Genomic DNA, 115,343 nt, shown 5'->3' on the forward strand with positions numbered 1-115,343 from the left:
TTCGGGTTGTAAAGTACTTTCAGCGGGGAGGAAGGGTTCAGCTTGAACAGAGCTGGATTTTGACGTTACCCGCAGAAGAAGCACCGGCTAACTCCGTGCCAGCAGCCGCGGTAATACGGAGGGTGCAAGCGTTAATCGGAATGACTGGGCGTAAAGCGCACGCAGGCGGTCAATTAAGTTAGATGTGAAATCCCCGGGCTCAACCTGGGAATGGCATCTAAGACTGGTTGGCTGGAGTCTCGTAGAGGGGGGTAGAATTCCATGTGTAGCGGTGAAATGCGTAGAGATGTGGAGGAATACCGGTGGCGAAGGCGGCCCCCTGGACGAAGACTGACGCTCAGGTGCGAAAGCGTGGGGAGCAAACAGGATTAGATACCCTGGTAGTCCACGCTGTAAACGATGTCGATTTGGAGGTTGTGGCCTTGAGCTGTGGCTTCCGAAGCTAACGCGTTAAATCGACCGCCTGGGGAGTACGGCCGCAAGGTTAAAACTCAAATGAATTGACGGGGCCCGCACAAGCGGTGGAGCATGTGGTTTAATTCGATGCAACGCGAAGAACCTTACCTACTCTTGACATCCAGAGAAAGACCTCAGAGATGAGGTTGTGCCTTCGGGAGCTCTGAGACAGGTGCTGCATGGCTGTCGTCAGCTCGTGTTGTGAAATGTTGGGTTAAGTCCCGCAACGAGCGCAACCCTTATCCTTTGTTGCCAGCGCGTAATGGCGGGAACTCAAAGGAGACTGCCGGTGATAAACCGGAGGAAGGTGGGGATGACGTCAAGTCATCATGGCCCTGACGGAGTAGGGCTACACACGTGCTACAATGGCGGATACAAAGTGAAGCGACCTCGCGAGAGCAAGCGGAACACACAAAGTCTGTCGTAGTCCGGATTGGAGTCTGCAACTCGACTCCATGAAGTCGGAATCGCTAGTAATCGTAGATCAGCATGCTACGGTGAATACGTTTCCCGGGGCCTTGTACACACCGCCCGTCACACCATGGGAGTGGGTTGCAAAAAGAAGTCGGTAGCTTAACCGCAAGGAGGGCGCTGACCACTTTGTGGCTCATGACTGGGGTGAAGTCGTAACAAGGTAACCGTAGGGGAACCTGCGGTTGGATCACCTCCTTACCTGAGATAGGTTGAGTGCAGTGCTCACACAGATTGTCTGATGAAAGTAAAGTGCAAGCGCGTCTGCGAAGCTGACCATCGGGTCCCCTTCGTCTAGAGGCCTAGGACACCGCCCTTTCACGGCGGTAACAGGGGTTCGAATCCCCTAGGGGACGCCAGCTTGCGAAGATGACGGGTGAAAGGCGTTGTCGTTAAGGTATCTTTAAGCGGATTTTCGGAATCGGTTTAGCGATATAAGCTCTTTAACAATCTGGAACAAGCTGAAAAATTGAAACAGTCAATGATACCGGTTGCGGTGTGATTGACGAGTCTCTCAAGCTGAACAATCCGAGACAGTTTCGGGTTGTGAGGTTAAGCAATTAAGCGTACACGGTGGATGCCTAGGCAGTCAGAGGCGATGAAGGACGCGCTAATCTGCGAAAAGCGTCGGTAAGCTGATATGAAGCGTTATAAGCCGGCGATGTCCGAATGGGGAAACCCAGTGCAATGCGTTGCACTATCATTAACTGAATCCATAGGTTAATGAGGCGAACCGGGGGAACTGAAACATCTCAGTACCCCGAGGAAAAGAAATCAACCGAGATTCCCCCAGTAGCGGCGAGCGAACGGGGAGGAGCCCAGAACCTGCATCAGCCACAGCATCAGAGGAACGGTCTGGAAAGGCCGGCGAGAGAGGGTGACAGCCCCGTACTCGAAGATGGCGTGGTTGTGAGTTCGATGAGTAAGGCGGGACACGAGAAATCCTGTCTGAAGAAGGGGGGACCATCCTCCAAGGCTAAATACTCCTGACTGACCGATAGTGAACCAGTACCGTGAGGGAAAGGCGAAAAGAACCCCGGCGAGGGGAGTGAAAGAGAACCTGAAACCGTGTACGTACAAGCAGTGGGAGCCTTGATGAATCAGGGTGACTGCGTACCTTTTGTATAATGGGTCAGCGACTTATATTCTGTAGCAAGGTTAACCGAATAGGGGAGCCGCAGGGAAACCGAGTCTTAACTGGGCGAAATGAGTTGCAGGGTATAGACCCGAAACCCGGTGAGCTAGCCATGGGCAGGTTGAAGGTTGGGTAACACTAACTGGAGGACCGAACCGACTAATGTTGAAAAATTAGCGGATGACTTGTGGCTGGGGGTGAAAGGCCAATCAAACCGGGAGATAGCTGGTTCTCCCCGAAAGCTATTTAGGTAGCGCCTCGTGAGTTCATCTTCGGGGGTAGAGCACTGTTTCGGCTAGGGGGCCATCCCGGCTTACCAACCCGATGCAAACTGCGAATACCGAAGAATGTCATCACGGGAGACACACGGCGGGTGCTAACGTCCGTCGTGAAGAGGGAAACAACCCAGACCGCCAGCTAAGGTCCCGAAGTCATGGTTAAGTGGGAAACGATGTGGGAAGGCCCAGACAGCCAGGATGTTGGCTTAGAAGCAGCCATCATTGAAAGAAAGCGTAATAGCTCACTGGTCGAGTCGGCCTGCGCGGAAGATGTAACGGGGCTAAACCATGCGCCGAAGCTGCGGCATTCAGAGGACAGATTTCAGAAGACAGAGGACGGAATGATGTCATATGGATTCGAGCAATTGGACGTGTTTAAGAAAGCTTATCGAATTTCGTTAGAAATTCATCAGGTGAGTTTGACATTTCCTCAGTACGAACAATATGGATTAGCGGACCAGGTCGGGCGGGCAAGTAAGGGCATTTGCGCCAACCTTGCCGAGGGCTTTGGTAAGCAGCATTATTCCAAACCCGAGTTCAGGCGTTTCATTAGTATAGCCTTAGGCAGTGCCGATGAGATGCGTGTATGGTTAAGATATTGTCTGGATTTGGGCTATATCAATCGGGTTCAGTGGCAGGAATGGCGCGATGGCTATGAAGAGATAGCGAAAATGCTGACTGGACTGGGGCGGCGTCTGTAAGCTGTATTCTGACGTCTGTTCTCTGAATGGGTAGGGGAGCGTTCTGTAAGCCGTTGAAGGCGGCGCCGTGAGGCCTGCTGGAGGTATCAGAAGTGCGAATGCTGACATAAGTAACGATAAAGCGGGTGAAAAACCCGCTCGCCGGAAGACCAAGGGTTCCTGTCCAACGTTAATCGGGGCAGGGTGAGTCGACCCCTAAGGCGAGGCCGAACGGCGTAGCTGATGGGAAACAGGTTAATATTCCTGTACTGAATGTGACTGCGAAGGGGGGACGGAGAAGGCTAGGCCATCCGGGCGACGGTCGTCCCGGTTTAAGCGTGTAGGTGGGAGGAGCAGGCAAATCCGCTCTTCTTTTAACACTGAGGCGTGATGACGAGCCGCTACGGCGGTGAAGTGGTTGATGCCCGGCTTCCAGGAAAAGCCTCTAAGCATCAGGTGACATTGAATCGTACCCCAAACCGACACAGGTGGTCAGGTAGAGAATACTCAGGCGCTTGAGAGAACTCGGGTGAAGGAACTAGGCAAAATGGTGCCGTAACTTCGGGAGAAGGCACGCTGGCGTTAGGTGAAGGGGTTTGCCCCCGGAGCCGAAGCCAGTCGCAGAGACCAGCTGGCTGCAACTGTTTATTAAAAACACAGCACTGTGCCAACACGTAAGTGGACGTATACGGTGTGACGCCTGCCCGGTGCTGGAAGGTTAATTGATGGGGTTAGCCGCAAGGCGACGCTCTTGATCGAAGCCCCAGTAAACGGCGGCCGTAACTATAACGGTCCTAAGGTAGCGAAATTCCTTGTCGGGTAAGTTCCGACCTGCACGAATGGCGTAATGATGGCCAGGCTGTCTCCACCCGAGACTCAGTGAAATTGAACTCGCTGTGAAGATGCAGTGTACCCGCGGCAAGACGGAAAGACCCCGTGAACCTTTACTATAGCTTGACACTGAACATGGAGCCTTGATGTGTAGGATAGGTGGGAGGCTTGGAAGTGCGGACGCCAGTCTGCATGGAGCCATCCTTGAAATACCACCCTTGAATGCTCGATGTTCTCACTCAGGCCCGTCATCCGGGCCGAGGACAGTGTCTGGCGGGTAGTTTGACTGGGGCGGTCTCCTCCCAAAGCGTAACGGAGGAGCACGAAGGTTGGCTAATCACGGTCGGACATCGTGAGGTTAGTGCAAAGGCATAAGCCAGCTTAACTGCGAGAGTGACGGCTCGAGCAGGTACGAAAGTAGGTCTTAGTGATCCGGTGGTTCTGAATGGAAGGGCCATCGCTCAACGGATAAAAGGTACTCCGGGGATAACAGGCTGATACCGCCCAAGAGTTCATATCGACGGCGGTGTTTGGCACCTCGATGTCGGCTCATCACATCCTGGGGCTGAAGTAGGTCCCAAGGGTATGGCTGTTCGCCATTTAAAGTGGTACGCGAGCTGGGTTTAGAACGTCGTGAGACAGTTCGGTCCCTATCTGCCGTGGGCGCAGGAAGATTGAAAGGGGCTGCTCCTAGTACGAGAGGACCGGAGTGGACGCACCGCTGGTGTACGGGTTGTCATGCCAATGGCATAGCCCGGTAGCTAAGTGCGGGAGAGATAACCGCTGAAAGCATCTAAGCGGGAAACTTGCCTTGAGATGAGTCTTCCCTTGACTTGAGGTCACGGAAGGAACGTTTAAGACGAAGACGTGGATAGGCTGGGTGTGTAAGTGCAGCGATGCATTGAGCTGACCAGTACTAATGAACCGAGAGGCTTAACCTTACAACGCCGAAGGTGTTTTGGTGTCAGAAGACAGCGGACAGCGGTCAGAAGACGGAAGAGAGATGAATTTCAGCTTGTTCAGAGATTGAACCGGGCGGTTGTGGAGAAGCAACGGCCGGGATAAAACGGAATATGCCTGGCGGCGATAGCGCGGCGGTCCCACCTGACCCCATGCCGAACTCAGCAGTGAAACGCCGTAGCGCCGATGGTAGTGTGGGGTCTCCCCATGTGAGAGTAGGGAACTGCCAGGCTTTAAATACAGTAGGAACCCTCAGCGAGAGCTGGGGGTTTTTGCGTATTAGACTATGTATCATTTTATTTGCATATATTATTATCTAATTACTACTCTATACGTGTTATCAGGGCTACTATATACACAATATATGGCCGACTTGAATGTAAGTACTAAAATAACAAGCTTACGCTTTCTCTTATGCCCATAAATACATTATTTATGGTTGGTATCATGGCTAAGACACTTGTATATTGAATCCAAATTATTTACCTGGAGCTTTGATATCTTTCTCGTCAGAAAGCTCGCTATATTTCATCAGGTTTTTATTACCATCGATCACCATTAGCTCTTTCTGTGGTTTGAAACAATTGCTTAATGGTGAACGGCAGTACTTTGGAGATTTATGATAAATACCTAGCCAATCACTAATAAGGTAATAATTATCTGAAGTTGAGAAAAGGGTATTTATTATACCAGTATGACGATATCTTGGATTGACATTATCGTTATACCAGATAAATAAGGGAATATTGTAAGCTTCTTTTCGAGGATGACTAACTCCGTGGTGATAACGGATGTCACCATTTTTATCTAAACGTTGTAATCCATGATCTGAAAAATAGAGAATAGATGCTTTATAATCTTTTATTTTATTAATAATTTTCTCTATTAGCTGATCTGTATAAATTATTGAGCTGTCATAGCAATTATCATCTTCGTTCGATGAGAAAGATATTAGTTTATTCTCGGGAAATCTGTTACAGGATGGCTCGTGACTGCCATAGATATGCATAATAATAAATTTCTTACCTTTCTGTTTTAGCGCATCATCTAAATAGGGTAGTAACTCTTCATCATATCCAATATATTCATTCCATTTTTGGCTTTCAGTCATATTAGCAATAACTGTGATCAGGCTATTGCTTTTACCTGATCTTCCTTGGTTACTTATCCAGGTTGTCTTAAATCCTGCATCTTTAGCTAAAGATATAATATTGTCGGCATAATGAACCTTATTTTTGAGCTGATATAGAGTAATATTAGAAAGTGAAATAGGTAAGGATAATATAGTAACTGGAGCTGGAGAAATAGCTTGATTGAATATCAACATATTTCTCTGCATCGCGTCCAATGTTGGTGTTGTGGCTTTATTATAACCGTACAGAGACATATGATCTCTCCTTGTTGATTCTCCTATCATCAATATGTAAATATCAATATCTTTATCCTCTTTTATATAATTAAAATTCACTTTAACAGAAGAAATATTTTTAATTTGTTGATTTTCATATATTGCCTTTACCATTGCTGATGAGTTATAGAATGGTGTTCCCATTAAAAAGTGTTCTGATAGAATAATATCACCTGAATATTTCTTTCCTGAGATATAGTAGTCAATAGGCACTAACAGACAGACAAAAATAAAAGCCCATAAACTAGATTTGAGTAATCTTTTGTCTATATTTTTTGATAGCCATCTAATAGACAAAAAATATATTAACAGCATGAAAATAAAGAAAAACACATAGTATTTGTTGTAAGACAACATACCTACAGCTTCATTGCTATTTGTATTAATAAAAGTATTGGCAATAGTTGAAGAAAAGCTTATCTGATGTTCATTAAAGAAGAAAAAAGATGTAGATATATTAAGCGACCACAATAGAGAAATAAGTAAAACCAAAGGCTTAAGATATTTATAACAATAAAAAAATGCATTAACACTTACTAGCAAGAAACTTAGTAATATTATTTTTAACTTATACTCACCAGATAAATCACTAATGAATATTATCGGTAGTAAAGAGAGAGTCAAAATAATAATAATTGTCCATTTGTTTCGCATACAGATTAATAATTTAATTAATAAATTTAAATAAAAGAGTTAATCATTAACCTGGGATTAAAACAAGAGGTTAACTTGTGAAATAGCTCTGAATTTAGGTGACTTCCAATGAAAATACCTCTCCCGAAGGAGAGGTTGGACATAAAAATGTAATTAGTGTACTTTTCCTTGTGCGATACCAAGTCCTGTTTGTGATCGAATAAACTGGATTCTAAATTGTTCTCTTTCCTGTATACCTTGTTGTGAATTATCGGTGATAGAAAATATCCATGAGCCAATAAAAGCGATAATCATTGAAAATAATGCTGGATATTCATAAGGATAGATTGGTTTATTGTGACCAAGAATGCTGACCCAGATTGTTGGGCCGAGAATCATCAAAACTACCGCTGTAATTAATCCTAGCCAACCTCCGGCTAAGGCACCACGGGTAGTGAGTTTACGCCAGTACATGGATAAAAGAATAATTGGGAAGTTACAGCTTGCAGCAATAGAAAATGCTAATCCAACCATGAAGGCTATGTTCTGGTTTTCAAATAAAATACCTAATCCGATGGCAATAAACCCAAGTATCACAACTGTTATTTTTGATACTTTCAGTTCATCTCGCTCATTGGCTTTACCGCGTTTAATGGCGTTTGCGTATAGGTCATGTGATACCGCTGATGCGCCAGCCAGTGTTAGCCCCGCAACAACAGCTAGAATTGTGGCAAAAGCGACAGCAGAGATGAAACCCAGGAACAAGTTGCCGCCAACTGCATTAGCGAGGTGAACGGCTGCCATGTTAGTACCACCAATGAGTGCGCCGGTAGCATCTTTAAAGGAAGGGTTTGGACTAACCAGTAAAATAGCACCGAAACCGATGATAAAGGTCAGAATGTAAAAATAGCCAATAAAGCCAGTCGCATAGAAAACGCTTTTTCGTGCTTCTTTCGCATCACTTACAGTAAAGAAACGCATAATAATATGAGGTAAGCCAGCAGTACCAAACATCAATGCGAGACCGAGGGAAAGCGCGGATATTGGGTCAGATACCAATCCTCCTGGGCTCATGATGGCTTCACCTCTTGAATGAACAGCAACGGCTTCTTTGAATAGCGTATTGAAATTGAAGTTTACTGCTTTCATGACCATAAGGGCCATAAAGGTGGCGCCAGCTAGCAATAGGATAGCTTTGATAATTTGTACCCAGGTCGTTGCTAGCATACCGCCAAACAGAACATAAAGTACCATCAGGATACCAACCAATACGACCGCTACATGGTAATTAAGTCCAAAAAGCAATTCGATAAGTTTACCTGCTCCAACCATCTGAGCGATAAGATAAAGGGCGACAACAAACAGCGAACCAATTGCGGATAATGTACGGATTGGGCGTTGCTGTAACCGATAAGAAGCGACATCAGCGAAAGTATAACGTCCAAGGTTTCTTAATCTTTCGGCAATCAGAAATAGGATAATAGGCCAGCCAATCAAGAAGCCGATAGAATAAATTAGTCCATCATAACCAGACGTATAAACTAAAGCGGAAATGCCGAGGAATGATGCTGCGGACATAAAATCTCCCGCAATTGCCATTCCATTTTGAAAACCAGTAATACGTCCACCCGCCGTATAGTAATCAGCGCGGGAGCGTGTTTTTTTTGAGGCCCAGTAAGTGATGTAGAGAGTAAAACCAACAAACAGGACGAACATGATAATAGCCTGAATATTAATAGGTTGCTTTTCTACGGTTCCAGAGATTGCGTTAGCCCAGGTGAGATGAGGAAATAGCGCTATTGCTAATGATAGGAACTTTTTCATTTATTTACCTCACTGAGAATTTGTGAGGTAAGATGATCAAACTCGTTATTGGCTCTGATGACATATAGACCGGTTAAAATGAATGAAATAATAATTAAACCAACACCAACGGGTATTCCACGAGTGATATTGGAACCATTATAAAGGGGAGTCCCTAGCCATTCGGGTACAAATGCAATGAGAAAAATAAAACCGACATACAGAACTAATGTGATTATTGATAGCAACCATGCAAAACGCCCTCGCTTTTCAACCAGTTCTTTGAAACGAGGGTTATTCTCGATCCCTAGGTAAATATCGTCATTCATTGGAGTATATCCTCTTATATTTATTATATTTTGATTACAGCCGCCTTATGGCGGCATGATCTGTCACGAAATACTCATTGTTTGTTTTTCTTCCAACAATTTTTCTACTACTCCTGGATCTGCTAGTGTTGAAATATCTCCTAGATTGCTGGTATCGCCGGAGGCTATTTTGCGCAGGATACGACGCATAATTTTTCCTGACCGGGTTTTTGGTAATGAGTCTGTCCAGTGTAGGATGTCTGGTGTAGCAATCGGGCCGATTTCTTTACGTACCCAATTACGGACTTCTGTATAGAGTTCTGGAGAGGGCTCTTCACCGTGATTCAAGGTGACATAGGCATAAATTGCCTGCCCTTTAATGTTATGTGGGGTACCTACGACAGCCGCTTCTGCAATTTTAGGATGGGAGACCAAAGCAGATTCAATTTCAGCAGTACCTAGACGGTGGCCGGAAATATTCAGCACATCATCAACACGGCCAGTTATCCAATAGTAGCCATCTTCATCACAGCGTGCGCCATCACCACTAAAATACATTCCCTTAAAGGTAGAAAAATAGGTTTGTTCGAAACGGTCATGATCGCCAAATAGTGAGCGTGCTTGTCCCGGCCAAGAGTCGGTAATAACCAGATTTCCTTCACAAACACCTTCTAGTAGTTCACCAAGATTATCAACCAACGCGGGCTGAACACCGAAGAAAGGTAGCGTTGCGGAACCTGCTTTCAGTTCGGTTGCGCCTGGCAGTGGTGTAATCATGAAGCCACCAGTTTCTGTTTGCCACCAGGTATCGACAATTGGGCATTTGCTGTTACCAATTTTCTGATAATACCATTCCCAAGCTTCCGGGTTAATCGGCTCGCCAACTGATCCCATAATGCGCAGAGAAGTACGTTTTGTTCCTTCAATAGCTTTGTCGCCTTCAGCCATCAGGGCTCGGATCGCTGTTGGTGCTGTATACAGGATATTTACCTGATGTTTATCAATAACCTGACTTAGACGGTTAACCGCAGGATAGTTTGGCACGCCTTCAAACATTAGAGTAATAGCGCCGCAGGAAAGGGGGCCGTAGAGCAGATAACTATGTCCGGTAACCCAACCTACATCTGCTGTACACCAATAGACTTCCCCCGGCTGATAATCGAATACATATTTAAATGTTAGAGATGCATATACAAGGTAACCTCCGGTGGTGTGCAGTACACCTTTAGGTTTACCGGTAGATCCGGAAGTATAGAGAATAAACAGCGGGTCTTCTGCATTCATCTCTTCAACTGGGCAGTCAGCACTAGCGTCTGCGACCAATTCATGCCACCAAAGGTCACGGCCAGATTGCCAGTGACCAATATTTCCAGTACGTTTAAAAACGATTACATTAGATACACTGACAACGGCTGCATTACTTAATGCGTCATCGACATTCTTTTTCAGGGGGATAGTGCGTCCGGCTCTCAATCCTTCATCGGCAGTAATGACAAGTTTAGTATTCGAATCGATGATGCGCCCGGATACGGCGTCAGGAGAAAAACCTGCGAAAATAACAGAGTGGATAGCACCAATGCGGGCACATGCTAACATGGCAACCGCTGCTTCCGGCACCATCGGCATGTAAATAGCAACAACATCGCCTTTTTTAATACCTAGATTTTTTAATACATTGGCAAACTGGCATACATCATGGTGTAGTTCACGATAGGTTATTGCTTTAGATTCTGTTGGATCATCACCTTCCCAGATAATAGCGGTTTGATCACCACGTTCTTTTAGATGGCGATCGAGACAATTTGCGCTTAAGTTTAGTGTTCCATCTTCAAACCAGCGGATACTGATGTGTCCAGGATCAAAAGAGGTATTCTTTACCTTGGTGTAAGGTTGAATCCAATCAACAATTTTGCCTTTCTCACCCCAGAATCTTTCCGGATCTTGCAACGATAATTGGTAGTTTTGTTGATATTGTTGTTTATTCATCAGGGCATGTTCTGCAATGGTGGCAGGAATAGGGTGCTTCATTATTTTGGTCATATAATATTCTCCTTGCGAATGTTAATATTATGTCAAATCAAAGTTAACTAAAGTGTAAAGAGAATTTTTGTTTTTTTTTTGCGCGGAAGATCACGCAATAAAAAGAATATTTTTCACGTAATTGTCATTTAGTGTGGCGGGTTTCTTTAGGTTTAATTGCTAATCAAAAATAGTAATCCAAAATCCTAATCTAATAATAATGTTAAATATAGATAAATTGACTGATAAGTCACTGAAACACAGTTGTATGATAAAACCATAATGAGAATATGGTATTGATAAACATTTCCAATAATATTTAATTAACTATAATGATCACGTTGTTCACAAGGTGTGGACTTTGAACCATTCTTATATGACTGGAGTACATGATATGAGCTATTCATTACCTTCTCTTCCTTATTCTTATGAAGCTCTGGAACCTCATTTTGATAAGCAGACGATGGAAATCCACCATACCAAGCATCATCAGACTTACGTCAATAATACCAATAGCGCCTTGGAAGCTTTCCCAGAGCTGTCGGGACTGGATATTGATGATCTGATTCAGCAATTAGATAAGATACCTGCTGATAAACGTACTTTTGTACGTAACAATGCTGGTGGACACGCTAACCATAGCTTGTTTTGGAAAGGTCTGAAATTAGGCACAACTCTGCAAGGTTCATTAAAAGAAGCTATTGAACGTGATTTCGGTAGCGTAGATTCTTTTAAAGAGAAATTTGAGCAGGCGGCGGCTACCCGTTTTGGCTCTGGCTGGGCGTGGCTAGTACTGAAAGATGATGGCAAACTGGCGGTTGTATCGACTGCTAACCAGGATAACCCATTGATGGGTGAAGCTATTTCTGGTGCATCTGGTTATCCGATTATTGGTCTGGATGTTTGGGAACATGCTTATTATTTACAGTACCAAAACCGTCGTCCTGACTATATTAAAGCGTTCTGGAGCGTTGTTAACTGGGATGAAGCAGCAATACGTTACCAGGAAAAAGTGAAATAACTTGCTGAATAATTTCTCTTTTCTGCTATGCCGGCTGATATGACTGCCGGCATTTTTATTGGTTGAATGTTGGTTTATGATGGTGATGTCAGACTGATTTCAATAAGGAAAGTGAATTATGTATTGTCCGCAGGTATATACAGGTAAAATTGAAATATCAGGAAAACTTTCTGCCAGCGCAATTAACAAACGGATGGTTGATGGTAGCCTGCGTCTGACTTCTTTAGGATTAGAAGGTGATGAGCAGGCCGAAACCCGTTTCCACGGCGGCCCTGATCGTGCGCTTTGTCATTATCCTCGTGAACACTATGATTTCTGGAAACATCAATTTCCTGATCAAGAAGATTTTTTTATTGCACCAGCATTTGGTGAAAATATTTCCACAACTGGGTTGACCGAAGAAAATGTTTGTATTGGTGACATTTTCAGTTGGGGAGGAGCAATAATTCAAGTAACTCAACCTCGTTCGCCTTGTTACAAACTTAATTCTCATTCTGGTATCAGCAATTTTTCTGCCATTATGCAGGGGAGTGGCCGTTGTGGCTGGCTTTATAGAATTATTGCCGCGGGAAATGTCAGCCCAGATGAACCTCTTGTTCTTGTTTCCCGTAATAGTGATGTTTCCGTTAAGGAAGCGATAGCGATTGCTTTTAATATGCCATTTGATGAAGAGCAATATCGCCGGCTGATGAGCGCTGCTGGGTTATCTGCTAGTTGGAGCTTGACTATGCAAAAGCGGGTGATGTTTGGAAAGATTGAGGATTTTAACCGTAGGTTGTTCGGAAAATGATAAACTGTGCACGTTCACCACGTGCACATTTTAGATTGCTGACTTTTAGCGTCTTGACTATTTATCACTGCCAAGTTTTCGTCAATGATAAAACGAAAAGGTTTTTACTAGCAGTTTGCATGGACATTAAGCGTCTTTTCATCGCATTTTGTTACTATTAGATGGATTTTAATTTAGAATTACCTCCATTCCCCAAACGGTCCCTAAGTCATGTGAGTAAATTTCGGCGATTCCGCCAATAATACCCGGTTATCCAGAACAATCCTTGTTAAGATAGAAACCACAATGTCCGATATCAATAACCTGCTGCGGGATCCGCAGTTTTTTTCCATGCTGCATAAACAGATGTTGCAGTTTGCCAGCTTGCAGTTGAATGATTTTCATCAAGCGGAAGATGTTGTCCAAGAGGCGCTGGAAGGGGCGATGAAGAATGCCGCTTCTTTTGCCGGACGAGCCGCTTGGAAGAGCTGGGTGTTTACGATCCTGCGCAACAAAATCTCGGATGCCTTGCGTATGCGTTATCGGCATAGTAGCGTGCAATTGACTGATGATGCTGATGAGCAAAATTTTGAAGCGTTGTTTGATGAATCTGGTCATTGGCCGCGAAACGAGCATCCTCAGCGCTGGCATTTACCGGATGAGGCGGCCGAGCAGGAGCAATTCTGGACGGTTTTCGAGCTTTGTCTGACACAGTTGCCAACGCAAAACGCGCGGGCATTTATGATGCGTGAATTTGTTGGCCTTGAGACTCAGGAGATCTGTCAGGAGATGGCGCTCTCTGTCAGCAACCTGAATGTGATGCTCTGGCGTGCGCGTATGCGTTTACGTGAATGTTTGTCACAACGCTGGTTTTCCCAGGAGGGTAAATATGCTTAGTTGTTACCAAGCTACGCGCCTGATGTCTCAGGCGCTGGATGAAAAAATCGTGCTTTCTCAACATGTTCAGCTAATGCTGCATTTGCGAATGTGCAACGGGTGCCGGAATTTCAGACAACAGCTTGCCGACCTGCGCACTATCACTTCCGCATTCGCTCGTGGCGAAAACGAGAATCAAAATAAAGTAACGTAGGGAAGGGGAATCAGGTACGATGGCGGTAAATCAGGCGATCAAATGAAAACCTCCCACCGCCATACGTTACCAGATATAGCTGAGCCGTCAGCCAAGTAGCGTGGACAGGCCAGGCATCCGGATAAACAAATATCTGAATTACCAGCGTCATCATCATTAATGCTAGTGCGGAGAAACGTGTCGCAAATCCGACAATCAGCAACAGCGGAAACAAGTGTTCTGCGGTCGCGGCCATGACGGCAGCAACATCGGGTGACAGCAAAGGAAGCTTGTACTCGCTGGTAAAGAGCGACACGGAGCTGTCGGTAACGCGCGGAATCCCTAGTTGCCAGGGTGTGCTTGTCTCCAGAATATCTATGTTTAATCCCACTACTTTGCTTTGGCCCGACAGCCAGAATGTTGCGGCGAGACTAATGCGCGCCAGAAGGGGGATAACACTTTCCTGCGCAATGCGTTGCCCCTTTAACGCTAATATTTTGAGTAATGCCATCTTAACGCTCCGTGTTGCTATATAGAGAAAGAATCAGCTCGTAGTGCTGCATGCGTTGTAAAACCGGTTGAGGCTCAAAAGTCGCATCCTCCCTAGCGGCGATATCTAGGGCTTCGGTAAGACACCGACCGGACTGGAGCATGGCGACAAATTGCATTTCCGCACGGCTGAGTAACATTATTCGCACGTCGTCGTCAACGCGGCACAGCAGCATATGTTCGGGCTGGAATGGGTCCAGCGCTATCTCATTTTCACTTTGTTGGTGTGAGGCCCACAGGCTGAAGACGGCATAATCTGAACTAAAGAGCCGTACTGAGGGATGGAGCGCCATCAGCAACTGTGCGGGATCGTCACCGAGGGCCGCTTCTGCCGTTTGTTCGATAGGGTCTGCCGCGTGCAGCGATTCAATAAACAACATTTCCAGCCGGGTGAGATCGCTCAGCCAGGGCCAGTCTGCCAACGGTTGAAACGTCGCAATCCAGTTCGGCAATTGTGCGCCATAGCCCGCCAAAACAGGAGAAGAAGGCGGCTGTTGACGTATAAACTCCGCCGCCATCGCACGGAAAAAGCGCTCTCCGAGCTGGGCGAGAAGGACGGGGCAGTTTTCGGCCAGTGCGTCGATCAGCGATGTTATGACATTATTACGATAAATCGCAAAACGTACCGCCGGATCGCTGCCGTTCCAGGCTGTCAGCCCCTCAGGTACTGTGAGGTCGGGGTCAAGAAGTGCTTGATACAGTTGTTGTTGCATTTTTCGTGCTCTCTGTAATGTAACGCTGGGCATGGCTGGCTTCGTTCAGCAACACGTCTAATGGTGGAATATTGCTGTCCCATTCTAGCAGGGTAGCGATCGGCCCCGTTTCACTCAGGGTTTTGTTGTAGAGATCCCAGACAGGTTCGGTCACATGACTGTCGTGTGAATCAATCAGCAGCAGGTCGTTTGCCCCATCGCGGCTTTCCGTATAGCCCGCCAGATGAATTTCACCGACGCGGTGAAGTGGCAGCTCGAATAGCATTTGCCACGGGCAGCGATTATGGTTGACGCTACTGATATAGAGATTGTTGACGTCTAGCAGTAGTCCGCATCCGGTGCGGCGTATCACCTCGGAGATAAAGTTAGTTTCGCTCATGGTTGAGGCACTGAACTCGATGTAGGTGGATGGGTTTTCCAGTAGAATGGGGCGACGCAGCGCATTCTGTACCTGATCGATGTGTTCGCAGACCCGTGTCAGTGTGACGTCGGTATAAGGCAGCGGCAGCAGATCATTGAGAAATAGATCGTTGTGCGTTGACCAGGCAAGGTGTTCAGAAAAAACAGCCGGCTGATAACGTTCAACCAGCTCAGCAACACGTTGTAAGTGGGACTGATTCAGAGGATTTTCTCCTCCGATGGACAGGCCCACTCCATGAATAGAGAGCGGATAATCCTGGCGAATGGCAGTCAGTGCCTGATGAAACGGACCACCCGCAACCAGATAATTTTCCGCATGAATTTCAAAAAAACCAATGCCGGGTTTATCGCGCAGAATAGCGCGAAAATGCTCTGGCTTTAATCCGATCCCTGCTCTGGCCGGAAGCCTATTTAGCATGAGGTGGTCAGGAGCATCACGAGAGACGCTGTGTGAGGGTAAAGAAATTGTCATCATATGAGCTCCTGCCTGATGCCGAAATTACACTTCTTTGAATGCGTCCAGTTGACCAAAACCGGTTGGGGAGGTCGGAGACTTCATTTTTACGCAGGAACCCGCCGGTACCATTTTCCAGGCATTACCCTGATAATCCTTTTTTGAGGTACCAGCACAGGTGGTGCCTGCACCTGCTTTACAGTCATTTTTCCCTTTCAGAGAAACGCCATAGCATTTCTCCGTTTTGCTGCCGGCATCCGCCATTGCTGAAGTACTCCCTGCAATAAATACGCTGCCTAAAGCTAGGGCCAATAATGCTTTTGTTGTTTGCTTCGTCATAGAACGTTCCTTTTATATTTGTGTAGAAGGTAAATTACTGCTTTGCTGAAACAAGCATTTGCTTCACTCAATTAGTCGCACCACGCATCAATTTCTTACAGTGAATATGAGAAAAAAATGATTTTTTTTATAGTGAACTGATTTTTAATGACTTATTTTTGTGACTCAGATATTGGTCTGTACAAGAAACAGGTTTGTTTTAAGATGTTTTCCGTTTTCTAAGCGTATACCTTCATGTTCATCGTAGGAGGGGATTGATGCTCAGTGGAGCGAAAACTCATGGTAAGCGGCAAAAAATGTCTGAAAAATCGTTTGAATCCCAGATTTTTCCGTCAGGGGCGACAGGAAACCGTTATAGTGAGGCTTCCGTCTACTTATGCTATCCGACATGGTTTATCGGGCAGATTTCAGCCTTGTGAGCCGTGTTGTTCTAGGCATTTGGGGAGTGATGTGGCACAGTATTAGGATGCTGAAAAACTTCTGATTAAACCTAATAAAAAGCAGGTGTTAAAAGTGGTAAAAACAACGGTCAAAACCTTATACCGATTAAAACTAGAAGGTAAAACAATGGCCTTTAATAATGGCTTAAAATCTGCCCTTCATAAAACTATCAATGGAAAATGAGAAGCAAAAATTGGTTTTGTTAATGGTTATATTCCCCGAAAAAAAGTAAATAAGAATATACCCGTCATCTTTCAAGTTGCCTCTTTGTTGGCTGCACTCGCTCACCCCGGTCACATAGTTATCTATGCTCCCGGGGATTCGCTCCCTTGCCGTCGCGATGCATCTTGAAATCCATAGGGTATATGAATAGGTTAATCAGGTAATATATTTTCCAAAATGAACCGCTTTAATAATATTTTCAACCGCAGAATAAACTTTTTAATCAACCAGTTAAATAATCGAATATGAAAAATCGGAATACCTTAAATAGGTCAGTTTAAGCTTGCTTTACACTGTTTTAATCTGTCCAATCGTATTGCTTTTCTGTCTGGTTAAACTATCAGACTTTTTACCATCAATGATGTAAAAATACGTCTCGTTTTTAAATGAGTTTTTTGTAGCCTGAAATGTGCACGTGATGAACGTGCACATTTTATCGATTTAAGGATGGGCAATAAAGCCAACAGCTTCATACACTTTATCTAGCGTAATCTGAGCGCGGGCTTTTGCTTTCGCTGCACCTTCCGCCATGATTTTATTCAGCAAGACTTCATCGTTACGGAAATGATGGAAACGTTCTTGTAACTCAGTCAGCATACCGGAAACTGCATCAGCAACAGCACTTTTTAGATGGCCATACATTTGGCCTTCAAATTCTGCTTCCAGTTCAGGAACGGTTTTGCCAGTAACACCCGCGAGGATATCTAATAAGTTGGAAACCCCCGGTTTTTGTTCCAGATCGTAGCGAACACGGGGCGGTTCTTCTGAATCCGTGACTGCGCGTTTTATCTTTTTAGCGGCTGATTTCGGATCTTCCAACAAAGCGATAACGTTGTTGCGGTTATCATCTGACTTGGACATTTTCTTTTCTGGGTCTTGAAGGGCCATAACTCGAGCGCCACCCGTTGGGATAAACGGTTCTGGTACGGCGAAGATATTGCCATAGATAGAATTAAATCGTTGAGCAATATCACGGCTCAGTTCAAGATGTTGTTTCTGATCGATGCCCACAGGAACTTGGTTTGTTTGGTATACCAAAATATCCGCAGCCATCAGTACCGGATAGTCAAACAAGCCTGCATTGATGTTTTCGGCATGACGAGCTGATTTATCTTTAAACTGAGTCATGCGGCTGAGTTCACCGAAATAGGTATAGCAGTTTAGAATCCAGCTTAACTGAGCGTGTTGTGGGACATGAGATTGGACAAAAATAGTACTTTTTTCTGGGTCGATGCCGCAAGCTAGGTAGAGCGCTAGTGTATCCAAAGTACGTTTTCGTAGTTCTTTTGGGTCCTGGCGGACTGTGATTGCATGTTGGTCAACAATGCAATAGATGCAGTCGTAATCATCCTGCATTTTAACCCACTGACGTAACGCCCCCATGTAGTTACCGATGGTTAATTCACCGGAAGGTTGTGCGCCGCTGAATACAATAGGTTTTTGGGAGTTTAGTGTTTCAGATACAGGGGGTTCATTCATTTTATTATGCTTCCTGAAGTTTTAAAAATGGGAGTCCAATTGTGGATAGCAGATCCGAAAAATTCGTTAATATGCAATCTGGATTACTTAATGCAATAGATTCACCGTAGTTATATCCATAAGTTAAACCAACACAAGGGCAACCAGCCGCTTGTGCCGCTAAAATATCATTACGGGAATCACCGACAAAGAGCAGCTCTTCTTTACGCAGTCCGAATGTGCCCATTGTTAAATAAATAGGTGCCGGATGTGGCTTTTTCTCTTTAACATCATCACCACCTAACACTAATGAGAAATATTCACTGATGCCTAAAGAAGCCAGCAGAGGAGCAATGAAAGGTGTTGGCTTATTGGTGATGATACCCATTGGCAAGTTGTGTTTTGCCAGTTCAGCCAATGTAACTTTGACTCCTGGGAACAGTTGACTGCCTGTTGTTACGGTTGTTTCATAGAAACGATCGAACAGCTCGCGGGTTTCTTTATGCAGTTGGGTAGTCAATTTAACGTTGGCCCATGTCAACGCACGTTCGACCATAATATCTGCGCCATTACCTACCCAAGCAGCAACCCGCTCTTTTCCCGCAGCAGGGAGACCTTTGGCTAACAACGCTTGATCCAGTGCATCTGCCAAACCACCGGCACTGTCTACTAGTGTGCCATCCAGATCAAAAGCGATAGCACGAATACCTTTTAATACCTTACTTGCCATGAGATACCTTTGACAATTCACTACGCATATTATCAATAACAGTTTTGTAATCTGGTTGGCTGAAAATGGCTGAGCCAGCAACAAACATATCTGCCCCCGCGGTTGCAGTCGCGGCAATATTGCTAGCTTTAATACCACCGTCTACCTCAAGACGGATATCATAACCGCTTTCATCAATGATTTTACGAACCTGACGCAGTTTCTCTAGTGTTCCAGGGATGAAAGATTGACCACCGAAACCGGGATTTACCGACATCAATAGAATGATATCCAGTTTATCCAGAACATAATCAAGATAACTCAATGGAGTTGCAGGATTGAATACCAAGCCAGCTTTACAACCATGCTCTTTGATGAGTTGTAAACTGCGGTCAATATGTTCGCTGGTTTCTGGGTGAAAGGTAATGTAAGTCGCTCCTGCTTTGGCAAAATCAGGGATGATGCGGTCAACCGGTTTTACCATCAAATGGACATCGATTGGCGCAGTGATGCCATAATCCCGCAGAGCCTGGCAGACCATCGGACCGATAGTCAGGTTAGGGACGTAATGGTTGTCCATAACATCAAAGTGAACAACATCAGCCCCTGCTGCCAGCACCTTAGCGGTATCTTCACCCAGCCGCGCAAAATTTGCAGATAAAATGGATGGGGCAATCAGAAAGTCTTTCATTATCTTCTCCAAATCGTTTCTATCATCCCTTAATTGCCAGGCAAAAAGGGAGTGGATAAATCAGCGATATAATGCCAAAAGTTCGTCTACCTTACTGCGGGCAAGGATATTCCTGCTGATGGTACGACGTGCTTTGACAATATGAAGTGAAGCCTGATAGTACCATTTTCGTGTCATTGGCGTATCGTGGTTGGATATCAAAACAGGAATTGCACGTTCTGATGATAACTTAAATGCAATATTTGCCAGATTTTCCTGATCTGCAATGTTAAAGCTATTGGTGTGATACGCCGTAAAGTTCGCTGTTGCTGACAAAGGAGCATAGGGGGGATCGCAATAGATAACCGAGCCTTGATGTGCTTTGTTCAACGTGTGTTGATAGTGCTCACAGATAAAAGTCGCATTTTTGGCTTTTTCAGCAAACCAGTGTAATTCTTCTTCAGGAAAGTAGGGCTTTTTATAACGGCCAAAAGGTACGTTAAATTTACCATGAGAATTATAACGACAGAGGCCGTTGTAACAGTGGCGATTGAGATAAAGGAATAACACGCTGCGATAGAACGGGTCAGAGCTTTGGTTAAATTGCTCTCGTAACTGATAAAAATGTTCGGCTGTATTGTATTCTTGGGTAAACAGAGGGCGTGTGTGGACGATAAACTCATTAGCCCTGAGTTTTACTGTGTTGTACAGGTTAATCAGGTCACTGTTGATATCAGCGAGGATATAAGAATCGTAGTCGGTGTTCAAAAAGACAGAACCTGCGCCAACAAATGGCTCTATCAGACAACTACCGGCTGGCAGATGACGTTTGATGTCATCTACCAACGGGTATTTTCCACCGGCCCATTTTAAGAAAGCGCGTTTTTTTTTCATGCTGTCAATAATTACTCAATCATTCCAGAGCCGCAGATTGTACTCTGTTTAGGACAGCATATCAGCGCCTAATAAATATTGTTTTATTTTCTTAGGTCTTGTTGCACTTGTTGCATCGTTCTGACCCAAGGTTTTTTCGCCTGAATCTCGGCCGGTAGAGATGAAACAGCCTGTTTAGCTTCAGAAACGGAACGGTAATTACCATGAATTAAAACAAACCAAACTTTTCCATTACGTTTAGTTTCATAAACTTTGTAATGGGTAAGACTATACTTTTTAGCAAAAGCGGTCAGTGTATCTGAGCGGCTGGCACTACTTAATTGCAAAGTGTAGTGGTTTGCCGGGGTTCTCAATAGATCACTACTGGCGCTACTGACCTCATTGTTTTTACTGCTAGTATGATTTGTCGATGGTTTTGATTTAGCTGGTGTTTCTGATTTCAGTGGACGGATATTTTCCGGTTTTTGCTGTACCACCGGCGGTGGTGTTACTGGCTGTGATTGTTGAGCTTGATTCAGATTTTGCACTGCGTGATTTATATTACTTTGTTGTTGAGTCAGTGCATCAGGAATATTTCCTGGCAATTCAATGCGCTGATTTTGGCTTTCGCCATTGTTAGTTTGAGGCTGATGAGGTTGAGTTGCAGTACTACTAACAGGAGGAACATGGATTTCCTGTGGCCTGTTAATTGTATTTGTGGTGTTACTCTCTGATGTTATAGGTTGACTGTTATCGTTGCTGGATGATGAACCTGATAAATCAATATTCTTCTCGGCAACATTTGGCGATTGCTGTTTTTCATGTTCTGTCGGGGCTTTTAAGGCAGAACTGATAGCAATAATCAGCAGTAGCAGCACTAAAATCCCAATGCCGAGCATCATTTGCTGACGTGAAATCGCGAATTTGGGTTTGTTTAATGGCTGACGCGAGCGTGAGGAACGACGATCTGAGGTATCTGGCCTAAACTCATTATCTGCTCTTTGTTCGTTTTCTGATTTGAATTCGTCCATATGCCCTCCAAACAGAGCCAATATTGCCAATTGCAATTGAAGCCAGTCCGGCTGGCTGACTTAACTAAGATAGAAGTTTGTCTGATAGAATTGTTATTTTATGACACAACAATCAGATGTATGCAAAAAAACATTTAATTTAATACCATAAGCATACAACTTACTTAAAATTTACCCGTTTTCATAGGGTAAACATTGACAAATAGCGTCAATAACACAATTGTGTTCAATATCTGAGCGGAGATCGGCTTTACCTATTTTTGTTGGAAGAACCAGTCGTAATTTACCTGCTATAACTTTCTTATCTCGCATCATATGTGGCAGGTAGGCTTCCGGCGGCATATTTTGTGGCCCGTATACAGGCAGATTTGCCCGTTCCAACAATCGGATAATACGTTGAGTATCCTGTTCAGGGAAATTATCGGCAAGTTGAGCTGTTCTTGCTGCCATGACCATGCCTGCGGCAACCGCTTCTCCATGTAACCAGACACCATATCCCATCTCTGTTTCGATGGCGTGACCAAAGGTGTGACCAAGATTCAACAGGGCACGCAAGCCACTCAATTCTTTCTCATCTGCTGCGACAACTTCAGCTTTCAATTCGCAGCAACGACGGATGCAGTAAGCCATTGCTTGGTTGTCGAGAGCTAGAAGTTTATCCATATTATCTTCAAGCCAGCTAAAAAATGCGCTGTCGAGAATGATACCGTACTTAATGACCTCAGCCAGACCGGAAGAGAGTTCGCGGGCTGGAAGCGTTTGCAGGCAATTGAGATCGACCATCACAGAGGCCGGTTGATAGAATGCGCCTATCATATTCTTGCCAAAGGGATGGTTTACTGCGGTTTTTCCTCCGACAGAGGAATCAACCTGAGCAAGAAGGGTGGTAGGTATTTGAATAAAACGGACGCCACGTTGATAACAGGCAGCGGCAAAACCAGTTAAATCACCGATTACGCCGCCACCGAGAGCGATAAGTGTTGTGTCCCGGCTATGGTTATTTTCCAGCAAAGCAGAAAATACATCATTTAATACGGAAAGAGATTTGTACTGTTCACCATCAGGTAGAATCACTTCATCTACCCGAATCCCGACTTGCTGCAAGGTGGCTTTTACTTTTGCCAAATACAGCGGAGCTAGGGTTTGATTCGTTACCAGCATAACCTGCTGGTCTGCTTCTAGTGGTGCAAAAGCAGAAGGATCGTCAAATAACCCTTTTGCAATGGTAATTGGGTAACTACGTTCCCCTAAAGTGACAGTGATCTTTTCCATAAGCAGCCTTCGCCTTAATTATTTATCGCTGTACAGACTTGCTTGAATCAGTTCTTTTCCAGTAACTCAATGATTTGGTTAGCGACAACTTTAGCGCTCTGCTCATCGGTACGGATAGTGACATCAGCAATTTCCTCGTACAGAGGATTACGTTCGTTTGCTAAATTTTCTAAAACTTCACGTGCTGGAGCGTCAACTTGAAGTAAGGGGCGTTTTTTATCGCGCTGGGTGCGTGCTAGCTGTTTTTCAATGGTGGTTTCCAAGTAGACCACGACACCACGGGCAGACAGACGATTACGGGTTTCTCTGGATTTCACAGAACCTCCGCCAGTCGCCAGTACAATGCCTTGTTTTTCAGTGAGTTCGTTAATCACTTTTTCTTCGCGTTCGCGGAAGCCTTCTTCGCCTTCCACGTCGAATACCCAGCCCACGTCAGCTCCGGTACGTCGCTCAATTTCTTGATCGGAGTCGTAAAACTCCATATTGAGTTGCTGAGCTAACTGACGACCAATAGTGCTTTTGCCGGCACCCATAGGCCCAACCAGAAAGATATTACGTTTCTCTGCCATGTTTTTGGTATTACTAAGACTATTCGTTAATGATAACCCGCCCCGCTAATCAAATCAGCAGCGGGACCTAAACTGAAACCTCATGAGCGGTAATGTGAGATCAGATAACAAAATTATCTCAGTACATCAGCCAGTTTTGCAACTATATAAATCAACGACGAGCTTTTTGTGACGAAAGCTCTGGTTTCATTGGCTGATTATTGCGATGTTAAACCCGACCACTCAATTAGTTAACTCTTGTATGCTAAATCGGACTCAGCGTCAAATCTATAAACAGGATTAGTTGGAAAAATCTGCGCATCATCATACGGAATAGTTAAGCTTTTTATATCCAACTTACTGATATAAAGGTTATATTTTTATTTTCGGCTAAATATCCATCAGTTGAGGCGTAATGAATATGACTAACTCACGTCGGCTATGTTTATGGCCTTTTTGGTTAAATAGTGAACCGAGCAATGGGATGTCTGATAGATAAGGCACCTTCTGAGTTTGCTCGCCTTTTTTCTGTTGAAAAATGCCACCGAGAATAAGTGTTTCACCATTCTTTACAGTAACTTGAGTTATTATTTCCTGTTTGTCGATGGTTAAATTCTCACCTCCTCCTTGACTTATTGAGATCCCTGGCATGTTTTGGCTGATTTTCAGAGAGAGCCTGATTTTGTTTTTTCTCAGTATATGAGGGGTAACTTCCATTCCGAGTACGGCTTCTTTAAATTGCACGGTACTTTTCTCTTTTTCTTGGCTGACGTAGGGAATATCAGAGCCTTGCTTGATGCTGGCTAACTGTTGATGTGAGGCGGTTAGTCTTGGGCTGGCGATAATATCCAGTTGGTTTTCTTGTTCTAAGGCGCTGAGTTCCATTTCCAGCAAACTGGTGTGAATACGGGCAATATTGAACGAAAATCGATGCATATTATCGTTGGCTGCTTGGTTGATATTAAGGCGGTTTAGACCAGTTGTTGCATTAATTGGCTCTCCTATCGGCATGCCCCAATAAATACCGAGTTCATGTAATGCTTCTCTGCTGCTGGTCACGATATGTGCCGTAATCTGTACTTGTTGCTGTGGTGTATCTATCTCTTTCAGCCAGCTTTTTATCTGTGCGATGGCGATAGGGGTATCCTGTAAAATCAGACTATTAGTTTCAGGATCAAAATCAACTTTTCCCTCTTTTGTTATTAATGCGGGTCTGTTTTGCCTGAGATTCACAGTAATTCTTTCTGCGTCTGCATACTGTAATACGGTTGAGAGAGATTGAATTTCGGTCTCATTGACTGATTGATCAAATAACTCAACCGATTGTTCTTCTGTCTCTATCATCGGGGGAGCAAAAGGATTTCTTATCTCTGCAACAACAATAGCGGGCAGAAAAAGGATAAACAGAATAAATTTTTTAGTCATAAAGTTCCTCATGTGAGGTTTCTGACAGGGTGATTTTGACGTTTAGGAATTCACCTGATGGCGAAATGGAAAGCTGTTTAATCAGCAGCGGTGGATATAACGCTTGTAACGCCTCAAGAAAATTCAGCATCTGTTCGTAGTTCAAATAAATTGTGATTTGCCAGAGCGTTTTTTCCCCTTCTTTTTTACGTTGCCACTCAAGAAGTTGAGCGCCAGAATTTATCAATGGCTGTTGTAGTTGTTTTATTGCGGTAATTTTTACTGCATTTTGTCGCGGCTTACTGAGTTCATTTTCTATTTGGTTGATGTGTTGTTGTATATCTTCCAATAGCGGTAGCTGATTTAGTCGTTCATGGGCTGCTTTTGTATTGATTTGTTGATCTGCTATTTTTTGTGTCAGGCTACTTCTCTGTTCAGCTTTTTCTTGCCAGAAGAAAAGATAAAACAGAATCAGAAATGGCATGATGATAGCTTGCTGCCAGATAAAGAGCAGCCAGGTTGGTTTGGCAAACCACCATAGATAGTCACTTTTTATCATTGGATATTTCCGTCCGCCAGTTAGCGTCAATAACAAACTGCCTGATTTGTTGTTCGGTGGTGGTCATCTTTTTTAGTTGAATTTCAGACAATTGCCTGTTGTTTTCAAGATTATCCAGCAGAGACGTCATGCTGGAATAATCCAGACTATTAGCAACCAGTTTTAATTGACCTGCCTGATCATCGAAAGCGGTTAACCAACTTCCTTCTGGTAGTAATTCAGGTAATTCATTAAATAATTGCCAATGTTGCTGGTTCTGTTTCAGCCACGTTTGTTGTTGTTTTGATTTATAGGTCAGTGTGTTGTGAAGATTGATCGCCTCCTCTGTCTGAGTTATCTGTTGTTGCCAATGTAATTGTTGCTGGTTGAGTTGTTGTAATTGCCTTTGATACTGGTTAATCGCTTCCTGTTGTTTTAATAACATCCAGACGAGCACTGTCAGCCACAATATCAATTGCAATAAGAGAAGAGTCGCCCACCAACGATAACGATGTCTTAGCCGGGTTTGTCGCCAAGGCAGAAAATTAACCTGATACATCGTTACTTATCATCCGGTCTGAGTGCTAAACCACCGGCTATCACATATTCCATCAGTTGAACTGGCAGTGGTGGTTGATAATGACGAAATGCTGCCAACATATCCCAAGAGTAAGTTCCTTCAGGTAGGGCTTCTTGTTGGCAGCTACTGTAATAAACAGGCTGTTCAGCCATAGATGAGGCAGATAATTGACGGATAATCTGCTGTGGAGATGCTGCCGTATTCGTTGATACCAGATCATAAGCGAAGGGGGCATTGGCAGGAGATACCCATAGCCAACCAGATTGTTGCCTGTGTAACAGCCAACTATCAGCGGGAACGCCGGCATATTGCGCTATATAGCGTAGGGCACAGGGGGCAATATCAATGGCGTCTGGAATTATTCCTGCTTGTGCAAGACATTGTAGCCAGAGGTTGAGATCTTTCTGGCGAGCGGCGCTGATGTAGGCGTTTTGTTCAATAATACGGTAATCCAGCGCCAGTTCTCGGGTATTAAAGGGAAATTGTTTCTCGGCGCTAGCGTTGATAAACCAGCCTTGTTCCGGTTCTTTAAGATTGATATCTGGGGGCAAAGTCAGACTCTTTTGCAATGTTTGTTGTACAGGTAGGGCGAGTCTGAAACTGATTTTTTTAGGTAATTCTTGGCGCCATTGATTTAAAATATCACATAGTATTTCTGGTCGTTGCAGACGGCCTTCCGGCATAACCGTATCGGATAAAAGATATTGCCAGCAGTGGCGAAGCTGCCAGCCATCTCGGCGTTTTATAGCTGCGACGGCGCGAAGGGCGCCATTTTGGATGTCCAATCCGACATACCATTTTGGTGAATACATATATCGATCTCCATATCAGTAATTTTAATAAAAGACCATATTCAAGGTGCTGTGTAACCTTTATACTACGCGCCGATTGTTTATAAACCACCCGACTAACGTGGCATGGGAAATTTCAGGTGAAGTTCGTAAAGTATTTTCTAGTCTTTGTCGTGAGTTGCATTTTTCTGGGAACGGCCTCGATTTTTGGTATGTACAAATATATCGAGCCTCAGTTACCTGATGTGGCGACATTAAAGGATGTTCGATTACAGACACCAATGCAGGTGTTCAGTGCAGATGGCGAGCTGATTGCCCAATATGGTGAAAAACGCCGTATGCCTCTTAAGCTGTCCGAAATTCCACCGATTATGGTGAAGGCATTTATTGCAACGGAGGACAGTCGTTTTTATGAGCATCACGGCGTTGACCCGGTAGGGATTATCCGGGCAGCATCTGTCGCAATGAGTTCAGGCCATGCATCACAAGGGGCGAGCACCATTACCCAGCAACTGGCGAGAAATTTCTTTCTCACCCCAGAGAAGACGTTGATGCGTAAAATTAAGGAAGTCTTTCTGGCTATCAGGATTGAGCAATTGCTGAATAAGGATGAAATCCTCGAACTCTATCTTAATAAAATTTACCTTGGTTACCGGGCTTATGGTGTCGGGGCTGCGGCTCAAGTCTATTTTGGTAAGAATGTTAATGAGTTGACACTGAGTGAAATAGCGATGATTGCCGGCTTGCCAAAGGCGCCTTCTACGTTTAACCCGCTGTATTCGTATAGTCGGGCGGTTAACCGCCGGAATGTGGTTCTGAGCCGTATGCTCAATGAGGGCTATATTACTCAACAGCAATATAATCAAGCTAGAAGTGAAAAGTTGGTCGCTAATTACCATGCGCCCCAAATTGCTTTCTCTGCGCCCTATTTGTCCGAGATGGTGCGTCAGGAGATGATTGAGCGTTATGGTGAAAATGCTTATACCGACGGTTATAAAGTTTACACCACAATTACCCGTAAACTTCAGTTGGCTGCCGTGGATGCGGTGCGTAATAACATCATTGATTATGATGTGCGTCATGGCTACCGTGGCGCGCAGGAAGTTTTGTGGAAAGTGGGCGAACCTGCCTGGGATCGGGAACAGATTGCCAAGAAGCTTAAGACTTTGCCAAATTATGGGCCATTAATACCGGCTGTGGTGACCAGAGCCGGTACTGATCAGGCGATAGTGATGTTGCCTGATGGCAGTAGTGCGGAATTGCCAATGGCGGGTGTCCGTTGGGCCAGAAAGTTCAAATCTGATAGTGCACAGGGGGCGGTTCCTCGTAGTGTGAATGAAGTGGTGCAAGTTGGCGAGCAGGTTTGGGTTCGGAAAGTAAAGGATATTTGGTGGTTGGCGCAAATGCCGGATGTTAATGCTGCTTTGGTCTCTATTGATCCGAATGATGGTGCTGTAAAGGCGTTAGTTGGTGGGTTTGATTTCAACTTGAGTAAATTTAACCGTGTCACTCAGTCATTACGCCAGATTGGTTCCAATATTAAACCATTTCTCTATACCGCAGCGATGGATAAAGGGCTGACATTGGCTTCATTACTCAATGACTTGCCAATCAGCCGTTGGGATGCTGGAGCCGGTACTGACTGGCGTCCGAAAAACTCACCACCGACTTATGTTGGACCAATCCGTTTGCGTCAGGGATTAGGGCAATCGAAGAACGTCGTGATGGTGCGAGCAATGCGAGCAATGGGGGTCGATTATGCCGCTGATTACCTGCAACGGTTTGGTTTCCCGGCACAAAATATAGTACGGACGGAATCTCTGGCTTTGGGATCGCCATCATTCACACCAATGCAAATGGTACGTGGATATTCGGTCATGTCCAATGGCGGCTATCTGATCGATCCTTACTTTATTACTAAGATTGAAAACGAAGATGGCGATATTCTATTTGAGGCTAAACCGAAAATTGCATGTCCGCAGTGCGATATTCCAGTAATTTATGGAGATACGGTACGTTCAATCGAGCTTTCTGAAAACTCGATTGAGAATGTTGCTCAATCTCATGTTAGCCAGCAAGAGATATTGCCGTTGCCTGAATTGGAAAGAGTACCGGTAATTGATAGCCGTGAAGATGCGCAAGAATATGCTCCTCATGTTATCAGTACTCAATTGGCATTTTTGATCCATGATGCTTTGAATAGCAATATTTTTGGTGAGCCGGGTTGGTCTGGTACGGGTTGGCGCGCCTCGCGCGATCTGAAACGTCGTGATATTGGCGGCAAAACTGGAACAACTAATAGTTCAAAAGATGCCTGGTTCTCTGGTTATGGGCCGGATATTGTCACGACGGTTTGGATTGGTTTTGATGACCACCGTAGAAGCCTTGGTCGTACAGCAGCCAGTGGTGGCGAGGCGGGTGCTAAGAGTGCGCAGCCAATTTGGGATGACTTTATGAAAATCGCTTTGGAAGGGGTTCCTGAAAAAGAAGTCACACCGCCTCCGGGGATTGTTTCTGTCGTAATAGATCGTAAGACAGGCAAACTTGCTGGCGGAGGCGGGGATACCCGCAGTGAATACTTCATTGATGGAACTCAACCTACCGAGAGTGCGGTGCAGGAAGTGGGCACAACTTTAATTGAGAATGGTGAAAGTCAGGAATTATTCTGATGAACAAACAGGCACAACGAAGCGCGGTTGTGCCTGTGAACTTCAACGGTGCTTTAAGTATTTTTGTGCCAGAAACAGGGCGCAGACATTACGCGCTTCGTTGAAATCAGAGTGATCCAGTAATGACATCATATCTGCTATAGGCCAACGTATTTGTGGTAATGGTTCAGGTTCATCTCCTTCCAGGCTTTCTGGATAGAGATTTTCAGCAATAACAATGTTCATTTTGTTAGAAAAATAGGATGGGGCCATAGTGAGTTTGGCTAATTGTTCTATTTTTCTGGCGCCAAAACTGACTTCTTCTTTTAATTCACGGTTAGCGGCTTCAAAGATACTTTCCCCGGGGTCGATCGCGCCTTTAGGAAAGCCCAATTCGTATTGCTCAATGCCGACTGCATACTCACGAATAAGCAATAATTCATCCCCAATGACCGGGATTATCAGAACAGCTTCCCGATTGACCGGACGCATCCGTTCATAAACGCGTTTTACACCGTTACTGAATTCGAGATCAACTGACTGAATATGAAATAAACGTGAATGGGCAATGTCCTCTATGTTTAGGATTTTAGGGTTTTTCAGGTCATTCATAATTGCCCCTGATGGTTTAATATGGGTTGAGTTGAGTGCCTGTGTATTATTACGTCATAAATTATTTCATTAACCTTAGATTTTATGATGAAATTAGGTACACTCCATAGCTTGACTAAATATGGCCGATTATTTTGATAAATGATAGTGATTATCGCTGGTTATTGTTGTTACTGCTATCTTTATCCTGTTTGGAAATAGATCTATGTTGTAGATAGTTTAATGAGTGATTATATAACTCATTGTAAAATAAATTAAAAAATAAATAGAAATAACCTAATTCAGAACTTAACGTGTAGTTGCTAATTTGCAGACAGCAATAGCAAGATTGTCATGGGTATGGGGATAAAATGAGCGTAACAGTCGTTATATTGGCTATCTTGATAATTAGCCTGATTGTCATGACTTCCTTTCTGATTTTCAGATGGAAGCTACATGATAACGCCTGTTATCTGCCTTCTGTTGCTGCGCCAACCTATCGTAAACTTAATGCTGATGAGCATCAGGCTATTGAATGTTATTTGAGTCGAGTGTTGCTGCCAGTTGTAACAGACCGTATTAATAAAACAAGTTGGCCAATTCTGATGGGTAAAAATGATATGGTTTATACTATCTGTCATTCCATTACCCGCTTTTCTGTTGCCTCAGATGAACTACATAGCTGGCGTTATTATATTGATATGGCAGAAGTTCATTTGCCTTTTTTCCTTGAGCCTTTTATTAAACAGCAGAATGTTATTGATGTTGTTCACACCGCGACAATACCACTTGTTATCTCGATTAATGGTCACTTTCTGAAAGATTTTCAACAGGATTTTCCTTCTGCTCCAGTAATTTCAGATGTATCTCATCAACAGGCATCGATCCAAAAAAATGGTGAAACCAGCGTAAAATTACAAAATATCCGCAAAGAGACATTGGAAGAATATCGGTTGAATCATTCATCGGGTCTTTGGGAGGGGGGATTTTTGTGTTTTGGATTTTTCGTTTGGTTTCTTGCATTACTTGCGCCAACACTGTTTTTGCCGTGGCTGATGTTGATTGCAGGCAGTTTAGTCGTTGTCAGTTTTTGGCCGCTATTTTGTCCACTCTCAATATGCAGGCGTCAGGATATTCACTGTTTTACCGGTATACCAAAGCGATGGGGATTATTTGGCGAATTTGAGCGAGGGCAAATGAGTAATATTTCACTTGGTGGAATTGATTTGATTTATCCTCCTCATTGGGAGCCCTATGTTGTTCACTATCTTGATCAAAAAACCGATATTGATATTTACAGTAACGGACAGGTAGTCAGGCAAGGGCATTATCTTTCTTTGCATGATGAAGAAAAAAATTACCCTTATCGTCGTTATGGGAAAAATCTCATGATGATTGTTAGCAGCTTGCTTATTATGCTGCTGCTCTATTTTTATCATCCGGTTAGTGTACCGATGAAACTCAGTTTTGCCTGGTTACGTGGCAGCAGCACAAAAGTTGTCACTGACGCTAGTATGATGGAAGGGATAGAATTACGAGTTGGGGATATCCTGAAAGCAAAAGGGGTTGGTATGTGTTATATGCCGCCAAACAATATGAACGGTAAAGGCAACACCTATTTTTCTCCATTCGATTGTTCGGGAATATATTGGAATAGAGTTAATCCACTGCCAATACCAGAATCAGAAATTATAGAACATGCAGCTAGACTGATTGCAACTGTTAATAAACAATTACGTTTACAGGAAAATGACAACGTAATAAATCCAGACCTTGCTCGGGAGGTTGTCAAATCTGGTATGATCTTATTGGATAATTTCCCTGATATTATATTGAAAACTAAAGAATTATGTGAAAAAGAAACAGACTGTTTACGCTTGAAAAATGCTTTGGTTAACTTGGGTAGCGCTAATGATTGGCTAACTTTGCTAAAGAATGCAGAAAGTGGCAAATTAGATGACACTCATGTTTTATTGCGTCCGGCAGGCGCTGAAGCTTTGGGAAAGTTGGTTGATGCAACGACATCATCATTTATCTACCGGGAAATAGATAAAGTCGCAATGTTGCTTAATAGCCCTTCTCCTGGCGGCGTTCTGCTTATCAGTGATGAAGGCAAGCAATTGGTTGAATATATAACGCCGACTATTATCTCTTATGACCATAGTGCGTTAGAACAATGGCGTGAGTTACAGCGATTATCGGATATGGTATTGCAAACACCCTTTGAGACAACGGGAATTATCACGGAATTGTCCGTAGATAGTCATGGAACCCGCCGGATTGTGTTACATAATGAATTGGATTCCATGACGCTTGCTCGTTGTATTGGTACCACTGTTTTATTCTTGGTTCTTTTTACGACCTTACTCATTAATTTTATGCTGGTTGTTAAGAAAAATCGGCAGAACAAACAACGTCTAAACAAAATCAAGCAATATTACGATAACTGTTTTAATACACTTTTTCCGCCTACGCGTTGGCGATAATCGATAGTGGTATGTTAGGCTTTGCGTTATTTGCCAAAGCTGATAGTGAGAGGAAAAATGAAGGATAATTCAGACTCCGATCAAGCTGTCCGTTTGGATAAGTGGCTGTGGGCGGCCCGTTTTTATAAAACACGGGCTATTGCACGGGAAATGATAGACGGCGGTAAAGTTCACTATAATGGTCAAAGGAGTAAACCGAGTAAATTGGTTGAACCCGGGGCTGAAATTAAACTGCGTCAGGGTAATGATGAACGTATAGTTGAAGTTCTTGCACTAAGCAATCATCGGCGCGGTGCGCCGGAGGCGCAACAACTTTACCAGGAAACGGAAGCGAGTATTGCTAACCGGGAAAAAATGGCAATTGCTCGAAAAATGAATGCATTAACTATGCCTCATCCTGATCGCCGACCGGATAAAAAAGAAAGACGTACGCTGATTAAGTTTAAAAACACCAAATTAAGTGGGCAGGAATAACCTGCTCGAATGAGAGATCTTTTATGTTTAAACAAGACCAATTACACCGCTTTTTATTTGAGAATTATTCTGTACGTGGTGAGCTGGTTTTAGCCAGTGAAACTTACCAGCATATTTTGGAAAATCATGATTACCCGCAGCCGGTACAGCAATTATTAGGAGAACTGTTGGTAGCAACCAGTCTATTAACGGCAACACTGAAATTTGATGGTGATATTACGGTTCAGATTCAGGGAGATGGTCCGGTCAAACTGGCAGTGATTAATGGTAATCATCAGCAACAAATGCGTGGTGTCGCTCGTATTGATGGATTCATCCCTGAAAATAGCAGCCTGAAGCAGATGGTTGGCACAGGCTATATGGTTATTACCATTACGCCGACTCATGGTGAGCGTTATCAGGGCGTGGTTGCACTGGAAGGTGAAACACTGGCGGATTGCCTTGACGATTATTTCAGACAGTCTGAACAGCTACCAACTCGTTTATTTATCCGTACTGGTATTCAAGATGGAAGCGTTGCGGCTGGTGGTATGTTGTTACAGATTTTGCCAACAGCGGAACAAGGTAGTGCAGAAGCTTTTGATCATCTGGCGCAATTGACTGCGACCATTAAAGGTGAAGAGTTATTTTCATTGGAAGTTAAGGAGATCTTGCACCGCCTTTATCATGAGGAGGATGTCATATTATATGAGCCGCAAGCGGTCGAATTTCGTTGTACTTGTTCGCGCCAACGTTGTGCTGACACATTAGTCACACTTTCCGATGAGGATGTTAATCATATTTTGCAGAAAGATGGCAACATTGATATGGCGTGTGAATATTGCGGTACGCACTATATTTTTGATGCTGATGATCTGGCTGCAATTAGAGCGGAAAAAAAGAACCAGCTCCATTGATATTCTATCTAAACAAATTTTCTCACCTCTTAAGGCGCGGATTCGCGCCTTTCTATCAATATCCATAATATTCAAAACTGCTTTTGTGCCTTTGGCCCCAGATTAAACTTAAAAAAATAGTGGGTTTTCAATTTTTTGATAACTATCGCTGTTAATTAATCATAACTATTTATTATTGCTCACAGAAAAAGCGTGACTACCCAGGAGCAATAAACATGAGTGTTAAAGGTATTACCCCGCAGGAACTCGCGGACTATGGAATCCATGATGTTAATGAAGTTATTTATAATCCAAGCTATGAGTTGTTATTTTCAGAAGAAACCAAACCTTCACTCGAAGGCTGCGAGAGTGGCACTCTGACCAACCTGGGGGCTGTGGCTGTCGATACGGGGATCTTCACGGGTCGTTCTCCCAAAGATAAGTACATTGTTCGTGATGATGTCACCCGTGACACCGTATGGTGGGCTGATCAGGGAAAAGGTAAAAATGATAACAAGCCATTACAGCAGGAAACATGGACATACTTGAAAGGCTTGGTAACTAAACAGCTTTCAGGCAAACGTTTGTTTGTGGTTGATGCTTTCTGTGGCGCTAATGCAGATACACGATTGAAAGTCCGCTTTATCACAGAAGTTGCGTGGCAGGCTCATTTTGTTAAAAACATGTTTATCCGTCCGTCGGATGAAGAGTTGGCGGAGTTCAAACCAGATTTTATTGTGATGAACGGTGCAAAATGCACCAACCCGCAATGGCAAGAGCAGGGTTTGAACTCTGAAAACTTTGTTGCGTTTAACCTGACAGAACGTATGCAGCTTATTGGTGGTACTTGGTACGGCGGCGAAATGAAGAAAGGGATGTTCTCTATGATGAACTACCTGTTGCCGCTGAAAGGTATTGCTTCGATGCACTGTTCTGCCAACGTGGGTGAGAAAGGGGACGTTGCGGTCTTCTTCGGCTTGTCTGGCACAGGTAAAACCACACTTTCTACTGATCCAAAACGTAAGCTGATTGGTGATGATGAGCACGGTTGGGATGATGACGGCGTCTTCAACTTTGAAGGTGGTTGCTACGCGAAAACCATCAATCTGTCCAAAGAGGCGGAACCTGATATCTACAATGCGATTAAACGTGATGCGTTGCTGGAAAATGTTACTGTACTGACAGATGGCGCGGTTGATTTCAATGATGGCTCAAAAACTGAAAACACTCGTGTTTCCTATCCTATCTACCATATTGAAAATATTGTTAAGCCGGTTTCTAAAGCGGGTCATGCAACTAAGGTCATCTTCCTGACTGCGGACGCATTCGGTGTGTTACCTCCAGTATCTCGCTTGACACCCGAACAGACTCAATATCACTTCCTATCTGGTTTTACTGCAAAATTGGCTGGTACCGAACGAGGTGTGACTGAACCGACACCTACATTTTCTGCTTGTTTTGGTGCTGCATTCCTGACTTTGCATCCAACCCAATACGCGGAAGTATTGGTAAAACGTATGCAGGCGGCAGGTGCTAAGGCTTATCTGGTGAATACGGGTTGGAATGGTACGGGTAAACGAATCTCGATTAAGGATACCCGTGGGATCATTGATGCCATTCTCAATGGTGATATTGAAGAAGCTGATACCATTACATTACCTATTTTTGATCTGGCGGTTCCGACAGCGTTGCCGGGTGTTAATACCGACATTCTTGATCCACGTAAGACTTATGCAGATAAATCTCAATGGGAAGAGAAGGCGAAAGATTTGGCTCATCGTTTTGTCGATAACTTTGATAAATATACTGATACCCCGGCGGGGGAAGCTTTAGTGAAAGCGGGTCCTAAACTGTAATTGTGAATTCTTTAGCCTCATCCGTTGGGGTGAGGCTTATTTGATATTTATGTTGGAGGAAGGTCAAACAACAGTATTTCACTATCACGGCTGGCGCTAAGTTGAATATTGACTTCATCCCGGATAGCCAGACCATCGCTGGTGGTGGCTTTGACGCCATTAACCATCACTTCGCCACGAATGACTTGTATCCAAATATAACGGCCTTTTTCTGCAACATATTCGGCGGTTTCGTGATCTTTAAGTACCCAACGCCATAAAGTCATATCCTGAAATACTCTCAGTGAACCATCCCGGGCATCAGGTGAGAGCACCAATTGGCGGCCTTGTACATCATCAAAACGACGTTGTTCATAGCGCGGCGTTAAACCTGTTTTACTTGGGATGATCCAAATCTGATACAGATGCAATTGGCAATCACTGTTCGGATTGTATTCTGAATGGCGAATGCCGGTACCTGCGCTCATAATTTGGAATTCACCAGCAGGTATCCGTTCCTTATTTCCTATACTATCCTGATGTTCAATGGCGCCGGAAAGGATATAGGTCAGTATTTCCATATCCTCATGCGGATGGGTACCAAAACCTTGACCTGCTTTGACGAAATCTTCATTAATAACTCTTAAAGCTGAGAAATTCATAAAATTAGTATCGTAATAGCTGGCAAATGAGAAGGTATGCCAGCTAGTTAACCAGCCATGATTGGCATGGCCGCGATCTGATGCTTTGCGTAAGTGGATCATATTCAAATCTCCTCAATAGTTTTTACAGTCTAATTGAGAAGAGATAGCATTAAAGCTTAAAAATCTGACTTAATTATTCAAATATTTTGAATAATTGATAATTGGATTAATTAATAAAAAGAAGCCAGCACCCGGCTGGCTAAAGTAAACACTGGAAGCAATGTGAGCAATGTCGTGCTTTCATCTGTACCCTGAAGGCAGTTCATCTGAAAGCGGTACGAATGATAATAATTATCACTATCGATTGTAAAGTGTTTTTTCTGGTCAAATATAGAATAATGGTGAAGTTTTCAATCAAGTGATTGATAAATATTGATATTTTTATATGCGTCGGTGTGATGCTTAAGGGAAAGAAAATTATTTTGCCGAGTCGATTTGTTAGGTAATCACCTTAGATTGTTCAGTAAATTTGACATGAGATTAAGAGCCTTGGCAGGATTACCGTAAACCCTTAGCAGGAGTTTATTGGTCGAAATAATTTGATTAAGAGCTGAAACATGCTTGGATAAAATAAGCTAGGGTTGGAATTGTATTTACCATAGCCAACTATTTATTTTAAGAAATGTTTTGGTGAAATAATTACGTTATAATGAATTTTAATATGCTGCTCAATGCCAAATGTTCTCTAAAATTCAACTCGTTCTAAACTTTTTTACTCTAATAAGCCGTTTCCTTTATATATTCTGACTGTATTTTTAACGTCATGAAAGATATCTTTTCAGGTAATTATATGTGGCATTTTTTGGCGTGGATTGTGTTAACAGGCTTGACCGTTTGGGGAATGATTAATCATTCACTAAATCAGAATTATCAACAACAAACAGTTTCATTTAATATTCTTTATCGAGAGCTGAGTGAAAAGCTGGCGCAACATGACGCAATTGTATCGCTAACGGATACTAATATCGGATTAGATCAGCTACAGGAAAATTTTCCGCAAATCGTCGGATTACAAGAGATGCCAATGAATGTATTAATATTCCCTATAATTAGTGAAGAGGATGAAGGAAGATATTGGCTTAATAGTAAACGCAGTAGTATCCGGTTATTAATAGATCTTAATATCCTGATGAAAGATTTATCATTATTGTCACAATTTAGAATGATACAACTGGATTGGAATAATCGCCCATTGATTACGTATGGGGTGGAGAAAGAGCACTATTTTTGGAACTGGGAGAAAAAGTTAGCTAATCGTTTTCAGCCTTTTGTGCTTAAAGTGGGTAACGATCAACAATGGCTTAGACTTCCGTGGGGCTATATTGCTTGTCTGAGTTTTTTATGGGCAGTAATTATCTGTTTTATCTTTTTAATTCAGAAGAATAAAAGATTGAGGAAAATTTCTGATTTACGAGCACATTTCTTTGAATTTACCCGCTTAAATACAATGGATGAAGTGGCAACCGGTGTTGTTCATGAATTAAATCAGCCTTTGACGGCGATTATGAGTTATAACCAAACCGCGTTGAGGTTAATGAAAAAGCAGCAATATGATAAAGTGACGCCAATACTGGATTCATCGATTTTGCAAACTCAACGCATTGCAAACTTATTAACGCAATACCGTCAAAAACTGACGGCTGGTAGTATTATTTTACAACCTGTGAATATTCAAGCGATATTAGGTCGAGTTGAAGTATTGCTCGAAAATGAAATTAAGGCCAGTAAGATCAAGATAATAAAGCATATTTTTGATGAACTGCCAATGATATCTGCTGAGCCGTTGTGGATTGAGCAGATATTTCATAATTTAATCAGTAATGCCATTCAGGCACAGCAAGAGCAAGGTCGGTCAGAATATCAAAGTTGGATCTGTATCGATATTAACTATATTAATGAAATGATAAGAATCACGATAACAGATGGTGGCCCTGGATTAAGTGATGAAGCTTTAAAAAACGTGTTTATTCCATTCTTCACAACACGCCAACAAGGTATGGGATTGGGAATGACGTTAACAGAAACATTAATTCATAAACTTGGTGGTGATATTCATGCTGAAAATTGTGAAACAGGGGGAGCGCGTTTTATTATTTGGTTACCAACTAATAAAGGTAAGGAGAAATAATGGCGGCAGTGATTTATCTTATTGATGATGATGAAGCGATCCGTGACTCATTATCTATGTTATTAGAAACAATGAATTGGCAGGTAAATTCATTTCCTGGTGCGCAAGAATTTCTTGATGAAATTGGTAGTAAGAATATCGCAGCGCTTCAGGGATGTATTTTATTGGACATTCGTATGCCGGGAAAACCTGGATTGGCATTGCAGGCCGATCTATTGAAACTCAATAGTACATTACCGGTCATTATCATGACCGGACACGGAAATATTGATCTTTGCCGTCGAGCTTTTAAAAATGGCGCTTTTGAGTTTTTAACCAAACCTATTGATGCGGATTTATTAATTGAAACGGTTTCAAGTGCATTATTATTTCATCAAAAAGTATTTAAGCAACATCAGATATATGAACAATTGAAAACGAAATTCAACCAGTTATCTGAACGCGAAAGGGAGGTGATGAAAATTATTTTAGAAGGTAAAACCAGCAAACAAACAGCTCAACAGTTATCGTTATCACCACGTACTATTGAGGTTCATCGTGCTAATATATTTCATAAATTGGATATACATTCTTTACCGCAGTTAGTCAAAGAGTATGAATTATTTAAGTCATTATCTTATGACTAAGTATTTCTACTGAGTTGAATAAGTAATTGACCGAATAGCTATAGCCGATAAACCTCATTAAGTTAGAACAGGATAATTCATCAACTTAAACTTAATGAGGTTTACCTATGAAACACTCTCTTTTCTATACTGTTCTGGCCGCAGGTTTATTCGCTCAATCTGCTTTTGCTTCATCACTAATTACCGAACGTAATATTACCCTTGAGATAGCAAATAAATTAGCTTCTGAAGCAATTCAGTCTTGTAAATCGAATAATTATAACGTGGCGGTTTCTGTTATTGATAAAAGTGGGGTTTTGAAAGCGGTTCAGCGTATGGATAAAGCTGGGTTGCATACCGTTGAGGCGAGCAAAATGAAAGCTTATACCGCGTTATCTACCCAGAGAACGTCAGAGGACGTCATGAAAACCGCACAATCAAATCTTGGTGCTCAATATTTAGGGGATATTCCAGGCTTCCTATTACTTGGTGGTGGTGTTCCAGTTAAATCTGGTGATGAAGTGATTGGCGCAATTGGTATTGGCGGCGCACCGAGTGGTTCTTTAGACCAACAGTGTGCTTTTGATGCGATTCAGAAAATTTCATCAGAGTTATCTTAATCATAATGATTTATAATGTATGTAGGGGTAATAATGATGAATTAATTCTTTATTTCTGTTCATAATTGCGATATTCGTTATATTGATATTAGGAGTGTAGAATTTAGATTTAATATCTTTTATTATCGTACTTTTTACAAAGGCAATAACTGGATTGAAGTTATTGCCTTTCATTTTAAAATAATTGGAATAGGCTATTTGGAGGGTTTTATTTATTTGATTTTCTATTATTTAAATTTAGTTAGATTTAAAGATATGTTTCTGAATTGTCATTTTATAACACTATAATGTCGTTATCTCTATGGTTTATATTCTGTCATTTAAGTTGTTTATGAAACTCTATTGCATTACGGTTATGAATTATAAGAAATTCTACATATCAAGATATGCAATCTTATATTAATTCTCCCGATTATAATCTTATTTTAGGCTATTGTTTTGGTCGTAATGATCAAGCTTTACGTTTTTACACAGGTGCGGGTTCTGTAACAAGTTACACTTATATCTAATGCAAGAAAAAACGCAGGATTAGGAGGTAAGGAATGAATTAATAATCCTGCATCCCGAAAAATACTTTTTTGCAGAAACAATAAAGTTTGTGAAAATATATGAAAATGACAATGACTATATTTGACGTCATTTTAATCTGTACCTAATGGAATAATACAAATAAACTCACACTGAGCTTATGTAATAAAAGATTATTACATTATTATCGTGCGCAATATCACGAAAAAGTCTCTCCTCCTAACTCCTCCTCCCTCTTAGTATCAAAACTAGGAGGATGCTGACTCATCTGAGACATTATTTAATATTTCATTCCTATTTTATTAACAATAATATCGGCGACGATTTATTTCTATTAAAAAGGTCTGATTATGGTAGCTCCCTTCTGGAAAAGGGCTTACCTGGCCCTATTAAGCAGTACATTCGTTTTACTACTGGCAAGCTGTGATAACAATAGTTCTTTACCCGAACCCCCGGAGGAACCGATGGCGCATATCCCTAATAAAGTACCCAGTGAAGCTGCTGTTGCCGGCAATTTTCAGGCAGTGATCCACTTGGTGGACATTGCTAAGTTAAGTCAAAACCCAACCACAAACCGTGATTACAGTACCAACACCCTCTACTTATGGAACGATAAAAATTGTGATGCCTTGGCTTCCCCTTCATCAAGCTGGAACGACACCAGTGCAACTCCCACTGGCAGCGATAATTATGGGCCTTACTGGGTCGTGCCGTTAAATAAAAATGAGGGCTGTATCAATTTTATCGTGCGTGATGGTAACAACAATAAATTGGTCGACAGTGACCTGAAAATTTCCTTCTCCGATTTCAGTAACCGTACCATCTCGGTGATACCCGGCAATCCTCAAATTTACGGCAGTCGTGCGGCAGCCTTTAATTCCGTATTTGGTATTTCTCAGGCTTCGGCACATTGGGTCGATAACCAGACTTTGTTGTGGTCGGGTGGAGCGGATAAGCCCCATGTCCGCTTATATTACAATCGGAATGGCAAGGTGGAAGCTAATGATGAAGGAAATTTCACCGATAGCTATCTGGCGTTAACACCGACGACTCTGAGCCAGAAGACGGCTGAGCGATTCCCGCACTTGAAGAAATTAACAGCGTTCCGCCTGCCAGAGGACACTGATGTCGATACATTGCTTACCGGTGAATTGGTGGCATTGGCGACCAATGAAACTGGCTTGCTATTGTCGGCTACTCAAGTACAAACGGCTGGTGTGTTGGATGACCGCTTCGCTAACGCTGCTGAGACATTGGAATATGGTGTGCTGGTTAGCGATACTGGTGTTACCTTCCGCTTGTGGGCGCCTACTGCTCAGCATGTTGGGGTGGTTATCTATGATGCAAATAAACAGGTCATCGCCAATCATGTAATGAATCGTGATCCTGCTAGTGGTTCCTGGTCATGGCAAGGTGATAAAGATCTGGTTGGCGCTTACTACCGTTATGCTTTAACGGTATATCATCCATATTCCCGTAATGTGGAGCACTACGAGGTTACTGATCCCTATTCCTACAGCTTGTCCACCAATTCGGAGTACAGTCAAGTCATCAATTTGGATGATGAGGCGCTAAAACCACAAAATTGGGATAGCCTGCTCATGCCGCGTTCGCAAAATACACCGGCAGATATTGCGCGTATGACCATATATGAAGCTCATGTTCGCGATCTCTCCGTTGCAGATGGCACGGTACCAGAAACTTGGCGCGGTAAGTATCTCGCTCTCACTGCTGACAACAGCGATATGTTCAAACACCTTAAGGCATTGAGCCAGGCAGGGGTTACTCATATGGAGTTGTTGCCGGTATTCGATGTCGCTTCTATTAATGAATTCAGCAATGAAGTGGCTGATCTGAATCACCCGTTTAGTCGTTTGTGCCAAGTCAACCCAAAGGTGAGAAATAGCCGTTTCGCTCATTATTGCAGTAGTTCACAGACTGTGGGTGAAGTATTGCAGAAATTACAGCGTGGTGACAGAGCCAATAACCCGCAGGTACAAGAGCTGAATGCAATGATTGCAGAAACCGACTCCTACAACTGGGGCTACGATCCGTTTCATTATTCGGTACCAGAAGGTTCTTATGCCACTGATGCGGAAGGTTCGGTACGTATAAAAGAGTTTCGCGCCATGATTCAGGCCATCAAGCAGCAATTGGGGATGAATGTGATCATGGACGTGGCGTATAACCATACCAACGCCGCCGGGCCGACGCACCGATCCTCGGTATTGGATAAGGTAGTGCCTTGGTATTACCATCGTTTGAATGAGATCACGGGTAGTGTTGAATCTAACACCTGTTGTCACGATACGGCTCCAGAGCACCGCATGTTCGCTAAACTCATTGAAGACTCGTTGGTGACTTGGGTTAAGGGCTATAAAATCGACGCGTTTCGATTTGATTTAATGGGCTACCATCCTAAGGCTCAGATTTTATCGGCACTAGCAAAAGTACGTAGGATTAATCCATCGGTCTACTTTTTCGGTGAAGGTTGGAATTCCGGGCAGGGTGACCGTTTCGAGATTGCTTCACAGATTAATCTTAAAGGTACTGGAATTGGTACTTTCTCTGATCGACTGCGCGACGCGGTACAAGGTGGCGGGCCGTTTGATTCCGCTGACACTATTCGTATTAACCAGGGGATAGGCAACGGCGCAGGAACATTACCGAACGAAATGGCTTGGTCAGATACTAATGAGGCACGTCATCTGGCGGATCTGGTACGTCTTGGCATGGCGGGCAATTTGGCTGATTTTGTGATGATCAATAAAGATGGGGCAGTAAAAACGGGTCGGGAAATTGACTACAAAGGCGCTATAGCCGGTTATGCCGCTGATCCAATTGAGGTGATCAATTATGTCTCTAAGCACGATAACCAAACGCTGTGGGACATAATCAGCTACAAAGCTGCACGTGAGGCGAATCTGGCAACACGAGTTCGTATGCAGGCGATATCCCTCGCCACGACATTCCTTGGACAAGGATTGGCTTTTGCTCAACATGGATCGGAGCTACTACGTTCAAAATCTTTTACTCGCGATTCCTATAATTCCGGCGATTGGTTTAACCGTGTTAGCTACACCTATCAGGATAACAACTATGATGTTGGTATGCCGGATCAGCGTGTTGATGGCGAAAATTATGCATTGATTGAAAAAGTGAAAAATGTGGTAGATAAACCGGGCCAGACTGAATTATTACAGATGACGGCTTTTTATCAGGAATTGTTGCGTTTGCGTCAATTTTCACCACTGATGACTCTTGGTGATGGTGTATCGGTTAAACAACGTGTTGATTTTCGTAACGTTGGGCCGCATCAGCAACTTGGATTGCTGGTGATGACCATAGATGACGGTAATACAACGGGCGATGACCGTGATTCGCGATTTGACGGCCTAGTGGTGGTAATTAATGCGGCTCCACATCCTGCCACGGTAAGAGATCTTAACGTCAGAGGGTTGAAGTTGAATGAAATTCAGAGAGAGCTAGGTAGCATTTCTCTGGCGGCGGGTACCAGAATCGCGAAAGATGGCACGGTCACGCTGCCGGCTTGGTCGGTAGCGGTGCTGGTTTTGCCGCAGGATGGGAAGCGCGGTATTGGTTTGCCTGTCCGTAGAAAGTAACGCTTAGGAATTTTCCATTGTTTACATCGGGGCGGTTTGTCCAGACCGCCCATTTTTATCTTGAAAGGGTACCCCTCCCGCTTTTATTGTTGGTGATAATTGACATCATCATGTTGCTGCTTGCTTCACAAAATAGGTGGCTTTATAAGCTTAATTTTCCCATTGGTTACGGCGCTTAATAGTTTAAAAGTCAGTAATTTGTATTGACATAATAAAAAAATATGATGATATGGTTTTATTCGATTGTAAATTATACAAAATTGTTGGTGGTGGCTTTTTGGAAAGGATGGCAGTAGGTCAATGCTCATCTCATCGCTTTTTATTCATCACCACACAGAAGGAGACAAGTTGAATTTCCAAGGATTACAGGCAAAGTACCGCCGACTATTTCAGGAAAGTGCTGCCTGGAAACTGTTGAGAGCTGATAATGCTCCTTTAATTTTGGCATTTTTGGGGGAATTGTTTTCCGAGGATAGTGAAGTCCCTTTTAGTCGTGCTCGTGTGTCACTTGATGCAGAGTTGGTACGCTGTCGCGAACTTGGTCTTTGGGAAACTGAAACGGGAGCGGGCACTTATCTCAATAAATGGATTCGGGAAGGCTGGTTGCGTGAGATGGATGACACATTAACTAAAACGGATGCCAGTGAAATTGCACTCCGTTTTAGCCAGGGGCTTGATGAACGCAATTCAGGAACTACTGCGTCTCATCTTCGAATTGTGCAGGAAGCGGTCAGGGACTTTGCAGTAGCGATTAGCCCAAATGCCGATGAGCGTGTCGCACTTTTGGAAGATAGAAAATCTGAGATCCAAAGAGAGATTGATGCTCTAAGGGCCGGCGTTGTGACCGAATTAACCGGGGCTGAACAGCGGGAAAGAATTCGTGAAATTTACCAACTGGCTTCTGTTTTAACGGGTGATTTTCGCCGTGTTGAAGATGAAATTCGTCGGTTGGATCAGGAAATTCGTATTCAAATTATTGAGGGGGACTCCACCAGAGGAGATATCCTGCTTGCTGTTTTAGAAAAAGAAGCATTACTGGCTAAAACGGATGCCGGTAGTGCGTTTGAAAGCTTTTTTGATTTGTTATGTGATCAAAATAGAACTATGGAGCTACGAGATCAGCTTCGCAGTATTTTAAGTCGTCCGGTCGCAGAACACTTAAGTGCCCAACAGCGGCAATTCTTAAGTCAGCTCATGAGAGAACTAAGCCGCGAGAGTGACAGAGTTTTTCAAATTAGGCGAAGAACGGAAGAGAGTTTACGTGCTTACATAGAGAGTGGTACTGCTCAAGAAAATCGTGCGGTTGATAGATTGCTTGGTCAATTAGAACGACTCGCTATTGAATTGAAGAACTCAGGTTATGACTTGCAAACGGCAACAACGCTGTCATTGCCTGTTGGCGCGGCAAGTATTAGCTCTCCTGAAAGCATGCTGCTTAAATCACCTGATGAAAAGCTGGATACTTCAGGTGCTGAAGAACAGCTCAACTCTCGGGAACCGAGTATGCAAATGCTGGATTGCCTTGATGTTGTTCAAATTCGATTAATTGCTGAGAGAGCGTTAGCAACGTTAAAAGAGTTTGGTCCAATGACAATTGCGTCTATTGCAAATTATCAGCCGATTAATTCAGGGTTGGAGGAGTTAGTTGCCTATTTGCGGGTGGCCAAATCTGTCGGGGCTGCATTATTGGAAGAAAAGGAATCAATTGAAATCAGTGACAAACGGGGAGTTCGCTTGCGGGCGTCTATACCCACTTTCCTGCTGAGTGCCGACCTGTTTCCAAACAGTTTGGATGAATTGGTTCTTTAGACGGTGAATGGAAAATGGTTGTAGATATATATAGTGAGGGCTGTAATGCATGTAGGTAAAAAGTTGAAGAAAGATAAAAGCGCCCTCGCTACCTCTGGGAAGTCTCATTCCGATCCTCAGGAAGAACAGAAAACAGGGTTCTTCGATCAGTTGATAAAACACCATACTCAATCAGAGTATGACCCGCTTACAGATACAGCCAGCGTTGAATCTGATGTTGCTTTTTCGGTTATCAATCAAAGCTCATCCTGTGAAGTTGATGATGAATCAATCAGTAAGCACGCTGAAAACTCAAACAGCGATATGCCGCCTGATGCGCGCCGGGTGTTGGTTAGCTTGCTGCGTCAGGGGGTTATCTTGTCTTCGCAGAAAGCTAAATTGTTTGAATTACTTTGTCGATACCAATGTGCTGTACGCAAACATCTGTCAGAAGTCTATTTGAAGTTAGTCTTAGATGAAAAAGCCGGTGTCGCCTTTATAGCTGGCTTTCAGAATGAGGAAGATACTGAATCATTGGGTATAGATGATGAAGAGGTTGTCTCTCTGATTAGCCGAAGGACGCTCTCTTTATACGATACATTGTTGCTGCTAGTGCTGCGTAAACACTACCAGGAGCGGGAAACATCGGGAGAGCAAAGAATTATCATTGATATAGAACGTATAGAATCCCATCTGACGCCGTTTTTACCGCTGACAAACAGTACTAAATCTGACCGGAGAAAACTTAAGGGCGCTCTTGATAAAATGGTAACGAAAAAAATATTGAGTTCAGTCCGGGGAAGCGAGGATCGCTTCGAGATTACGCCAGTGATCCGTTATGTAGTCAGCGCTGAATTTCTCGAAAGCATGCTTAATGAATACCTGAAAATGGCGGGAGAGAAGGGTATTGAGCTAAATAAAAATGGCAGCGCCGCTGTTGATTATCAAGATGAAGAGGAATAGACAGGAGATGAAAATGACTGATCAAACTCTTTCGGCTAATTCATTATTTCATGTTGGTCAAATCAGATTAGCTGAACTCTCAGTTTATAACTGGGGGTCATTTAATGGCTTGCATACCGCGTTGATAGATCCTATGGGAACGCTGGTCACTGGAGATAATGGCGCCGGAAAATCGACGTTTATTGATGGCCTTATGGCTTTGCTGCTTCCTGCTGGAAAGGCAACTTTTAATGTGGCTGCGGCGCAGGGTGATCGCTCTGACCGAACTTTACTTTCCTATATGCGGGGAAGTTTTGGATCTGCCCATGACGGAGCGGGGACGAGAGTCAGAAGTAAGCGTGAATATGGCGTGGTGACTGGGCTTAGGGCTTTGTATCAAGGTGATGATGGGTCAAAAATCACGCTTGCGGCGCTTTTCTGGATTACTAAATCGACGAATGTGCTTGCGGATGTGACACGCGTTTATGTTGTTGCCAAAAGAGACCTGACTCTTAAGGAAATGCTGAATGCTTTTGGGAACGGTAATGCTCGGGCATTCAAGCAATGGCTTCGTGATGACCCAACGATTACGTGCTGTGATGATAATTTTTCTGATTATCAAGAGTTGTACCGAAAGCTCCTGTATATGGACAATAAGAATGCGCCTGCGCTTTTGTCGCGGGCGTTAGGTCTGAAAAAAATTGATGATTTAACCGGGTTGATTCGTGAATTGGTACTGGAACCGAGTACGGTCAAGGATGATGCTAAAAAGGTCGTGGAAGAGTTTGCTGATCTGGTGGCAATTCATAGTCAATTAGTGGATGCAAGAGCACAAAAAGTGCACTTATCCAGGTTACCTGAACTCAACGCAATTATCGAAAAAACAACGAAAGAATTTGCGGAGCTGATAGCTGAGAAAAATAGTCTCCCGGTCTACTTTGGGGAGATTTTCGCACAATTGTGGAGTGAAAAAATTGCCGATATTAAGGCTGAACTGGAAGCGCTACTCCTCAAAATTAGCCAAGCTGAAGAGCAGAAAGTGGATGCGAATAAGTTGGTTGAGCGAAGGCACGAGGAATATCTTCAATTTGGTGGGGATAAAATAGAGTCGCTGAGAAAAGAGGTTGATCATACCCAAGTTCAATTGAGTCGGGTGGTTAGAAATTCATCGCAATATCAAACTCATGCCAACGAGCTGGCTCTTCCCTCTGTATTAGAGGAGGCGGTGTTTCTTAAAAATCAATCCGTAGCATCAACCCGGCTTGCCAGTATTCAGCAAGAAGAAGGAGAGTATCAGGACAGGTTTGCCACCATCAGTGCTAAATTCAGTGGGCTACAAGCCAATATCCATGATATCTCTCAGGAAATTCGTGAGATCGAGGCAAGACCCGATTCCAATATTGATGTGAAATATCAGCAACTGCGAGATGAACTGGTTAATTCCTTGGAATTAAGTAAGGACCAATGTGTATTTATCGGTGAGCTTATCGATGTCGAAGATCGTGAAAAGAGCTGGCAGGGCGCGATAGAGAGGGCGTTAGGCGGGTTACGAACCACACTTGCTGTGCCACATCATTGTTATTCGATGGTGACTCGCTGGTTGAACGCCCGGCATACGGGTTTACATGTCCGTGTTCAAGTTGTGAATGATTCTACGACTCAAGGCCAATCGGCGGCGTTTAAGTCTGATGGTTATCTAAAGAAATTGGTATGGCGTAATCACCCTTATCGAGAGTGGCTCAAGCACCATTTGCAGCGATTTGACCTGCAATGTGTTTCAAGCACGGAAGAATTGGATCAAACCCCGTTTTCGATGACACAGCAGGGGCTAATGCACATGGATAAGGGGCGTTTTGAGAAAAAAGATCAGCACCGGATAGATGACAGAAGGCGCTGGTGTCTGGGTTTTTCAAATAAATCACGTTTAGCCATTCTTAATAACGATAAAAAAGAGTTAACTCTGCAACTGGCGGAAACCGAGAAAAAGGTGAGTCAAGCCCGTCAAGATTTGAATTCTGTTTCTGATCGTAAAATTCTTTGGGAGAAGATCCAAGGTTACCGCTGGGATGATATTAATGCTCCTTACTGGCACGAAAAGCTGTCTGATTTGCAGGCTGATCTCAAGGTGTTGGAACAGTCAGGGGGTGATCTTGAGAAGGCCAGAGAGCGTTGGGAATCTGCTAAAGAGCAGCTAGTTCAAATTCAATCGGTATTAAATCAGCTCAACTCTGATTCTGGCGGCGTTAAAAATACGCTGAAAAATGCAAAAGAAGAATGGAGTAAAGCGCAGGCAAAAGCGTCGAAAGGATTACCTGATTCAGCCAGGCAATTACTTGAGATTCGGGTTGGCGTACTTAATACAAACGATTTAGGCCGGATGTCTGAATTGGTGTTGAAAGTTGAAGACGATTTGGAACGTCTGTTAGATATTAGCCGAAACAGTAAAGACAAAGCGGAAAGATTAGCCATTAGCGTTATGGTCTCATTCAGGTCTAACGATAAATGGCAAGTCTTCACGGTTGACTGGCAAAGCAATATTGATGGCTTACCGGATTATCTTAATCATTTGCGACAACTGGAAGAGGAAGGGCTTCCCAACCTTGTGGAGCAGTTTATTGAGCGGTTGAATAAGCATGCAACGCAGTCACTGGCGCGGATTAAAACTAAGCTTGAATCTGAACGGGAAGATGTCCTCGAGCGGATTGATATCATTAACCGGGTCCTCAAGCGTACAGAGTTTCGAGTGGGGACACATTTAAAGCTGGGTTCAAAGAGAGAGAAATTCCCACATGTTAATGAGTTTGAACAGCATTTGCGTAAGGTGCTTAGTCAGGTAACCAGTGATGACCATGAAGCACGGTTCCGTCAATTGGCTAAGGTAGTTGAAATACTTGGGAAAGCAAGTGCGCCGGGCTCCTCAAATACATTGGAAAGTTTAAGGCTGCTTGATCCTCGTTATCAGATGTCGTTTTATGCTGAAGAGTTGGATAGTAATACCGGTGAGATTCGTGATGTATTGGAGTCATCCAGTGGAAAGTCAGGTGGGGAGAAAGAGTCATTTGCGGCGACGATTGTAGCGGCAAGTCTGGCCTATGTTTTGACGCCAGATGGCTATGATCGACCGGTTTACTGTACTGTTTTCTTGGATGAAGCATTCTCAAATACGGCTGAAACGGTAAGTCGGCGTGTGCTCCGAGTATTTAGAGAGCTCCATATTCACGTTAATTTGATTACGCCTTATAAGAACTTGAATCTAGCAAGAGAATCTGCTCGTTCCCTGCTCATTGCGGAAAGAGATCAGGAAAACCATGACAGCCATTTATGTGAAGTGACTTGGGAAGAGATTGACCGAAGAATGAACGAAGGGAAGGAGAGAAAGTTGCCTGATGAGGCTGCTGATCTGGGTATTGAGTTTGAGAAACTGACATGAAAAGAGGGCAGTATGAGGTGAGTTGGGGGTTATTGCCAGCACAAGTTAAGAGCATCATTAGGCAGTGTGAGTGGGATAGTCTTCCCTCACTAAAAGCCCGGTTACTGGGCATCAAGGCATTCCCTATTCGCGTTGGCTTGAAGCCACCCAAAGGGAATTCTGCCATATTAGATATCATTCATTTCCAACGGTTTATTGATGAGTGGAAATCATTTCCCCATCAAGATGTCGTGGAGTGGTCTTCTAAGAATTTCAGGGAGCTATCTGAGCAACGCATTCCAACGTTTGTTGTCATTGAATCGATGCAATGTCTGATTCAATTTTTAGGGAGTGATGCCCTTTCCCGAAGTCAGGTATGGGAAAGAAATATGAAGCCATTTTTGCGGGTTGATAAAGATCTCTATCCTGCATTGGTTAAGCGTATAGATATTGTGGAAAAACTTTCGTTGAGAGATGCGGAATTATTAGCAAAGCTGCTGCCGCAATTAAAGCAAGGCTTAGGGGAAGGACAATATCTAAGAGCGCTGCCACTCATTGGGATTGATACTAAGTTTCTTGAGAATCACCAAATCCTGATCGAAGAGTTGGCCGATATCATTCACGATGGGGCTGTTTCGGCATCAGGTGGTCTTATTGCTTGGTTGGGGTGTTCAATAAATCCTAAAGGTTGGTTAACTATCAGGCCGCTTTGCCGTGCTGCGATGGCTGAACTTGGTGGAATACCGATACTACAAATACCCGGCGAATTACTTAGACAGTACGAACTTCCGGCTTCGAATATATTAGTAGTAGAAAACCTACAGTCTGGTCTGGCATTACCCGAAATGTTTGACACGATCGCGGTGATAGGAGGAGGGAAAAACATTGCTTGGATGGATGCAGTCTGGTTGAAAGATAAACGTGTAGGATATTGGGGAGATATTGATACTTGGGGTTTGTCTATTCTCAGTGACGCCAGAAACAAGTTTGTGGATATTGAGCCTCTGATGATGGATGTTGAAACCGTTAAAGTTCATGAAGAGAGAATGGTTCCTGAATCAAATCCAGTTGAATCCAATCCTTCATCGCTAAATGAGGATGAAGCAAAGTTGTTTAATGATCTCATTTCTGGCCGGTTTCAATCTTCACGTTTAGAGCAGGAGCGCCTTTCATCTGATTACATTAGAAACAAGCTCATGAATTGGCTGTCCTAACACAGAAGGGAAGCCGCCAGACGCGATGTGTTTTCTATTTATCATTATCAGAAATCGTCATTTTCTTGGTATACATCGAAACGGCGCGTGATCAGATTGGCAAACGCTTGGCTCGCAGCGCTTCGATATGCGCCACGGCGCCACAACAGTACCGCATTGCGTTGCGGTAACGTAGGTTGAATGGCAATGGAATAAAGCCCGGTCTGTTCGTGGGCTATGACATCAGGCAACAAAGTTGCGAGTCGTCCCCGACGGATAATTTCTACGATTGCACTGACGGAGTTGGCCTCAATTGCAATGTGTGGTGTGATCCCCTGTTTCTGGAAGTACAAATCAATATGGCTCCGTGTTGCAAAATCTTTACTGAGTAGTGCTAACCCTTCATGTTCCAACATTTTTGCCGTCAATGATGTTTGTTGACCAATGAGTCGATGCGATTGACCAACGATCAGGCTGAGTGTTTCGATGAACAATGGTTCGCTATCAATGTCGGGGGAGCGCACTTCTGAGAACGCGATGCCGAGATCAAGTTGGTTCTCTGCTAAAGAGACTTCTATCTGATCTTGTGTCATTTCCTTGATATTCAACGTAATTCCTGGATAAAGCGCGTTGAAACGTTCTACCCAATGGCCGATGAAATAAGCGGTGAAGGTTGGGGTCATTGCTAGCCTGAGCAATCCGCGGCTTAAATCCTGCACATCATGAATTGCACGCTTCCCAGCATCTAGATCCTGCAATGCACGACGGGCGTAACTTGTGTATACCTCGCCAGCGTCAGTCAGTCGTACAGTCCTTCCAGAACGATCGAACAGTTGCACGCGCAGTGACTCTTCAAGTTGCCTGATTTGTTGCGATAAGGTTGGTTGCGAGACATGAAGTTCTTCTGCGGCGCGCGTGAAGTTCTGATGTTCGGCAACTGCCAGCAGATAACGAATGTGTCGTAGCAGCATATCAATTAACTATTTGAAAATAAAATGAAAATAATGACATCTTGATCTTTGAGACTATAGAAAAATTCGCTCATTTTTCACCTGTTAGCTGTCTTATCGGCCACGATGGAGTGAAGACTATAAGCGCTTCCTGAACATGTCAACGCCGGTTTGCTGTTCTGTACGCCAGTGCCTGAAATAACCAGTGCTTGAAATAACCAGTGCTTGAAATAAAGAGTGTGACTACGGGTTTGTTAACAAAGGTGTCGTTGTAGAACGACAATGAACTATTGGAAAATACTATAGCGATGATAGTAATCCGATCTTTGACGCTATAGATAAATTCGTTCATTCTTTATCCATCCGCTTTCTTATCGATCACGATGGAGTGAAGACATGCAGGATATTATTGAAGGCTTTTTACAATTCCAGCACGAGGTATTTCCAAAGCGTTGCGAGCTTTTCAAGCGGCTTGCCGTCAGCCAAAATCCGCATACTTTGTTTATTGCGTGCTCCGACAGCCGTGTGAGTCCAGAGCTTCTGACGCAGAGTGAGCCAGGCGATCTGTTCGTGATACGCAATGCTGGTAACATCGTTCCGTCATACGGCGCGGAATCTGGCGGTGTTTCCGCTACCGTTGAGTATGCGGTCGCTGTGCTTGGGGTCACCGACATTGTGATCTGCGGACATTCAGATTGTGGCGCCATGACCACAATTGCAACCTGTAAATGTATGGATCACCTTCCCGCGATTACCCGCTGGTTACGCTATGCGGATTCTGCGAAAGCCATTAATCAGGCACGTGCGCATGTTAGTGAAATTGCTCGACTTGATTCGATGGTGCGTGAAAACGTAATCGCTCAAATTGCTAATATCAAGACCCACCCGTCCGTGGCGCTTGGGCTGGAACAGGGACACTTGAATCTACACGGCTGGATTTACGACATAGAGGCTGGTTCGATCGATGCTCTAGATGGCTTGGTCGGCCAATTTGTTTCGCTTGCGGACTATCCGCATGTTTCTGCAACGCAATCCGTGTTTCACCACGGCATTTAAATAGCTTTATTAATCCAAAGGAATCATTATGACACAATCTCAATACTCCCAAACTCCTCGGCTGGCCCTTACTGATGCTATCATCGACGCCAAAACACGTAAAAATTTGACGTTTGAAGATATCGCGCAAGGAACTGGTTTGAGTCTCGCATTCGTCACCGCAGCACTGCTCGGCCAACATCCTCTGCCTGCCGATGCTGCGAGGATTGTGGTTGACCGGCTTGAACTTGGAGAAGATGCTTTCCTTCTGCTGCAAACCATCCCTGTGCGTGGCAGTATTCCCGATGGTATACCGACTGATCCGACTATTTACCGATTCTATGAAATGGTGCAGGTTTACGGCTCAACCCTTAAGGCGCTTGTTCACGAGAAGTTTGGCGATGGCATTATCAGTGCGATTGACTTTAAACTTGATATCAAAAAGGTCGATGATCCTAATGGCGGTTCACGAGCTGTGATTACGCTAGATGGGAAATATTTGCCGACTAAGCCGTTCTAAAACAATTGCAGTTGTTGGCATCGGCAAGAGGTTTGAATTTGAGAGATAAACCTCTTGCCGTTTCAAATTAAAGTTTATTAACTAGCCACTTCGGTTTTTGTATAAAATGTATAGGGAGTCGGATCAAAATTGCCGTTTCGCACCCTGAATGAATGAGCAAAATCAGGCCATACCAGTGTTAGGCGCTTATTACGGGAATCACGGTACCAACTTGTACAATTATCTCCAACCCATACCGTACCATTAATCTGCTTTTGTAATTCAGCTATATAACGATCTTGAGCTTCGGGAGAAACTTCAAGTATGTAGTTGTTATTCTTCCTGCTGTATTCAATAGCACCGAGAATGTACTCTATTTGAGATTCAATCATGTAAATAATTGAGTTATGAGTAAGCGTCGCATTTGGTCCGTTGATAATAAACAGGTTTGGAAAGCCTGTTACTGTGGTTGATGCAAAAGCTTCCATGCCTTGAGCCCAGTGATCGGAAAGACTAAGACCGTCGCGGCCGTGAACCAGACGGGCATAAGGTGGTTGGGTGGTTTGAAAGCCAGTACAAAAGATAAGTACATCAAGCGGATAACGGTTGCCGGCTACCGAGATGGCGTTTTGTCCGTCAACTCGTTTTAAGGCTGATGTTTCGAGTTTAACGTTATCCCGAAGAAGAGCGGGATAATAACTGTTTGAAATCAAAATCCTTTTGCAACCAGGTTCATAACTCGGAGTAAGTTTTGCGCGTAACTCTGGATCGGGGACTTGCTGTTTAAGGTGCTCTGAGGCTATACGTTTTAATTCTGCGACATATTGCGGAATTGAACGACGGGCTGGATACAGGTCTTCAAAGTGCCAGAATATATTTGAACGAACTGCGCGCATAGACTCTGGATCGCGTCGGAAAGTCTGTTTTTCAATATCAGAATAACTTCGGTCAGGATGTGGAATAATATAGGATGCATTTCGCTGGAAAATAACGAGTTCAGAGACACTTTTAGCCACTTCAGGAACTAGTTGAGTTGCGGAAGCGCCCGATCCGATGATGCCTACTCGCTTATCTTGCAGAGATATGTGGTGTTTCCAGCGGGCTGAATGAAAAATTTCACCGGTAAAGCTGCTCAAGCCTTCAATTTGTGGCAGATTTTCATCTGTTAAATGCCCAGTGCCTGTTATCAAGAATCGCCCACTGAAAACCCCCTTGGCGGTGATAACTATCCAGCGCTCTTTTTGGTTGTCCCAGTAGGCTTTTTCAACGTTGGCCCCAAAACGAATATGAGGCAATAATCCTTCATCCTTGGCGGTAGCTTGAAGATAGGCATATATCTCATGACCGGGTGAAAAAACATGAGACCAGTCAGGATTAGGGCGAAATGAGTAAGAGTAAAGATGTGAGGGTATATCACAGGCTACGCCGGGATAAGTGTTATCGCGCCAGGTGCCTCCTACATCATCTGCACGTTCGAGAATAAGAAAATTTTGCTGAGATCGCCGCTTAAGCTGAGCTCCCATACCAAGGCCGGCAAAGCCGGCGCCGATAATAATAATCTCTACATCTGTGACCTGTGATATATCTGTATCTGGTGTATTTTTATTCATCATAGTTCTCCAGAGGATCAAAGGGATTATGGCAGGTCTGAAGGGATGATGGTTCCAGCAGGATAAAACGAAGGGTTTGCGCAGAATTGATCAATAACCTGCATCAACTGCGAAGGACGCTCATAAACGACGGCATGTCCACACTCTATCTCTATAAAGCGTGCATCCTGAATTGCGCCAAACAGAGCTTTGCTGTGGCGGATAGGCGTTATTTGATCATGTGTACAGCCAATAATGAGTGTTGTGGCTTTTATCGTAGGAACAATTTGAGTGATATCAACCCGGCCATTAAGGTCCATTTGTAACGCTTCAAATTCCCCTGGCATGGCATTGTCGAAGCTGACGGCAAACTGATCTGGAAGCATATTTACATGATTGGGAGAACTGAAAGCGCAAAACATCACAAAGTCTGCAATAGCAGGTGATTGGATATCATATAACTGACGCCAGACAGATAAAAATCGCTCTGACTGTAAATCTGTTTTCATCCATCCTGCGATCAGAACTAAATTACAAACCAGATCAGGACGCTTAGCGGCAACAGAAGCAGTAACGGCAGCTCCCAACGAGTAACCTATCAGTGTGACAGTCTCTCCTAACGCTGCTGCTTCAATAACGGCTTCGACCTGCTTTTCGAGATGTTCAAGAGTAAGCGTTTCGTTTGCTTTTACTGGTTGAGAAAAATCCAGGGATATAATTCGATTTTCTGAGGCAAGCAGTTGAAAGAGGTAACCGAAATGTATCTCTGTGCTGCCGCCAGTGCCATGTACCAAGACAATAGGATTTCTCTTGGCGTTATTCTTAATTGGATCGAGAGGTTGAGATGTGAAGAATTTTACATCTTTTCCATCTACGTTTATGACACTTTCGTTGATATGAAATTTTTGCTCGGATTTATTCATGATAATTAAATATTCCCTGATAGATATGGGTTATATAGAAGCTAAGTACATACAATTTAACAATTATCTTGTTAGTTGCTTAATTAAATTAATAACTAAGTATAGAGTTATTGTCAAATTATAAAATTAAAATAATGCCGTGCTTGAATATTTATATTATTATAAATCTCAATGTTTGGACTTGTTTATTATGTTTTTGTGATATTTCAGGCAGGAAAAAAATAAGTTTCAATCTATTAATTAATATGGAAATTTATTGTTAGGTTGAATGGAAGGAATATGAAAATATTAAAAAGCCAATATATTGGAATGTTTTATTAATTTTTTATTTCACATTGACAGATTTTCATCCTCATACCATAGTGATTACATCACCTTTATTTTATGTGATTATATTATTAAATAATTTTCTTTATCTATTATTTAGGTGCTATTGATTAAGAATTTATATATAACGCTAGACTCGGTTTATACAATTCAGCATATGTAATCTGTTTCAGATAGATAAAACTGAATAATGTCATCAGATATTTAACACACCTGTTCAGGAGATGAAAAATGTCTACTCAAATCGTGAATGAACAAGATCCGCAATATGCAGTGGCAGAAGGTGAGAAACGTGCTATACGCACGATTAAGCTATTTATTTCTCTGGGATTTATCGCCGAGGCTGGATTTCTGTTAATGAGTTTTATTTTATTTCCCGACAATGGCCCGTTGGTATGGCGTCTCGTATGGGCGCTTGGTTTATGCGGTATTGGCATGGGGGCTGCCGTTGGGGGACTGACTTACTTGGTATCAGCACATTTCACGCCAGGAAGTACAGGCGCTTATATCATGACCGCGGTGAGTAGCACTCTGTTATTCAGTGTTTGCCAAACACTTTGTTGGGGCTTGGATCACAACGTAGGGCTGAATTATTGGGGTTCAATAGAAATGCCGTTGCTATTCCTGATTAAAGGATATACTGCTGCGCTCCTTGCTGGCGTTCTGGGTAGTTTTCTTCTTAACTCTGTAACAGGTGCGAGATTCCTTGCCCGTCTCAAGGTTTTCTAGTGAATAAGAAATTAACTTTGCCCAATAGTTTCGCTATTTCCGTATTTCTGGCTGTGTTGGCTGCATGCCTGAATCTTATATTGTGGCGTGCTGATATTCTGGAGATGGCGCATAGCATCCCGTTGAAGGGGTTAATGGTTATTTGGTATATCTTGGGATGGGGTTTTGCTCCAGGTTGCCTGACCGTGCTCACCATCAATTCAATCAGGGGAAGATTGCCTCAGATGGTGGGTTCGGTGATCGCCATGTTTATAAGCTCTCTGTTAGTTACAGGGATTTGCGGTTTGGTTTATGCCTACCTGACAAACTCTGCCTTTATGCAAATTGCTATGGGAGGAGAGGCTCATCATCATTCCACGGTAAACAACGGAACTATTCTTGGTTTTATTGTGCAACTGCTACCCAGTTTATGTGCAACTGTTATCTCAATCATGAATGCTTTTTCGATAAAAATTGGGAAAGCAGTTTAAGTTATGAGCTCTAAATAAATGCTTGGTGGTTAAATTGCTATTATTATGTTGATTTTATTACTTGTGAATTAGCTTCCAAAGCGTAGCTAGTCGACGGTTCTCCTCCCATCTTGTCATGGTGCTCAGTTCCCCGACATAAAGCGAAAGATATTAGGCCCCAGTTTTGTGAATGCAAGATTGGGACTTCCTCGCCAATACGGCTTTACAGTAAGTTTTAAATTCGCTGTTGTTTCTTTCCTCTCTGGTGTGCTGGATACAGAATTCACTGATGTCGATTCCTCTACCGTCTGATATTGTTAGATTGACTCCTCCAATTACTCTGGTTTTTCGTAAGCTCAAGGGAAAAGTTTTGACTGATGTGTAAGAACGTCATAAATCGATAAATAGACGGAAATGAAACCAACAAATAGACGCTATGAAAACCAGCATTTGGACGGTGTGGTAACCAGCAAATAGACGCTATACAAACCAGCATTTAGACGAGAGCGTAGCTAACAATTAGCTTCATCGGCTGACAGAGATTGGCAGGGTGGCATCTGACTTTATACAGGTAACAACTGCCTACCAATTAGCCACATACCGAACACATTTGCAGTACCAATTAATGCGCTTTGGGGGCATTGATATTTACCACGTCCTAAAGGACGTGACTCCCTACAGGATTTGACCGTAGTTTGAATATCTTCTATGAGGCCCTGCTTCAACGAATAGCTTAACTGCCTCTTTTCTCCACAGAAAGGTAAACATCCTGTCTAAAGGACGTTTTAATTTAGCCCAAACTTCACTTGAAACCAGCCTCCATGCAGATAAATACTGAAAAAATTAATAAATTATAATTTTTTAGTAAAAAACGGTTGAAATATACTAAAAAATAATTAAAACTGTTTTTACTACATCGTGATATATATTTAGTAAAATGAAAGGAACCTCACAATGATAAGTGAAGCTTTGGTAGAACTAGCCCTGCGTACTTTATCCTGTACCCAAAAAGAATTAGCCAGTCGACTTGGTGTATCACCCACTCAGATCACCAAATGGAAAAAAGGTGAACATATGTCGCTGGATATGGAAAAGAAACTCCGGGATGTAGCAATGATAGGTGAACTGGATCCTGAATTTATTCTCTGGGCGGGTTCTTATGAAGACGCTGTTAAATGGCAAAAACTCATATACTGTCTTGCTAGGATGGCTCATGAGAATGCAGAGACTGGGTATGTTACTACCCCCTTGCTGGATGATATAGATATTTTATGTTCAAAAGTTTCCAGAGTACTTACAGACATGGGGATAAAGCCGCCGAAGTCATTCCCTGAAGAGCTGGACGTTGATGAAGATGATGATGAGGAATTTTGGGAGGCGATAGAAAAGGATAATTACGCTAATATCATCTACGAGATCTTCAATGCACTTAATAATGTTTATGGCTTCTACGCTGCTTACATTTCTGACCTCATCTATGATGAAGAATTAGGTTTATTTGAAACAGAGGCAGGAAACATTGAGCCTTGCTTGGTTGCTCTGGCGGCCTGTAAAATTGAGGTTGATACAAAACTAGCTCCTGGACATAGAGAATTTAAATATAATGTTATGGAAGATTACGAAGAATGGCTCAATATTGTTAAGGATAAAGCTTTTCGGGCTGGTGTTCCTCTTAGAGCAGAATTGCTTGCGTTAATTTATAATTCTGACGACGATCTCGGTATCGAGGCTGAAAAAGAAAGCTTGGGATTCAATTCTTCACGTATCCATACAGACATTTATATGAACGAACTTCTGGTAGGCATGCGTACAATTCACCAAGTTCTTCCCGCGATATTGAAAAAGCTGGAAATTGACAAAGAATAATGTACAGACTCTTTAAACTGGATCCATCTGCTTTTCATATAGAATGATTCTGCTATTAAACACCAGTTCATCTGGCGGCCCCCTAAAATCAGGGTGTTCTGCCAGATGTATAACGAGCAGTACATATCTGTAGAAGTGGGAATATTTCTTCCTGCAAGAGGCTATCGCAAAAGGCCGACATTTTTTCCTCAGAGCGAATACAGAGATTTATTGCCTATTATTGGCGCTGCGGGATTTTCATTAATAGTTCCTGATAATTATGTAATTCATAACGGATAATTATTAGCTTCTGTTCCAGAGATTTCTGTCCTGAGGATAGGTTATAACTTTCAATTCTGCATAGCAACTCGGAAGCTAGCTGTTGGATCTTTGCAGTCATCTTCTGAAGATGACGGTTATCTTTATGATCATCATTTTTATGACGTCTATCATCTACCACTATCCACGCTTTTTGTTATTTCAATTCGAATTTCATTCCGATCATTATATAGAATAAATATTCCTTCTTATTCTAAATATAGATTTCCATAATTAATGCACTTGTATGGCATTCAATACAAATATAGTTTTAATATCTATAGTGTTAGTCATGTTTTATCTAATTAGTTAACATGTTAAACTCAATGTCCTGACTTCTATAGGAATATATTTAAAATAAATAATTTCATTTGTTATTGTTTTTTTTTGAGATTATATCTTTTAGTGAAAATTTGCTATCAATGAAGTGGTTTTTTAGTTTCGTTACTGTAATCTGAACCATCACATCTGGTTTTTATTGAATTTGTGCCTTTCAGTTTTTATGCTATCGTTTATTCTGTCGTACTTTTCCGTTAATGTGACAAAAATCTTTTTTCTTGGCTATCAAAAAACACTTGAAAATAACCACTTAAATGATAAGGTTTAATTTTAAACATCTCAGGCAAGGAAAATAAAAATGATAAATAAACCGATTGTCTATGATTTTCATGGTGATAAACCATTAAGCACACCTTTTACTGATATAAAGCCCCAAGACATTCATATTTATCTTGATGTTGATACTTATATTGGTAACAAAACATGTGGACAAGCTTGTCAGCATTGTTGGTTTGTTAACTATGAACACGTTAAAAAGTTAAAATTCAAAGATAATGAAGGAATAAATATTACTCGTTTTTTAAAATCAGAAGGTTATAAAGTCTATCCAAGATACACGGATAGCTTTGCTTATGATGGTGAACTGATGCGACATTATGGTGTTGCGAGAGCTAGAACTTATTTTGAAGGTGATACATCATCCAGCGTTGCAATGGAGAGTGGAGAGGCTTGGACAAGTGGCCGGCCATTATTAAGTGAAAAATCAGAATCTCTTTTAGATACGGCAAGAGATTATGGATACGGGACAATCACACTTACTTTTCACGGATTAATTAACGAAAAAGGAATAATTTCTGATAGCCATGAATACCCAATAAAAGGGGTTTTTTATGGCACAGACCTTGAGCGTGTTTTAAAAATTATAAAGGATTACAACGCAAAAAATAAAAATATTTTTAATGGATTCAGAATAGGAATTGGTATCACTGTAGGGTCACACAACGTATCGAAAGAAATGCTCGAACGTTATCTAGATTATTTCAATAAAATAGGAATCGATACTCTGCGATTTAATAAATTCTTTGATCATGGAGGAAAGCATCCTCACCTAGAGATAACGCATCAAATGTGTGCTGATTTTTATAAGAATATAAAATATTTTCATGAAAATAAATTATTAGATTTTCAACTAGGTGTGAGTGAAGACTTTGGTTCTTTCGGGATAGATGTTTTAGGATTACCTCCATCTGTTGGTCATTGCCAGGCGGGCAAACAGCTTTTTGCCATTATTCCGCTAAAAAATAAAAAAAGTAGAGAAAAACATAAAGATTATTTTTATGAAGAGATTGGTGACATTGTAGGGTGTGTGAATATTTTTGAACCTAAAGTAGGAAACTTAACTAGAGTGACTAATGTTCACAATGAAACGATAACATATAAAGTCAATTTTTATCTTAATGAAATTAACGATCTTGTTAATAAAAGATTAAACGGTGTGTTAAAGAATGGGTGTTTTTCTCGTGAGCTAATGAATAACCTCTCGAGTAGATCGATAGAGGTTAAAAATGTCTAATAGATTATTAGTAATAGAAAAGAACCCATCCGGTTCGATTGGGTTAAAAAAAGCGAAAGAGCTGGGCGCTTATATTATATTCATCGGATCAAGGAAGTATTATAATAAAGTATCTGATAATGATTTACTCTATATTGATGAATTCTTCGAAGCAGATACTAATGACGATGAACTTGTTATAAATATGGCTGAGTATATCAATGCTAAGAAAACAATCCAGGGTGTTATTACATTTATGGAGTTCTATGTTCCCCTTGCGGCTAAAGTAGCAGAAACATTAGGTCTTAAAGGAATAACATATGAAAGTGCATTAAAAGCAAGAAACAAACACCTAATGAGAGAATCTTTTAGGCAAAAAAATATTCCTATCCCTAAATACGCTCTAATTTCTAATGTTGACAGTGCAAAAATAGAAGCAGCCAAAATTGGGTATCCAAACATTATAAAGCCTATTAACATGGCCGGAAGTCGAGGTGTTTTACGTAATGATAACGCCATCGAATTGGAAAGGAATTTCCGTGAAGTCTGTGAAATAACGCCTCCATTTGGAGTAAAAAAATCTTCTTTATTTTTGATAGAAGAATATCTGGAAGGACAAGAATACAGTATTGAATCTATTTCCTGTAATGGTGTTGTGGATATTATCACAATTACTAAGAAATACGTATCAAATAATGGTTATTTTGTTGAATTAGGGCATACATTGCCTGCTAATCTACCATTACAACAAAAAATAGAAATAGAAAAAGTGGTAACACAAGCCTTGCTCGCGTTAGGTATTTATAATGGAGGAGGACATACCGAGGTTAAAGTAACAAGTGATGGCGTCAAAGTCATTGAAGTAGGAGCTCGGTTAGGAGGAGATCATATTCCTGAATTAGTGGAAATGGCCACCGGTATTGATATGTGGAAAGCGGTTATCCAAGTTTCGTTAGATATTTCGCCTGATTTGAGTAAGAAGTTCAATAAATATGCCGCTATTTCTTATATCACCGCACCTTCTGGCATTGTTAAAAAGATAAATTACACAAAGAATGACTTTGTCCATTTTGATGTTAACGTTGGAGAACATATTGAATCACTGAAAAATAGCTCTCAGCGCTTAGGATATGCTATTGCGTGTGGTGTAACAGCGGAGCAGGCTGAATTTGAAAGTCACCACCTTAAAGAGAGTGTTATTATCGAAATAGAGTCAGAGTAACTCAATACGTATCCTGGTGAACCAATGGCATCTCTATTCAGATTATCTTTATTAAAACATTTACCTCCCCCCATTTTTATCATGTTACTGGGGACACTGTTAACAAGAGCCGCCTATTTTATGGTTTGGCCTTTTTTAGCGATGATCCTTTATCAGCAGTTTAATATGTCAGCGACAGGGATTGGCGGATTATTGGCGCTGTCAAGTATCTTAGGTTCAGTGACAGGCATTTATACCGGATATTTGTCTGATATTTTTTGCCGCAGAACAATAATGCTTATTGGTGTGGTGATAAGCATTATTTCATTCATCATGATGTCCTTCTCATCTTCACCTATCTTATATTTAATCTCTATATCCGGAATTAGTATTGGTCGTGCTTTGTTAGAAGCGTGTAGCAAAGCCTTAATTGGCGATTATATTGATTCTCCTAAAGAGAGAGAGTCAATACAATACTATCGATATTATTTGGTCAATGTTGGCGCTGCAATTGGCCCTTATATTGGATTAGCCTCTGGCCTATCGGCACAGAGAGAAACTTTTCTAATTACAGCCATTGTTTATTTTATTTATGGTGTTATGTTGCGTGTCTTTTTATTATCTTCAAAAAAGGAAGAGAAAATAAAAAAAATCAGCAATGACATTAGCTTTGCAAAAACATTGAGCATAATTATTTCTCACCGAACATTCGTGATGCTTCTATTATGTAATGTTCTTGTTATGTTTGTTTATGCTAACTTTGATTCTACGCTTGTTCAATATTTATCTAGATCAAATATCAATAATGTTACCAATTTCATTGCTTTATTAGTTATTGTCAACTCATTGACAATTATCACTTTGCAAATACCAACTTTAGTTTTATTAAGGAATTTTACACCAAGAATAAAAATATTAATCGGTATCATGTTAATTGCTATAGCTCAAATTATTTTTGCATTCTCACCTATTAATACAGTTTATTATCTCTGTGTCGCAACTGTCATTCTTAGTTTTGGGGAAATAATTGCCATACCTACGTTTAATGTCGAAGTTGATAGGCTCACACCTCATCATTTAAGGGGAGCTTTTTTTGGTGCTTCCAATATGTCAAGTATCGGATCAGCTTTAGCGCCTATTTACGGAGGGATCATGCTTGATTTATTTAATGCTACTCTACTGTTTTCATTATTATCCCTAACTAGCTTGATAACTCTATTGATTTATTATATTTTTTTAATCAAAAAAAATAATTAATGGTGGATATATGAATTTCAATTTTGATGTTGTATTTGATCGTTCTGTTTTTTCATCCACTAAATGGACATATCCTCAAGACCCACTGTATACCGATAACAAGCCAACACCATTATGGGTAGCAGATATGGATTTTCAGTGTCCTCCTTCTGTTAGAAAAGCGCTTTTGAACATCATTGATTATGGCATATTAGGTTACACTAATTGTAGCTTATCAACATTAAATGCGATTACAGACTGGCAAAAAAACAGACATGATTGGACAATTGAACCCGATTGGATTGTTCAGAGCCCAGGTGTTGTTACTGCGATTGATATTATAATTAATGCACTTTCGGAGCCCGATGATTCTATTATTATAATGACACCTGTTTATGGGGCATTTTCTCGCTCTATATTCGCCAATCAACGCTTTGCAATAACTGTTCCTCTTCATAATATTACTGGTCGATATTTACTTGATTTTGATGAGCTAGAAAAAAGCATTACAGCAAAAACAAAAATGCTTATCCTCTGTAATCCCCATAATCCAATTGGTAAAGTTTGGTCTATTGACGAGCTCAATATCATTGGTAATATCTGTCTGAAATATAAAATAATCATCGTATCAGATGATATTCACCAAGATTTAATTTTCAATAACCGTTCTCAATACATACCTTTAGCAGCTCTGCACCCTTATTTTTCTGAGATATGTATTACGTGTACCTCACCAAGCAAAACCTTTAATCTAGCAGGACTGCAAACATCTAATATTATTATTAAAAATAATAAGCTACGCGAAAGAGTAAAAAAAGAATTTCTGCGATATGATATGTCCCGCCCCAACATGATAGGATTAGCTGCGTGTGAAGCAGCCTATAAAACAGGGCAGGAGTGGTTAGAAGCGCTCTTACTATATTTAAAGGAAAATTATAATTTATTAAATGCTATGCTAAATGGTGTTGAGGGTATTCGAGTGACTGAATCCGATGCATTATTTTTATCTTGGATAGACTTTCGGCAAACAAATATCAATTTAGATAATTTAAATAATACATTAATTCAACAAGGAAAAGTTTGGTTAGATAATGGTGAAAAATTTGGTGTGGAAGGATATGGGTTTGCGAGATTGAATTTTGCTTGTCCTAGAAAGATATTAGAATCTTCAATTAAAAATATGCTCCATATCTGTCATTTTCAGAATGATGACTGCGTCAACTGACAGAACTAAACCACCCAGGTCATGATTCCGGTAGTTAGAGCTGGATTAACGCAATAAGTGCAATGTGCGCCCTGTATATGGTCGAGTAACTCGAGGGGATCTCACCCACAGGCTCTTACGCAACCGGACGTGGAACCTTTCAGCTCATCCGGCTCTTCCCATTGAAGCCTGCCCCCATAGCAGCGGCTAGTGTGCAAACAACGTTGTTTCCTTCCGAGCCACCCTCGCCAACCAGTAGCTTACCCGTCGAAATAGATTATGCTAAATTTGCAGTTTTTGATGGGTTGAATACAACAATATCAATAAATTGCGCATCAAAAACTGCTCCTTACAGGCAAATTTTATTGTCTCTCCGCAGAGCATAACGCCTGAGCACATGCCCAAGCGGAACTCCATGCCCACTGGAAGTTATAGCCACCGAGCCAGCCGGTGACATCTACCACCTCACCAATAAAGTAGAGTCCTTTTACCTGATTAACTTCCATCGTTTTGGATGAAAGCTGGTGAGTATCAATACCTCCCATCGTCACTTCGGCTGTGCGATAGCCTTCCGTTCCGTTGGGTTGTACCCGCCATGATTGGAGGTTTACAACTAACTGTTTTTGCTGATTTGGGGTTAGTTGTTTAAGAGCAATATCTGGAATTTGACCGAGTGTTTGCAGGCACTCCGTCAGCCGCTTTGGTAATAATTTTGCCAAAGTATTTTTTACGCTTTGGTTTGGGTGAGCACTTCGTTCTTGCTCCAGAAAAGCTTCCAGATCACTATCTGGGAGTAAGTTAATACTCACAAACTCTCCTGATTGCCAGTAACTGGAAATTTGTAAAATTGCTGGACCAGAAAGTCCTCGGTGAGTGAACAGGATATTTTCTTTGAACCGAGTACCGTTTTCTGCGGTAACAATAGCAGGCACAGATACGCCAGAGAGCACATGAAGTTGCTCCAGGAGCGGTTTATGCAGAGTAAAAGGCACGAGAGCGGCGCGGGTTGGCAAGACTTTCAAGCCAAACTGTTCTGCCATCCGATAACCAAAAGGGGTTGCTCCAAGGCCCGGCATAGATAATCCGCCGGAAGCAATGACAAGTGAGCGTGTACTTACTTGCTTTCCGTTAACGATGATAACGAAACCCTGCTCATTTTTTTCTACGTGGCTAACTTCGCTGCGCAGACGAATAGTAACCTGACCGGCTTCACACTCTTTCAGTAACATATCAACTATTTGTTGGGCGGAATCATCACAGAAAAGCTGTCCCAGTGTTTTTTCATGGTAAGCAATGCCATGACGTTGAACCAGTTCGATAAAATCCCATTGTGTATAACGGGCCAGAGCAGACTTGCAGAAATGGGGATTAGCAGAAAGATAAGCTGATGGTTCTGTGTACATATTAGTGAAGTTGCAACGTCCACCACCGGACATCAAAATCTTACGCCCGGCTTTTTTACCATTATCCAGAACCAGTATCTGTAAACCGAGCTGTCCAGCCTGAGCTGCACAGAACAAACCTGCTGCACCAGCGCCAATAATCACTGCATCAAATTTTTCCACTGTTTTTCTCTTTGTGACTAAATAATTTAGTGGGAAATTTCCCCTAATATGTTGCATTTTTGATAAGTTTGTGGGGAAAAAGTCCCTTATAACTTAAAATTGTCAATTTTTTAAAAGATATGTAATTTTATGATATATAAAGAGTATTCCTATTTCTTATTGTTATCTAGTTGTCATGAAATCAAAAAAAGTTCATATTTCACTTCCCCCGCTAGCATTTGTCACTGATAATGCGCCGCGTTCATGTCCAACTAACTGGCTTAACGTTTATGCTACATCTTTTTACTGGCCTGGATTTTCACACCAGCCTAATGTTAGTACTGGCACTACTGTTTGTGCTATTTTATGAAGCCATTAATGGCTTTCATGATACCGCGAATGCGGTAGCAACAGTTATTTATACCCGTGCTATGCGAGCACAGTTCGCCGTCGTTATGGCTGGGGTATTTAACTTCTTTGGTGTTCTTCTTGGTGGATTAAGTGTCGCTTACGCGATTGTGCATTTACTTCCGACCGATCTTCTTCTCAATGTCAGTTCTGCTCATGGTCTTGCTATGGTGTTTTCCATGTTGCTGGCTGCGATTGTCTGGAACCTTGGTACCTGGTATTTCGGTTTACCTGCATCCAGTTCCCATACCCTGATTGGTTCCATTATTGGTATCGGTTTGACTAATGCCATCGTAACGGGTTCTTCTGTGGTTGATGCGTTGAATGTGCCGAAGATGATACAGATTTTCCTGTCGTTGATCCTCTCTCCTTTAATTGGATTGATCATCGCCGGGGCAATCGTGTTTCTGCTGCGCCGTTACTGGAGCAGTACCAAGAAGCGTAAGCGTATTCATCTGACTCCCGCTGAGCGTGAAAAGAAGGATGGTAAGCGTAAGCCCCCTTTCTGGACACGCACAGCGCTGATTTTGTCTGCGGTCGGCGTGAGCTTCTCTCACGGGGCGAATGATGGTCAGAAAGGTATCGGTTTAATTATGCTGGTGCTAATTGGTGTAGCTCCCGCGGGATTTGTCGTAAACATGAATGCCAATGGCTATGACATTGCCCGTACCTACGACGCTATTACTCACTTGCAACAATATTATCGGCAGCATGGCTCAGAGTTATCCCATGCAATTGAGCTGACGCCGCCAGCCGTTGTTGCGGAAGATGAGCCGGAAGGGCGATTCCATTGTGATATTACGCGTGCTGTCATTGTTCTTGATCAGACAGAAAACCTATTAAAGGGCATTCAGAGCTACAGTGAGCTGAGTGCTGAACAGCGTAACAATATGCGTCGCATGTTGATGTGTATTGCTGATACGGCGGAATCTCTGGCTAAACTGCCGGAAACCCGTGCTGAAGACGCCCGTTTCCTGAATAAATTGCGGAAAGATTTATTACACACCGTTGAGTATGCGCCTGTCTGGATTATCATTGCGGTAGCACTAGCTCTGTCTTTGGGAACGCTGGTTGGCTGGAAACGTGTTGCAGTCACTATTGGTGAGAAGATTGGCAAAAAAGGTATGACCTACGCGCAGGGTGTTTCAGCTCAGATGACTGCTGCTGTTTCAATTGGTGTTGCGAGTTATACCGGCATGCCGGTCTCTACTACGCAGGTACTTTCTTCTGCGGTGGCTGGAACGATGTTAGTCGATGGCGGTGGTGTTCAGGGTAAAACCATCCAGAATATCATGTTGGCTTGGATACTGACGCTGCCGGTTTCAATCGGGTTGTCCGGTACGCTTTACTGGTTCGCCTTGAAACTGATTTAATTATTTTAATGGATAATTTGAAGGCGGTATGGATCAACTATACCGCCTTTTTCTTTAATACCAAATCAACATAGAAATCAGGCAAATAACAACTAATCCACTCAGTGCGCTGGTCAAAATAAATTGTTTTCTCAACCTTTCACAACGAAGAACAACTTCTGGATCATGATGATCAAGGTAACGTTGTGAATTGATGTAGTTCACTAGCCGTATCTGCTTATTAAGTTGCCCATGAGTAGTGAAAAAGCCGTTACCGTCTACTGATTGATAAAGTAAGGGATCAGACTGACGAAGAATGGACAGCAATGCTCGTAATGAAGAGAAATAGCGCATCATATTGATAATGCAGACAAGACACAGCGCCCAAAACAGTGCGATTGTACTGAACATAATCCCCTCCTTAGAATGGTTAGCTAGAGCTGTCACAAAAAGAAAAAATTAAAATTGCAGGTGGTGACGCCTTTATATTTATTGTAGGAAAGATAGTCAGATAGTACAAAAAACCTGTTCTGTGTAAGTTGGGGTAAAACTAGCGGAAAAACGTTATATACCTAATAGATTTCGAGTTGCAGCGCGGCGGCAAGTGAACGAATCCCCAGGAGCATAGATAACTATGTGACTGGGGTGAGTGAAAGCAGCCAACAAAGCAGCAGCTTGAAAGATGAAGGGTATAAACACTTATCTGGTGAGTTCTATCCAACCATGCGACCCCAGAGAGACTGGTTAGTTGTTCACGTAAATATATTGGGTATCAAGAAAGGCCATAAATTCAGAGTAGGATTTTGCCATTCATCAAGTGGCAGGAAGCGCGATTGTGGTATATGTTGTTTGTTTGGTGGATGTTCTTTGCTCAACAAGACTTGAAGAACATGCTCAGTAGTAACAAACACAGGATAGTGGCAATTTGCCCTGCCAACTCACTAACTCGGCATTATGGAAGGAGTTCGCTTATGGCTTACAAACATATTCTTGTTGCGGTTGATTTATCCCCGGAAAGTCAGGTTTTGGTGAGAAAAGCTGTTTCTATGGCTAAACCGTACAATGCCAAAGTTTCCCTGATCCATGTTGATGTTAACTATTCCGATCTCTACACCGGTTTGATTGATGTTAATCTCGGTGATATGCAGCAACGTATTACTGACGAGACCCGCGGTGCGCTGAAAGCTCTCTCGGCAGATTCAGACTATGACATTCAGGAGACTCTGAGTGGTAGCGGTGATCTGGGGCAAGTCCTCGTTGATGCAATTAAGAAATATGACATAGATATGGTTGTTTGTGGTCATCATCAGGATTTCTGGAGCAAATTGATGTCTTCTGCTCGTCAGTTAATTAACACGGTTCATGTTGATATGCTGATTGTTCCTCTGCGTGATGATGAATGACAACAGATTGAAAAGTTATTCGATAAAAACGCCTGCTTATGCAGGCGTTTTTTTGGGTGAAATAGAGTGCTATTTGGTTTACGTCCGGTGCAATCAAGAAATTTTTTTTACCTTTCTGCGAAAAAACTTCTTGAAAGATGAATATAGAACAGTGATATATTCAAAGGGCAAACACAACTTACCTCACATTTTCGACAAAAATAATTATTAGAAGATGACTGGGGGTCCATCACAACCGAAGTAGAAATAAGGAATAACTAAATGAGCTGTTTACTATCTTTGTCTTCATTTCTTGGATCGATTCAACGCAGGGATGAATATCAACCAGAATATCTCCAGGCTGTTCGGGAAGTATTCACCTCTCTTTGGCCGTTTCTTGAACAAAACCCGAAATACCGTGAACATAGCCTACTGGAGCGTATGGTAGAGCCAGAAAGGGTTATCCAGTTCCGGGTTTGCTGGGTAGATGATCAGGGTAAAGTTCAGGTAAACCGTGCATGGCGAGTGCAGTTCAACTCAGCCATTGGGCCATATAAAGGTGGTATGCGTTTTCATCCATCGGTGAACCTCTCTATTCTGAAATTCCTGGGCTTTGAACAAACCTTGAAGAATGCACTGACAACTTTACCAATGGGTGGTGGTAAAGGCGGTTCAGATTTTGATCCTAAAGGAAAAAGCCAGGGCGAAGTAATGCGTTTTTGTCAGGCATTAATGACAGAATTGTATCGTCATTTGGGGCCAGATACTGATGTTCCCGCCGGTGATATTGGTGTGGGTGGCCGTGAAGTGGCTTTTATGTCAGGAATGATGAAAAAACTTTCTAATAACACGGCTTGTGTATTTACTGGCAAAGGTCTCTCTTTTGGCGGTAGTTTGATTCGCCCGGAAGCGACTGGCTATGGTCTGGTCTATTTCGTCAATGCCATGTTGAAACGTCATGGCATGGGGTTTGAAGGTATGCGCGTATCGGTTTCTGGTGCAGGAAATGTCGCGCAATATACAATTGAAAAATGCATGGCATTGGGAGCGAAAGTGGTAACCGCTTCTGATTCCGGCGGTACCTTAGTTGATGAGGAAGGTTTCACACCGGAGAAGCTGGCCCATCTTGAAGAGATAAAAAACCAACGCTATGGCCGTGTGGAAGAGTATGCCAGAGAGCGGGGTTTGACTTTCTTGAAAGGATTACAACCTTGGTCTGTGCCGGTTGATATCGCTTTGCCATGTGCCACCCAGAATGAGCTGGATTTGGATGCGGCTAAGGTTCTTATCAAGAATGGCGTTAAAGCTGTTGCTGAAGGGGCGAATATGCCAGCAACTATTTCAGCGACTGAGGCTTTTATTGAAGCCGGTGTGCTATTCGCGCCGGGTAAAGCCGCCAACGCGGGTGGGGTGGCGACGTCTGGTCTGGAAATGGCACAGAATGCGGCCCGTTTAGGCTGGAAGGCGGAAAAAGTGGATGCACGTTTGCATCACATCATGCTAGATATTCACCACGCTTGTGTTGAATATGGCGGCGAGGGCAAACAGATCAATTATGTTCAGGGTGCGAATATTGCTGGATTTGTGAAAGTTGCCGACGCCATGCTTGCTCAAGGTATTCTGTAGATTAAAAGATATCAGCCGCAATATACGGCTGATTTTTTTAACAAGGATAGATATCAAAACGGTGATTTTTTGTGGTGATAGCCGCTGATGCGGCGATTCCAGCTAAGGGTTCTGCATAATCAGGCCGTTTTACCACGACGCGGCGTTTTGCCAAAGCGCGTGCAGGGGATAGCAAATTATCGGCGTCTTCATCCGCGCCAACCAGAGATTGGAACACTCGCATCTCTTTTTTCACCAACGCGCTTTTCTGCTTATGTGGGTACATAGGATCAAGATAAACGACATCGGGCTGTGGCGTAATATCGGCCAGTGCTGTGATGCTGGAGGCATGGAGCAGTGTCATGCGTTCTTGCAACCAGCCGCCAATTTCTTCATCCTGATAACCCCGTTGCAGCCCGTCATCCAGCAATGCCGCGACCACTGGGTGGCGTTCCAACATTCTTACATGGCAACCCAGTGATGCCAGCACAAAGGCATCGCGCCCCAGGCCTGCGGTAGCATCCACGACTGTTGGCAGGTAATCTTTTTTGATCCCTACGGCTTTAGCGACTGCTTCGCCGCGTCCGCCGCCAAAGCGGCGGCGATGTGCCATTGTGCCTGATATAAAATCGACATAGATGCCGCCTAGCTTTGGCTCATCCCGTTTACGAAGTTCAAGGCGTTGAGGGGTAAGGACCAACGCCATAATAGCGTTTTTGTCATGCGCCAACCCCCAGCGCTCCGCTAGTTGAGATAAGGCGCTGTTATCAGCGCCTTGTTCACAGATTAAACAGATTCCCACCTTAAATTACCCTTTAATACCGGCCTTGCGCAGCATTGCATCCAGTTTTGGTTCACGGCCACGGAAGCGTTTGAACAGCTCCATTGGCTCTTCGGAACCACCACGGGACAAAATGTTATCAAGGAAAGATTGCCCGGTTTCGCGGTTAAAAATACCTTCTTCCTCGAAACGGGAGTAAGCATCGGCTGCCAACACATCAGCCCATAGATAACTATAATAACCCGCAGCATAACCACCAGAGAAGATGTGGGTGAATGAATGTGGGAAACGGCCCCATTCAGGTGAAGGCACTACGGAGACCAATTTCTTCACTTCCTTTAAGGTCTTCATGGTTTGCGCGCCTTTCTTTGGATCGTAGTTAACATGCAGACGGAAATCGAACTGACCAAACTCAAGCTGACGTAAGATCTTCATAGCAGCCTGATAGTTTTTCGCAGCTAACAGATTATCTAGCATGGCTTGTGGTAGAGGCTCTTGAGTTTCGTAGTGACCAGAGATAAATGCCAGCGCTTCTGGTTCCCAACACCAGTTCTCCATGAACTGGCTTGGCATTTCTACCGCATCCCACGGTACACCATTAGTACCAGAAACGCCGGCAGTTTCAATCTGGGTCAGCATCAGATGTAGACAGTGACCAAACTCGTGGAACAGCGTGTTGACTTCACTGTGGGTGAACAGCGCGGGTTTATCGCCAACAGGTTTATTGAAGTTGCAGTTCAGATAAGCGACAGGCTTTTGCAGTTCGCCGTTGGAACGACGCATTTTGCTGATACACTCATCCATCCAAGCGCCGCCACGTTTATTCTCACGTGCGTACAGATCCATATAGAAGCTGCCGTGCAGCTCATTGGTGTCATCATACAGATCAAAGAAACGGACATCTGGATGCCAGGTTTCTACATCATGGCGCTCTTTGGCAGTAATACCATAGATACGGCGAATAACTTCGAATAGCCCTTCAACAGCCTTTTGTTCTGGGAAATAAGGACGTAATTGCTCATCATTGATAGAGAATTCGTACTGTTTTTGTTTTTCGCCATAATAAGTCATATCCCAGGCTTCCAGCTTATGGGCGCAATGATGCCATTTGGCAAAGCTTTTTAATTCATCTACTTCTTCTTTTCCCTGTGGACGCGCGCGTTTTGTCAAATCATTCAGAAAATCCAACACTTCCTTAGGGGTTTTTGCCATTTTGGTTGCAAGGGACTGTTCAGCATAATTTTTTAAACCAAGCAATTGAGCCTGTTCATGGCGCAGCGCGAGGGTTTCGGCTATCACTTCGCTGTTATCCCATTTACCTGCATTTGGGCCTTGATCGGATGCGCGGGTATTGTAGGCGTAATAAATTTCCCGACGCAGTTCACGGTTATCTGCATAGGTGATAACCGGCTGGTAACTTGGCGCTTCTAGAGTCAGTAGCCAGCCTTTTTGTCCTTTAGCTTCTGCCTGGGCTTTAGCGGCGGCGATTGCGCTTTCAGGCAGGCCGGACAGATCTTTCACGTCAGTAATTAACTTAGTCCAGCCCATAGTGGCATCGAGCACATTATTGTTGAATTGCGAACTTAAATCTGACAAACGCGCACTGATCTCGCCATAGCGTTTCTGCTTCTCTTCAGGCAGACCAATACCTGATAGTTTAAAATCACGCAGTGCATTTTCGACAACTTTGCGTTGAGGCACAGAAAGCTTCTCAAACTCCGCGCTTTCACGTAGTGACTTATAGGCTTGATATAATCCCTTGTGCTGACCTAACCAGGTACTGAATTCGGACAATAATGGCAAACTTTCTTCATAGACGGCGCGTAATTCTGGGCTGTTTCTGACCGAATTCAGATGATTGACGGGTGACCATGCACGAGACTGTTTATCTGCGGCTTCGGCCAGTGGTTGACACAGGTTATCCCAGGTAAAAACGGTATTCTCGGCCAAGATTTTTTCGACGGTTTGGCGATAATTGGCAATGACTTCTTTTACAGCCGGAACAACATGCTCTGGTTTAATAGAAGAAAATTTTGGTAAACCTGATGGAACGAGTAACGGATTAGTCATATAAAACGTCCTTTTTATGTGTGTTTGGATACATTGCTGAGCGGAGCAACCCTGTATCGTAATGGGTATCGGCTAATAAGATGTAGGTAAAATTCGACAAACTCAACGCGAATGTTGAGCTTATGAACAATAAAATTTAATGCTTTTTAGGAAATTGAGAATGATTTTAGCAAACGGATTTCAGAAGCCAGATAATATGCGCTATGATTAGCTTCTTTTCATAATTCTTTGTATTTATACGGAAGATCATCGTCCCCGGTGGGGCGGCTGGACTTCAAATCCAGATGAGGCCGCCAGCGGTCTCTGGCAGGTTCGACTCCTGTGATCTTCCGCCATTCAAATCATCCTGCTATCTGGCGTTTTTGCTCACAAATTTTGATTTTAGCGGTGGAACGATATTGATTTTGCGAAACATCTTTAGAAGGTGCCTGTTGAAGTAATGAAGATGGAATGACCTCGCCGCTCCTTTGTGTGATACCTGCCTGAAACTGATGGAAATCGATTTTGATGCAGAAACGTCCAATCGGCGTTGGTTTGTTTTTAATCGTTATAATTACTTAATGTGACTATTTACATGCTTTTTTATTAGGCGTAGTATCGGGGGGCTTGATGATTTTCTATACGATAGTTATCCGGTGTGTGAGTCAATTTAGTCACTTACTCCTTGATTAAATCATGTTGTTTTGGGGAGGTTTCTCCATCTAATCAAAGTCAAGCAAACTGATGAACTATCATTTTTAATCTATCCAATGTAAGGGGGCCGACAGTACTTAATTCGTTATAGAACAATCTTTTAGTTCCTTTAGCACTAACAAAGAGGAAAGACCATGAAAAGTCGCAAGAGGTTATCGTTATTCACACTTTTACTATTTACTGCCAGCCCAATAGCGTTTGCGGTGCAGAACAATTGGCCCGGCACGAAAGTAAACCAACCCGCACCTAAAGTTAAAGGTATGTCTCCAATTCTGGCAAAGAATCTGGCTAACTTTGACGATCTTGATTTCAATGTCTATACAAACCAAAAATGGTGGGAGCTACATAAGAGCCATGCTATGGACATTATTGTTCACTATCCTGATGGTCATACTACCAAGGGCATTCAAAAGCACATTGACGATCTGAAGTATATGTGGACATTTGCCCCTGACAACCGAATCACAGAGCACCCGGTGCGGTTTGGTACAAATGATGGAGAATGGACTGCTGTAACGGGATTTACTGATGGAACATTTACGAAACCTATGGATCTGGGTGGTGGTAAGGTTATCAAACCTACAGGTAAGTCGTATCACCTCCCTATGGCAACGCTTGGGCACTGGACCAAAGTCAAAGCTAAAGGATTTGAAGGCGTCGTTATGGATGAAGAATATCTGTTCTGGGATGAGGGCGAGCTTATGAAACAGATAGGTGTCAGTAATTGATTCAACAATTTAATACGGACTTACCTAAGGGCGAGTCCGTAAGATGCCATGAACTCACAAAGACACTGTTAACAACACATCCCAAATCCAAAACGGTGCTAGCCGTTCAAGTCCTCTGAGAGGACTGCTTCCTTTTCCAGAGATCCTGTGTATAGGAATGTGTATAAAACCTATTGATACATATAAAAATTATTAAAAATCAATATATTATATTAAATTTATGACTCATCGGATCGCTATTTTTAATTATGGGTAAATCTTATAGAATGTATGAAGATATAGCATCATCATAGTCATTTCTTTACTTGATAAAATTATTAATAAAAATTAAATACTGTAATATATTATTAGGTTTTCATTAGAACAGATAACGTAAATAAAATAATTAGCAACGAGAGTGTAAATCAATTTATTGATCTAAAATACGTGCTATTGGTCACGATATGTCGATTATTTTATATGGATATGAGTTTAATGTTGGTTATATTGAGATATAATTATTATGTGATTCATGGAATAGACGACTATTCTCTTTATGAATGCAGAGAGATATTGCAGTGATATGCAAGTAAATCATTTTAATATTTATGGCGATAATTGTTGGAATAAGGGAAATATGTATGACTTATTTTTTTGATACAGCAGTTAATATTGAGGGAAATAAGAAATTAAGAACGCCTCAAATTGAGGCATACATCAAGATTAGAGACTATTTTAGTCAACCAGATAATAAAGAAGCATTAGTAGTACTACCTACAGGTACAGGGAAGAGTGGTTTGATTTCTATTGCGCCATATGGCGTATCAAATAAAAGAGTTCTCATTATAACCCCTGGACTTGTTACTAAAGATAGTATACGAAAAACGCAAGAGGTTTTAGAGGACAATTTTTGGGTGAATTGTGATGTTATATTTAATAGTAAATTATCCAAGATATACGGGACGGTTAAGGATCGGGATAATAAAACATTGCTAAAATCAATAGATGCAATAGCGGGGATACTTGAAGAAGTTAAGAGGATGATACGATGATCGACTCATTAAAAGTAAACGAGATTATAGAAAGAATGGTAGCCTTTTGTTTGGTGAGAGGTGTTCAACCCGATGAGCTCATAACTGCTATTTTTGAGAGTGAATACGATAGTATTGAAACCATAAAGAAATCTAATGATATCCATATGATTATCACCTATAAAGAAAATATAGATAACGAAGTGAATATTATTAAAATGAAATATGTATATAAAGAAAATAAACAATTACAGAAAGTAGAGCAAAAGATAAATGCGGGGGCTTATAAAGTTCAATGGGATAGAGCTGAGAAATTAGATTCTATTATTAATGAACTTATAGAGGTTATTGGAGCAGATAACAGAATTTTAGCAGATATTAAGGAAAAGATTCCGGCTGAGTTTCGAAGTGTTGTTTACCCTAAGCTAAAACTTGTTTGCTAAATATGCACTGATAAGGAGGAAAACCCTCCTTATTTTATAGACAAGATTGTCGATATTTATTCAAACATTAAATGATAATTCAGTTAGTCCAGGTTCAGCGATAAAAATGGAAGAGCAATTAAAGAAAGATAATATTACCTTTTATCAATACCCAGGTCTAAGTCATGGATTTAGAAATAGTGAAGGTATTTTACAAATTACTCCTATTGTTGAGGATATAAAGAATTGGTTATCTAGGGATTATGGATAAAAGTCTGTTATCTAAAATAGTATTAATTCGTCGATTTTTCCATAGTGGAAAGTGATATTAAGTTTGGCAATAGAACGTGGTATAGTCAAAATTGACACCACGTTTTTTTAGTATTATTTCCGCATAGTAACTGTTGTTAATTCCATATCTCATTTGGCAATAAAAAATATATAAATAACAAATTGATGATTAATTATTTGTAATAAATTTAATAATATAATTGCTTGGGATTTATTTTATATTCTTGTTGTTATAATGAGTGAATGAGATGTAATTATAAAATTTACTATAAATCATCACTTGATTAATATATCGCTTGTTATTTCCATAGAATATAGTATTAAAATGTTATGAATTATTTATTGTTTCTGAGATGATGTTCTCGATTTTACCTTTTGTGGCATAGAGGGAAATAGCTATTTATTTCTCATTATCGTTTATCGCTGTCATTATATTCGCTAGAAAAAATTACTGAAATATCCTGTTCAATGACAGGATGTAATATCTTTTTTAGTTTTTATTGGGTAATAAAATATTGATTTTAAATTAATTAAATTTATTTTTTTATTTTATTGACAATACATTAATGGCATCTATAGTTATATGTATTAGATAAAGCGTCAATATGGCATAAAAAATGCTGTATATGTTATCTAAGTGCTGGATAAATTCCTGATAAACACCTTGTTTTCTAGTGAAAATGGTTACAATTTCATATGGGCAAGATAAATAGCTTATTGTACGTATTCTTGAGTGATATAAGTTATTTATCAATTAGTTAGATTAAACTTTGGAGTTTATATTATGATTATTAAGAAAGACATTCTGCTACATGAAGATCTGATTGTAGATGATGAGCTTAAAGTGGGTAAGGTAGAGAAAGTCAATATTGATATTCTGTCACCCAGTTCAGTTATCGTTAGTCTGAATATTTTAGGCGTGGTTGATGATTTTCATCTATTACTAGTTGATGATAAAGATAAAGACAAGATTGTGCTGCTCTATCTTTCTCTGTTACGTGTTCTTCATGAAAAATTAGATGTAAAAGTAAAAGTCGCAAAAAGTAATCTTACTAAGATGAAATATATAGTAGGTGTTGAAATTTAAGAAGTATTTGTTAAATGTCTAAATGAGTGCGTGAATTAAAAAATTTTTATAATAACTGGATTTGACTTAAGTAATATAATCAGTTATCAAATGTCGTATTATTGCTGATTGAAATTAGATGTAATATTTCTTTTTGTAATGAAACTGATTTTATTCAAATCCTAAATGTATTTTCTATTAAATACACTTAACTACAGGCAGAATGGTAATATTACTGTTCTGCCTTTGTCTATTATTGGGTTGGCATTATTATAGAATTAAAAAAACGATGTTATTATAAATGAATTTTTATTTATTCATCTGTGTTAATATTTATAAGTTAATAATGATATAGCAAACAGTCACATTAACTCTATTTTACAGTCCTTAAATTTAATTCCTTTACAAATTTAAATGTCCATATATTATTGCTCGCAGACAAGTTTATATTCTCATTTTAGCGTTATAAAATTACAGTGAAACTATCAGGTTGTTTTGTGTATTATTACCTTGGTTGAACGTTTTATAACGGGAAAATAAATTTTTTGACAGTTTTTACTGTTTTAAATAACCAATATGATGATTTATTGTTGGATTTATTAGATCTAAAAAAATTATAGTTAATTTGATTTCTTTAACTGAAAGAGATGTAAATCCATAATATTATGTATGATGACATATTTAAATTGAATTTTTCCTAAGAGGTTTATATTGATGGAAACAGGGTCGCAATTAATACAGTTGTTATAGTTTTAAAGCGACATAATATTTAAAATATCAGGAGACGACATGCTTGATTCAAATGTAACAGATAGTAATTGTAAGGTTTCTTCCCCCGTTTGTTCTTTTAATGAATGGGACCCACTTGAGGAGGTTATTGTCGGTGTAGTTGATGGCGCCAGATTTCCCGGTTGGCATATGGCGATAGAGCCGATACTACCATCGAATCAAATTGAAAATTTTCATCGGTATGCAGGTCGGTCATTTCCGCAAGAACAAATTGATGCAGCATCTAGAGAATTAGAAGAGTTTGTCCATATTCTTAGAGGTGAAGGTGTGACAGTACGTCGCCCAGATCCGCAAGACCAATCTCAGGTATTTGGCGCGCCAGGCTGGAGTAGTACAGGGTTTTATTGTGCAATGCCTCGCGATGTGCTGTTAGTTATTGGAAATGATATTATTGAATGCCCGCTAGCATGGCGTTCCCGTTATTTTGAGACGGCGGCATATAAGACTTTACTTAAAGATTACTTTAAGAAAGGTGCAAAATGGAGCGCCGGGCCAAAGCCACAGTTGATCGAGGAACAATATAATTTCGAATGGCATCAGCCTAATGGCAGGGAGCGTGTTCCCCTTGCTATAACTGAGTTTGAACCGACTTTTGATGCTGCGGATTTTATCCGATGTGGGCGAGACATCATTGCTCAAAAGAGCCATGTCACAAATGAATTTGGTATTGAATGGCTTCGTCGTCATATAGGTGATGAATATCGTATTCATGTTTTTGAATTTAACGATGATAACCCTATGCACATTGATGCCACCTTTGTTCCTATGGCGCCAGGAAAATTGTTGATTAACCCAGAAAAGGTGTTAAAAGTTCCTGAACTGTTTAGGAAATGGGATGTATTACATGCGCCTCATCCGGTTATTCCTGATGATCATCCTCTGTATACGACCAGTAAATGGATCAACATGAATATTCTGATGTTGGATGAGCAGCGGGTGATTGTTGAAAGGCAGGATGAGCCAATGATCGCTGCAATGAAACGCTGGGGCTTCACGCCGATTCCATGTAATTTCAGGAATTTTAATACGTTCGGCGGTTCCTTCCATTGTGCGACCGTGGATGTAAGACGGCGCGGAACTTTACAGTCTTATCTTGACTAGGAAATAATGATGGCTATCTGGAGATATTCCCTTTGGGATGCAGTCATGTTTGCATTAAATATCTTGTATATGGTAGCCACTTTTATGCGAGTCGTGTATTGGGATACAAAAGTGATTATAGAATTGAAAGCTCTCCCAATATTTGACCATACTAAATATGCCTCTACATTTATATACGACTGATGTAAATGTTAGAGATGAATATCCGCATGCACACAGTCACTTTTAGGTTAAGATTAATTGCAGTGTGTGCATGCGTTTTGCTTGTATTTCTCCCCCGCTTCTCCATCATTTCTATGATTATGAATAGTAACAGGCTGTTTAATTCTAGATTTAAGTATGAGTTCTGAAATAATTGCTGGTAGCGAATCACTGCTAGCATGAGTTTATCTATTCCGATGAGTAACCGTAGTTACTTTCTGTTTCTCTTTATATATTAAATGATAATAGTTATTACTTGGATGTTGCTTATTTCCGTCTTACAGTACTGCCCACATATATATTGCTATCAGACTGCATATATATGTCTTATTTTATAACATAATATAAGGAAGTTAATGATGGAATCGATGATATCTAAAGATAATATTCAATTATTTATCAATAAAATAGATGAGTTGGTTAATATTGAAAATGAAAAAAAAGGTGGAGCTCTCGCAGTCGCTATTATCCATGATGATAAGATAATTTATCAGCGCCATATTGGGAAAGCTAGCATTGAACATGCTGTTGATATACAGCCTAATACTAAATTCTATTTAGCGAGCGCTTCAAAACAATTCACGGCTTTTTGCATAGCTTTGCTGGAGAAAGAAGGAAAACTCAACGTCAAGGATAAAATCGGACAATATTTGGATTATTTACCCGCGCATTTCTGTGATATTACTATTGAGCATCTTATTCATCATACCAGTGGGTTACGGGATGTATTTTTACTTTATAGTCTGGCAGGTAAAAACTCAAGCTTTGACTACTGCAATGCTGATTTAGTGGAAAAACTTATCCAACGACAACAGACATTTAACACCCCCACTGGAGAATATTATATTTATAGCAACACAGGCTATTATTTGTTGGGGGAAATTATCAATGTAGTTTCAGGTAAGTCTTTGAAAGAATATGCAGAAGAAAATGTTTTCGCTCCATTAGAGATGAAAGATACTATTATCTGTGATGATATAACCGAGATTATCTCTAATCGGGCGATGGGTTACACTTATAATCAGAATTCGCAACAGTGGATAAGAAGCGATATCAATAATTCTGTGATGGGTAGTGCAGCGGTTCATTCCACCGTGAATGATTTATGTCGTTGGGCTAGAGCGTTTTATTCGCCATCTATTGTTAAGGACCTACTGCCTCAATTATCCCGTACACCAGATTTAGATAATGGCAATCGTAACAATTATGCTTACGGTTTAATTATGGACCAACGTGAAGGGCAAAGGGTAATACAACACAGTGGTACCTATGCTGGCTTTAGAGCTAATGTTTTTATTTTACCAGATGCTAAATTAGGTATGGCGATGACTGCTGCAAGCAATGTTAATGTTGGTGAATGGACGGATAAGTATATTGATATATTGTTTAATACCCATGTTGAGCCAGAAAAACCACATTGCTTAACTAATGATATTGATATCACCGGTATTTTCCGAGGGATAGAGCCTTATCCTTATATTATTACCAAAGAAGATGTTTATTTTTTAGGTGATTTATTTAAAAAAGGTAACCCGATTATTTTTAACTCTGACGGTTCATTCCAGGAGGAAGGAAGTAAAATTAAGTTCAGACCCGTCATTGAAAATGACAGTGTTATCGCACTGGAGCATATTGATGAAAATGGTAATGTTTTTTATTTAAAAAAGATGAACGATGAAGATAGTGTCGATATTCAGCTATTGTCAGGGCGCTATTATAGTCACGAAGCAGAGGCGATAATTAATATTATATCTTCTGGTGATGATATTTATATTGATGGAATTATCCATCCTGTAAAAAAAGAGGCTTTGCGACATATTTATGGGAATAGTTATTTCTCTCCCAGTGCTGAATTTGTTATTGATTTTGAACTTGATCCTGATACCAATAAACCTCGTCTTTATATCGGTAATGCACGTTGCTTGAATATAGAATTTGTTCCAATTTAATGAACTAGTTAGTAAATACAAGTTTAAAATAGCGTTCCGCTAGCAGGATAGAATTAATGCTATTGAGGGACTAAAGATATTTTCTATTAAATGCCTTTTGCTCCAGACAGAACTATTTATATTTATGTTCTGTCTGTTTTTTATAAATATTAGGAGATTAATGATGAAACTGACAATATCCACAGATAATATTAAATTATTTCTCGAGAAAATAGACGAATTAGTTAATGTTGAGAATAAAAAAAAGGGAGGCGCTCTTGCCGTTGCGGTTACCTACGGCAATAAAACCATTTATCAGCGTTATATCGGGCAAGCTAGTATTGAACATGCTGTGGCTGTAAAACCTAGTACTAAATTCTATTTAGCAAGTGTTTCAAAACAATTCACGGCTTTTTGCATAGCTTTGCTGGAGAAAGAAGGAAAGCTCAACGTAAAGGATAAAGTCAGACAATACTTGGGTTATTTACCCGCTCATTTCTCTGATATTACTATTGAACATCTTATTCATCACACCAGCGGGCTACGGGATGTATTTTTACTTTTTGGTTTGGCAGGTAAAAACTCGGATTTTGACCACTGTCATGTTGATTTAGTAAGAAAACTAATCCGACGACAACAGGCACTTAACGTACCTACTGGGGAATATTATCTTTATAGCAACACGGGCTATCATTTATTGGGGGAAATTGTCAGAGTGGTTTCAGGTAAGCCGTTGAAAAAATATGTAGAAGAAAATGTTTTCGTCCCATTAAAGATGAAAGATACCTTTATCTACGATGATATAACCGAGATTATCTCCGACAGGGCGATGGGTTACATTTATAATGAGGATTCACAACGATGGATAAGAAGTGATATCAACAATTCTGTGGTGGGTAGTGCAGGAGTTCACTCCACCGTGAATGATTTGTGTCGTTGGATGAAAGCATTTTATTCACCATCTATTGTTCAGGATCTGTTGCCTCAATTATCCCGTATGCCAGATTTAATCAATGGCAATCGCAACAATTATGCTTACGGTTTGATTATCAGTCAACGCGAAGGGCAAACGATAATACAACACAGTGGTGCTTATGCTGGTTTCAGAACTAATATGTGTATTTTACCGGATGCTAAGTTAGGTATCGTGATAACCGCTGCAATAGGTGTTGATGTTGCTAAATGGGTGGATCGGTATATTGATATATTGCTTAATGCCGATTTCGAGCCGAAAAAGCCGCATTACCTAACCAGTGATATTGATATTACTGGTATTTTCCGAGGGATAGAATCTTATCCTTATGTTATTACCAAAGAAGATGTTTATTTTTTAGGTAATTTATTCGGAAAAGGTAATCCGATTACTTTTAACTCTGATGGTACATTCCAAGAGCAAGGAGGTAAGATCCGGTTCAGGACTATTATTGAAAATGACAAGGTTATCGCACTGGAACAGATTGATGAAAATGGTAATGTTTTTTATTTTAAAAGAATGAATGATGAAGATAGTATTGATATTCAGCTATTGTCAGGGCGCTATTATAGTCACGAAACAGAAGCGATAATTAATGTTATGTCGTCTGGTAAAGATATTTATATTGATGGGATTATCCATCCTATAAAAGAGGAGGTTTTGCGGCATATTTATGGGAATAGTTATTTATCCACAGGAACTAAGCTTATTATTGATTTTAAGTTTTATCCTGATGAAAATAAATGTCGTCTCTATGTCAGCAATTCGCGTTGCTTGAATTTGGAGTTCATTGCAGTTTAATTGACAGGTTAGTAAATACAAATTTAGGACAGTATTTCGTTAGCAGGATAGGATTGATGCTATTGTGAGAACCAGGAGATATTTTCTACTAATACACTTCATCTTAGGCAGAACAGTTATATTTATGTTCTGCCTGTTTTTGTAAACATTAGATCCTAAAATGATTTCTGAAAGTAAATAAATGTTTATAAAATTTAGTTAATTCTAATTTTTATCCGCAGTTACTTTGTATTGTCATTCACACATTAAATGATGGTCATTATTACTTGGATATTTCTTGTTTACGTCTTACAGTACTGCTCATATATATATTGCTATCAAGTCGTATATATATTCTGTTTTGTAACCTTAAATAGGGAAGTTCATGATGGAATCGATGATATCTAAAGATAATATTCAGTTGTATATCAATAAAATAGATGAGCTGGTTAATATTGAAAATGAAAAAAAAGGTGGAGCTCTTGCAGTTGCTATTATCCATGATGATAAGATAATTTATCAGCGTCATATCGGGCAAGCTAGTATGGAACATGCTGTTGATATACAGCCTAATACTAAATTCTATTTAGCGAGTACTTCAAAACAATTCACAGCTTTTTGCATAGCGTTACTGGAGAAAGAAGGAAAGCTCAACGTTAAGGATAAAATCAGACAATATTTGGATTATTTACCCGAACATTTCTCTGATATTACCATTGAGCATCTTATTCATCATACCAGTGGGTTACGGGATGTATTTTTACTTTATAGTCTGGCAGGTAAAAACTCAAGTTTTGACTACTGCAATTCTGATTTGATGGAAAAACTGGTCCAACGACAACAGACATTTAATGCCCCCGCTGGGGAATATTATATTTATAGCAATACGGGCTATTATTTGTTGGGGGAAATTGTCAACGTGGCTTCAGGTAAGTCGTTAAGAGAATATGCAGAAGAAAATATTTTCGCGCCATTAAAGATGAAAGATACCATTATCTGTGATGATGTAACCGAGATTATCTCTAATCGGGCGATGGGTTACACTTATAATCAGAATTCGCAACAGTGGGCAAGAAGCGATATCAATAATTCTGTGATGGGTAGTGCAGCGGTTCATTCCACCGTGAATGATTTATGTCGTTGGGCTAGAGCGTTTTATTCTCCATCTATTGTTCAGGATCTACTGCCTCAATTATCTCGTACACCAGATTTAAACAATGGCAATCGTAACAATTATGCTTACGGTTTGATTATCGACCAACGTGAAGGGCAAAGGATAATACAACACAATGGTACCTTTGCTGGCTTCCAAGCGAATATTTGTATTTTACCGGATGCTAAATTAGGTATGGCGATGACTGCTGCAAGCAATGTTGATGTTGGTGAATGGACGGATAATTATATGGATATCTTGTTTAACACTCATATTGAACCGAAAAAATCACATTGCCTAACTAATGATATTGATATCACCGGTATTTTCCGCGGGATAGAGCCTTATCCTTATATTATTACCAAAGAAGATTTTTATTTTTTAGGTGATTTATTTAAAAAAGGTGACCCGATTATTTTTAACTCTGACGGTACGTTCCAGGAGGAAGGAAGTAAAATTCAGTTCAGACCCGTCATCGAAAATGACAGTGTTATTGCACTGGAGAATATTGATGAAAATGGTAACGTTTTTTATTTGAAAAAGATGAACGATGAAGATAGTGTCGATATTCAGCTATTGTCAGGTCGCTATTATAGTCATGAAACAGAGGCGATAATTAATATTATATCTTCTGGTGATGATATTTATATTGATGGGATTATCCATCCTGTAAAAAAAGAGGCTTTGCGACATATTTATGGCAATAGTTATTTCTCACCTAGTACTGAGTTTGTTATTGATTTTGAATTTGATCTTGATACCAATAAGTATCGTCTTTATATCGGTAATTCACGCTGCTTGAATGTGGAATTTGTTGCAGTTTAATTGGCTAGTTAATAAATACAAATTTAGAATAGCGTTTCACTAGCAGGGTAGTATTAATGCTATTGAGGGCTTAAAGATATTTTCTATTAGATGCACTTTGTTCCAGACAGAACTATTATATTTATGTTCTGTCTGTTTTTTTTAAATATCAGCTTCGGTAGTTACTTTATATTGCCCTCCATATATTAAATGATAATCATTATCGCTTGGATGTTTCCTATTTACATCTTACAGTACTGCCGGCATATGTATTGCTATTAGGCTGAATATATATACCCGTTATCTTTCAAGTTGCCTCTTTGTTGGCTGCACTCACTCACCCCGGTCACATAGTTCTCTATGCTCCCGGGGATTCGCTCCCTTGCCGTCGCGATGCAGCTTGAAATCCATAGGGTATATGTTCTGTTTTATAATCTTAAATAAAATAAGGAAATTAATGATGGAATTTACTATATCTACAGATAAGATTAAGTTGTTTCTCAAGAAGGTAGACGAATTAGTTAATGTTGAGAATAAAAAAAAGGGAGGCGCACTCGCTGTTGCGGTTATCCACGGTAATAAAACCATTTATCAACGTTATATCGGACAAGCTAGCATTGAACATGCTGTGGCTGTAAAACCTAATACTAAATTCTATTTGGCGAGTGTTTCAAAACAATTCGCGGCTTTTTGTATTGTTTTGCTAGAAAAAGCAGGGAAGCTTTGCGTCAAGGATAAAGTTGGACAATATTTGGATTATTTCCCCGCAGAATTCTCTGATATTACCATTGAGCATCTTATTCACCATACTAGTGGATTACGGGATGCGTTTGTACTTTATCACCTGGCAGGTAAAAATTCAGACTTTGATCACCGCCATATTGATTTGGTGAGAAAGCTGATCCAACGGCAACAAGCACTTAACTTTACGCCTGGGGAATATTATCTTTATAGTAATACGGGCTATTATTTGCTGGCGGAAATAGTCAGAGTGGTTTCAGGTAAATCGTTAAGAGAATATGCAGAAGAAAAAGTTTTCGCCCCATTAAAGATGAAGGATACCTTTTTCTATGATGATATAACCGAGATTATTCCTGATCGGGCGATGGGTTACGCTTATAATGCGGAGTTACACCAGTGGGTAAGAGATGATCTCAACGATGTGGTAGTTGGTGGTGCGGGGCTTCATTCTACGGTAAATGATTTGTGTCGTTGGATCAGAGCATTTTATTCACCATCCATTGTTCAAGATCTGCTGCCTCAATTATCCCGCACACCAGATTTAACCAATGGTAATCGTAATAATTATGCTTACGGTTTTATGATTAGCCAACGAGAAGGACAAAAGATAATACAACACGGTGGCTCCTATACTGGCTTCAAATCTCATATTTGTATTTTACCGGATGTTAAATTCGGTATCGCGATTACCGCTGCAACAGGTGCTGAGGTTACTGAATGGGTGGAACAGCATATTGATATCTTATTTAACACCAAGATTAAGCCAGAAGAGCCACATTGCCTAACTAGTGATATCGATATTACCGGTATTTTCCGAGGGGAAGAACCTTATCCTTATATTATTACCAAGGAAGAGACTTATTTGTTAGGTAATTTATTCGAGAAAGGTAACCCGATTATTTTTAACTCTGATGGTACATTCCAAGAGAAAGGCGGTAAAATCCGGTTCAGACCTATCATTGAAAATGACAGTGTTATTGCATTGGAACAGATTAATGAAAATAGTAATGTTTTCTATTTTCAAAAGATGGTTGATGACGGTAGTATCGATATTCAGCGATTGTCAGGGCGTTATTATAGCCATGAAACAGAAGCAACGATAACTGTTTCCGCTTCTGGCGATGGGATTTATATTGATGGGGTTGTTTATATTGGTAAACAGGAAGTCTTACGGAGGATTTATGGGAATAGTTATTTTTCTCGCAGTACTGAACTGATTATTGATTTTGAATTAGATCCTGATACCAATAAACTTCATCTTTATATCAGTGATTCACGTTGTTGGAAGATAGAATTCGTTGCAGTTTAATGTATAAAGTAATAAATTAGAATGAATAACGCGGCACGGTTATAGCAGGATGGAATTAATGCTATTAAGGGCCTAAAGATATTCCCTATCAGATGCACTTTTTTCCAGGCAGAACTATGATATTTATGTTCTGTCTGTTTTTTGCAAACATCAGCTCCCGTAGTTACTTTATATTGCCCTTTATATACCTAATAGATTTCGAGTTGCATCGCGACGGCAAGGGAGCGAATCCCCGGGAGCATAGAGAACTATGTGACCGGGGTGAGTGAGTGCAGCCAACAAAGAGGCAACTTGAAAGATAACGGGTATATATTAAATGATAGCCATTATCACTTGGATGTTTCCTGTTTACGTCTTACAGTATTGCCCGTATATATATGTTCTATTTTATAACCTCAAAATAAGGAAGTTCATGATGGAATCAAAGATATCTACTGATAAAATTGAATTATTTCTCAAGAAAATAGACGAACTGGTTAATATTGAAAATAAAAGAAAAGGTGGAGCTCTCGCTGTTGCGGTTATCCACGGTAATAAAACTATTTATCAGCGCTATATCGGAAAAGCCAACATTGAACACGCTGTTGCTATACAACCTAATACTAAATTCTATTTGGCGAGTGTCTCAAAACAATTCACGGCTTTTTGCATAGCCTTATTGGAGAAAGAAGGAAAGATCAGCGTTAAGGATAAAGTTGGACAATATTTAGATTATTTCCCCGCAGAATTCTCTGATATTACTATTGAGCATCTTATTCACCATACCAGTGGATTACGTGATCAATTTTTACTTTATAGCCTAGCAGGTAAAAATTCAGCCTTTGACCACCGTCATATTGATTTGGTGAGAAAACTGACGCAACGGCAACAAGCGCTTAATTTTACGCCTGGAGAATATTATCTCTATAGCAACACCGGTTATAATTTAATGGCGGAAATAGTCAGAGTGGTTTCAGGCCAGTCGCTGAGAGAATATGCAGAAGAACATGTTTTCGCACCATTAAAGATGAAAGATACCTTTTTCTATGATGATGCTACCGAGATTATTTTTGACCGGGCGATGGGGTACTCCTATAACGAGGACTCGAACCGATGGATAAGAGAAGATCTCAATGATGCGGCGGTAGGAGGTTCGGGGCTGTATTCTACAGTGAATGATTTGTGTCGCTGGATGAGAGCGTTTTATTCGCCATCTATTGTTCAGGATCTATTGCCTCAATTATCTCGCACGCCAGATTTAACTAATGGCAATCGTAACGATTATGCTTATGGTTTTGCGATCAGCCAACGAGAAGGGCAAAAGATAATACGACATGATGGTGGTTATGGTGGCTTCAGATCAGAAGTTTGTATTTTGCCTGATGCTGAATTAGGTATTGCTGTTACTTCTGCAATGAATACTAATGTCTCTAAGCTTGTTCGACAATGTTTTGATGTATTGTTTAATCCCAATGGTACTAAACTAGAAAAACAGCCTTGTCTGACTAGTGATATCGATATTACGGGTATATTCAAAGGAATACAACCATATCCTTATATTATTACCAAAGAAGATTGCTATTTATTAGGTAATTTATTCGAGAAAGGTAACCCGATTATCTTTAATTCTGATGGAACATTCCAAGAGGAGGATGGGAAAATTCGGTTCAGACCTATTATTGAAAATGACAGTGTTATTGCATTGGAGAAAATTAATGAAAATGGCAATGTTTTTTATCTAGATAAGATGATTGATGATGGTGGTACCGATATTCAGCTACTGTTAGGATATTATTATAACCACGAAACAGAAGCTGTGCTCACTGTTGCAGCCTCTGGTGATGAGCTTTATATCGATGCAATTATTTCTCCTAAAAGAAAAGAAGTCTTACATCGGGTTTATGGGAATAGTTATTTTTCTCCTAGCACAGAGCTTATTATTGATTTTGAATTTGACCCTGACACGAATAAACCTTGCCTTTACCTCAGTAATGGTCGTTGCTGGAAGATAGAATTTGTCGCAGTTTAATTGACAGGGTTGTGAACGCGAGTTGAGAATAGTGTTTATCTGGCAGGATGGCGGATTCTATTGAGATCCCCGAGATATTTTCTACCTGACGGACTTTTTCCTAGGCAGAACGTCCATATTCATGTTCTGCCTTACAGGGCTGACTTTATATATCTATTTGTATAAAATTAAATAAGGAAAATAATAATGAAATCGACGATATCTAAAGATAATATTAATTTGCTTATCAAGAAAATAGACGAGTTGGTTGATATTGAAAATAAGAAACAGGGTGGCGCTCTTGCTGTTGCTGTGACCCACGGTAATAAAACGATTTATCAGAGCCATATCGGAAAGGCTAATATTGAACATGCTGTTGCTATACAGTCTAATACTAAATTCTATTTGGCGAGTGTTTCAAAGCAATTCACGGCTTTCTGCATTGCCTTATTAGAGAAAGAAGGAAAGCTTAGTGTTAAAGATAAAGTTGGGCAATATTTGGATTATTTCCCCGTAGAATTTTCTGATATTACTATTGAACATCTTATTCATCATACTAGTGGATTACGTGATGAATCTTTACTTTATCGCCTGGCAGGTAAAAACTCGCGTTTTGATTGCCATCATATTGATTTGATAAGAAAGCTGACGCAGCGGCAACGAGCACTTAATTTTACACCTGGGGAATATTATGCTTATAGCAATACGGGCTATCATTTGTTGGCGGAAATAGTCAGCGTGGTTTCAGGTAAATCATTGAGAGCATATGCAGAAGAAAATATTTTCGCCCCGTTAAAGATGAAAGAGACTGCTTTCTATGATGATGTCACCGAGATTATTTCTGATCGGGCGATGGGTTACACTTATAACGAGAAACCACACCGGTGGGCAAGATATGATCTTAATGGTTCCGTGGTCGGTGGCACAGGGGTTTATTCTACGGTGAATGATTTGTGTCGCTGGATCAGAGCATTTTATTCGCCATCCATTGTTCAGGAATTGTTGCCTCAATTATCCCGTACACCAGATTTAACCAATGGTAATCGCAATAACTATGCTTACGGTTTGATTATCAGCCAACGAGAAGGGCAAAAAATAATACAACATGATGGTTCCTATGCTGGTTTTAAATCTGAAGTTTGTATTCTGCCTGACTCCAAATTAGGTATTGCTATTACCTCTGCAACAAATATTAGTGTCATTCAATGGATTGAGCAGTGTCTTGATGTGTTGTTTAACACGAATATAATTGAACCGGCAAAACCACATTGTCTAATCTGTGATATCGATATTACCGGCATTTTCCGAGGGGCAGAACCTTATCCTTATATTATTACCAAGGAGGATTGCTATTTATTGGGTAATTTATTCGGAAAAGGCGACCCGATTAATTTTAATCCTGATGGTTCATTCCAACAGCAAGGAAGTAAAACTCGATTTAGACCTATCATTGAAAATGACAGTGTTATCGCATTGGAACAGATTGATGAAGATGGCAATGTTTTTTATTTTAAAAAAATGACTGATGATGGTGTTATCGATATTCAGCTATTGTCAGGGAATTATTATAGTCATGAAATAGAATCAACGATGACTATTTCTGTCTCTGGAGATGGAATTTATATTGATGGGATTACTTACCCTGTGAATAAAGAAGTTCTACGGCGGGTTTACGGTAATAGTTATTTCTCCCCGGGCACTGAATTTGTTATCGATTTTGAATTGGATTCTGGTACGAATAAACCTCATCTTTATATCAATGATGGGGGTTGCTGGAGGGTAGAGTTTGTCGCAGTTTAATTTATGAAGTGATAAATCAGAATAAAGAATAGCGTTGTTATAGCCGGATGGGATTAATACTATTGAGGACCTAAAGATATTTCCTATTGGATACACTTTGTTCCAGGCAGAACGATTATATTTATGTTCTGTCTGTTTTTGCAAACATTAGCTCCCGTAGTCACTTTATATTGCTCTTCATATATTAAATGATAACCATTATCACTTGGATGTTTCCTATTTACGCCTTACAGTATTGCTAACATATGTATTGCTACTAGGCTGAATATATATGTTCTGTCTTATAACCTTAAATAAGGGAGTTCATGATGGAATCGACGATATCTATAAATAACATTAACTCTTTTCTCAAAAAAATAGAAGAACTGGTTAATATTGAAAATAAAAAAAAGGGTGGCGCATTTGCTGTTGCTGTTACCCACGGTAATAAAACCATTTATCAGCGCCATATCGGAAAGGCTAACATTGAACATACTGTTGCTGTAAAATCTAGTACTAAATTCTATTTGGCGAGTGTTTCAAAACAATTCACGGCTTTTTGCATAGCCTTGTTAGAGAAAGAAGGAAAGCTTTGCGTCAAGGATAAAGTTGGACAATATTTGGATTATTTCCCCGCAGAATTTTCTGATATTACCATTGAGCATCTTATTCACCATACCAGTGGGTTACGGGATCAATTTACACTTTATAGCCTGGCAGGTAAAAACTCGGATTTTGACCACCGTCATATTAATTTGGTAAGAAAACTGACTCAACGTCAACGAGCACTTAATTTCACGCCTGGGAAATATCATCTCTATAGTAATACAGGCTATAATTTGTTGGCGGAAATAGTCAGAGTGGTTTCAGGTAAATCTCTGAGAGAATATGCAGAAGAAAATGTTTTCGCCCCATTAAAGATGAAGGATACCTTTTTCTATGATGACATAACCGAGATTATCTCTGATCGTGCAACGGGCTATGCTTATAATGAGAAGCTGCATCAATGGAAAAGGGATGATCTCAATGATGCGGTGGTTGGTGGTTCAGGGCTTTATTCTACGGTAAACGATTTGTGTCGTTGGGTCAGAGCGTTTTATTCGCCATCCATTGTTCAGGAGTTATTGCCTCAGCTATTCAGGACGCCGGATTTAACCAATGGCGATCGTAACAATTATGCCTACGGTTTGATTATTAGACAACGTGAAGGGCAAAAGATAATACGACACGGTGGTTCTTATGGTGGCTTCAAATCTGATATTTGCATTTTGCCTGATGCTAAATTAGGTATCGCTATTACTTCCGCAACAAACACTGATGTCTATAACTTTGTCGGGCAGTGTCTTGATGCATTGTTTAATTCCAGTGGTACTAAACCAAAACAGCCTTGCCGGACCGGTGATATTGATATTACCGGTACTTTCAAAGGAATAGAGCCTTTTCCTTATATTATTACCAAGGAAGATTGCTATTTATTAGGTAATTTATTCGGAAAAGGTAATCCGATCATTTTTAATGCTGATGGAACCTTCCAGGAAGAAGGTGGGCAAATTCGGTTCAAGCCTATCATTGAAAATGACATCGTTGTTGCACTGGAACAGATTGATGAAAATGGCAATGTTTTTTATTTGAAAAAGATGATTGATAAAGGTGATATCGATATTCAGCGATTGTCAGGGCGCTATTATAATCACGAAACAGAATCGATTATCAATATTGAAGAGTCCAGTGATGAAATTTATATTGATGCGATTGTGTTACCTGGAGAAAAATCGTTCTTAAGATGGATTTACGCGAACAGTTACTTTTTACCTGGTACTGAATTTATTATTGATTTTGAATTGAATTCTGATACGAATGAGCCTCATCTCTATCTCAATGATGGACGTTGCTGGAAGATAGAATTTGTTCCAGTTTAGTTTAATTGATAGGGTTGTGAACACGAGTTGAGAACAGTATTTCTCTGGCAGGATAGATCTAATTATATTAGATTATAATTATTTTAGGCAGAATGGTCATATTCATGTTCTGTCTTATTGCATCGTATTATCAGATTGTATATATATTATTTTTATATAACCTTAAATAAGGAAATTAATGATGGAATTTACTATATCTAGAGATAAAATTAAGTTGCTTCTCAAAAAAATAGATGAATTGGTTGATATTGAAAATAAGAAAAATGGCGGTGCCCTCGCGGTTGCTATTACCCACGGAAATGAAACCATTTATAAGCGCTATATTGGGCAAGCCAGCATTGAACATTCTACTGTTGTAACCCCAAATACGAAATTCTATATGGCGAGTGTCTCAAAACAATTCACCGCCTTCTGTATTGCTCTGCTGGAAAAAGAAGGAAAGCTTAATGTCAAGGATAAAGTTGAAAAATATGTGAATTATTTCCCGGCACATTTCTCTGGTATTACCATTGAGCATCTTATTCATCATACCAGTGGGTTACGGGATAAATATGTTCCTTATGGCTTGGCAGGTAAAAACTCAGATTTTGACCACCGCAGTATGGGTTTATTGAGGAAACTGATTCAACGGCAACAAAAGCTTAATTTTACGCCTGGGGAATATTTTAGCTATACCAATACGGGCTATAATTTGTTGGCGGAAATTATCAAAGTGGTTTCAGGTAAATCGTTAAGAGAATATGCGAAAGAAAATATTTTTATTCCATTAAAGATGAATAATACCTCTTTCTATGATGATGTGACTGAGGTTATTTCTGACCGGGCGATAGGTTATGTCTATAACGAAGATGCAAATCAATGGATAAGATCGGATCACAACGATTCAACTATAGGGAGTGCGGGGCTGCGTTCTACAGTCAGTGATTTATGTCGCTGGATGAAAGCATTTTATTCACCATCGATTGTTCGGGATATGTTGCCGCAATTATCCCGTACACCAAATTTAACCAATGGTAATCGTAACAATTATGCTTACGGTTTGATGCTCAGCCAACGTGAAGGGCAAAAGATAATACGGCACGATGGTTCCTATGGTGGTTTTAAAGCTGAGGTTTGTGTTTTACCTGATGTTAAATTAGGTATCGCGATTACTGTTGCAACAGGTATTAATACCGTTGAATTTACTAATCAATGTCTGAATATATTATTTAATACTGATATGACTGAGCCAGAACATTGCCGAACCAGTAATATTGATATCACCGGTATGTTCAAAGGGGCAGATCCCTATCCCTATATTATTACCAAGGAAGATTGCTATTTATTAGGTAATTTATTCGAGAAAGGTAATCCGATTATCTTTAACGCTGATGGAACATTCCAAGAGAAGGGAGGAGAAATTCGATTCAGACCTGTCATTGAAAATGGCAGTGTTATCGCATTGGAACAGATTGATGAAAATGATAATGTTTATTATTTGAAAAAGATGACTGATAAAGGTGATATTGATATTCAGCGATTATCAGGTCGTTATTATAATTGCGAAACAGAATCAATTGTCAATATTGAATCATCTAATCATGATCTTTATATTGAAGCGGTTATCTTGCCCGGAAATAAAGAGGTCTTACGATGGGTTTACGAGAATAGTTATTTCCATCCCAGTACTCAACTTATTGTTGATTTTGAATGGGATTCTGATACGGATAAACCTCGCCTCTATCTCAATGATTCACGTTGTTGGAAGATAGAGTTTATCTCAGTTTAGTTTAATTGATTGGGTTGTAAATATGAATTAAGAACCGTGTTTTTCTGGAAGGATGAAGGAATTAGATTGAGATCATAAAGATATTTTCTATTTAATCTATTTATTTTCAGGCGGAACTATTATGACGATGTTCTGCCTGTCCGATCTGATTGTGATATTTTAATTGCTTCATAGGTTTTTTTTGTTTATATTCCTATCGCTCTCCAATCCTTGAAGAGTAAATTTTTCCTCTAATTATAGATACGATTTAATTTTTATTATAATAGAACGGGATAAATGTGTCATAAATGGTGAGTTATGTAATATTGATTCATGTTTTCTAGTCTGGTGTTAGGAAAATAGCTTAAATCATAATGTATAGGGTCAAGTAAATAAAACATTTATATTCATCGAAGAAATTATATTGTTCTGAATGTTATATTGTATTTTATAGGTGTAGTTAACGTTATTTTGAATAAATTAAAACAACAATGAATGGAAATATTTAATATGATTAATAAAAATAACACATATTTATCTGAGGATGATCAGATATCTTGTGATTTTGATTCTGAGGTCGTTATTGGGTTAGTCGGTGCCGTAGGAACGGATCTGGAAATAATTAAAGATTCTATAACACAGAAACTTAATGCGTTCAGGTATGATGTACAGGAAGTAAGAATATCTTCTGAAATTATTTCAGTATTAAGAGATATTCCCTCAACAAAGGATAATTATGAAAGAATAAGTTGTTTAATGTCGGAGGGTAATTATTTAAGAGAGGCTAGTCTGGATAATTCTATATTGGCATTAGCTGCGGCAGCAAAGATAAATAAAGGAAAAAGAAAGAAAAATGCTTTACCAATACCATCGGTCAGGAAAGCATATATTATAAATTCTCTTAAACACCCGGATGAGGTCAATGCGTTAAGGGATATTTATGCAAATGGATTTTTTCTGATAGGTGTATATACGAGTGAGTCTCAGAGGATAAAAAATCTTACCGTCGATAAATGTATTGATGAAGTAAAAGCTAAAGAGTTAATTAATCGTGATTCTAACGAGGGGAATAAGTGGGGGCAGCATACCAGAGATACTTATGAGTTATCTGATTTTTTTGTAAGTTATGATGGAAATAAAAATAGGACCGACAATAATATATGGAGAATATTAGATCTTATTTTTGGTAATCCATATGTTACTCCAACCTTTGATGAATACGCGATGTTTATGGCTTTTTCTGCTTCGTTACGATCTGGAGATCTTTCCCGTCAGGTTGGTGCTGTATTAACAAAAGAGAAGAATATAATCTCAACTGGGGCTAATGATGTGCCACGGTTCGGCGGGGGATTATATTGGCCTGATTATGTAGGAGATATAATCGAAGATGCTGAAAATGGTAGAGATTATAAAATAGGAGAAGATTCAAACGCGAAACAGAAAAGATTAATTATTGAAGATATACTTAAAGATATTTTAGATGAACAAAAGGAAGTATTTAAGGAGTATCTCCTAAAAAGCAAGATAAAGGATATTACCGAATATGGCAGAGTTGTTCATGCTGAAATGGAGGCAATCTTAGCATGTGCAAGAAGTAATATTAGCACTCATAATGGGATATTATATTGTACTACATTCCCTTGTCATAATTGCGCAAAACATATCGTTGCTAGTGGTATAAAACGAGTTGTGTATATTGAGCCTTATCCTAAAAGTAAAGCTTTTGATTTTCACCCTGATTCTATTTCAATACCTGAAGAAGAGATTTCTAATAGTAAAGTGATTTTTGAACCATTTGTGGGAGTTGGGCCTCGTTGTTTCTTTAACTTGTTTTCAACAAATCTAGGGATAGGATATAAAGTAAGAAGAAAAGATAAGAATGGTAAAGCTATTAAATGGCATAGAAAAGATGGAAGACTTAGGATGCAGATGCTACCATTATCCTATATGGAAAAAGAGGCACAATCAGTAATTAACGTGGATAACTTAATAGAGGAGTTAAAAAAATGACTGAGAAAGAAGAGTTTTTGGCTTATGTAGCCGAAATGAAAAAAATAGTTGATCAATGGCCAGAGTGGAAAAAAGTTGGACTGAGAACTCCTCGTAACCCGTATATATCTCGTAGAGATAATATTGTTCCTAATCCTAAGGATTATACGACAGATGAAGCTGAAAATAAGTTGGCATAACCTATTATTATTTATCGTAAAATATGTGACCCGATAAGAATTCTTTCACTCCAGGTTTATGTATTAATAAATCAACTAAAATAATAAATTAAAATGAACCTGTATATAAATTTTTAGTCAATGGCTTTAATGTAGCTTCATCTAAAATAAAGTAACCCTTTATAGGGTTACTAATAAATACAGTTAATTACTCAAACCCATTATTTATTTTTAAAAAATGCTCGACTTAAACCTAATTCCAGACCGCGAATTTCTGCCAAACCTTTTAATCGGCCAATACAGGAATAGCCGGGATTAGTCTGTTTTTTCAGGTCATCAATTATTTGATGGCCGTGATCAGGGCGCATTGGAATTAAACGATTATCTCCAGCCGCCTTGCGGCGATATTCTTCACGCAGGATTTCCATCACTACGTTATACATATCCACATCACCTGCCAGATGAGCGGCTTCATGGAAAGTTTTACTGTTTTCTTCCCGTTGGGTAGAACGCAGGTGAGTGAAATAGATTCGGTTGCCATAGCGTTTAATCATCTCGACCAAATCATTATCGCCACGAACGCCATAGGAGCCGGTACACATGGTAATGCCATTAATCGGGCTTGATTCAATGGTTGTTAGCCATTCAATATCTTCAATAGTGGAAATAATACGTGGTAAGCCCAAAATAGGACGCGGCGGATCATCCGGGTGAATTGCCAGACGTAAACCATATTCTTCACATACAGGAACAATCTGGTGCAGGAAATAAGCCAAATGTTCACGCAGTTTATCGCGGGTAATATCTTTGTAGCGATCTAATTGCGCCTGAAATTCTGCTAGCGTATAGCCCTCTTCGGCCCCCGGCAAGCCAGCAATAATATTCGCAGTGAGTTTCTCAATATCAGCAGCAGACATGTTGTCGTAATAGACTTTTGCCTGAGCCTGTTCTTCGGCGGTGTAATCAGCTTCTGCATCTGGACGTTTGAGGATATAGATTTCAAATGCGGCAAAGGCAATTTGATCAAAACGCAGGGCTTTAGAACCATCGGGGAGTGTGTATTCAAGATCGGTGCGTGTCCAGTCCAGCACAGGCATAAAGTTATAGCAGACGGTATCAATGCCACATTCCGCCAAATTTTTCAGTGAAGTTTTGTAGTTATTAATCCATTGCTGATAGTGACCGGTCTGGGTTTTAATTTCTTCATGGACAGGCACACTTTCAACAACTGACCAGATAAGCCCCTTATTTTCGATGAGGGTTTTGCGAGTCAGGATTTCGTCTTTGTTCCAAACATGTCCGTTAGGAATATGGTGTAATGCGGTAACGATGCCGGTTGCGCCTGCCTGACGGATATCATCTAAAGAAACAGGATCATTTGGGCCGAACCAACGCCAGGTTTGTTCCATTATTATTTACCTTTATGTAAACGCCAGAATGAAAAACAGTCACCAGAACAATATTCACTAGAACAATATTCACTAGAACAACAGGATATAAAAACTCATTTGTTAATTATTCCGTAAATTAATTACGTTTCTTTGCTATTTCATAAGGATATGAATTAAAGAGATAACCGTCGAAATAGGGATCATCAACATCAGATAATTCCAGTAAACGTAATTTCACATTCTCCAAATGTTGCCACATGGCTTGTTTGGCTGCCGCCGGATCTTTTTTGATCATGGCGGATAAAATGATCTGATGATCATCCAGCCATTCTTTACGATAATCTTTATCGGTAATTCGCGTGTGCAGTTTCTGCCACATGGGATTATTTTCCCGCCATGCCCAAGATTGTTTAAGCAGTTCAACTAACATACTGTTATGGGTGGCTTCCGCAATCGCCAGATGGAATTCTCTGTCACCGGATTCATCTTCGCCGGAGGCCAAATCTTCGGATTCTTTTTGTAGTGCTCGACGCATATTAGCAATGTTATTTGGCGTCACTTGCATGGCGGCAAATTCGGCAATATTACTTTCCAGTAATTGGCGAGCTTGTAATAGCTCAAAAGGTCCTGCTGCGTTAGCTGAGCAGGAAGAAGAAGTCGGCAGGTGAGGGCGGTTAATAATATAGATCCCGGAACCTTTGCGGACTTCAATTAGGTTTTCTAGTTCGAGCATAATTAATGCTTCACGCACAACGGTTCTGGAAACTCTTAATAATTCAGCAAGTTCTCGTTCTGGAGGTAAGCGATCCCCAATACGATATTTTTGGTTGGCGATCATCTCTCTTAACGAGACGCCAACTTCTTGGTAAGGACGTTTTGGCTCAAATAAATGCTTCATTGTGTCACTATTGTTGTAATGAATTGTTGTCATGAGTATCGATGGTATTGTGTAGATAGTAGTCAAAAATAGAAATTGGTCAACCAAAAATGCCGGTTAAAGGCGAAGGCCATTGGGCCTTCACCGATGATTATCTGACTGCGCGGATGCGTTCTACCATACGGTAAAGCGTTGGGTCGCTTTTCTTAATGTCGTCGTACATCGGTTTGACCGCTTCTTCAAACGATTTTTTATCCACATCGACGAACTGAACCCCAATTTTTTCTGCATTCTGGCGCTCTTTCTCCTCTGATTTTTCCCACAATTGCGTCATATATTGAGAGGAGTTAATGGCAGCATTGATGAGAATTTTTTGTTGTTCTGATGACAGCTTATTTAGCGATTTAGTAGAAATAACCAGAACATCTGGCACCATCGTATGCTTATCCAGTGAGAAATATCTGGCAACTTCACTGTGACGGCTCAGGCTAAAAGAGGGAATATTATTCTCTGCGGCATCTACCACACCTTGTTGTAGAGCAGTATACAGTTCGCCATAAGCCAGCGGTGTTGGGTTACCGCCTAAGTTTTTCACCATCGAAATGGCTGTTGGGCTAGGCTGAACCCGAATTTTCATGCCTTTTAGATCCTCAGGCGTGCGGATAGGTTTTTTGGCGTAGAAGCTGCGAGCGCCGGCTTCATAGTAGGTTATGCCAATAAAGCCACGGTTTTTGCTGGATGCCAGAATCTCTTTACCAATCTCGCCGTTTTTAATCTTTTCGTAATGGGCTTTATCGCGGAATAGATAAGGTAAGTTAAAAGCAGAATAAGCGGGCGAAAAAGCTTCCAGTTCTGCGGCGTTAGATTTAACTAAATCTAGCGCGCCATTTTGCATCAGTTCCATCGATTCCCGTTGGTTACCCAATTGTGCGTCTGGATAGATCCGAATACGAACATCGCCATTCGTTTTTTGGCGAACTTCATCAGCAAACTGAGTCATGGCCTTGTGCACTGCATGGTCGCGGTTATGGTTATGGCTGAGTTTTAATGTGGTTACTGCCATAACGTGTGACGCGCCTAAGGCAAATATCGCACCGATTACAGTAGATAAAATACGCTTAGCATTGCTCATTGTTCGTTCTCCAATTGTTGTAAATAGGTTACGGGCACAACTGAACTGACGGTCAAACCATAAGCATCACTTCGGATTTCGTCAAAAAGTAAAAGTAATTTGGTTGACCAATATCACAAAATAATCGGACCAAATGGTGAACCAATCAGTTTGTGATCCCGCTCACTGGATGTTTTTTTGACCTGGATCTTATAATCCAAGCAACGTAAAGTTCCCTTTACTGATTTTGGTCTGAAAGTTTTCCGCTATTTGGTTGACCAGATAGGGCATCCGTTGAGGCCAATAAGGATAAAGCCCCGTGAAAAACCTTGTGTATTGCCTCAATAAGGGTTTGGCATTTTTTACCGTCAGCCTTTCCGTTTTTTTGGTGTTTTGCGTCACATGGCAGGTGGTTTCCCGTTATGTGTTTGGTACGCCGAGTACAGTAACGGATGAACTCGCCCGTTATTTGTTTATGTGGGTTGCCATGATTGGCGCGGCATATACCACAGGTCAACATCGCCATTTAGCTATCGACCTGTTAACGATGAAACTTAAGGGAATAGGCAAAAATAGTGTGAGTTTGGTTATCCAGGCCGCGATTGCGTTGTTTGCTTCGATCGTATTGGTGTATGGCGGATCGGTACTGGTGATCTCAACCCTTGAAACCGGACAAATCACACCCGCGCTAGGGTTACAGATGGGATATGTCTATTTATGTCTGCCAATCAGCGGTGTTCTGATGATCTGTTATGTGCTGGTAGACATTGTTGCTCTTATTCGGAACTTTTCAGCTAAAGACGTGGTTATTTCTGAAAATCATTAAAGTCACCAGTCAGAAGAGGATGGGCTTATGGATTGGCAAGTGGTTTTAGCGTTGTTCGGTAGTTTTGCCGTGCTGTTGGCATTGGGGGTGCCAGTATCTTTTGCGATTGGTTTGTCATCATTACTGGCAATTACGATGACTTTGCCAATGAAAGCGGCGATTACCGTGGTTGCTCAACGTATGGCAGCCGGCGTTGATAACTTCTCTTTACTCGCTATTCCGTTCTTTATTCTGGCGGGAAATATTATGAATCAAGGGGGAATCGCAGCCCGTCTAATTAATCTGGCGAAAGTCATGGGTGGCCGTTTGCCCGGTTCTTTGGTGCACGTCAATATTATGGCAAATATGTTTTTCGGTGCGATTTCTGGCTCAGCGGTGGCATCGGCTGCGGCGGTCGGCGGAACGATGGCGCCAATGCAGAAAAAAGAGGGTTATGAGCCGGAATATTCTGCGGCGGTAAACATTGCTTCCTGCCCCGCCGGTTTGTTGATCCCGCCAAGTAACACCTTGATTGTTTACTCACTGGTTTCTGGCGGCACATCAATTGCCGCGCTGTTTTTGGCGGGTTATATTCCCGGCATTTTGATGGGCGTATCCTTGATGATGGTGGCGGCAATCATTGCTAAACGCCGTGGTTATCCGGTATCACCTAAGCCGACATGGAGTGAGTTTTTCACCACATTGATTCGCGCATTGCCTTCTCTGATGCTGGTTGTGGTTATTATGGGAGGGATCATTGCCGGTATTTTTACTGCCACAGAAGCTTCGGCGGTTGCCGTGTTGTACAGCTTTGTCTTGGCAGTGCTGATTTATCGTGAAGTCAGTATTGCCAAACTACCAAAAATCATTCTCGATTCTGCGGTGACCACTTCCATTGTTTTGCTGCTGGTTGGTGCGTCAATGGGTATGTCTTGGGCAATGGCGAATGCGGATCTGCCTTATTTGATCGCTGATGCGCTAATGGCGGTTTCTGAAAACCCATTGGTTGTTCTGCTGGTCATTAATCTCATTCTGTTGTTGGTCGGGACTTTTATGGATATGACCCCCGCGATTCTCATTTTTACGCCGATTTTCCTGCCAGTAGCGCAGAATATGGGCGTTGACCCTGTCCACTTCGGCATCATTATGACCTTCAACCTGGCTATTGGTATTTGTACACCGCCGGTAGGGAGTGCGCTGTTTGTTGGCTGTTCTATCGGTGAAGTCAGCATTAATAAGGTATTGAAACCTTTGGCGCCTATGTATTGCGCTTTGGTTATCGCGTTGATGTTGGTGACCTTTATACCGCAACTGAGCTTGTGGTTGCCTCAGATGTTACTGAACTACTCATCATTCAGGTAATCCGCGTCATTAAACAGGAATTGTTCTATGATCTGTAATATAGCCAACAGCAAAATCAATCCTGCTATTTCTCTGCCTTCTTATGATCGTCGAAAATTGGTTACCCGTATTGTTCATCTGGGATGCGGCGCTTTTCACCGGGCGCACCAGGCGGTTTTTACTCACCATATGTTGGAAAAAACAGGCAGTGACTGGGGAATTTGTGAAGTCAGTTTGTTTTCTGGTCATAAGCTGATTCAACAACTTAAGGAGCAGGATTGCTTGTGTACCATTGCGGAGAAAGGGGCAGAGAAAACGGAGCTAAAAATTATCGGCGCTATGATTGATGCCTTGCACCCTGAATTTGTCGGTCAGCAAATTATTCTGGAAACCATAGCCCAGCCGCAAGTGGCGATTATTTCTCTGACGATTACCGAAAAAGGGTATTGCATCGATGCAGCCAGCGGCAAGCTGGATGTGAATAATGCGTTAATTCAACGGGATTTAGCTAACCCAACCGAACCAACATCCGCTATTGGTTACATTGTCGAAACGCTTCGCCTGCGTTATGAACGTAACTTGCCGCCATTGACGGTGATGTCCTGCGATAATGTCAGAGAAAATGGCAAAGTTGCTCGTGAAGCGGTGGTGGGTTTTGCCCGTTTACGTAATGAAAAACTGGCGCAATGGATTGAACGGAATGTGACTTTCCCATGCACAATGGTTGACCGTATTGTGCCTGCGGCCACGCCAGAATCGCTGGCGGAGACAGCCGAGCTGTTAGGTGTGTACGATCCCTGTGCAATCACCTGTGAACCTTTCCGTCAGTGGGTGATTGAGGATAACTTTGCCAATGGCCGCCCAAACTGGGATGTGGCAGGGGCGCAGTTCGTTAAAGATGTGATGCCTTTTGAGACTATGAAATTGCGGATGTTAAACGGCAGTCACTCATTTTTAGCCTATCTGGGCTATTTGGCGGGATATGCGCATATTGCTGACACAATGGCGAATCCCGATTATCGGCAAGCGGCCTTGAATCTGATGCTGAAAGAACAAGCGCCAACCTTGACGATGCCGACAGGAACCGATCTTTTCCAGTATGCTCATCTGTTGATTGAACGTTTTAGTAACCCCAACCTTAAGCATCAAACTTGGCAGATAGCAATGGATGGCAGCCAGAAACTGCCACAACGTATGTTTGATTCTGTCACTTATCATTTGGCAAACGGCAGCGATTATCGCCATTTAGCCTTGGGTATTGCCGGGTGGATGCGTTATGTCAGCGGTAAAGATGAACAAGGCAAATTAATTGATGTGCGTGATCCGCTCGTTGAGCAATTTAAATCTATTTACCAGCAATATGGGTTATCTGTTGATGTAGTGCCTGCACTGTTGGCGATTTTCGGCAACCCATTATTATCTAATTCGCATCTTGTCCGGGCAGTTACCGAAGCTTATCAATTATTATTGGAACGCGGCGCCCGTCATGCTGTGGCGACACTTTGATTTGGCTGACAGGAACAAAGATATGAAAAATTTTATGTGCGAAGATTTTCTTCTAAACAGTGAAACTGCTCGTCAGCTATATCATGAGCATGCCGCAGATATGCCGATTTATGATTATCACTGTCATCTTAATCCGCGAGAAATTGCTGAAAATCGCCGGTTTGATAATCTTGGTCAGATTTGGTTAGCAGGGGATCATTATAAATGGCGGGCTATGCGCTGTGCGGGTATTGATGAATCGTTGATTACCGGTAAGCAAGCCTGTGATTATGAAAAATATCAGGCATGGGCAAAAACAGTACCGTTAACATTAGGCAATCCGCTTTATCACTGGACACATCTAGAATTACGTCGTCCATTTGGCATTACCGGGAAATTGTTCGGGCCGCAAACCGCTGATGAAATCTGGCATCAATGCAACGAAAAACTGGCAACCCCGGAGTTTTCAGCTAGGGGCATTATGCAGCAAATGAATGTGCGTATGGTTGGAACTACGGATGATCCGGTGGATTCTCTGCAATATCACCGCCAAATCGCGACAGATGAGAGTTTCGATATCGAAATATTGCCAAGCTGGCGTCCTGATCGGGTGTTTAAAATTGAGCTGGTGGGTTTCGTTGACTATATCAAACAGCTTGAAGCCGTGGCTGATGTATCGATCGCTGCTTTTGCTGATGTGTTGAACGCGTTGGAGCGTCGCCTTGAGCATTTTGCTGCTCATGGCTGCCGGGTTGCTGATCACGGTATAGAAAATCTGCGCTATGCTCCCATTCCTAATGAAGCGGTATTAGATAGCATCCTGCAAAAACGGCGGGCAGGCGGCACTCTCTCTGATCTTGAAATTGCGCAGTACACCACGGCGATTTTGGTATGGCTTGGCCGACAATATGCCGCTCGTGGTTGGGTAATGCAAATGCATATCGGCGCTATTCGCAACAATAATACTCGTATGTTCCGCTTACTTGGCGCGGATAGCGGTTTTGATTCCATTGGTGATAACAATATCGCTTGGCCGTTATCTCGCTTGCTGGACAGTATGGATGTGACGAATGAGTTGCCGAAAACGATTCTTTACTGCCTGAATCCTCGAGATAACGAAGTGATTGCAACGATGGCCGGTAACTTTCACGGTGGGGGTATCGCCGGTAAAGTGCAGTTTGGTTCGGGCTGGTGGTTCAATGATCAGAAAGATGGCATGTTGCGTCAGCTTGAACAACTTTCCCAACTTGGGCTGCTGAGTCAATTTGTGGGTATGTTGACCGATTCTCGTAGCTTCCTTTCATACACGCGGCATGAATATTTTCGTCGCATTCTGTGTAATTTGTTAGGGAAATGGGCAGAACAAGGCGAAATTCCTAACAACAAAGCCATGTTAGGGCAGATGGTTGAAGATATTTGCTTTAATAACGCCCGCCGTTATTTTGCCTTGCCGGGAGAAAATCTATGAAGCAGATTGCATTCCTTGGTGAATGTATGATTGAACTTAATGGCGCCCCTTTTGCTACCATGCATCAGACTTTTGGTGGTGATGCTCTGAACAGTGCGGTTTATTTAGCACGAGCAAGCCAACAAAAGATTGCCGTTCATTTTGTGACTGCGTTAGGCATGGATTCCCTTAGTGAAGGAATGATTAGATGTTGGCAAAACGAGGGTATTCATACCCATCTGGTTTTGCGTGATCCGGCTCATCAACCGGGATTGTATTTGATTCAACTTGATAAACAGGGAGAACGCACCTTTCTGTACTGGCGTAATGATTCCGCTGCCCGTTATATGGTGCGCCATCCTGATTTCTCTTCGGTTATGCAAGCATTACAGCAGATGGATGCCGTTTATCTCAGTGGCATCAGCTTGGCTATCTTGCCTGCCGACGATCGTGAAAAGTTACTAAACTTGCTGGCTGAACTGGCGGCGCAAGGAAAAACCATCGTTTTCGACAGTAATTATCGTCCGGCATTATGGGAAAGTGTGGAGGAAACCCGAGTTTGTTATCAGAAGTTACTCGCCTTTACCTCATTGGCGTTGGTGACAGATGACGATGAATGTAAGCTGTGGGGCGATAAATCGGTTACCACAACCATGATTCGCCTTAAACAAGCAGGAGTTAAAGAAGCCATTATTAAAGCAGGGGCTGCCGGTTGCTATTATCAGCATTTGGAACAGGACACTCCGATTGAGCTGATCTCAACGGCGCCGGTTGTTAACGTGGCCGATACCACGGCGGCGGGAGACGCCTTTAATGCTGGGTTTCTGGCAGGATTTCTGACGGATTGCCCGATACGGCAAGCGGCAATTATGGGGCATCGTCTTGCTGGTAGCGTTATTCAGCATAAAGGGGCGATTATTCCAATTAGTGCCACTAAAGTAGTGACTGATGGTTTCTTTTAACAGCAGAGGAAAAATCGATGAGACAGATGATTGAACAGTTACGCCAGTTAAAAATTGTACCTGTGATTGCTGTTGAGCGTGCGGAAGATATTATTCCGTTAGGTAAGGCATTGGCTGACAATGGCTTGCCGGTAGCGGAAATTACTTTCCGTTCTGCGGCAGCGGCGGAAGCTATTCGTCTGTTGAGAGAGGCTCAGCCGAATATGCTGATTGGCGCGGGAACCGTCCTGAATCGTGAACAGGTGGTTGCTGCAAAACAGGCTGGCGCTGATTTTATGGTTTCTCCGGGTTTTAATCCAAATACGGTCAAAGCCTGTCAGCAATTGAATATTCCTATTATTCCGGGTGTGAATAATCCAAGTGCGATTGAAGGCGCAATGGAGTTGGGGTTAAAACTGCTGAAATTCTTTCCGGCAGAACCTTCCGGCGGTTTGCCAATGATTAAAGCGATATTAGCGCCTTATACTGAACTGCAAATTATGCCGACTGGGGGTATTGGACCAAACAATATCCGTGATTATCTTGCTGTACCGCGTATTGTGGCATGTGGTGGTTCATGGATGGTTAGTCAAGCGCTGGTGGATAATCGAAATTGGCAGGAAATTGGTCGCTTGACTCGTGAAGCGGTGGAGTTGGTTAAATGGTGATATTTGAACTTCTAATGACCTGTTATTTAATTATCTGGTAAGCGCTTAAGCGGTTAGTTCTGTTTGCCTAATGGAAGCATCAGCGTGTATGGCTCCAACGGTGACTGGGCGAAGCCAAGACGCGTATAGAACGTTCGAGCGCTTTCATCAAGTGCGTGGACGATTATAGCTGAAATGCCCACCTGTTCTGCCGTGCTGGCGACACGCTTCCAAGCATCTTGGAGAAGCAATGCCCCGAGCTTCTTCCCCTGATATTCCACATCGACAGCCAGACGGCCGAGAAGCACTACAGGGATAGGATCTGGCATATTGCGTTTAAGCGATGGTGTAGATTCAATATGATTAATTGAACCGGCGCTTAGACAATAATAACCGATAACGTCTTTTGTGCCTTCCTTGCAAATAACAAATGTGCGGCTCGCGCCGAGTTTATTATTTTTTAAAGCCCGGCGTGAAAGCCATTCGTTTAATGTTTCATGCTGGCAATAAAAATCATTTATATTATGTTCAGCCGTTAATATTTCAGGTGTGCTTATTCCCACGGAGCTTTATATCCCATCAGTTTTTTAAAACCTTCATTATCAGAAAGCGGTTGCTCCAGCATCTGCATGAACACATGGTATTTTTCGTCGTTAACGAAAAAGTGGCGCTGATCGAGTATGGCATCTTCGGCTGCGCGGCAGGCTGCATCCAAGATGAAATCAGTTCGGGTTTTTGAGAGCAGGTTTGCTGCATGGTCAATAAGCTCCCGCTGGAAAGCTTTCGCCCGGATGTTGATCGGGGTTTCTTTAGGTTGTGTTCTCATAAATCACCTGTGTAGCAAATTGGTAGACAGTCATTATAGCAGTTGTATAATTAATAGATATACATTTGGCGTCTCCATTTGAAATCTTATGAAACGTAAGCATGCTGGGTTACCCAAAATATATATACCCGTCATCTTTCAAGTTGCCTCTTTGTTGACTGCACTCGCTCACCCCGGTCACATAGTTATCTATGCTCCCGGGATTCACTCCCTTGCCGTCGCGATGCATCTTGAAATCCATTGGGTATATAAGATAAAAATAATATAGAAATAAATAAAATCAAGGCTCTATATTTTGCAATGAGTGGTTACTTGAATAAAATCAACAGATTCACCAATTTTTATTTCAACATTTACTCCTTTGACTTCATTTATATTGTTTATATGTGTTCCTCCACATGGGATAGTGACTACTGTGGAGTCAATAGTCGATTTCCATAATCTGGTATCACTGATCTCTTTCGATTTATATTCGACAGTGATTTCTGCTCCTTGGGTCAGCCAATTATTGAGTGTGTTATTAACTTCTCTATTAATTTTATCTAGATTTTCAATTAATATATTTTTATCAAATCCTTTCTTTTTGATCGATTTACCAAAGCGATAAATATCAACGGATTGAAGTTCTGTGATAGAAGATTGGTAAATGGAGGCTTTATCTAAATTATAATTTCCTAAATCGTCGGTGTCGTATACTTTAGACCATATATGATTAGTTGCTTTATTTAAAGCAAGAGACATAAAGTGAGCCATCGAGTGTGCGGCGCTTACCCTATATCTTGTCTTATCGTTCACAGATAAAGTTACCGTTTTCCCTATGAGATCTCTTTCATAAATTCCTTGTAAATCAGGTAAGTAATGTGCTGGCATAATTTTAGCTGGCAGCGTTGCTTGTTTCGTTATTTCCTGATCTATATATAAATGACCATTGATAAGGCCAGCGGTGTAAACTTTTGTTACGGCGAGTTCTTTATCATCTATTGAGATTATTCCATGATCATGTAGTTGGTCTGGCCACTTATAGTTCTTCGGGTAGAATGGACTATCTTGGGTTATCAAAATGGCGCCATCTTCGTATTTCATAACCCCGATAATGTTAGATTCTAACGTCAGGGTTCCCAGCATAAATGAGGCTTCGGCTGTCAATAATTCATTAATATTCATATCTATAATCATGTAATATCTCGCTAGTTATAATTTTGTGACATCTATTACTTATCGAGTATTTTGTGTTAAGCAACTCATTCTAAAGCAATATGAAATTCTATTTTCAGTTTAAATATTTGTTATCTAGAGATAGTAATTTTTATTGATTTTTTTCCAATCGAGACATCATATACTTTTATATCATATTACTATTTGTTTTAAACGTTATAGGTAATTTTTTTGTTGGTTAACCAAGACCAGAGCGAGAGAAATAACATTAATATGTGTATAGTAGATCTACTTATAGGATATTTAGTTTATTATTGCAAATAGAAAATGAGAATTTTTGGTATATTTATATCTGCATGATCAATAGCTATTTTCATAATGAAGTCTGTAGATTAATTGTAGCGGTGATTTTCGGGTTAAAAAATATGGTTAAATTGATGAGATGTATGACATATATATATGATATATAAGGAAGATATAAATGTGACTGTTGTGACAAGAGTTAATATATACCCAATGGATTTCAAGATGCATCGCGACGGCAAGGGAGCGAATCCCCGGGAGCATAGATAGCTATGTGACCGGGGTGAGTGAGTGCAGCCAACAAAGAGGCAACTTGAAAGATAACGGGTATAGATCCTCCAGAGGAAATGATCAGAGCACTTGAGATTTTAAAAGAGCGTTTTCCTGATAAGTCATGTGTTGAGCATATCCGAAAAGCAGCAGATGCTTATCTTGAGACGAATATTTTAGAACATAGTAATAGTACTTTTGGCTTGTGGAAAGATAAAAAGTTGGATGGATCGGAGTATCAGAATAGTTTACGTGAAGAGTGGCAGTGATAGTCACTAAGTCGTTGTTATTCGATAATTAAGTACATTAATCGACGATTTAAATAGATATGAATAACTAGTTAAGGTGGATTCGATTAATCAGTGTAATTTTTCATAAGATCGGCCAGTTGTTATAGTCGGCATTTTTCCCACCATAGGAAGATTATAATTAACTGATCAAAATGGAAAAATATCAGCTTTCCAGCTTAAAAAAATGTTATAGATAGTTGCCAAAATCCATGTTAGTTGGAAAGAGAATCGAACAAAATAAAAACCGCGAGAAAGTTTTTAACATTCTCGCGGTAATTGAGTTTCCTAAACTGGAAGATCAATGATTTTTTGTGAAGAAAAATCAAATCTCGCTACGAGGTTTAGCATTCTCCGCCAACCATGCTGCAACGCGCTGCTTCTGTTCTTCATTCAGCCACATACCCAATTTGGTCCGGCGCCAGATTGCGTCATCCAGTTCAACAACCCACTCATTATCAACCAGATAACGAAGCTCTGCTTCATACAGTCCGTGACCGAAGGATTTACCCAGATCTGCCAGATTATTAGCATCTTGCAAAATCAGTTCGCTGTGACTGCCGTAAGTACGTGCATAACGTACAGCAACGCCTTCCGGTAACCAGTTGTAACGCTTACGCAGTAAACGGGCATAACCATCACGATCGCACCCTTCCAGATTACCCCCCGGTAACTGACCATTTTTGGTCCAGGCTTTTCCGGCATTGGGATAGTATTGAAGGAGCTTTTCGGTTGCGTGTTCCGCCAGCTTACGGTAAGTGGTTAACTTACCACCAAACACAGACAGTAATGGTGCTTTGCCGTGTTCATCATGAATATCAAGGGTATAGTCGCGTGTAATGGCCTGAGGTGAATCGGATTCATCATCGCACAGTGGACGTACGCCAGAATAGGTCCAGACGATATCGTCGCGGCTAAGTTGTTTCTTGAAGTGGTCGTTATAAACTCTCAGCAGATAATTAATCTCCTGATCGTCAATCTTCGCCTCTTTTGGATCACCTTGATATTCCACATCAGTGGTTCCGATAATGGAAAATTCATCCATCCAAGGAATAACAAATACGATACGGTGATCTTCGTTTTGTAGAATATAAGCTTGCGGCTCATCATGCACTCTTGGCACCACAATATGACTGCCTTTGATCAGGCGAATACCATAAGGTGATTTCAATTTCAGCCCATCGTCAAAGAATTCTTTAACCCAAGGACCGGTAGCATTAACCAGACCTTTTGTACGCCAAGTATAGGTCTTACCTGTACGTAGATCTTCGGCTTCAACCATCCAATCACCTTGTTCGCGCCATGCACGGGTCACTTTTGTTCGGGTACGGACTTCCCCGCCATGTTTTTTAACTTCCTGAGCGTTAAGGACAACTAAACGAGCATCATCAACCCAGCAGTCAGAATATTCAAAACCGCGGATTAATTCTGGTTTCAGAACAGAATTAGCGCCGAATTTCAGTCCCTTACTGCGGGGCAGGCTAACACGTTTTCCTAAATTGTCATAAAGGAACAGGCCGATACGGATCATCCATGCTGGACGCAGGTGTGGCTGGTGCGGCAGGCGGAAACGCATCGGAAAAGCGATGTGTGGCGCAAGATTCAGTAAAACTTCACGTTCTGCCAGCGCTTCGCCGACCAAACGGAATTCATAATGTTCCAGATAGCGTAAGCCACCGTGGATCAGTTTTGAACTGGCGGATGACGTGGCTTTAGCTAAGTCTTGTGCTTCCAGCAACAGAACAGAGAGTCCCCGGCCAGCAGCATCGGCTGCAATCCCGGCGCCGTTGATCCCGCCGCCGATTACAATCAAGTCTTTAGTTTCCATGCATCCCCCTAAAATGTTCGAAATAGTTCTTTAATGCGCGTTTTCGCTCAAGATTGTAATCAGAAATCGATCAATAGCCAACTATTTGTTAAGAAAAAACATGTTCGCGTGATATAGATAACAAATATTGTCATGTCCATATAATTTACATGGCATTAATTAAGGGAGTTAAAAGATGGCTTAACGGTGGATCGACAAGGGGAGATAGGGGATAGCGCTATCCCCAAATGTAGAAAAAATTATCAGCAGAGTTCGAGCTGAACGTTATATTGTTCAATCACTTTCTGGATGCTTGGCGGGGGAAGTTGGTCAGTAAATAGGTGATCAATGAGGTTCATATTACCCAAATTGACCATAGCATTGCGGCCAAATTTAGAATGGTCAGTGACTAGCATAACGCAACGGGAGTTTTCGATAATTGCGCGTTTTATGCGTACTTCATGGTAATCAAATTCCAGTAATGATCCATCCATATCAATACCACTGATGCCGAGAATACCGTAATCGAGCCGGAACTGAGAGATAAAATCCAAGGTGGCTTCACCGATAATCCCGCCATCACGGGAACGAATCTCCCCACCCGCCAGAATTAAGCGAAAGTCTTCTTTTGTCATCAACAGAGTAGCGACGTTGAGGTTGTTAGTGACAATCCGCAGATCTTTATGATTTAACAATGCGTGAGCGACAGCTTCGGGGGTCGTGCCAATATCAATAAACAGGGTTGCGCCATCCGGGATATGGCTAGCAACACGTTGCGCAATACGCGCTTTCTCTTCTGACCACATGATCTTGCGGTCATGATAAGCAGTATTAACTGAACTTGATGGCAATGCGGCACCGCCGTGATGCCGCTGTATTTTGTTTTTATCTGCCAAATCGTTCAAATCACGGCGGATAGTCTGGGGGCTGACATCAAAGTGTGCAACCAACTCTTCAGTGCTGACGTAGCCCTGAAGGCGTACCAGCTCAACTATTGCATCATGCCGTTGAGTTTGCTTCACGATAGTCCTCTAAGTTTCTAAAAATGCCGGTTATTATTTTTGAATGTATGACGGTTATCCCACAACGCCATCAGTAAACCGATAATTAAACCGGAAAAATGGGCGGCGTTGGCAATGGATAGCCCAAATGCATCGAAGTGTCCAACAATCAGCCAGAAGATCGAAAAAGCCATCAAACCACGGGGAACGCCAATATTACGTTCGGGCGAGCGTTCACCGGTTAGCCAGACATAGCCAATTAAAGCGTAAACAACCCCAGAAAGACCGCCAAAATGAGAACCACTGAATAATGATTGTCCCCAGCCGCTAAAAACAGCGGAAACAATCATAATCACAAACAGTTTTCCTGTACCGAGATGCTTTTCTGTTTGCCCGCCAAGATACCACCACCACATGAGATTAAAGATGATATGCAGTAGTGAGAAGTGCAGTAAGCCGTGGGTGACCCAACGCCATAGCTCCATATGTTGGCTATCGTCAGGCCAGGCCAGCCAGGACATCACCTGATAATCCCCGGCAAATTGCATCCAGAGATAAACGGCGATATTTAGGAGTAAAACGGTAATGGTTAATGGGCCAGCTTGACGACTTAAATATTGCCAATTCAGATTATTGTGATACTTCAATGGGTGATTTACATCGCCAGATTGCCAACTGGCCGCTTGATAACGTTCATTTAGCGGATCGCGAGTAAATTGCTCCAGCTCTTGCTGAACCATAGTAAGTTTCGTGTCATCTTCTAGCCACAGTTCGACGTGTTGCCCATCGTGACCGGGACGCATAGTGAGATGGACCTGATGGGTTGCCATATAATCAATAAAGGCTTGCGCTAGACGCGGGTTTGAAATAGCGATTACGCGGATCATGGGGTGTGTTATGCCGGATTATGTAAGGAGTCAACAGCGTGAGGATAGTCTCTGCGCCAGGCTTCAAAGCCGCCATTAATGCTGTAGACAGTTTCAAAACCGATGTTTAATAAATACTGAGCGGCATTCTGGCTGCTATGGCCGTGATAACACATGACCATAACTGGCTGATCGAAATTGGCCTGTAACATAAATTCATTCAGTGTGTCATTGGTTAAATGAAAAGCGTTGCATACATGACCTGCCCGGAAACTCTGCGGATCGCGGATATCCACCATAATGGCGGATTTATCCTGCCAGTGTTGATAAGCCTGCTCAAGGCTGATGGTTTGAAAATGTTCCATATATATTTGACTTGCTCTTAAGAACTTAGAGATTATCCAGTTGGTTATTATTGTAATAATGTTTTCCCGACGATTATCCGAGCGGGAAAATTTGTTATCAGTAATACGTTATTAGTAATGCATTATTAGTAATACATTATTAGTAATAAGAGTGTTCACCGCGTTGGTGCTCAGTTAAGTCTCTTACCCCTTTTAACTCCGGGAACATATTCAGCAACTCTTTTTCAATCCCTTCTTTCAGGGTGACAT

Annotated in this window: 94 protein-coding genes, 2 tRNA genes and 3 rRNA genes (1 of these 99 running past the window's edge); 59 read left to right on the forward strand and 40 right to left on the reverse strand. The window is 41.4% G+C overall.

Annotation, left to right across the window (positions count from 1 at the left end; genetic code table 11):
- From TI10_RS13210 to rrf, 4 genes are all read left to right on the forward strand, one after another.
- A 16S ribosomal RNA gene (locus tag TI10_RS13210) occupies positions 1-1,128 on the forward strand; the annotation flags it as partial.
- A gap of 82 nt (positions 1,129-1,210) precedes the next feature.
- Positions 1,211-1,286, forward strand: a tRNA-Glu gene (locus TI10_RS13215).
- A gap of 191 nt (positions 1,287-1,477) precedes the next feature.
- Positions 1,478-4,792: ribosomal RNA gene (locus TI10_RS13220) — 23S ribosomal RNA — on the forward strand.
- A gap of 135 nt (positions 4,793-4,927) precedes the next feature.
- Positions 4,928-5,043, forward strand: a 5S ribosomal RNA gene (gene rrf, locus TI10_RS13225).
- 246 nt (positions 5,044-5,289) lie between these two features.
- Here rrf and TI10_RS13230 read toward each other — a convergent pair.
- From TI10_RS13230 to acs, 4 genes are all read right to left on the reverse strand, one after another.
- Positions 5,290-6,873: a phosphoethanolamine transferase gene (locus TI10_RS13230; RefSeq protein WP_049583824.1), complete on the reverse strand. Its 1,584-nt coding sequence runs from the start codon at positions 6,871-6,873 to the stop codon at positions 5,290-5,292.
- A 153-nt stretch (positions 6,874-7,026) separates the two neighbouring features.
- Complete coding sequence (gene actP, locus TI10_RS13235; RefSeq protein WP_049583826.1) at positions 7,027-8,676, reverse strand: cation/acetate symporter ActP; 1,650 nt, start codon at positions 8,674-8,676, stop codon at positions 7,027-7,029.
- Entirely contained in the window at positions 8,673-8,984 is a 312-nt protein-coding gene (locus TI10_RS13240) for a DUF485 domain-containing protein (protein ID WP_049583828.1), read from the reverse strand. Before TI10_RS13240 ends, actP begins: the two co-directional genes overlap by 4 nt.
- A gap of 63 nt (positions 8,985-9,047) precedes the next feature.
- Positions 9,048-11,003, reverse strand: a complete 1,956-nt coding sequence (gene acs, locus TI10_RS13245) for an acetate--CoA ligase (protein ID WP_049583829.1) — start codon at positions 11,001-11,003, stop codon at positions 9,048-9,050.
- Positions 11,004-11,376: 373 nt separating this feature from the next.
- Between acs and sodA the strand changes: the two genes are divergently transcribed.
- The 4 genes from sodA (at position 11,377) to TI10_RS13265 (ending at position 13,862) form a co-directional block, all read left to right on the forward strand.
- Positions 11,377-12,003, forward strand: coding sequence for a superoxide dismutase [Mn] (gene sodA, locus TI10_RS13250; protein ID WP_049583830.1), 627 nt, complete (start codon positions 11,377-11,379; stop codon positions 12,001-12,003).
- Between the two features lie 118 nt (positions 12,004-12,121).
- On the forward strand, positions 12,122-12,793 hold the full coding sequence (gene yiiM, locus TI10_RS13255) for a 6-hydroxyaminopurine reductase (RefSeq protein WP_049583831.1): 672 nt from the start codon (positions 12,122-12,124) through the stop codon (positions 12,791-12,793).
- Between the two features lie 285 nt (positions 12,794-13,078).
- Complete coding sequence (locus TI10_RS13260; RefSeq protein ID WP_049583832.1) at positions 13,079-13,669, forward strand: RNA polymerase factor sigma-70; 591 nt, start codon at positions 13,079-13,081, stop codon at positions 13,667-13,669.
- Complete coding sequence (locus TI10_RS13265) at positions 13,662-13,862, forward strand: anti-sigma factor family protein (RefSeq protein ID WP_049583833.1); 201 nt, start codon at positions 13,662-13,664, stop codon at positions 13,860-13,862. Before TI10_RS13260 ends, TI10_RS13265 begins: the two co-directional genes overlap by 8 nt.
- A gap of 10 nt (positions 13,863-13,872) precedes the next feature.
- Here TI10_RS13265 and TI10_RS13270 read toward each other — a convergent pair whose 3' ends face one another.
- From TI10_RS13270 to TI10_RS13285, 4 genes are read right to left on the reverse strand one after another with little or no spacing between them, the layout of a single operon-like run.
- Complete coding sequence (locus TI10_RS13270) at positions 13,873-14,352, reverse strand: DoxX family protein (protein ID WP_049583834.1); 480 nt, start codon at positions 14,350-14,352, stop codon at positions 13,873-13,875.
- A gap of 1 nt (position 14,353) precedes the next feature.
- Positions 14,354-15,103, reverse strand: coding sequence for an HvfC/BufC N-terminal domain-containing protein (locus TI10_RS13275; RefSeq protein WP_049583835.1), 750 nt, complete (start codon positions 15,101-15,103; stop codon positions 14,354-14,356).
- A complete protein-coding gene (bufB, locus tag TI10_RS13280) occupies positions 15,072-15,998 on the reverse strand; it encodes an MNIO family bufferin maturase (RefSeq protein WP_244161584.1) in 927 nt (308 codons plus the stop codon). The genes TI10_RS13275 and bufB overlap by 32 nt, the downstream gene beginning before the upstream one ends.
- A gap of 24 nt (positions 15,999-16,022) precedes the next feature.
- Positions 16,023-16,316, reverse strand: coding sequence for a BufA1 family periplasmic bufferin-type metallophore (locus tag TI10_RS13285; protein WP_049583836.1), 294 nt, complete (start codon positions 16,314-16,316; stop codon positions 16,023-16,025).
- Between the two features lie 257 nt (positions 16,317-16,573).
- On the opposite strand from TI10_RS13285, the gene TI10_RS25080 reads away from it, so the two are divergent.
- Positions 16,574-16,735 carry a hypothetical protein gene (locus TI10_RS25080; RefSeq protein WP_155416479.1) on the forward strand — a complete coding sequence of 54 codons (162 nt, stop codon included), beginning with the start codon at positions 16,574-16,576 and terminating at the stop codon, positions 16,733-16,735.
- Between the two features lie 685 nt (positions 16,736-17,420).
- On the opposite strand, the gene trpS is transcribed toward TI10_RS25080, so the two are convergent.
- From trpS to pilM, 11 genes are all read right to left on the reverse strand, one after another.
- The gene (gene trpS, locus TI10_RS13290) at positions 17,421-18,458 is read right to left on the reverse strand and encodes a tryptophan--tRNA ligase (protein WP_049583837.1); all 1,038 of its coding nucleotides are present in this window, start codon (positions 18,456-18,458) and stop codon (positions 17,421-17,423) included.
- A gap of 4 nt (positions 18,459-18,462) precedes the next feature.
- The gene (locus TI10_RS13295) at positions 18,463-19,167 is read right to left on the reverse strand and encodes a phosphoglycolate phosphatase (protein ID WP_049583838.1); all 705 of its coding nucleotides are present in this window, start codon (positions 19,165-19,167) and stop codon (positions 18,463-18,465) included.
- On the reverse strand, positions 19,157-19,837 hold the full coding sequence (gene rpe / locus TI10_RS13300) for a ribulose-phosphate 3-epimerase (protein WP_049583839.1): 681 nt from the start codon (positions 19,835-19,837) through the stop codon (positions 19,157-19,159). The genes TI10_RS13295 and rpe overlap by 11 nt, the downstream gene beginning before the upstream one ends.
- Positions 19,838-19,897: 60 nt before the next feature.
- Complete coding sequence (dam, locus tag TI10_RS13305) at positions 19,898-20,710, reverse strand: adenine-specific DNA-methyltransferase (protein ID WP_049583840.1); 813 nt, start codon at positions 20,708-20,710, stop codon at positions 19,898-19,900.
- 83 nt (positions 20,711-20,793) lie between these two features.
- Positions 20,794-21,720 carry an SPOR domain-containing protein gene (locus tag TI10_RS13310; RefSeq protein WP_049583841.1) on the reverse strand — a complete coding sequence of 309 codons (927 nt, stop codon included), beginning with the start codon at positions 21,718-21,720 and terminating at the stop codon, positions 20,794-20,796.
- A 171-nt stretch (positions 21,721-21,891) separates the two neighbouring features.
- Positions 21,892-22,992: a 3-dehydroquinate synthase gene (gene aroB / locus TI10_RS13315; protein WP_049583842.1), complete on the reverse strand. Its 1,101-nt coding sequence runs from the start codon at positions 22,990-22,992 to the stop codon at positions 21,892-21,894.
- A gap of 47 nt (positions 22,993-23,039) precedes the next feature.
- Positions 23,040-23,561 (reverse strand): shikimate kinase AroK, encoded by a 522-nt coding sequence (gene aroK / locus TI10_RS13320; RefSeq protein ID WP_011144496.1) that lies wholly within the window; start codon positions 23,559-23,561, stop codon positions 23,040-23,042.
- Between the two features lie 369 nt (positions 23,562-23,930).
- Positions 23,931-24,965: a type IV pilus secretin PilQ gene (pilQ, locus tag TI10_RS13325; protein WP_049583843.1), complete on the reverse strand. Its 1,035-nt coding sequence runs from the start codon at positions 24,963-24,965 to the stop codon at positions 23,931-23,933.
- Positions 24,958-25,503 carry a hypothetical protein gene (locus tag TI10_RS13330; RefSeq protein ID WP_049583844.1) on the reverse strand — a complete coding sequence of 182 codons (546 nt, stop codon included), beginning with the start codon at positions 25,501-25,503 and terminating at the stop codon, positions 24,958-24,960. Before TI10_RS13330 ends, pilQ begins: the two co-directional genes overlap by 8 nt.
- A complete protein-coding gene (locus TI10_RS13335) occupies positions 25,490-26,041 on the reverse strand; it encodes a PilN domain-containing protein (RefSeq protein WP_049583846.1) in 552 nt (183 codons plus the stop codon). Before TI10_RS13335 ends, TI10_RS13330 begins: the two co-directional genes overlap by 14 nt.
- Positions 26,042-26,043: 2 nt before the next feature.
- The gene (pilM, locus tag TI10_RS13340) at positions 26,044-26,874 is read right to left on the reverse strand and encodes a pilus assembly protein PilM (RefSeq protein WP_049583847.1); all 831 of its coding nucleotides are present in this window, start codon (positions 26,872-26,874) and stop codon (positions 26,044-26,046) included.
- 119 nt (positions 26,875-26,993) lie between these two features.
- On the opposite strand from pilM, the gene mrcA reads away from it, so the two are divergent.
- A complete protein-coding gene (mrcA, locus tag TI10_RS13345) occupies positions 26,994-29,522 on the forward strand; it encodes a peptidoglycan glycosyltransferase/peptidoglycan DD-transpeptidase MrcA (RefSeq protein ID WP_049583848.1) in 2,529 nt (842 codons plus the stop codon).
- A gap of 42 nt (positions 29,523-29,564) precedes the next feature.
- Here mrcA and nudE read toward each other — a convergent pair whose 3' ends face one another.
- Entirely contained in the window at positions 29,565-30,113 is a 549-nt protein-coding gene (nudE, locus tag TI10_RS13350; RefSeq protein WP_049583850.1) for an ADP compounds hydrolase NudE, read from the reverse strand.
- Between the two features lie 350 nt (positions 30,114-30,463).
- On the opposite strand from nudE, the gene TI10_RS13355 reads away from it, so the two are divergent.
- From TI10_RS13355 to pckA, 4 genes are all read left to right on the forward strand, one after another.
- Positions 30,464-32,578, forward strand: a complete 2,115-nt coding sequence (locus tag TI10_RS13355) for an intracellular growth attenuator family protein (protein ID WP_049583851.1) — start codon at positions 30,464-30,466, stop codon at positions 32,576-32,578.
- A gap of 57 nt (positions 32,579-32,635) precedes the next feature.
- Entirely contained in the window at positions 32,636-33,052 is a 417-nt protein-coding gene (gene hslR, locus TI10_RS13360; RefSeq protein ID WP_049583853.1) for a ribosome-associated heat shock protein Hsp15, read from the forward strand.
- A gap of 23 nt (positions 33,053-33,075) precedes the next feature.
- Positions 33,076-33,948: an Hsp33 family molecular chaperone HslO gene (gene hslO, locus TI10_RS13365; protein ID WP_049583854.1), complete on the forward strand. Its 873-nt coding sequence runs from the start codon at positions 33,076-33,078 to the stop codon at positions 33,946-33,948.
- Positions 33,949-34,163: 215 nt separating this feature from the next.
- Positions 34,164-35,783 (forward strand): phosphoenolpyruvate carboxykinase (ATP), encoded by a 1,620-nt coding sequence (pckA, locus tag TI10_RS13370; protein ID WP_049583855.1) that lies wholly within the window; start codon positions 34,164-34,166, stop codon positions 35,781-35,783.
- Between the two features lie 47 nt (positions 35,784-35,830).
- Here the strand turns inward: pckA and TI10_RS13375 are convergent, their stop codons facing one another.
- Positions 35,831-36,526, reverse strand: coding sequence for a pirin family protein (locus TI10_RS13375; protein ID WP_049583856.1), 696 nt, complete (start codon positions 36,524-36,526; stop codon positions 35,831-35,833).
- A gap of 730 nt (positions 36,527-37,256) precedes the next feature.
- Between TI10_RS13375 and TI10_RS13380 the strand changes: the two genes are divergently transcribed.
- From TI10_RS13380 to TI10_RS13415, 9 genes are all read left to right on the forward strand, one after another.
- Entirely contained in the window at positions 37,257-38,594 is a 1,338-nt protein-coding gene (locus tag TI10_RS13380; RefSeq protein ID WP_074524894.1) for a sensor histidine kinase, read from the forward strand.
- Positions 38,594-39,220, forward strand: coding sequence for a response regulator transcription factor (locus TI10_RS13385; RefSeq protein WP_049583858.1), 627 nt, complete (start codon positions 38,594-38,596; stop codon positions 39,218-39,220). The genes TI10_RS13380 and TI10_RS13385 overlap by 1 nt, the downstream gene beginning before the upstream one ends.
- A 107-nt stretch (positions 39,221-39,327) precedes the next feature.
- On the forward strand, positions 39,328-39,819 hold the full coding sequence (locus TI10_RS13390) for a GlcG/HbpS family heme-binding protein (RefSeq protein WP_049583859.1): 492 nt from the start codon (positions 39,328-39,330) through the stop codon (positions 39,817-39,819).
- A gap of 362 nt (positions 39,820-40,181) precedes the next feature.
- Positions 40,182-40,328: a hypothetical protein gene (locus TI10_RS26660; protein WP_367889016.1), complete on the forward strand. Its 147-nt coding sequence runs from the start codon at positions 40,182-40,184 to the stop codon at positions 40,326-40,328.
- A 369-nt stretch (positions 40,329-40,697) separates the two neighbouring features.
- Entirely contained in the window at positions 40,698-43,970 is a 3,273-nt protein-coding gene (gene pulA, locus TI10_RS13395) for a pullulanase-type alpha-1,6-glucosidase (RefSeq protein ID WP_074524895.1), read from the forward strand.
- Positions 43,971-44,270: 300 nt separating this feature from the next.
- The gene (locus TI10_RS13400; protein WP_244161585.1) at positions 44,271-45,779 is read left to right on the forward strand and encodes a DUF3375 domain-containing protein; all 1,509 of its coding nucleotides are present in this window, start codon (positions 44,271-44,273) and stop codon (positions 45,777-45,779) included.
- A gap of 45 nt (positions 45,780-45,824) precedes the next feature.
- Positions 45,825-46,721 (forward strand): DUF4194 domain-containing protein, encoded by an 897-nt coding sequence (locus TI10_RS13405; protein ID WP_049583863.1) that lies wholly within the window; start codon positions 45,825-45,827, stop codon positions 46,719-46,721.
- 13 nt (positions 46,722-46,734) lie between these two features.
- The gene (locus TI10_RS13410) at positions 46,735-50,130 is read left to right on the forward strand and encodes an ATP-binding protein (protein WP_049583864.1); all 3,396 of its coding nucleotides are present in this window, start codon (positions 46,735-46,737) and stop codon (positions 50,128-50,130) included.
- Complete coding sequence (locus TI10_RS13415) at positions 50,127-51,323, forward strand: Wadjet anti-phage system protein JetD domain-containing protein (protein WP_049583865.1); 1,197 nt, start codon at positions 50,127-50,129, stop codon at positions 51,321-51,323. Before TI10_RS13410 ends, TI10_RS13415 begins: the two co-directional genes overlap by 4 nt.
- A gap of 47 nt (positions 51,324-51,370) precedes the next feature.
- Here TI10_RS13415 and cynR read toward each other — a convergent pair whose 3' ends face one another.
- Together cynR and TI10_RS25085 are read right to left on the reverse strand one after the other, a co-directional pair.
- On the reverse strand, positions 51,371-52,273 hold the full coding sequence (gene cynR / locus TI10_RS13420; RefSeq protein ID WP_049583866.1) for a transcriptional regulator CynR: 903 nt from the start codon (positions 52,271-52,273) through the stop codon (positions 51,371-51,373).
- 139 nt (positions 52,274-52,412) lie between these two features.
- On the reverse strand, positions 52,413-52,604 hold the full coding sequence (locus TI10_RS25085) for a hypothetical protein (protein ID WP_139180495.1): 192 nt from the start codon (positions 52,602-52,604) through the stop codon (positions 52,413-52,415).
- Between the two features lie 44 nt (positions 52,605-52,648).
- On the opposite strand from TI10_RS25085, the gene TI10_RS13425 reads away from it, so the two are divergent.
- Both TI10_RS13425 and cynS read left to right on the forward strand, forming a co-directional pair.
- Complete coding sequence (locus TI10_RS13425) at positions 52,649-53,308, forward strand: carbonic anhydrase (protein ID WP_049583867.1); 660 nt, start codon at positions 52,649-52,651, stop codon at positions 53,306-53,308.
- A gap of 28 nt (positions 53,309-53,336) precedes the next feature.
- Complete coding sequence (gene cynS / locus TI10_RS13430; RefSeq protein ID WP_049583868.1) at positions 53,337-53,807, forward strand: cyanase; 471 nt, start codon at positions 53,337-53,339, stop codon at positions 53,805-53,807.
- A 77-nt stretch (positions 53,808-53,884) separates the two neighbouring features.
- Here cynS and TI10_RS13435 read toward each other — a convergent pair whose 3' ends face one another.
- Entirely contained in the window at positions 53,885-55,399 is a 1,515-nt protein-coding gene (locus TI10_RS13435; protein WP_244161586.1) for a flavin-containing monooxygenase, read from the reverse strand.
- A gap of 23 nt (positions 55,400-55,422) precedes the next feature.
- Entirely contained in the window at positions 55,423-56,298 is an 876-nt protein-coding gene (locus tag TI10_RS13440; protein WP_049583872.1) for an alpha/beta fold hydrolase, read from the reverse strand.
- 558 nt (positions 56,299-56,856) lie between these two features.
- On the opposite strand from TI10_RS13440, the gene TI10_RS13445 reads away from it, so the two are divergent.
- The 7 genes from TI10_RS13445 (at position 56,857) to TI10_RS13480 (ending at position 65,459) form a co-directional block, all read left to right on the forward strand.
- Complete coding sequence (locus TI10_RS13445) at positions 56,857-57,354, forward strand: hypothetical protein (RefSeq protein ID WP_049583873.1); 498 nt, start codon at positions 56,857-56,859, stop codon at positions 57,352-57,354.
- A complete protein-coding gene (locus tag TI10_RS13450; protein ID WP_049583875.1) occupies positions 57,354-57,824 on the forward strand; it encodes a hypothetical protein in 471 nt (156 codons plus the stop codon). Before TI10_RS13445 ends, TI10_RS13450 begins: the two co-directional genes overlap by 1 nt.
- Positions 57,825-58,757: 933 nt before the next feature.
- Positions 58,758-59,669, forward strand: coding sequence for a helix-turn-helix domain-containing protein (locus tag TI10_RS13455; RefSeq protein ID WP_049583878.1), 912 nt, complete (start codon positions 58,758-58,760; stop codon positions 59,667-59,669).
- 934 nt (positions 59,670-60,603) lie between these two features.
- Positions 60,604-61,818, forward strand: a complete 1,215-nt coding sequence (locus TI10_RS13465; RefSeq protein WP_049583881.1) for a hypothetical protein — start codon at positions 60,604-60,606, stop codon at positions 61,816-61,818.
- Positions 61,811-63,019: an ATP-grasp domain-containing protein gene (locus TI10_RS13470; RefSeq protein ID WP_049583883.1), complete on the forward strand. Its 1,209-nt coding sequence runs from the start codon at positions 61,811-61,813 to the stop codon at positions 63,017-63,019. Before TI10_RS13465 ends, TI10_RS13470 begins: the two co-directional genes overlap by 8 nt.
- Before the next feature lie 24 nt (positions 63,020-63,043).
- Complete coding sequence (locus TI10_RS13475) at positions 63,044-64,255, forward strand: MFS transporter (RefSeq protein WP_049583885.1); 1,212 nt, start codon at positions 63,044-63,046, stop codon at positions 64,253-64,255.
- Between the two features lie 10 nt (positions 64,256-64,265).
- Positions 64,266-65,459 (forward strand): MalY/PatB family protein, encoded by a 1,194-nt coding sequence (locus TI10_RS13480; RefSeq protein ID WP_049583886.1) that lies wholly within the window; start codon positions 64,266-64,268, stop codon positions 65,457-65,459.
- Positions 65,460-65,800: 341 nt separating this feature from the next.
- Here the strand turns inward: TI10_RS13480 and TI10_RS13485 are convergent, their stop codons facing one another.
- Positions 65,801-67,003: a BaiN/RdsA family NAD(P)/FAD-dependent oxidoreductase gene (locus TI10_RS13485; protein ID WP_049583888.1), complete on the reverse strand. Its 1,203-nt coding sequence runs from the start codon at positions 67,001-67,003 to the stop codon at positions 65,801-65,803.
- 269 nt (positions 67,004-67,272) lie between these two features.
- On the opposite strand from TI10_RS13485, the gene pitA reads away from it, so the two are divergent.
- Positions 67,273-68,763, forward strand: coding sequence for an inorganic phosphate transporter PitA (gene pitA / locus TI10_RS13490; RefSeq protein ID WP_049583891.1), 1,491 nt, complete (start codon positions 67,273-67,275; stop codon positions 68,761-68,763).
- Positions 68,764-68,817: 54 nt separating this feature from the next.
- Here the strand turns inward: pitA and uspB are convergent, their stop codons facing one another.
- Positions 68,818-69,153 (reverse strand): universal stress protein UspB, encoded by a 336-nt coding sequence (uspB, locus tag TI10_RS13495; protein WP_049583893.1) that lies wholly within the window; start codon positions 69,151-69,153, stop codon positions 68,818-68,820.
- Between the two features lie 560 nt (positions 69,154-69,713).
- Between uspB and uspA the strand changes: the two genes are divergently transcribed.
- Positions 69,714-70,145, forward strand: coding sequence for a universal stress protein UspA (gene uspA, locus TI10_RS13500; RefSeq protein WP_049583895.1), 432 nt, complete (start codon positions 69,714-69,716; stop codon positions 70,143-70,145).
- Positions 70,146-70,406: 261 nt separating this feature from the next.
- The gene (gene gdhA, locus TI10_RS13505; RefSeq protein WP_049583896.1) at positions 70,407-71,750 is read left to right on the forward strand and encodes an NADP-specific glutamate dehydrogenase; all 1,344 of its coding nucleotides are present in this window, start codon (positions 70,407-70,409) and stop codon (positions 71,748-71,750) included.
- Between the two features lie 37 nt (positions 71,751-71,787).
- Here the strand turns inward: gdhA and rsmJ are convergent, their stop codons facing one another.
- Together rsmJ and prlC are read right to left on the reverse strand one after the other, a co-directional pair.
- Positions 71,788-72,531: a 16S rRNA (guanine(1516)-N(2))-methyltransferase RsmJ gene (gene rsmJ / locus TI10_RS13510; RefSeq protein WP_049583898.1), complete on the reverse strand. Its 744-nt coding sequence runs from the start codon at positions 72,529-72,531 to the stop codon at positions 71,788-71,790.
- A gap of 6 nt (positions 72,532-72,537) precedes the next feature.
- The gene (gene prlC / locus TI10_RS13515; protein ID WP_049583900.1) at positions 72,538-74,580 is read right to left on the reverse strand and encodes an oligopeptidase A; all 2,043 of its coding nucleotides are present in this window, start codon (positions 74,578-74,580) and stop codon (positions 72,538-72,540) included.
- 240 nt (positions 74,581-74,820) lie between these two features.
- Here prlC and TI10_RS25090 point away from each other — a divergent pair.
- The 17 genes from TI10_RS25090 (at position 74,821) to TI10_RS13595 (ending at position 98,190) form a co-directional block, all read left to right on the forward strand.
- Positions 74,821-74,915 (forward strand) — tRNA-Sec (locus TI10_RS25090).
- Positions 74,916-75,407: 492 nt separating this feature from the next.
- A complete protein-coding gene (locus tag TI10_RS13520; RefSeq protein WP_049583901.1) occupies positions 75,408-76,001 on the forward strand; it encodes a nuclear transport factor 2 family protein in 594 nt (197 codons plus the stop codon).
- A gap of 620 nt (positions 76,002-76,621) precedes the next feature.
- Positions 76,622-77,032: a DEAD/DEAH box helicase family protein gene (locus TI10_RS13525; protein ID WP_049583903.1), complete on the forward strand. Its 411-nt coding sequence runs from the start codon at positions 76,622-76,624 to the stop codon at positions 77,030-77,032.
- On the forward strand, positions 77,029-77,454 hold the full coding sequence (locus tag TI10_RS13530; RefSeq protein ID WP_049583905.1) for a hypothetical protein: 426 nt from the start codon (positions 77,029-77,031) through the stop codon (positions 77,452-77,454). Before TI10_RS13525 ends, TI10_RS13530 begins: the two co-directional genes overlap by 4 nt.
- 106 nt (positions 77,455-77,560) lie before the next feature.
- Positions 77,561-77,704 (forward strand): hypothetical protein, encoded by a 144-nt coding sequence (locus TI10_RS13535; protein ID WP_244161587.1) that lies wholly within the window; start codon positions 77,561-77,563, stop codon positions 77,702-77,704.
- Positions 77,705-78,508: 804 nt separating this feature from the next.
- Positions 78,509-78,811, forward strand: a complete 303-nt coding sequence (locus TI10_RS13540; RefSeq protein WP_049583910.1) for a hypothetical protein — start codon at positions 78,509-78,511, stop codon at positions 78,809-78,811.
- Between the two features lie 768 nt (positions 78,812-79,579).
- A complete protein-coding gene (locus TI10_RS13545; RefSeq protein ID WP_049583914.1) occupies positions 79,580-80,680 on the forward strand; it encodes an amidinotransferase in 1,101 nt (366 codons plus the stop codon).
- 557 nt (positions 80,681-81,237) lie between these two features.
- Complete coding sequence (locus tag TI10_RS13550) at positions 81,238-82,830, forward strand: serine hydrolase domain-containing protein (RefSeq protein ID WP_049583916.1); 1,593 nt, start codon at positions 81,238-81,240, stop codon at positions 82,828-82,830.
- A gap of 160 nt (positions 82,831-82,990) precedes the next feature.
- The gene (locus tag TI10_RS13555) at positions 82,991-84,583 is read left to right on the forward strand and encodes a serine hydrolase domain-containing protein (RefSeq protein WP_049583918.1); all 1,593 of its coding nucleotides are present in this window, start codon (positions 82,991-82,993) and stop codon (positions 84,581-84,583) included.
- Positions 84,584-84,947: 364 nt separating this feature from the next.
- On the forward strand, positions 84,948-86,540 hold the full coding sequence (locus TI10_RS13560; protein WP_049583920.1) for a serine hydrolase domain-containing protein: 1,593 nt from the start codon (positions 84,948-84,950) through the stop codon (positions 86,538-86,540).
- A gap of 436 nt (positions 86,541-86,976) precedes the next feature.
- Positions 86,977-88,569, forward strand: coding sequence for a serine hydrolase domain-containing protein (locus TI10_RS13565; RefSeq protein WP_049583921.1), 1,593 nt, complete (start codon positions 86,977-86,979; stop codon positions 88,567-88,569).
- Between the two features lie 412 nt (positions 88,570-88,981).
- Positions 88,982-90,577 carry a serine hydrolase domain-containing protein gene (locus TI10_RS13570; RefSeq protein ID WP_049583923.1) on the forward strand — a complete coding sequence of 532 codons (1,596 nt, stop codon included), beginning with the start codon at positions 88,982-88,984 and terminating at the stop codon, positions 90,575-90,577.
- A gap of 186 nt (positions 90,578-90,763) precedes the next feature.
- Positions 90,764-92,356, forward strand: a complete 1,593-nt coding sequence (locus tag TI10_RS13575) for a serine hydrolase domain-containing protein (protein WP_049583925.1) — start codon at positions 90,764-90,766, stop codon at positions 92,354-92,356.
- Between the two features lie 305 nt (positions 92,357-92,661).
- Positions 92,662-94,254 carry a serine hydrolase domain-containing protein gene (locus TI10_RS13580; protein ID WP_049583926.1) on the forward strand — a complete coding sequence of 531 codons (1,593 nt, stop codon included), beginning with the start codon at positions 92,662-92,664 and terminating at the stop codon, positions 94,252-94,254.
- Positions 94,255-94,432: 178 nt separating this feature from the next.
- Positions 94,433-96,022 carry a serine hydrolase domain-containing protein gene (locus TI10_RS13585; protein WP_049583928.1) on the forward strand — a complete coding sequence of 530 codons (1,590 nt, stop codon included), beginning with the start codon at positions 94,433-94,435 and terminating at the stop codon, positions 96,020-96,022.
- 489 nt (positions 96,023-96,511) lie between these two features.
- Positions 96,512-98,011 (forward strand): anti-phage dCTP deaminase, encoded by a 1,500-nt coding sequence (locus TI10_RS13590; RefSeq protein ID WP_049583932.1) that lies wholly within the window; start codon positions 96,512-96,514, stop codon positions 98,009-98,011.
- Complete coding sequence (locus tag TI10_RS13595; protein ID WP_049583933.1) at positions 98,008-98,190, forward strand: hypothetical protein; 183 nt, start codon at positions 98,008-98,010, stop codon at positions 98,188-98,190. Before TI10_RS13590 ends, TI10_RS13595 begins: the two co-directional genes overlap by 4 nt.
- A 200-nt stretch (positions 98,191-98,390) precedes the next feature.
- Here the strand turns inward: TI10_RS13595 and uxuA are convergent, their stop codons facing one another.
- The 3 genes from uxuA to TI10_RS13610 all read right to left on the reverse strand — a co-directional run bounded on the left by uxuA (position 98,391) and on the right by TI10_RS13610 (position 101,569).
- Positions 98,391-99,578 carry a mannonate dehydratase gene (gene uxuA, locus TI10_RS13600; RefSeq protein ID WP_049583935.1) on the reverse strand — a complete coding sequence of 396 codons (1,188 nt, stop codon included), beginning with the start codon at positions 99,576-99,578 and terminating at the stop codon, positions 98,391-98,393.
- Between the two features lie 118 nt (positions 99,579-99,696).
- Complete coding sequence (locus tag TI10_RS13605) at positions 99,697-100,458, reverse strand: FCD domain-containing protein (RefSeq protein WP_049583937.1); 762 nt, start codon at positions 100,456-100,458, stop codon at positions 99,697-99,699.
- Between the two features lie 130 nt (positions 100,459-100,588).
- Positions 100,589-101,569: a TRAP transporter substrate-binding protein gene (locus TI10_RS13610; RefSeq protein WP_049583939.1), complete on the reverse strand. Its 981-nt coding sequence runs from the start codon at positions 101,567-101,569 to the stop codon at positions 100,589-100,591.
- A gap of 298 nt (positions 101,570-101,867) precedes the next feature.
- Here TI10_RS13610 and TI10_RS13615 point away from each other — a divergent pair, with 298 nt between their 5' ends.
- From TI10_RS13615 to TI10_RS13640, 6 genes are read left to right on the forward strand one after another with little or no spacing between them, the layout of a single operon-like run.
- A complete protein-coding gene (locus tag TI10_RS13615) occupies positions 101,868-102,374 on the forward strand; it encodes a TRAP transporter small permease (RefSeq protein ID WP_049583940.1) in 507 nt (168 codons plus the stop codon).
- Between the two features lie 27 nt (positions 102,375-102,401).
- Positions 102,402-103,715, forward strand: a complete 1,314-nt coding sequence (locus tag TI10_RS13620) for a TRAP transporter large permease (RefSeq protein ID WP_049583942.1) — start codon at positions 102,402-102,404, stop codon at positions 103,713-103,715.
- A 27-nt stretch (positions 103,716-103,742) separates the two neighbouring features.
- The gene (locus TI10_RS13625) at positions 103,743-105,200 is read left to right on the forward strand and encodes a fructuronate reductase (RefSeq protein ID WP_049583944.1); all 1,458 of its coding nucleotides are present in this window, start codon (positions 103,743-103,745) and stop codon (positions 105,198-105,200) included.
- Positions 105,201-105,222: 22 nt separating this feature from the next.
- Positions 105,223-106,647 carry a glucuronate isomerase gene (uxaC, locus tag TI10_RS13630; RefSeq protein ID WP_049583945.1) on the forward strand — a complete coding sequence of 475 codons (1,425 nt, stop codon included), beginning with the start codon at positions 105,223-105,225 and terminating at the stop codon, positions 106,645-106,647.
- A complete protein-coding gene (locus tag TI10_RS13635; protein ID WP_049583946.1) occupies positions 106,644-107,588 on the forward strand; it encodes a sugar kinase in 945 nt (314 codons plus the stop codon). The genes uxaC and TI10_RS13635 overlap by 4 nt, the downstream gene beginning before the upstream one ends.
- 17 nt (positions 107,589-107,605) lie before the next feature.
- A complete protein-coding gene (locus TI10_RS13640; RefSeq protein ID WP_049583947.1) occupies positions 107,606-108,235 on the forward strand; it encodes a bifunctional 4-hydroxy-2-oxoglutarate aldolase/2-dehydro-3-deoxy-phosphogluconate aldolase in 630 nt (209 codons plus the stop codon).
- A 53-nt stretch (positions 108,236-108,288) separates the two neighbouring features.
- Here TI10_RS13640 and TI10_RS13645 read toward each other — a convergent pair whose 3' ends face one another.
- From TI10_RS13645 to TI10_RS13660, 3 genes are all read right to left on the reverse strand, one after another.
- The gene (locus tag TI10_RS13645; protein ID WP_049583949.1) at positions 108,289-108,777 is read right to left on the reverse strand and encodes a GNAT family N-acetyltransferase; all 489 of its coding nucleotides are present in this window, start codon (positions 108,775-108,777) and stop codon (positions 108,289-108,291) included.
- The gene (locus tag TI10_RS13650; RefSeq protein WP_046396352.1) at positions 108,768-109,040 is read right to left on the reverse strand and encodes a type II toxin-antitoxin system TacA family antitoxin; all 273 of its coding nucleotides are present in this window, start codon (positions 109,038-109,040) and stop codon (positions 108,768-108,770) included. The genes TI10_RS13645 and TI10_RS13650 overlap by 10 nt, the downstream gene beginning before the upstream one ends.
- 288 nt (positions 109,041-109,328) lie before the next feature.
- Positions 109,329-110,204: an alanyl-tRNA editing protein gene (locus TI10_RS13660; RefSeq protein WP_244161588.1), complete on the reverse strand. Its 876-nt coding sequence runs from the start codon at positions 110,202-110,204 to the stop codon at positions 109,329-109,331.
- A gap of 641 nt (positions 110,205-110,845) precedes the next feature.
- Here TI10_RS13660 and TI10_RS13665 point away from each other — a divergent pair.
- The gene (locus TI10_RS13665) at positions 110,846-111,037 is read left to right on the forward strand and encodes a hypothetical protein (RefSeq protein ID WP_049583952.1); all 192 of its coding nucleotides are present in this window, start codon (positions 110,846-110,848) and stop codon (positions 111,035-111,037) included.
- Positions 111,038-111,380: 343 nt separating this feature from the next.
- On the opposite strand, the gene glpD is transcribed toward TI10_RS13665, so the two are convergent.
- The 5 genes from glpD to nfuA form a co-directional block, all read right to left on the reverse strand.
- Entirely contained in the window at positions 111,381-112,883 is a 1,503-nt protein-coding gene (gene glpD / locus TI10_RS13670; protein WP_049583953.1) for a glycerol-3-phosphate dehydrogenase, read from the reverse strand.
- Between the two features lie 242 nt (positions 112,884-113,125).
- Entirely contained in the window at positions 113,126-113,884 is a 759-nt protein-coding gene (locus TI10_RS13675; protein ID WP_049583954.1) for a DeoR/GlpR family transcriptional regulator, read from the reverse strand.
- Between the two features lie 17 nt (positions 113,885-113,901).
- Positions 113,902-114,750, reverse strand: a complete 849-nt coding sequence (glpG, locus tag TI10_RS13680) for a rhomboid family intramembrane serine protease GlpG (protein WP_049583955.1) — start codon at positions 114,748-114,750, stop codon at positions 113,902-113,904.
- A gap of 8 nt (positions 114,751-114,758) precedes the next feature.
- Entirely contained in the window at positions 114,759-115,094 is a 336-nt protein-coding gene (gene glpE / locus TI10_RS13685; RefSeq protein WP_049583956.1) for a thiosulfate sulfurtransferase GlpE, read from the reverse strand.
- Positions 115,095-115,233: 139 nt separating this feature from the next.
- Positions 115,234-115,343, reverse strand: the 3' portion of a protein-coding gene (gene nfuA / locus TI10_RS13690; protein WP_049583957.1) for a Fe-S biogenesis protein NfuA. It continues 466 nt past the right edge of the window; the window shows 110 of its 576 coding nt (coding positions 467-576); its start codon lies off the right edge, out of view; its stop codon occupies positions 115,234-115,236.

Source organism: Photorhabdus luminescens subsp. luminescens, assembly GCF_001083805.1.
GTDB lineage: Bacteria > Pseudomonadota > Gammaproteobacteria > Enterobacterales > Enterobacteriaceae > Photorhabdus > Photorhabdus luminescens.

What these genes read in the sequence shown, in the direction of transcription:
- TI10_RS13545 (WP_049583914.1), top strand. Translation starts at nt 79,580, where the DNA reads ATGCTTGATTCAAATGTAACAGATAGTAATTGTAAGGTTTCTTCCCCC.
- TI10_RS13355 (WP_049583851.1), top strand. Translation starts at nt 30,464, where the DNA reads ATGAGCGTAACAGTCGTTATATTGGCTATCTTGATAATTAGCCTGATT.
- TI10_RS13620 (WP_049583942.1), top strand. Translation starts at nt 102,402, where the DNA reads ATGGATTGGCAAGTGGTTTTAGCGTTGTTCGGTAGTTTTGCCGTGCTG.
- TI10_RS13380 (WP_074524894.1), top strand. Translation starts at nt 37,257, where the DNA reads ATGTGGCATTTTTTGGCGTGGATTGTGTTAACAGGCTTGACCGTTTGG.
- TI10_RS13400 (WP_244161585.1), top strand. Translation starts at nt 44,271, where the DNA reads ATGCTCATCTCATCGCTTTTTATTCATCACCACACAGAAGGAGACAAG.
- bufB (WP_244161584.1), bottom strand. Translation starts at nt 15,998, where the DNA reads ATGATGACAATTTCTTTACCCTCACACAGCGTCTCTCGTGATGCTCCT.
- cynS (WP_049583868.1), top strand. Translation starts at nt 53,337, where the DNA reads ATGACACAATCTCAATACTCCCAAACTCCTCGGCTGGCCCTTACTGAT.
- TI10_RS13550 (WP_049583916.1), top strand. Translation starts at nt 81,238, where the DNA reads ATGATGGAATCGATGATATCTAAAGATAATATTCAATTATTTATCAAT.
- TI10_RS13390 (WP_049583859.1), top strand. Translation starts at nt 39,328, where the DNA reads ATGAAACACTCTCTTTTCTATACTGTTCTGGCCGCAGGTTTATTCGCT.
- acs (WP_049583829.1), bottom strand. Translation starts at nt 11,003, where the DNA reads ATGACCAAAATAATGAAGCACCCTATTCCTGCCACCATTGCAGAACAT.
- pckA (WP_049583855.1), top strand. Translation starts at nt 34,164, where the DNA reads ATGAGTGTTAAAGGTATTACCCCGCAGGAACTCGCGGACTATGGAATC.
- TI10_RS25085 (WP_139180495.1), bottom strand. Translation starts at nt 52,604, where the DNA reads ATGAACGAATTTATCTATAGCGTCAAAGATCGGATTACTATCATCGCT.
- cynR (WP_049583866.1), bottom strand. Translation starts at nt 52,273, where the DNA reads ATGCTGCTACGACACATTCGTTATCTGCTGGCAGTTGCCGAACATCAG.
- TI10_RS13640 (WP_049583947.1), top strand. Translation starts at nt 107,606, where the DNA reads ATGAGACAGATGATTGAACAGTTACGCCAGTTAAAAATTGTACCTGTG.
- uspA (WP_049583895.1), top strand. Translation starts at nt 69,714, where the DNA reads ATGGCTTACAAACATATTCTTGTTGCGGTTGATTTATCCCCGGAAAGT.
- TI10_RS13665 (WP_049583952.1), top strand. Translation starts at nt 110,846, where the DNA reads ATGATCAGAGCACTTGAGATTTTAAAAGAGCGTTTTCCTGATAAGTCA.
- TI10_RS25080 (WP_155416479.1), top strand. Translation starts at nt 16,574, where the DNA reads ATGCTCAGTGGAGCGAAAACTCATGGTAAGCGGCAAAAAATGTCTGAA.
- TI10_RS13310 (WP_049583841.1), bottom strand. Translation starts at nt 21,720, where the DNA reads ATGGACGAATTCAAATCAGAAAACGAACAAAGAGCAGATAATGAGTTT.
- TI10_RS13385 (WP_049583858.1), top strand. Translation starts at nt 38,594, where the DNA reads ATGGCGGCAGTGATTTATCTTATTGATGATGATGAAGCGATCCGTGAC.
- yiiM (WP_049583831.1), top strand. Translation starts at nt 12,122, where the DNA reads ATGTATTGTCCGCAGGTATATACAGGTAAAATTGAAATATCAGGAAAA.
- TI10_RS13260 (WP_049583832.1), top strand. Translation starts at nt 13,079, where the DNA reads ATGTCCGATATCAATAACCTGCTGCGGGATCCGCAGTTTTTTTCCATG.
- dam (WP_049583840.1), bottom strand. Translation starts at nt 20,710, where the DNA reads ATGAAAAAAAAACGCGCTTTCTTAAAATGGGCCGGTGGAAAATACCCG.
- TI10_RS13555 (WP_049583918.1), top strand. Translation starts at nt 82,991, where the DNA reads ATGATGAAACTGACAATATCCACAGATAATATTAAATTATTTCTCGAG.
- TI10_RS13480 (WP_049583886.1), top strand. Translation starts at nt 64,266, where the DNA reads ATGAATTTCAATTTTGATGTTGTATTTGATCGTTCTGTTTTTTCATCC.
- prlC (WP_049583900.1), bottom strand. Translation starts at nt 74,580, where the DNA reads ATGACTAATCCGTTACTCGTTCCATCAGGTTTACCAAAATTTTCTTCT.
- gdhA (WP_049583896.1), top strand. Translation starts at nt 70,407, where the DNA reads ATGAGCTGTTTACTATCTTTGTCTTCATTTCTTGGATCGATTCAACGC.
- aroB (WP_049583842.1), bottom strand. Translation starts at nt 22,992, where the DNA reads ATGGAAAAGATCACTGTCACTTTAGGGGAACGTAGTTACCCAATTACC.
- uxaC (WP_049583945.1), top strand. Translation starts at nt 105,223, where the DNA reads ATGAAAAATTTTATGTGCGAAGATTTTCTTCTAAACAGTGAAACTGCT.
- TI10_RS13275 (WP_049583835.1), bottom strand. Translation starts at nt 15,103, where the DNA reads ATGCAACAACAACTGTATCAAGCACTTCTTGACCCCGACCTCACAGTA.
- TI10_RS13575 (WP_049583925.1), top strand. Translation starts at nt 90,764, where the DNA reads ATGAAATCGACGATATCTAAAGATAATATTAATTTGCTTATCAAGAAA.
- TI10_RS13410 (WP_049583864.1), top strand. Translation starts at nt 46,735, where the DNA reads ATGACTGATCAAACTCTTTCGGCTAATTCATTATTTCATGTTGGTCAA.
- TI10_RS13285 (WP_049583836.1), bottom strand. Translation starts at nt 16,316, where the DNA reads ATGACGAAGCAAACAACAAAAGCATTATTGGCCCTAGCTTTAGGCAGC.
- TI10_RS13595 (WP_049583933.1), top strand. Translation starts at nt 98,008, where the DNA reads ATGACTGAGAAAGAAGAGTTTTTGGCTTATGTAGCCGAAATGAAAAAA.
- rpe (WP_049583839.1), bottom strand. Translation starts at nt 19,837, where the DNA reads ATGAAAGACTTTCTGATTGCCCCATCCATTTTATCTGCAAATTTTGCG.
- TI10_RS13590 (WP_049583932.1), top strand. Translation starts at nt 96,512, where the DNA reads ATGATTAATAAAAATAACACATATTTATCTGAGGATGATCAGATATCT.
- hslO (WP_049583854.1), top strand. Translation starts at nt 33,076, where the DNA reads ATGTTTAAACAAGACCAATTACACCGCTTTTTATTTGAGAATTATTCT.
- TI10_RS13455 (WP_049583878.1), top strand. Translation starts at nt 58,758, where the DNA reads ATGATAAGTGAAGCTTTGGTAGAACTAGCCCTGCGTACTTTATCCTGT.
- TI10_RS13425 (WP_049583867.1), top strand. Translation starts at nt 52,649, where the DNA reads ATGCAGGATATTATTGAAGGCTTTTTACAATTCCAGCACGAGGTATTT.
- pitA (WP_049583891.1), top strand. Translation starts at nt 67,273, where the DNA reads ATGCTACATCTTTTTACTGGCCTGGATTTTCACACCAGCCTAATGTTA.
- glpE (WP_049583956.1), bottom strand. Translation starts at nt 115,094, where the DNA reads ATGGAACATTTTCAAACCATCAGCCTTGAGCAGGCTTATCAACACTGG.
- TI10_RS13605 (WP_049583937.1), bottom strand. Translation starts at nt 100,458, where the DNA reads ATGAAGCATTTATTTGAGCCAAAACGTCCTTACCAAGAAGTTGGCGTC.
- TI10_RS13530 (WP_049583905.1), top strand. Translation starts at nt 77,029, where the DNA reads ATGATCGACTCATTAAAAGTAAACGAGATTATAGAAAGAATGGTAGCC.
- nudE (WP_049583850.1), bottom strand. Translation starts at nt 30,113, where the DNA reads ATGAATGACCTGAAAAACCCTAAAATCCTAAACATAGAGGACATTGCC.
- actP (WP_049583826.1), bottom strand. Translation starts at nt 8,676, where the DNA reads ATGAAAAAGTTCCTATCATTAGCAATAGCGCTATTTCCTCATCTCACC.
- TI10_RS13520 (WP_049583901.1), top strand. Translation starts at nt 75,408, where the DNA reads ATGAAAAGTCGCAAGAGGTTATCGTTATTCACACTTTTACTATTTACT.
- TI10_RS13465 (WP_049583881.1), top strand. Translation starts at nt 60,604, where the DNA reads ATGATAAATAAACCGATTGTCTATGATTTTCATGGTGATAAACCATTA.
- uspB (WP_049583893.1), bottom strand. Translation starts at nt 69,153, where the DNA reads ATGTTCAGTACAATCGCACTGTTTTGGGCGCTGTGTCTTGTCTGCATT.
- trpS (WP_049583837.1), bottom strand. Translation starts at nt 18,458, where the DNA reads ATGAATGAACCCCCTGTATCTGAAACACTAAACTCCCAAAAACCTATT.
- TI10_RS13540 (WP_049583910.1), top strand. Translation starts at nt 78,509, where the DNA reads ATGATTATTAAGAAAGACATTCTGCTACATGAAGATCTGATTGTAGAT.
- TI10_RS13330 (WP_049583844.1), bottom strand. Translation starts at nt 25,503, where the DNA reads ATGATAAAAAGTGACTATCTATGGTGGTTTGCCAAACCAACCTGGCTG.
- TI10_RS13265 (WP_049583833.1), top strand. Translation starts at nt 13,662, where the DNA reads ATGCTTAGTTGTTACCAAGCTACGCGCCTGATGTCTCAGGCGCTGGAT.
- pilM (WP_049583847.1), bottom strand. Translation starts at nt 26,874, where the DNA reads ATGTATTCACCAAAATGGTATGTCGGATTGGACATCCAAAATGGCGCC.
- TI10_RS13635 (WP_049583946.1), top strand. Translation starts at nt 106,644, where the DNA reads ATGAAGCAGATTGCATTCCTTGGTGAATGTATGATTGAACTTAATGGC.
- TI10_RS13440 (WP_049583872.1), bottom strand. Translation starts at nt 56,298, where the DNA reads ATGAATAAATCCGAGCAAAAATTTCATATCAACGAAAGTGTCATAAAC.
- TI10_RS13335 (WP_049583846.1), bottom strand. Translation starts at nt 26,041, where the DNA reads ATGTATCAGGTTAATTTTCTGCCTTGGCGACAAACCCGGCTAAGACAT.
- TI10_RS13525 (WP_049583903.1), top strand. Translation starts at nt 76,622, where the DNA reads ATGACTTATTTTTTTGATACAGCAGTTAATATTGAGGGAAATAAGAAA.
- TI10_RS13650 (WP_046396352.1), bottom strand. Translation starts at nt 109,040, where the DNA reads ATGAGAACACAACCTAAAGAAACCCCGATCAACATCCGGGCGAAAGCT.
- TI10_RS13580 (WP_049583926.1), top strand. Translation starts at nt 92,662, where the DNA reads ATGATGGAATCGACGATATCTATAAATAACATTAACTCTTTTCTCAAA.
- TI10_RS13295 (WP_049583838.1), bottom strand. Translation starts at nt 19,167, where the DNA reads ATGGCAAGTAAGGTATTAAAAGGTATTCGTGCTATCGCTTTTGATCTG.
- TI10_RS13405 (WP_049583863.1), top strand. Translation starts at nt 45,825, where the DNA reads ATGCATGTAGGTAAAAAGTTGAAGAAAGATAAAAGCGCCCTCGCTACC.
- TI10_RS13565 (WP_049583921.1), top strand. Translation starts at nt 86,977, where the DNA reads ATGATGGAATTTACTATATCTACAGATAAGATTAAGTTGTTTCTCAAG.
- aroK (WP_011144496.1), bottom strand. Translation starts at nt 23,561, where the DNA reads ATGGCAGAGAAACGTAATATCTTTCTGGTTGGGCCTATGGGTGCCGGC.
- pilQ (WP_049583843.1), bottom strand. Translation starts at nt 24,965, where the DNA reads ATGACTAAAAAATTTATTCTGTTTATCCTTTTTCTGCCCGCTATTGTT.
- TI10_RS13445 (WP_049583873.1), top strand. Translation starts at nt 56,857, where the DNA reads ATGTCTACTCAAATCGTGAATGAACAAGATCCGCAATATGCAGTGGCA.
- TI10_RS13610 (WP_049583939.1), bottom strand. Translation starts at nt 101,569, where the DNA reads ATGAGCAATGCTAAGCGTATTTTATCTACTGTAATCGGTGCGATATTT.
- TI10_RS13585 (WP_049583928.1), top strand. Translation starts at nt 94,433, where the DNA reads ATGATGGAATTTACTATATCTAGAGATAAAATTAAGTTGCTTCTCAAA.
- glpD (WP_049583953.1), bottom strand. Translation starts at nt 112,883, where the DNA reads ATGGAAACTAAAGACTTGATTGTAATCGGCGGCGGGATCAACGGCGCC.
- TI10_RS13375 (WP_049583856.1), bottom strand. Translation starts at nt 36,526, where the DNA reads ATGATCCACTTACGCAAAGCATCAGATCGCGGCCATGCCAATCATGGC.
- TI10_RS13475 (WP_049583885.1), top strand. Translation starts at nt 63,044, where the DNA reads ATGGCATCTCTATTCAGATTATCTTTATTAAAACATTTACCTCCCCCC.
- pulA (WP_074524895.1), top strand. Translation starts at nt 40,698, where the DNA reads ATGGTAGCTCCCTTCTGGAAAAGGGCTTACCTGGCCCTATTAAGCAGT.
- TI10_RS13415 (WP_049583865.1), top strand. Translation starts at nt 50,127, where the DNA reads ATGAAAAGAGGGCAGTATGAGGTGAGTTGGGGGTTATTGCCAGCACAA.
- TI10_RS13230 (WP_049583824.1), bottom strand. Translation starts at nt 6,873, where the DNA reads ATGCGAAACAAATGGACAATTATTATTATTTTGACTCTCTCTTTACTA.
- TI10_RS13625 (WP_049583944.1), top strand. Translation starts at nt 103,743, where the DNA reads ATGATCTGTAATATAGCCAACAGCAAAATCAATCCTGCTATTTCTCTG.
- TI10_RS13435 (WP_244161586.1), bottom strand. Translation starts at nt 55,399, where the DNA reads ATGATGAATAAAAATACACCAGATACAGATATATCACAGGTCACAGAT.
- TI10_RS13470 (WP_049583883.1), top strand. Translation starts at nt 61,811, where the DNA reads ATGTCTAATAGATTATTAGTAATAGAAAAGAACCCATCCGGTTCGATT.
- glpG (WP_049583955.1), bottom strand. Translation starts at nt 114,750, where the DNA reads ATGATCCGCGTAATCGCTATTTCAAACCCGCGTCTAGCGCAAGCCTTT.
- uxuA (WP_049583935.1), bottom strand. Translation starts at nt 99,578, where the DNA reads ATGGAACAAACCTGGCGTTGGTTCGGCCCAAATGATCCTGTTTCTTTA.
- hslR (WP_049583853.1), top strand. Translation starts at nt 32,636, where the DNA reads ATGAAGGATAATTCAGACTCCGATCAAGCTGTCCGTTTGGATAAGTGG.
- TI10_RS13240 (WP_049583828.1), bottom strand. Translation starts at nt 8,984, where the DNA reads ATGAATGACGATATTTACCTAGGGATCGAGAATAACCCTCGTTTCAAA.
- TI10_RS13535 (WP_244161587.1), top strand. Translation starts at nt 77,561, where the DNA reads ATGGAAGAGCAATTAAAGAAAGATAATATTACCTTTTATCAATACCCA.
- TI10_RS13560 (WP_049583920.1), top strand. Translation starts at nt 84,948, where the DNA reads ATGATGGAATCGATGATATCTAAAGATAATATTCAGTTGTATATCAAT.
- TI10_RS13270 (WP_049583834.1), bottom strand. Translation starts at nt 14,352, where the DNA reads ATGGCATTACTCAAAATATTAGCGTTAAAGGGGCAACGCATTGCGCAG.
- TI10_RS13660 (WP_244161588.1), bottom strand. Translation starts at nt 110,204, where the DNA reads ATGAATATTAATGAATTATTGACAGCCGAAGCCTCATTTATGCTGGGA.
- sodA (WP_049583830.1), top strand. Translation starts at nt 11,377, where the DNA reads ATGAGCTATTCATTACCTTCTCTTCCTTATTCTTATGAAGCTCTGGAA.
- TI10_RS13570 (WP_049583923.1), top strand. Translation starts at nt 88,982, where the DNA reads ATGATGGAATCAAAGATATCTACTGATAAAATTGAATTATTTCTCAAG.